This window comes from Proteus sp. NMG38-2 (assembly GCF_020640995.1).
Lineage (GTDB): Bacteria > Pseudomonadota > Gammaproteobacteria > Enterobacterales > Enterobacteriaceae > Proteus.
This window is the reverse complement of sequence record NZ_CP085481.1, coordinates 922,745-1,038,087: the sequence shown is the minus strand read 5'-3', so window position 1 is coordinate 1,038,087 and position 115,343 is coordinate 922,745. Positions and strand designations below refer to the sequence as shown.

Genomic DNA, 115,343 nt, shown 5'->3' with positions numbered 1-115,343 from the left:
ATTGCCACAAAAACACTATCAACAAATAAAACACCAACTGAAATTGAAAAAACACCACAATCTATTACGGTAATTACTCGTGATCAGATGGATGCTCAAGATGTCAGTTCCGTTTCTCAAGCGCTACGTTATACACCCGGCGTGTTCACCGAATATCGAGGAAGTTCTAATCGTAATGACGAGGTTTTTATTCGTGGATACAGTTATGCACCTCGTTTTTTAGATGGTTTAAGCTATGGTATGGGAGCTTCATCATCAACAGGGGCACTTGACCCATGGTTATTAGAGCGCGTTGAAGTTGTTAGAGGACCAGCATCTGTGCTTTATGGCCAAGTAAATCCAGGTGGCCTTGTTGCAATGACAAGTAAAAGACCCACTGCAACGCCTATTCGCCACATTCAAGTGCGAGCTGGTAATGATAAATTGGCAGAAACTGCATTCGACTTTTCAGGTGTATTAAGTGATGACAATCGTATTCTTTATCGCCTAAATGGTATTGCCAAAACACAACATACTCAAATAAAAAACTATAAAGAAGAGCGTTTTGCCCTCGCTCCCGCTATTACTTTTTTACCTAATGAACAAACACGTTTAACGTTATTAAGCTTTATTCAGCAAGAGCCTGAGGCTGGTTATCGTAACTTTTTACCCGCTTATGGTACGGTGAAAAAAACACCTGAAGGCACTATTCCTTTTGATTTTGACGTAAACAACCCTGATTATCACCAATCGTGGCGTCAACAATATGGCGTAGGCTATGAATTTGAACATGAATTTAGTGACTCACTCAAAATAGTACAAAATGCTCGTTATAGTCATATTAATCAAAAATATAAATACCTTGTTTTCGGCTCATTAAGAAAAGACAATCCTTATGTGCTTGAACGTAGAGCCCAGCAAGAACAACGTGAAACAGATACTTTAGGAATAGATACACGTTTACAAGCTGATTTTACTACTGCAAAACTTAATCATACAGTGATTGCAGGTATTGATTATCAGTGGAGCAAAGATCAAGACAATTTACGTCGGGCTACGGGCTCAGAGTACGATCTGGATTGGCGTGATCCTAATTATAATCATCCGATTAATATGAGCTTACAAAAACCTGCAACAGATCAGTTGCAAAAACGCGATCAAATCGGGTTGTATCTACAAGATCAGATCCAATGGAAAAATTGGATATTACTTGCAGGTTTACGCCAAGACTGGGCGCAAGTACGAACTCATGATTTCTTAGCAACCACATATGATCAGCAAGATGATAATAAACTAACGGGTCGTGCTGGTCTTTTATATGCTTTTGATAATGGTATTTCACCTTATATAAGTTACAGCACCTCTTTTGAGCCTAATTTACAAACCCGTAGAGCACCAGGTAGTGCGCCATTTGAGCCAAGCGAAGGACGTCAATTAGAAGCGGGTATTAAATACCTCACACCAAATCAGCAAACATTAGCAACGCTCTCTATTTATCAGTTACAACAACGTAATGTTACTAACTATAATGCCGAGAAAGCCTATTTTGAGCCTGTTGGTGAGATTAGAAGCCGTGGTATTGAAGCACAAATTAATAGCCAATTAACTGAAAATATTTCCTTCATTAGTAGCTATGCTTACACCGATACAGAGGTCAGAAAAACCATTATTGCAGGAACACAAGGAAAAGAGTTACCTAGAGTTCCTAAGCATATGGCATCATTTTGGGGTCAATATGATGAAACCTCAGGGTTATTTAATGGGGCTAAAGCGGGCTTTGGTGTGAGATATGTAGGTGTATCTCAAGGTGATACTAAAAATACAATCAGTGTTCCTGCGGTAACCTTATATGATGCAATGATTGGTTATTCATTAGGTGAGTTATCACCTTCTTTAAAAGGTGCTGAAATTCAGCTTAATATGAATAATATTGCGAACAAACATTATGTTGCATCTTGTGCTGGTGATACCGCATGCTTTTATGGGATAGGTAGAACAATGACAGCAACGATGAATTATCGCTGGTAAGATCATATAGAATAAATTAACTACATTGACCATAGCCAATCTATTGATCGGCTATGGTTTTTAATTCTTATAGCGCCAAAAGAAGTTGCCGTTCTATTTGTGGATCTTGCAAGGTGACATGAAATCCGATTAATCGGACACCTCGGCCATTTCGGCGTTCATGCCATGCTTGATAAGCGATATTTATTAAATCAGCTTTTTCTAAAATAGGATGAGTATGCTCTTGCGTCGTTAACTGAAAATCATCAAATTTTAACTTAACGCCTTGCCTTGCGATCCTTAGATCGGGTTTAACCTTTGTGAGTCGTTTTTCTAATTCGTTATACAATCCATCTAATAATGCTAAGCAGTCATCCCATGAATTAATATCGTGGGCAAACGTCCGTTCAACACCTACCGATTTTCTAAGTCTATCAGGGTTAATTTCTCGCTCATCAATACCATGGCTACGCTCCCAAAGGTTTTGTCCAAATTTTCCTAATGCTTTTACTAAAGAAATAACATCTGTACGACGAATATCAGCACAAGTTTCTAGCCCCATTTCTTGCAAACGAGCAAATGTTACCTTACCTACTCCTGGTATTTTATTAAGCGGTAATTTCAGAATAAAATCATCAACTTGCTCAGGAGTAATAACAAATTGCCCGTTAGGCTTATTAATATCAGAAGCAATTTTTGCCAGAAATTTTATTGGTGCAATGCCTGCGGATGCAGTGAGATTTAATTCATCAAAAATTTGTTGGCGAATTTCTTGAGCCATCAGCGTTGCAGAGCCATGGCAATGCTTACTTTCAGAGACATCAAGATAAGCTTCATCAAGTGAAAGAGGTTCAATAAGGTGAGTATATCGAGAAAATATCTGCCTGATCTTCGCTGAAGTTTCTTTATACAGAGCCATTCTGCCAGGCAATACTTTTAAATGAGGACACAGCTTCAATGCTGTCGCGGTTGACATTGCACTACGGACACCAAAACGACGTGCAGGATAATTTGCAGTACAGACAACACCTCGGCTAGAGGCATTTCCACCAACCGCAATTGGGATCTCTTTTAGTGCTGGATTATCACGCATTTCAATCGCAGCATAAAAACAATCCATATCAACATGAATAATTTTACGCATACAATTTCCTCATTTACATTACTGTTTAAATATACAGTAAATAAATATTAACTACAATTTTTATTCACTCTTAGCTCCCTCTAACGAGGTGTATTTCTCATAAAAATCTGAATTAGTCTGTTTATTTATAGAATTGTCACAAAGTGATGTTAGATTATTTTTGCTTGTTGATTAATTACATTCACCTTAATAATTGTTTTGTAACTACATATAAAACAAGGAAATAATTTTTCATGATCAAATTATTCATTGCTATTTCTCTCTTTTTTTATTCTGTAATTCTTATGGCATCCCCTAAAATTATCGCACATCGTGGTGGCACAGCTGATGCCCCAGAAAATACTGAAATTGCTATAAAAACAGCACTCTCTAATCAAGCTGATGCAATTTGGATCACTATTCAATTATCAAAAGATAACATTCCTGTACTTTACCGCCCTAGTGACTTAAAAAACCTAACTAATGGGCAAGGCATGATTTCTGAGTTTACTGCACAGGAACTTAAACAATGGGATGCTGGCTATAAATTCGCAGAAGCACAGCAATACCCTTACCGAAATAAAGGGATCACTATTCCTACCTTAGATGAAATCTTAACTCAATTTCCCACTACTCAATTTTATCTTGATTTAAAATCACCTGATGCTGATCCCATTATTCAAGGTGAAGCATTAGCTACAGTTCTCAGTAAGCATAATGCACTTGATAGAACCCGTATTTATTCCACTAATACCGCCTTTCTTGATGCACTCCCGACTAATGTAGAGCGTTTTGAAAGTCGTGATATTACCCGCGATATCCTCGCCAATATTACTATGAGCCACGTTTGCTTATTGCCTGAAAACTTAGATATTACTCGTTGGTATGGGCTTGAATTACATCGAAAAGTAGAAGTTGTTGAAAAATATACTTTAGGTGAAGCGCGATCAGTTTCCGTTCTGAGTTGGGATAAGGATGCAATGTCCTGTTTTCGTGCTGGTGGCAATGCCCATATTGTTCTTTTTGGTATCAACACCGAAAAAGATTATATTCAAGCTACAGAATTAGGTGCTGATGCCGTCATGGTTGACTCTCCAGCCAAAATGAAAGTATTTAGGAAAGAGTAAATAATTCTATTTAGGTTTTCACTTTTATATTCACTTTATTCTCTTCTACACTTAATAGTGTTATCCGATAGAAATAAGTAAGGAGGAATAAAATGTTAAACAATAAAATTTCTGGTGATTGGAATTTATTCAAAGGAAAAGTAAAAGAAAAATGGGGAAAGATCACCCATGATGAACTTGATATTATCGAAGGTACACGAGAGCAACTCATTGGTAAACTTCAAGAACATTATGACTATTCCTATGAAGAAGCCAAAAAAGAAGTTTTAGAATGGGAGGGGCAAAACCCTTATCCATGGAAGTGAATCTTTAACACAAGGATTCGCTTTTTATTATCCTACTTCTATTCTATTAAAAACTTTTTTTAGAATGCTTATATTTTTAGAATGAATGAAATAAAAAAGAGTGATGGTAATTAAAGCCATCACTCTTTTTTTATCTAAATATCTTTTTTACTATTAAAGAATTCGATTCTTTTTCAGTAACTCTTCTCGTGCGGACTCTTTTGCCATACGTTTTTTACGTGCGTCACAAGGTTCAGGGCAATCACACTCTTTTTCTATCCCCATAGCCCCTAAACCACCGCAACTGCCTTGAAGGCTTTTACGTTTTACAATATATCCTAACGCCATTCCAAAGAAGGCAATCAAGAATAAGATGAAGGCAAAAAGAAATATTTTTAACATAACCTTCTCTCCTTAAATTCTATTTTTTCAAGAACGGGGCGAACGCTTTACTATAACGCTCTTCAAACCCATTTTCAGTTTTCACTATCATAAAGACAGGAATATTTAGTTTATTTGCTACTTCTAACCCCTTTTCAGGCCCTAAAACATTCAATCCAGTAGAAAGGCCATCAGCACTCATGCAAGTGGGGACAATCACAGTAATAGAAACGAGGTTATGTTTAATAGGATGACCTGTAGTTGGATCAATAGTATGGGAATAGCGGATACCGTCTTCTTCAAAGTAGTTACGGTAATCACCAGAGGTTGCAATTGAATTATCACCTGGTTCAATAATTAACTGAACGCTCTGTTTTGTACCATCATTAGCTGGTTTCTCAATTGCTATACGCCAAAGCTTGTCATTACCATTTACACCTTGTGTTCTTACTTCACCACCAATATCAACCATATAGTTAGTGATATTCTGTGATATTAAATACTCAGCAACAGCATCAACACCATAGCCTTTAGCAATAGAAGAGAGATCGACATAAAGCTCAGGGATCTTCTTGATCAGTGTATTCCCTTCAATAGCTAAGTAATCAATGCCAATCCACTGTTTACGTTTTGCTAATTCATCTTCAGAAGGCTGGTGAGTAAATCGACCTTCTGGGCCAAATCCCCATAAATTTACTAAAGGTCCAACAGTCACATCTAAAGCACCATCCGTGATTTTATTAATACGAATGGCTTCACTCACTACTTTAGCGGTAGCAGGTGAAACAGGGAATGGTGTATTAATTTCACGACTTTGATTGAAACGACTCAATTCAGAATGAGGACGATATGTTGACATTTGATCGTTCACTTCTTCAAGAATACGATCGATCTCTGTTTGTAAGACGTTTTGTGGAGGTGAATTACTATCAGGAACATATTTAATCGAGTAATAAGTTCCCATTGTTTCGCCTTCTAATACCTGCTGTTTTTCACCACATGCAGACAATAGAACTAAAGCAGACAGCATCACTATCCAATTTATCATCTTTCTTTTTAACATAACTCTCTCTTCTGATCATGAGCGCCCACATAAGTGGGCGCTTGTCATTTCATTCATTTATGCTTAATGGGAGGTTAGGATCAACCGCCAAAGTCATCCAGCATAATGTTTTCATCTTCAACGCCTAAGTCTTTGAGCATTTTAATAACAGCTGCGTTCATTACTGGCGGTCCACACATATAGAATTCACAATCTTCTGGTGCTGGATGATTTTTGAGGTAATTCTCAAACAACACATTGTGAATAAATCCTGTATATCCTGTCCAGTTATCTTCAGGTAAGGCGTCTGAAAGTGCGACATTCCATGTGAAGTTTTCGTTTTCTCTTGCAAGCATATCGAAGTCTTCAGTGTAGAACATTTCACGTACAGAACGAGCACCATACCAGAAGCTGATTTTACGTTTAGAATGTAAGCGTTTTAACTGATCAAAAATATGTGAGCGCATTGGTGCCATACCTGCACCACCACCAATGAAGATCATCTCTGCATCAGTTTCTTTAGCGAAGAATTCACCAAATGGCCCTGAAATTGTCACTTTATCACCTGATTTTAATGACCAAATGTACGATGACATTATGCCTGGTGGCACATCAGGATTACGTGGTGGTGGTGTTGCAATACGCACGTTTAACATGATGATGCCATGCTCTTCAGGATAGTTTGCCATTGAGTAAGCACGTACTGTGGTTTCTTTTACATCAGAAACGTAGCGGAATAAGTTAAATTTATCCCAGTCTTCACGATACTCTTCAGGCACATCAAAATCTTCATAACGCACGGTATGAGGTGGGCATTCGATCTGAATAAATCCACCAGCACGGAAAGGTACAACTTCACCTTCAGGAATTTTTAATACTAATTCTTTAATGAAAGTTGCTTTGTTATCGTTTGAGATAACTTCACATTCCCATTTTTTAACACCAAAGATTTCTTCTGGTAATTCTAATTTCAGGTTGTTTTTTACGTTGACCTGACAGGCTAAACGACAACCCTCTTTAGCTTCACGCTTGTTAATATGCGAAAGTTCTGTTGGCAGAATATCACCGCCACCCTCTAGCACTTTAACGCGACACTGACCACAAGAGCCACCGCCACCACAAGCCGATGAAATAAAAATACCTTCGTTTGATAATACGTTTAGTAATTTATCACCTGCTGGTGCATTAAAGCTTTTGTCTGGGTCTCCATTGACCTCAACTGAAATATCCCCTGTATTGACCAGTTTTGATTTTGCGAACAAAATCAACGCTGTTAATACCAATACAATCAGGGTAAACATCACGACACCTAGAATAATTATATCCATGAGTTCTTCTCACCCTTTATAGCTGAACACCAGAGAAGGACATGAAACCTAATGCCATCAACCCTGTGGTGACAAAAGTAACGCCTAATCCTTTCATACCTGCCGGTACATCCGCGTACTTCATTTTCTCACGGATAGAAGCCAACAATACGATGGCTAACATCCAACCAATTCCAGAGCCGAAACCATAAACAATAGACTCACTAAAGTTATAGTCACGTTGTGCCATAAATGACACACCACCGAAAATGGCGCAGTTAACGGTAATAAGAGGCAAGAAGATCCCTAATGCGTTATACAGCGCAGGGAAATAACGGTCTAAAATCATCTCTAGGATTTGTACCAGTGCCGCTATCACGCCAATGAAAGTGATAAAGTTTAAGAAACTTAAATCGACACCTTCCATTAACGCATTATCACGTAACACATAGTTGTAAACCAAGTTATTCAATGGCACAGAAAGACCTAGAACAACGGTAACAGCGATACCTAATCCAAATGCCGTTTTTACGTTTTTAGATACAGCGAGGAATGTACACATCCCTAAGAAGAACGCGAGCGCCATATTCTCAATAAAAACAGCACGAACAAACAGGCTTATATAATGTTCCATGGCGATTAGTCCTCTTCAACCTGTGCAGGTTTTAATGTACGTAATCCCCAAATTAGCAAGCCAATGATAAAGAATGCACTTGGTGCTAACAGGAATAAACCGTTAGGCTGATACCAGCCACCATTCTGGATAGATTCCATCACGGTAATGCCAAATAATTTACCAGAACCGAAAAGTTCACGTAAAAATCCGACAAGGATCAAGATAGCGCCATACCCTAAGCCATTACCAATACCATCCATAAAACTTTCAATCGGTGGTGATTTCATTGCATAGGCTTCTGCTCGCCCCATAACAATACAGTTAGTAATGATAAGGCCAACGAAAACAGAAAGTTGCTTAGAGATTTCATACGCATAAGCTTGCAAAATTTGGTCAACAACGATAACTAATGAAGCAATAATCGCCATTTGAACAATAATACGAACGCTACTTGGTATGTAATTACGAATTAGTGAAATAAAGAAACTTGAGAATGCAGTAACCAGTGTTACAGCAATTGTCATCACGAATGCAGTTTCAAGTTTTGTTGTTACAGCCAGTGCAGAACACACACCCAATACCTGTAAAGCAATAGGGTTGTTATCTAACAATGGCCCAAGTAAAACGCGTTTAATTTCTTTTGTATCAGCCATTGATTTCTCCTTCACGTACTTTTTTCAGGAATGGGCCGAAACCTTTTTCACCTAACCAGAAGTCGAACATATGCTGGATGCCATTTGAGGTCAGTGTCGCACCAGAAAGTCCATCAATGCCATAAGGATTGCCAGAAGCAGCACCACTACGCACAATCTTGATAGCAGGTACGCCTTCTTCATTGATTAGACGCTTACCTTTCCATTGAGCTTTCCACTGAGGATTGTCAACCTCACCACCTAAGCCTGGTGTTTCACCATGAGCATAATAAGTAATACCTTTGGAGGTTACGCCATCAATATCAACCGCAATAAACGCATACATCACAGACCATAAGCCAGAACCATAAACAGGTAGAACGACTTCTGTAGTTTTGCCTTGTTCATCAAGCACAAAATACACTTCTGCAGTATTTGCACGTCGGCGAATTTTAGCTGCATCGTCTGCTGGTGATAATGCAATTGAAGTATCATCACTACGTAATGCAGCGTTTAAATCAAAATTGCCTTTGCTATCAGTCAGTTCACCTGTCTGGAAATTAACAATTTTTGCTTTAATACGAGTGTTGTATACTTTCAGTACATCTGTCGCACTCATTTTAGGTACGAGCAGACCCGCAACATCAAGAATATTACGTTGTTTATCAAGAAGCTTTTGTTCTTCTTGTTTAGACTTCAGTCCAACAGCCGCTCCAGCTACTACCACGGAACACACTAGACATAGAATAAATACAACGAGGAACGTTCTTGCGACGCTATCTTTGTTTTTCTCTTTAGCCACGAGCTATTCTCCGCTTAATATTCGCCTGAACAACCACGTAATCGAACAGTGGTGCAAATAAGTTTGCGAATAAGATTGCCAGCATCATACCTTCTGGGTAAGCCGGATTGACGACACGAATAAGCACAGCCATTACGCCAATCAAAATACCGTAAGCCCATTTACCTTTATCAGTAAACGATGCGGATACTGGATCTGTTGCCATAAACATCATACCGAAAGCAAAACCACCTAATACTAAGTGCCAGTGCCAAGGCATTGAGAAGAGAGGATTGGTGTCTGAACCGATAAAATTAAACAGGTATGACATTGCAATCATGCCCACCATTACCCCAGCAACAATACGCCATGAAGCAATGCGAGCAAAAAGAATGACAGCACCACCGATTAAAATCATCAGCGTTGAAACTTCACCGATAGACCCTGGAATATATCCAAGAAAAGCATCCATCCAAGAGATAGGTTGTTGAGTGGCGGTATTTAATAATGCACTTTCACCCGATACAGACCATTGTGACAATGGTGTTGCACCAGAAAAGCCGTCAGCCGCAGTCCAAACCAGATCACCTGAAATTTGAGCCGGATAAGCAAAAAACAGGAATGCACGACCTGCTAATGCTGGGTTTAAGAAGTTACGCCCTGTACCACCAAAGATTTCTTTTGCGATAACAACACCAAACGTAATACCTAATGCAGCCTGCCAAAGTGGTAATGTTGGCGGTACGATCAAGGCAAATAAGATTGATGTAACAAAGAAGCCTTCGTTAATTTCATGGCCACGAATAAAGGCAAAAAGAACTTCCCAAAATCCACCAACCGCAAAAACTACAAGATAAATAGGTAAAAAGTAAGTTGCACCAAGTAGCATCTTACTTGCCCATCCAGCATCTGTAGTTAATGATGCGCCGAGGAATTCAGCAAGGCGATAATGCCAATCTGAAGCAATGATTTGCTGTAATTCAGCACCACTGTATAACTGATTAAGTGCAGGGATCGCTTGATGACCGACGTTATACATCCCCCAAAACATTGCTGGGAAAACGGCTAACCAAACTAAGATCATCATACGTTTTAGGTCAATAGTGTCACGAACATGACCACCATTACTCGTCACTGTGCCCGGTGTATAAAATACCGTGGTCACAGCTTCATAAAGTACGTACCATTTTGCTAGTTTGCCACCGGGCTCAAAATGGTGCTCTACTTTTTCAAATAAATTTTTCAAACCCATGAGTTACCCTTCCTGCTCAATTTTGGTCAATACTTGGCGCAGTGCTGGGCCATACTCATATTTGCTTGGACAAACATAAGTACATAATCCCAAATCTTCTTCATCCAATTCCAAACAACCTAATGCTTGTGAACTGTCTGTATCACCTACAACTAAATCACGTAATAAATGCGTTGCCATAATGTCTAACGGCATAACACGCTCATAGTTACCAATTGGTACCATTGAACGTTCGCCACCATTCATTGAGGTTGTAAAAGCAAAGCGTTTATTTTTTAGGAAGTGACCGATAGTTGTACGTGTGATAGAAAATTTATCGCTACCCGGCATACCCCAACCAAATAACTCTTTATCACGACCTTCTCGTAATACAGAAACTTGATTATGGAAACGACCTAAATAGTGATGAGCCTCATCAGATTTCCATCCCCATAGTACAGAGCCAGAAATAATGCGGTTTTCATCATCAACTAATTGATCTTTGGTTAACTCATAGAGATCAGCCCCTAAACGAGTACGCACTAAACGCGGTGCTTTTACTTGAGGGCCAGCTAATGCAACAACACGTTCAGTGTATAAAGAACCTGTTGTAAACAAGTAACCAATAGCAATCACATCTTGGTAATTTAAATGCCAAACCATTTTCTTAGCACTGACAGGTTCTAAGAAATGAATGTGAGTGCCTACCAACCCTGCTGGATGAGGTCCAGAAAATTGGTTATAACTAATTTGTCCGTCATTCAATTTTGCTGGCGATTTTTCGCCATGACAAACATAGACCTTTCCTTCAGTTAATCGGGTTAAAATAACAAGGCCATCATTAAATGCCTTCTCATTTTGCTCAATAATAACCATAGGATCGGCTGCAAGTGGATTGGTATCCATTGCAGAAACAAAAATGGCAACAGGTGTTGTACCTAAATGTGGAGTACAACTGTAAGGACGAGTCCTTAACGCAGTCCACATGCCCGATTTAACAAGGTTGCTTTCAACCTGTTCACGGGTTAAATCTGACAACGTAGCGCTATCATAGCGGTTAAAGGTGATTTCTTCGTTGCCATCAATTTCTATCACTATAGATTGGAACACACGGCGTTCACCGCGGTTAATTTCAACGACTTTACCACAAGCTGGGCTGGTGAAAACAACACCGGCATTCTTTTTATCTTCAAAAAGAATTTGCCCTTTTTTTACATGCTCACCTTCCGAAACCATCATAGAAGGACGCATACCGACATATTCTTCACCTAGCAGTGCTACGCGTCGAATCGCGGGTCCGTCTTCTATCACTTGGGCAGGCGCTCCTGCAATTGGGAGGTCGAGTCCTTTTTTAATTTTAATCATAAGATTTGCACAAGTTTATCAGTTAAACCCTAAGCTACAAATTCACCCCGAAAATGTAGCGACTCTGTAATAAAAACATCTTAAGGTGTTTTTGAACCTTAAGTTATTTATCTCCGATAATTGTTACTATTTTCTCTTATTCTGCCGACCTGAATTTTATCATCTCAGCCTAAACCTGTCTGACTATTCGAGTGATTTAGCTCAAGCAAATGGGAATATTATTTTGACTGAAACGTTAACAACTCGTATAAACCGAATTAAAATATCATCTTTCTCGACGATCGCTTAAATTTCACACAGAATATTTTGTAATAGAAAAGAAACCATCTCAGATTTTAATTTACAAATTTATTGCTTCATAGCAATCTACGATCTACTTTATCAACAAATTTTAAGCTATTTTTCTGATAAAACCATGACCAGTCACGCAAAACAACTAATCAGTTTTTTAACATTAATGTTAACTTCTTTATTAGTTAACGCTGAAAACAGTTCAAAATTTCTAATGGAACCTGTTAAAAAAAGCACAGGACGGCCTATCTATATTCAGATTTTCAAAGAAGAAAGCTTACTTGAACTTTATACAGAAAAATTAGATGGGCAATTAGAAAAAGTACGTACTTACCCTATTTGTAGCTATTCTGGTGGGTTAGGCCCTAAAAAATTTCAAGGTGATTTAAAAAGTCCAGAAGGCTTTTATCAGGTTAATTTTTCACAATTAAACCCGAATAGTCGATTTTACCGAGCTATCAATCTAGGATTTCCTAATCAATACGACAAATCAAAAGGATACACTGGGGATTTTTTAATGATCCATGGAGCGTGTAAATCGGTTGGTTGTTATGCAATGACAGATTCAGTTATGGATGAAATTTATCAGTATGCTGAACTAGCCCTGAAAAATGGACAATCAGTGATCAACATTCATATTTTCCCATTTAAAATGACTAACGAAAATATGAAGAAACATCACTATTCAACGGACATCGATTTCTGGCAACAACTTATGCCCGCCTATCAATATGTCGAAGAGCGCAAACAGATCCCTTCTGTTACTGTTAAGGATGGACGCTATCTGGTTAATAACACCTCAATTGTACCAAATCAACCCACCCTTAATTTATCACAAAATAGTGAAAGCAAATGGCTACAGGATACGCACACCACGATCAAATAACACAAACTCCCCCACAGGAATACGCTGCCAAGACTCATTTCCAGTAAGTGGTAATGTTGAAATAACAGAAACAACATCATCTGATTGTGTATGTTGCTGAAAATCAATTTCTACATCTTGATCAAGTAGTTTTGCTTTTCCAAAAGGCGCTTTTCGCGTGATCCAATGTAAATTTGTTGAACAATACGCCATAACAAATCGCCCATCAGATAACAGCATATTAAAAACCCCTTTTTGCCTTAATTGAGAGGCTAAAGTAGAAATAAAGCGAAACACAGCCAGCCAATTAGCAGGTGTTCGTTTATAACGCTCTTCAAGTTGATTTAAGATCCAGCAAAATGCTTTTTCACTGTCTGTTTGACCGATGGCTCTAAAGCGCCCTGTTTCAAGAGATTGATAGCCTTTTAATTGACCATTATGTGCATAAGTCCAATTTTTACCCCATAATTCACGGGTAAAAGGATGTGTGTTCTCTAAAGAGACATTTCCTCGATTCGCCTGACGAATATGAGCAATGACAGCCTCAGATTTAATCGGATACTCTTGAACAAAGCGAGCGACAGGTGAAATAGCACTGGCTTGAGGATCTTTAAATGTGCGACACCCTAGTCCTTCATAAAAGGTAATTCCCCAACCATCTTTATGAGGCCCTGTTTTGCCCCCTCTTGGAATTAACCCACTTAGACTAAAATTAATATCTGTCGGTACATTTGCACTCATGCCTAATAATTCACACATCGCTCACTCCTTCTTGTCGATGTTTATTGCTGATTTATAGCAATAATGACTTACTTTTCCATTTCTTTTTCAATTAATTGGATCAGAATATGGATAACTTTGATATGGATCTCTTGAATGCGATCAGCATAACCAAAATGAGGAACGCGAATTTCAATATCCGCTGTACCATCCATTTTGCCACCGTCTTTGCCTGTTAGCGTAATGACTTTCATGCCTTTTTCACGCGCAGCACTAATCGCTTTAATAATATTGCCTGAGTTACCTGAAGTTGAGATACCCAGCAGAACATCACCTTCTCTACCTACAGCTTCAACATAACGTGAAAATACATATTCATAGCCAAAATCATTACTCACACATGAAATATGGCTTACATCAGAAATCGCAATGGCAGGATAACCAGGACGATTTTCACGGTAACGCCCTGTCAGCTCTTCAGCAAAATGCATTGCGTCACAATGAGAACCACCATTACCACAAGATAATACTTTGCCACCAGCTTTAAAAGAATCTGCTAATAATACAGCTGCTTTTTGAATAGCTTCAATGTTTGCATCATCTTGAAGAAAGCGAGAAAGGGTATCTGCTGCTTCTGTTAACTCACCACGGATAAGATCTTGGTACATAGGATTTTTACTCCAGAAAGGGTAATCGAAATTTTCTGTTTCTCAGTGTAACGGATCCAATGTCATGAAAGAAGATACTCATTACCGACAAATGCTAACTTCTCTCATTTACGAATAATTTGTGAGCTATATTGTAATTAGAATGTAAATATATTGATAAAAGTTGGTGACTAGATTAGATCTAAATAACAAACAACAGGTCTGACCTCTGATCTCTTGCTAAATACAGGAGTTTATTATGACACTACTCAGTATTGCACTTTTCATTATTCTTATAGGCATACTTAGTTATCGCAAATTTGGTATTGCGGTAAGTAGCCTTGTTCTCATTGCTTACACTTTTGTAATGGGTCTAGCTAATATTTGGAGTTACTGGCTACTCCTCCCCGTTGCATTGGTTTTATTACCCTTTACACTTCCGTCTATTCGTAAAGCCTATATTTCAGCTCCTGCACTTAAAGCATTTCAAAAAGTCATGCCTTCTATGTCTAAAACAGAACAAGAAGCCATTGATGCAGGTACAACATGGTGGGAAGGTGAGCTTTTCCGTGGTGCTCCTGATTGGAAGCAATTGCATAATTATCCAAAACCACAACTCACCGCTGAAGAGCAAGCGTTCCTTGATGGCCCAGTAGAAGAAGTTTGTCGTATGACAAATGATTTTGAAATCACTCATGAGTTGGCTGACTTACCACCTGAAATCTGGCAGTACCTAAAAGATAATCGCTTCTTTGCGATGATCATTAAAAAGGAGTACGGCGGATTAGAGTTTTCTGCCTATGCACAATCCCGTGTATTGCAAAAACTGGCTGGGGTATCTGGTATTTTAGCTATCACTGTTGGCGTACCTAACTCTTTAGGCCCTGGTGAACTTCTTCAGCATTATGGTACCGATGAGCAGAAAAAACGCTATTTGCCTGGTTTAGCCAAGGGAGATGAAATCCCTTGCTTTGCTTTAACCAGTCCTGAAGCTGGCTCTGATGCAGGTGCGATCCCAGACAGTGGTGTCGTTTGCATGGGAGAATGGCAAGGAGAGCAAATATTAGGTATTCGCTTAAATTGGAATAAACGCTATATCACCCTTGCACCTATCGCAACCGTATTAGGACTAGCGTTTAAATTGCGTGATCCTGAACATCTTTTAAGTAACGATGAAAATCCTGGTATTACCTGTGCATTAATTCCCACCGATGTAAAAGGCGTTGAAATTGGCCATCGCCATTTCCCATTAAACGTTCCGTTTATGAATGGGCCTACTCGCGGTAAAGATGTTTTTGTTCCTATTGATTACATTATTGGTGGGCCAAAAATGGCAGGGCAAGGCTGGAGAATGCTGGTGGAGTGCCTTTCTGTTGGTCGTGGCATTACTCTACCTTCAAACTCTACCGGTGGATTAAAAAGTGTAGCGATGGCAACCGGCGCTTATTCTCGTGTACGCCGTCAGTTCAAAATTCCTATTGGTAAAATGGAAGGTATCGAAGAGCCATTAGCACGTCTGGCTGGTAATGCTTATCTTTTAGATGCTGCCGCAACCTTAATTACCACGGGTATTATGTTAGGGGAAAAACCTGCCGTTTTATCTGCTATCGTCAAATACCATTGTACTCATAGAGCACAACGTGGCGTTATTGATGCAATGGATATTGTTGGTGGTAAAGGGATCTGCCTTGGAACTTCAAACTTTGTTGCCCGTTCTTATCAAGGTTCGCCTATTGCGATCACAGTTGAAGGTGCCAATATTTTAACACGTAGTATGATCATTTATGGTCAAGGTGCTATTCGTTGCCATCCTTATGTGTTAGATGAAATTGCCGCAGCACGTGATAGCAATCTACATGATTTTGACCGAGCCTTATTTGGCCATATTGGGCATGTTGCAAGTAACACCTTACGAAGCATTTGGTTAGGTATCACTAATGGCCGTTTAAGTACATCACCAACCAATGATGAAACACGTCGTTACTATCAGCAAATTAACCGCCTTAGTGCCAATATGGCTTTATTATCTGATGTTTCAATGGGTGTTTTAGGTGGAAGTTTAAAACGTCGTGAACGTATTTCTGCTCGTTTGGGTGATATTTTAAGCCATATCTTCCTCGCTTCTGCGGCCTTAAAACGCTATGAAGATGAAGGGCGCCATACTGCCGATTTACCATTAGTACATTGGAGTGTGAAAGAGTGTCTATACCAAGCTGAAAATGCAATTGATGAACTGTTACGTAATTTCCCGAGCCGAATGATTGCAGGTACTATGCGCGCTATTATTTTCCCTCTTGGTAAAGCGCAAAAACTGCCATCCGATAAACTAGACAGTAAAGTGGCTCAAATTATTCAACAACCATCTGAAACTCGCGATCGTATTGGTAGAGGCCAATTCTTAACACCTTGTGAACACAATCCACATGGTTTAATGGAAGAAGCGTTGCTTGATATTTTGGCAGCAGAACCTATTTTCGACCGTATTTGTCGCCTCTACGAGAAAAAATTCAGTTTTACTCAATTAGATAAGTTAGCAGATAAAGCGTTAGCGGATAAACGAGTGACTCCAGAAGAGGCTGATATTTTACGTAAAGCTGAACAAAGTCGCTTACGGAGTATCAATGTTGATGAGTTTGACTTTGATGCACTGGCGGTCCCCGCAAAAAAGCCTAAAACGAGTAATACCAAAACAGACAAAGCAGCCTAGTTTATTTATATAAGGGCACATCATCCGCCCAATAAAACAAAACACCTCATGACTTAATTAGTTATGAGGTGTTTTTATTTCAATCAAAGTGGGCTAATAAAAACGATTAATTAGAGATCCAACTCCAACGCTAATAATTCTTCTATGGTTTGGCGGCGTCGAATTAATCGAGAAGCCCCTTTTGTTATTAATACTTCTGGAATAAGAGGACGACTATTATAATTAGATGACATTGAAGCGCCGTAAGCCCCTGTATCATGAATAATTATGTAATCACCCACTTGAGTTTGAGGTAATAAACGAGGGGTAACAGTGCCACCTTCCTGCTGAGTAAAAACATCTCCCGATTCACAAAGCGGGCCTGCAACAATAGTTTCTTGTAATTCTGTCATTGGCTTTATTTGCCCATGATTATCTAAAACTGAAATTTGATGGTAACTTCCATACATCGCAGGACGCATTAAATCACTAAATCCGGCATCCACCAGCACATAGTGACGACTTCCCATCGATTTAACCGCCCTCACTTGAGAAACTAATACACCAGACTCAGCCACTAAGAAACGCCCCGGCTCGATTTCAAGCTCAATATCATGACCAAGATGTTGTGCAATACGTTGACGTGCTTTATCCCATAACGAAAAGTAGTGGGTTAAATCGACTGTTACATCACCTTCTTGATATGGCGTTGATAATCCTCCACCTGCTGAAATAGCATTAATATCAACTTTAGAGCTAAGCACTTGCTCAACCATTGCATCACATACACTAGCGAGATGTTGATAATCAACACCAGAACCAATATGCATATGAAAACCAACTAAAGTTAGGTTGTATTGTTGGATCACAGATAATGCTTCAGGGACATCATCGAACCAAATACCATGTTTACTATTTTCCCCCCCTGTATTGGTTTTTTGGCTATGCCCATGACCAAATCCAGGGTTAACTCTTATCCAAACAGCATGCCCTTGATTGCGTTCACCTAATTGACGAAGCATATCAATAGAACCTGCATTAACAGGAATATCTAACTCAATAACACGCTCAATAGTTCTTTCATCCAATAAATCAGCAGTAAAGACAATCTCGCTTTTTTCTCTACCACCTTGATAGCCTGCCACTAAAGCACGTTCGATTTCACCTAATGAAACCGAGTCTACTTTTACACCCTGCGCTTTCATTAAACGTAAGATATGAATGTTTGAGCAAGCCTTTTGAGCAAAGCGGACCACATCAAACGATTTTAGTTGAGCAATACGTTCAGAAATTGTATCGCCTTGATAAATCCATAATGGCGTTCCATACGTTTGTGCGAGTTGATATTGAGCCATAGTGATTGATGTTGTCATAATATTTACTCATAAAAGTCACCGGTGAATAAAATGATTATTAATTAACTTGAAAAGGAATAAAAATATCAAATAAGCTACACTCTATTCATTTTTGATATAGGAATAATAAATGAAAGCTCCTTTTAACTGGCGACATATTGAGATATTTCATGCTGTAATGACGACACAAAATCTCACTGAAGCGGCTGAATTACTGAAAACTTCGCAACCTACTGTAAGTCGAGAGTTATCACGTCTTGAACATCTATTATCATTTAAGTTATTTGATAGGATAAAAGGCCGACTTCAGCCCACGGCAGAAGGATTACGCTTTTTTGAAGAAGTACAACGCTCTTATTATGGTTTAGATAGGATCATTAATGTTGCTGAAAGTATTCGTCATTTTCGACAAGCTGAACTAAATATCACTTGTTTACCTGCATTTGCTCAATCATTGCTACCTTCCATTTGTCGTCAATTTATTGCTCAACATCCTGATGTCAATTTAACTATCGTTCCTCAAGAATCACCATTATTAGAAGAGTGGCTATCTGCTCAACATTATGATTTGGGCTTAACAGAACACACGCAAACACCAGCAGGAACTCAACAAGAAACACTGTTAACACTCAATGAAGTTGCCGTTTTACCTAAGTCACATCCATTGTGTCAAAAAGCATTGTTACACCCGTCTGATTTTCAGAACGAGCGCTTTATCAGCTTATCTGTTAATGATCCTTATCGACAGCTCATTGATGCCGTTTTTATTCAAGAAGGAATAACGCGACAATTAATCATGGAAACACAAAGTGCTGCATCTATTTGCGCCATGGTCAGTGAAAATATCGGTATTTCAATTGTTAATCCTATTACTGCTCTTGATTACCTCAATAAAACACTTTGTATTCGCCCTTTAAGCTTTACAATCCCCTTTACTATAAGTTTAATTTGCCCATCTCATCGCCCATCATCACAACTGGTTTCCTATTTTATTGATGTAATGAAAAGTACATTAGCGGATTACCCTGAACGCTTAAAGCTCGCTTTTACCCGATAAACCAAGCCAATGCGGAGAGGATGAAAACCATTCAACAAGAAAATCGAGCAATACACGTACTGCTGCTGGCATATTTTGCCGACTCGCTAAAACAGCATAAATCCCCATAGGTTGAGCTTGATAGTCAGCTAAAACGTGTTCTAACTCTCCACTTTCAAGATAAGGTTTTGCTGAATAATAAGGCTGTAATGATATCCCTGCTCCTTTTAATGTGGCTTGCAATAAAACAACGGATTCATTGGCACTCAAATTACCACCAACGGGCACAGAATAACGTTTATCCTCTAAATTGAACTCCCATAAACTACGCCCAAAAAAACGATAAGTTAAACACTGATGTTGAGCGAGATCATCCGGTGTTTTCGGTATTCCTTTTTTTACTAAATAATCTTTGTGAGCACATACTACAGAAAGGCATGTTGCCAGCGGTCGTGCAATTAAATTAGGCTCAAGATGATTAGTAATACGCAAAGCAATATCAATGCGCTCTTCCACCAAATTCACCGTTTGATTAGTAATTTGTAAATCGACGGCAATTAAAGGGTAACGTTGCATAAACTCACAGATTGCAACAGATAAAATGCTATTTGCTAACGATTGTGAACTGGTTATACGAACAAGCCCACTAATTTGATGGCGCTCCTTAGGAATATTGGCGGGGATACGTTCTGCCATTTCTAATAATTGTAAGCTCTGTTCATAAACCATCTCACCAACAGATGTTAAGCTCTGTTTACGTGTCGTTCTATGTAATAAACGAACACCCGCCCATTCCTCCATTTCATTTAAATAACGAGTTACCATGGCTCTAGACATACCTAGATAATCAGCAGCTTTTATCATGCTACCTTGCTTTACAATGGTCACAAAAACTTCTGATGCTTTTATTTTATCCATTTTATTTGCTCGATTTACGCAACAATTAATTGCCTGAAATGAGGTTTTTCTCTTGTTTTATGCAACATATTATAGTCAGCAACAACATTATGGAGAAAACAAAAGATGAAAAAATTACTTCCTTTAACACTTGCAACAACCGCCTTCTTCGCAACGTCAGCACTAGCCACTGAATTAACATTAGATATCTATAATCCTGGAGAGGCGAGTGTTTTCCCTGTTTCTTCTGAAATTATTTATGGTGATAAAGATGCTGTTTTAATTGATGCACAATTTCAAAAAAATGATGCACAAGCCTTAGTTGATAAGATCAAAGCTTCTGGAAAAAACCTGACTTATATCTATATCAGCCATTCAGATCCTGATTTTTATTTTGGATTAGATGTTATTACTGATGCGTTTCCAAATGCTAAAGTGATTGCAACTGCACCCACAATCAATGCTATCAACGAAACCCAAGCAGGAAAACTTGCCTACTGGGGGCCAGTACTTAAAGAAAATGCCCCTAAAAAAATCATCATTCCTGAAGTGGTAACAGGCGATAGTTTTTCTATTGAAGGAGAGACTATTTCTATCAAAGGATTAGATAGTCAATCTCCAGATAGAACATATCTTTATGTTCCAAAACTGAATGCAGTGATGGGGGGAGTTTTAGTTTCTGAAAATATTCATGTCTGGTTAGCAGATACTCAAACTGTTGCAGAGCGCCAACATTGGGTTAAAGCATTGCAACAAATAAAATCACTCTCACCAAAAACCGTTATTCCAGGTCACTATTTACCTGAAGCAACATATAGTCTACAAGCAGTTGACTTTACGATGAATTACCTAATTGAGGCTGAGAAAAATCTTGAAAAGACAAAAAATTCAGATGAATTTATTGCAGTGATGGAAAAAACTCATCAGAATTTAGCAGATAAATCAAGCCTAGAGCTCAGTGCAAAAGTACTTAAAGGAGAGATGCAATGGCCTCAGTAACAAGCAGTACAGGTAATACTCAAAGTACTAAAATATTGCACTATGTTTATGATCCTCTTTGTGGTTGGTGTTATGGCATTGCTCCCTTAATTGAAGTAGTGAGCAATATATTTCCTGATGCTATCAGGTTACATGGTGGTGGTTTGTTTACACCAGCAAGAGCCGTAACTGGTGGTCAATCATGGAAAGAACACGTCACACCAATTGATGAACGTATTAGCCAGTTATCAGGTCAAGTTTTTAGTCATGCATACCGTGACGCTCTTGGTAACACAGAAATGGTACTAAACTCTTTGTTACCTATTTCAGCTATTCTTGTCGCTCAAATAATGGGAAAACGTGACGTTTATTTATTAAAAGCATTACAAGAAGCCTATTACCTTGACGGCCTAAATATCAGTGATAAAAACACACTGTTATTTATTGTAAAAAAGCTAGGCTTTGATGTTGAACAGTTTGCATTTTTACTGTCTGAAATTAATGAAGCACAAACTCAACAACATTTAAGTCAAACACAGCAATTAATGAGTCAAGTTAATGGTCGTGGTTTTCCGACGCTATTTATTGAAGATGCACAAGGTTATCACCTAATACCAGTTGAAAAATATTTAGGTGATACAAAACGTTGGCAACAATTTATAACAGAAAATCTATAATCGATTTTACAGTGTGCTGATTTACTTATGTATTTCTGCACACTACCTTCTTTATTATTCAAGACATTACCCATTTTAAATATTGTAAATATAAAATTATCAATAAACTAAAAATAGAAACTAAGCACCATTAGTGTCGAAAAAGATAAACAAGAGCCAAATGCGACTTTGTTTAAATATTCTTTTGTGGTTATTAATACTATGCAATACACACAAAGCCCTAACAAAGAAGCACCTAAAAGAATATAAGGTAATTTTTCAAACCCACACCATGCGCCGATTGCACCAAACAATTTCACATCACCAAAACCCAATACACATTTTTGATAAATAAAATATCCCCATAAATAAACACCATAAAAAAGCCCTGTTCCCATTAAAAAACCATAAAAAGCATGATGAAAAAGAGCCAGTCCATATGTAGTGTAATTTATTGACAATCCTAAAAATAACAACCAAAAAGTTAAATCATTAGGCAGCAAGAAATAGTCAGCATCAAAAACAGAAAGCGTTAATAAATAAAAAGTTAACATTGAAAATATTATCAATAAAGATAATGAATTAATTGCAGTCACCCAATAAAGAAAAATAACAAAATAACTAAAAATAAGCTGATAACGCCGAGATTTAGGTAACAAAGATAATAATGAATAAAATGTACAAATTTTAATTGCCATGAAAAAACAACTAAGAAAAGAGAGCAAGAAATCACGTTTAAAGAGAAAACCAATAAAACTCATAAATATCAATCCTTTGTTTTTCAAAACTCCTATTAGCTAACTGTATAAGAGAATAAATCGAACACCGAGAATTTCTTTTATAATCACCCTAAAAATATGAAGTTTTGAGACAAAACTCGCAAGAAAATTCACGCTATAATAACGACAAAAGTAAAGTGATAACTTGCATGCCATAATGTCATGCGTATGATGCATATCACATATTTTATTTATCACGGTTAACCATCTTTTACGTAAGGGTTTCACGTTATGCGTATTCCTCGCATTTATCATCCAGAACCACTCATAACAGGCACACAAACAACATTAGATGACGAAGCATCTAATCATGTTGGGCGTGTATTAAGAATGTCTACAGGACAAAAACTGGCATTGTTTGATGGTTCAAACCAAGTGTTTGATGCTGAAATCATTGAAAGCACAAAAAAATCAGTCACAGTGCAAGTAAATGAAGGCATTGTTGATGATAAAGAATCCCCTCTCGATCTCCATTTAGGGCAAGTATTGTCTAGAGGTGAGAAAATGGAGTTTACTATTCAAAAATCAGTAGAGTTAGGTGTAAATACAATTACACCACTGATCTCAGAACGCTGCGGTGTTAAACTAGATCCAAGCCGTTTAGAGAAAAAACATCAACAATGGCAAAAAATTATTATCTCGGCATGTGAACAGTGTGGTAGAAATACGCTTCCACAATTGATGCCAGTGATGTCATTAGAAGAATGGTGCGCTCAAACTGATGATAGTTTAAAACTCAATTTACACCCTAGAGCAAACCAAAGTATTAATACCTTACCCTTACCTGTTAAAAAAGTGCGCTTATTGATTGGCCCTGAAGGTGGGCTTTCCCCCGAAGAAATTGCCATGACAACAGAGCACCATTTTACTGATATTTTATTAGGTCCTCGTGTATTAAGAACTGAAACAACAGCGCTCACCGCAATCACCGCTTTGCAGGTTCGGTTCGGCGATCTGGGATAAAGGAGAAGTAATGATTAAATTAGGTATTGTGATGGATCCAATTTCATCCATCAAAATCAAAAAAGACACCAGCTTTGCCATGCTATTAGAAGCACAGCGCCGTGGTTGGGAAATTCATTATATGGAAATGAACGATCTTTACCTACACCAAGGTGAAGCACGCGCTCATACTCGTTTACTCAGCGTAGAAGAAAACCCAGAAAAATGGTTTGAATTTGGTCAAGAGCAGGATATTGCTTTAGGTGAACTTGATACTATTTTAATGCGTAAAGATCCGCCTTTTGATACCGAGTTCATCTACGCAACCTATATTTTAGAGCGCGCAGAAGATATGGGAACACTCATTGTTAATAAGCCACAAAGCTTGCGTGACTGTAACGAAAAACTCTTTACAGCATGGTTCCCAACTTTAACACCAGATACCTTAGTTACCCGTGAAGCTAAACATTTACGTGCCTTTCATGAAAAACATGGCGATGTGATCTTCAAACCATTAGACGGTATGGGTGGCGCATCTATTTTCCGCTTGAAAAAAGACGATCCTAACGTAGGTGTTATTATCGAAACACTCACAGACCATGGTCATCGTTTCTGTATGGCGCAAAACTTCTTACCTGAAATTGTTGATGGTGATAAGCGCATTCTTGTTGTAGACGGCGAACCTGTACCTTATTGCTTAGCACGTATTCCTGCAAAAGGGGAAACTCGTGGCAATTTAGCGGCTGGTGGTCGCGGTGAAGCTCGTCCATTAACAGAAAGTGATTGGGCAATTGCACGTCAAGTCGCACCTATCCTCAAGCAAAAAGGCCTTATTTTTGTAGGCTTAGATGTTATTGGCGATCGCTTGACTGAAATTAACGTCACAAGCCCAACTTGTGCGCGTGAAATTGAAGCAGCGTATCCTGATGTGTCTGTAACAGGCATGCTAATGGATGCAATTGAAGTACGCCTAAACAAGAAAAACTAACTTTTAATCACTCTCGCTAAAGGGTTTAAAAGTCTGAACCTAGCCCCTACATATAAATAAGTGGTGTACATTAAGAAATACAATGTATAAAAGGGCTAGGTTTTTTACTAAAAATGATCAGGGAACAGTATTACTATTATGAATTTACTTAACCATTTTCTTATTGCTATGCCTTCATTGAGCGATCCGTTATTTGAGCGTTCGGTCGTCTATGTTTGCGAACATAATGAAAACGGTGCGATGGGCTTAATTATTAATAAACCTATCGAAGATATCTCAGTGGAAGGCGTATTAGATCAGCTGGAAATTTTTTCAACAGACAGAGATGAAGCGATTAGCTTACAAAAACCTGTGATGTCAGGAGGCCCTGTTGCAGAAGAACATGGTTTTATCTTACATACTCCGGTGTCGGGTTTTAGCTCTAGCATAAAAATCAGTGATAGCACCATGATCACAACATCTAAAGATGTATTAGAAACCTTAGGCACAGCAAGACAACCAGAAAAAACATTGGTCTCTTTAGGTTATTCCAGTTGGGAACAAGGCCAATTAGAAAAAGAGATTTTAGAAAATAGTTGGCTTACAGTTGAAGCTTCGCCTCAAATTATTTTTGATACCCCCATTGCTGAACGTTGGCATAAAGCTGCTGAATTAATTGGGATTAATATCCATACTATTTCGCCTATAGCGGGTCACGCATAATGTCAAACAGAACTGTAATGGGCTTTGATTTTGGCACTAAAAGTATTGGTGCAGCTATTGGTCAAGAAGTCACAGGAACTGCTAGACCTTTAGCTTCATTTAAAGCCAAAGACGGCATTCCTGATTGGTCTCAGATCGAAAAAATCATAAAAGAATGGCAACCTGATTTAGTCATTGTGGGTTTACCTCTTAATATGGATGGCACGGAACAATTAGTCACAACACAAGCTAAAAAGTTTGCTAATCGCCTCCATGGTCGATTTGGTGTACAAATTGCCTTGCATGATGAACGCCTTAGTACCGTTGAGGCTCGAGCTCACCTTTTTGAGCGTGGTGGTTATCGTTCATTAGATAAAGGCAGTGTGGATGCAACATCTGCCGTTATTATTCTTGAAAGCTGGTTTGAACAGCAATGCTAACAAATACCTGTCATGTAAAACGACTATTCTTATTAATCTCGCTCTTAATCAATTAATCTCGTTGAATTAATCCTTCATGTTGACGTTGTTGGCGACTTAACATGAAGGTTTGCATGCCATATTCAATACCCGTTTGCATCAATGTTGTTACTTGGTGATATTTCCCTTCTCTAATAAGATGCGAAATGCCCTGCGTAACCTGCATTATTTCAAATAATGCCACCCGCCCACCGTCAGTTGAAGGTACCAACTCTTGTGAAATTATCGCCCTCAAACTGCATGCTAATTGTGATGAAATCCATTGACGCTCATTACCTACAAATACGTTAGTAACACGTTCAAGTGTTTGTGTTGCGCCTTGAGTATGCAAAGTAGCTAGAACTAAATGCCCTGTTTCGGCTGCGGTTAATGCTAACTTAATGCTTTGTGCATCTCTTAACTCCCCTAGCATAATAACGTCTGGATCTTGACGTAAAGCACCCTTTATTGCACTTGCACTATTTTGCACATCGCGTCCAACCTCTCGTTGCTGAACAACACTTTGTTTATTGCTATGTATAAATTCGATTGGATCTTCTAATGTCAAAATATGCTGACGTTGATATTGATTTAAATGATTGATCATCGCGGCTAATGTCGATGACTTGCCACTGCCTGTAGCCCCAGTAACTAAAATAAGCCCATGAGAATAGTTATCTAATAATGTTGAAACTGACTTGGGTACTCGAAGTTTATCTAAAGAAGGGATTTGTGTTTCAATTATTCTTAATACTGCTGAAACACCTTTTTGTTGGCGAAACAAATTAATACGAAGCCGTTGCCCACAAGGCAACGTAAGTGCTGTATCAATCTGCCCTTCATTCTCAAAAGTTTGCTTTTGGGCATCATTCAAAAAAGGCCTGAACCACGCAAGTAGACTATCGGAAGTGATAGGTTTACATTGATTTTGTTGATAAAGTATTCCATTGATCCGTAATCGTGGTACATCGCCACAACAAAGATGCAGATCAGAGGCGTTATGCTTTACACTATACGCAATTAAATTTTCCATTTTCATCTTATTATCTCCTGAGTTGCCATGAATACTATTAAACAGAATCTCGTCAATGTCAGGTCTCACATTGACACAGCAGCGCAGAAATGCGGCCGTTCTTCAGAAGAAATAACACTACTTGCAGTGAGTAAGACAAAACCTGCGAGTGACATCGAAAAAGCAATAGCATGTGGACAAACTGAGTTTGGTGAAAACTATGTCCAAGAAGGTGTTGATAAAATCCATTATTTTGCTGATAACCACGCTTTAATTTGGCACTTTATCGGTCCTCTACAGTCAAATAAAACGCGCCTTGTTGCTGAAAATTTTGATTGGTGCCATACCATTGATAGATTAAAAATTGCTCAAAGATTAAGTGACCAACGTCCTGACTCATTGCCACCATTAAATGTCCTTATTCAAATCAATATTAGCGATGAAAACAGTAAGTCAGGTATTAATCTGACTGAACTTGATGGGCTAGCAGCACAAATTTCTATTCTTTCAGGCATTAAATTACGCGGATTAATGGCGATCCCTGCACCTGAAAGCAATTATGACAAACAAGTTAAAGTGTTAGAGAAAATGCATCTCGCATTTAAACAATTACAATCTCAATATCCCAACATAGATACATTATCTATGGGAATGACGAGTGATATGGAAGCGGCTATTGCTTGTGGCTCAACACTCGTTCGTATTGGTACAGCAATTTTTGGCGCAAGAGATTACGCGACTAAGTAAAAATAGAGGTTTATATGGAACATCGTAACATCGCATTTATTGGCGCTGGAAATATGGCTCAAGCTATCATTGCAGGATTGATTCAAGGTGGATATCCAGCAAATAAAATAACCGTCAGCTCACCTTCCGCCATTCGCAGAGAACCTTTAGAGAAAGAGTTTGGTATTCATAGCACTAATGACAATATTAACGCAGTGAAAAAAGCGGATGTCATTATACTGGCTGTAAAACCTCAAATGATGGAAGAAGTTTGTAAGCCCTTACAAAATATTGATATGAGTAAAAAGTTAGTCCTCACTATCGCAGCAGGTATTCCTGCTACACGATATAACGACTATTTCGCAACTCAATTACAACTCGTTCGTATTATGCCAAATACTCCTGCACTGGTAGGTAAAGGCTTAAGTGGTATGTTTGCGCACAATTCACTTTCATCTCAAGATAAACAGTTTGCCGATGAATTAATGAAAAGTGTCGGAACAACCGTTTGGGTAGAGCAAGAATCTGCCATCAATGATATTATCGCCGTTGCTGGTAGTGCACCTGCTTATTTCTTCTTGTTTATGGAATCAATGCAACAAGAAGCTGAACGTTTAGGTTTTTCACCTGATGTAGCAAGAGCCATAGTGCAACAAGCAGCAAGTGGTTCTACAGCCTTAGCTGAAAAACAACATATGCTACCTTTCTCAACTTTACGCGAGCAGGTAACATCAAAAGGTGGAACGACAGCGGCTGCACTTATGCAGTTTTATGAAGGTAAATTACCTGAAAACGTCGCTTCTGCCATGCAAGCTGCGATTAAACGCGCGCAAGAAATGGAAAAACTATTTTAATTTCATCAGGGCCAACTAATGAATTTTTTAAATTTCGTCATTCTGACTCTTCTTCAACTCTACACATCCGTACTTCTACTACGTGTCTGGATGCAATGTGTCAGAGCTGATTTTTATAATCCTTTTTCACAATTTATCGTCAAGATCACACAGCCAATTGTTCGCCCATTAAGAAGTGTTATCCCTTCTATTGGCCCTATTGATACCGCTTCAGTCTTATTAGCCTATATATTAATTCTGCTTGGTATTATTATTCCATCTTACTTATCAGGAACATCTATTCCTTTCTCTTTAATGTTCCCATTTGCCTTTATTGAACTGCTCACAGCGGCAGGTAAGATGATTTTCTGGTTGATCATTATCCGCGCAATCCTTAGTTGGGTAAGCCAAGGTCGCAATCCAATTGATCATCTTTTATTTCAATTAACAGAACCTTTAATGGCTCCTATTCGTCGTGTCATTCCGGCAATGGGTGGTTTAGATTTCTCTGCAATGATTGTTATTCTTGTGCTTTACGCCCTGAATTATCTGCGTGTAGATGTTTTACAATGGCTACTTAGCGTAACGCTTTACTAAGGATAACACTCATGCAAAAAGTAGTTCTCGCAACAGGAAATCCGGGAAAGGTCAAAGAGCTAGCCTCTTTGCTTTCTGATTTTGGTTTAGATATTGTTGCTCAAACAGAGCTTGGTGTTGATTCTGTTGAAGAAACGGGCCTAACTTTTGTTGAAAATGCACTGATTAAAGCGCGTCATGCAGCAAAAGTGACTGGTTTACCTGCAATTGCCGATGACTCAGGTATTTCGGTTGATGCATTAGGCGGTGCTCCGGGAATTTACTCAGCGCGCTATGCGGGTGTGGATGCAAGCGATCAGCAAAATCTGGATAAATTGCTTGATGCAATAAAAGAAATACCTGCTGAAAAACGCCAAGCACAATTTAATTGTGTATTAGTTTATATGCGCCATGAGAACGATCCAACTCCGCTGATTTTCCACGGTATTTGGCACGGTGTATTAAGTAAAGAAATGCACGGTGAAGGTGGATTTGGCTACGATCCTATTTTCTTTGTTCCAGAGTTAAATTGCACTGCAGCGCAATTAACTAAAGAGCAAAAAAATCAGCATTCGCATCGTGGTAAAGCACTTAAATTAATGTTGGATGCCCTTAAGAATGCTTAAGTTGCCCCCATTAAGTCTATACATTCATATTCCTTGGTGCGTACAAAAATGCCCTTATTGTGATTTCAATTCACACACACTAAAAGGTGAAGTACCGCATCAAGAATATGTGCAACATTTACTCAATGATTTAGATGCTGATCTTATTCATGTTGGTTCTCGTGAAGTTCAAACGATATTTATTGGTGGTGGAACACCGAGTTTATTAAGTGCTGAATCAATGGCTGATTTGCTTTATGGCGTTAAAGAACGCCTAGCTGTTAGCCCGAATGCAGAAATTACCATGGAAGCGAATCCGGGAACCGTAGAAGCTGAGCGCTTTGCCGGATTCCAACGTGCTGGCGTAAATCGTATTTCTATTGGTGTGCAAAGTTTTGGTAATGATAAACTTATTCGCTTAGGGCGCATTCATGATGCAGATGAAGCTAAAAATGCAGCTCGTTTAGCCAAAGAATTAGGCTTACGTAGCTTTAATTTAGATTTAATGCATGGATTACCAGACCAATCATTATCTCAAGCGCTTTCGGATTTACAGCAAGCAATAGAATTATCCCCACCACATTTGTCTTGGTATCAATTAACCATTGAACCCAACACACAATTTGGTTCCCGTCCGCCTAAATTACCTGACGACGATATGTTGTGGGATATTTTCTCAGAAGGCGATAAATTATTGACAGCCGCAGGCTATCAACAATATGAAACATCAGCATATTGCAAACCAGGCTTTCAATGCGAGCACAACTTAAACTATTGGCGTTTTGGCGATTATTTAGGTATTGGTTGTGGTGCTCATGGGAAAATAAGCTTTGAAGATGGTCGCATCATGCGAACAGTAAAAACCAAGCACCCTAAAGGTTTTATGGAAGGCCGTTATCTCGACCAGCAACATTTTGTTGATAATGATGATCGTCCATTTGAATTTTTTATGAACCGTTTTCGTCTATTAGAAGCATTTCCAAGACAAGATTTCAGCGATTATACGGGGCTTTCTGAAGAAGTTATTCGCCATCAAATAGACGAAGCTTTGGCTTTAGGTTATATAAGTGAAACAGACACTCACTGGCAAATTACACCTCATGGCAAACTGTTCCTCAACTCATTGCTTGAACTATTTCTTTAATATTGCTGATTTCACAAATAGCTAGCTTAAAAAAATGCCCATACTGTTATTCTCAGTTGGGCATTTCTCTTTAATAACAAATCTTAAAGATTAATCAATTAAAGCGCATTCTCTACTGCTTCAATTTGTTTAGTTAAGCTATCTAAACCACCACCAGAGAGATACCAAAGATCAGCCTGCAGATAAACAATACCGCCATTTTTATAGGCTGAAGTTGTTTTTATAGCGTCATCTTCAAATGCAGTTTGTTCTAATTTGCCCGCGCCAATCGCTTCGCTACGATCCACAATAAAAATAACATCTGGATTAGCTTTTGCGATCATTTCTGATGTAACTACGCGACGTTTACCTTTATCTTCCTCTGCAACAGGTGGTAATTCGGCCCTTTTTGCTTTAACAACATCATAAACAACACTTTGATTATTAGGCATTAAATTGCCGGCGTTATGCATCAACACTAATACTTTTTTATCAGATCCAGTGGCTTTTTTCTGAGCTTGCTCAATAACGGCATTTAATTTAGCAATTTGTTCTTGAGTCGCTTGCTGTTTATCAAATAGCTCACCTAATAATTTGATATTAGACTCAACTGAGTTGAGATAATTAGTGCTATTAGTACCTAAATTAACAGTAGGTGCAATTTTCGCTAAGGCTTCATAAGATGCGCCTTGGCGCCCCGTAATAATGATTAAATCAGGTTTAATTTCAGCTAGTTTTTCTAAATCAGGCGCTTTCATGCCACCGACATTAGCAACGTTACTTGCAATACTACCTTTAATATAAGCAGGAGCATTACCTAACGGTAACCCAACCACTTTATCGGCTAAACCTAACTGAACTAAAGAATCATAGAGACCAAAATCAAAAAGAACCACTTTTGATGGATCCTTAGAGACGGTTGTTTCACCCAACAGATGTTTAATCACCATCTTGTCATTCTGCTGACTAATAACTTGGTTAGGTTGATATTCAGTTGGCGTTTTGCTTAACGCAGAGAAACTCGTTACAGAAAGGATAGATGCGATAACTAAAGGAAGGATCTTCTTCATTAACTTTGCCCTGTTTAAGTGGAATACTCAAACAGGGCATTGTAAACAGCTCATCTCACAAGTCAATTGAATAGGAATGATTTTCATTATTATTTTCAATTGTTGTGAGCTCACAATTTATAAAGCTTATTAACTACAAGGGATATAATGCTATTATTTATTAATGTTTGATGAATTATTTTTTAACGAATTAATAAGTTCGATATGTTGATTTTCCATTTGAGTTATTTTGCTACAAGCTTGCTGACCAAATTGAGTAAATGCAGCTTCTTGCTGTTTCCACTCCTGATCTATGATTTTTTGGAAACCATCTAAGCTTCCTAATAATCCACCTAAGGCTTTTTTACTGTCGCCACCAGCAGCCGCTAATAACTGTTTTTTCCCTAATTCATTAATACTGTCTTGCAGCATACCACCAAGGCTACTCTCTACGATTTCACGGCCTTTGGCTTCAACTTCTTTAATCGCTTGAGCATGAAAAGTGATGTTATTTGGTTCTATGCTAACCACTCTATCCATTTGTTGATTAAGATCTTTCTCTAATCTACTTAATCTATTGAGGATATTGCTTTCTTTACCAAAAGCTTCAATGACCACTTTATCGAGCACTTTGCGAGAATCTTGCAGTTTTATCCCTGTTTCAGTTCTTAGCCAAGGTACGTCTCGCCTAACTGTGGCTTGATACTTTCTTGCTAACTCTTGTTGTTGTGGCGTCAATGTGGCGCTTTTTTCATTTTGGAGTAATGTGCCATTGGGATAAATGACCATTAAACCCTGTGAACCAGCAACTTCAACAAATTCAGAGGTTATGCGTAAATCATCTTTTGGCATTACAGCACAATCAAAACTGGGGGATGCATTGGCAGAGCCTGCAACAAAAAACAGTGCTACAGCAACATTTCTTAAATTCATAACAACTCTCCTGAAAACATGGCTAAAAAATCGAGCGCCCTACTTTGTTTGCTAATAATTCAAGTGCTGCACAACCTGCTAATGAGTTACCTGATTTATCCAGCTCTGGTGACCAAACTGCAATGGTAAAAGCATCAGGAACAACAGCAATAATGCCACCTCCAACACCTGATTTTCCTGGGATCCCAATACGAAATGCAAATTCACCGGCACCATCATACATACCACAAGTTAACATTAACGCATTTATTTGCCGGGTTTGTCTTGGCGTAATAATCTGATTTTTATTCCCAACACTTACGCCCTGATTAGCTAAATAACTAAAACATCGAACTAATTCAGTACAACTCATTTCTATTGAACAATAGTGAAAATAAGTCTCCAGCACCGTGATAACATCATTCTCAAAATTATCAAAAGATTTCATCAGATAAGCAATTGATGCATTTCGACTAAGATGTTCCATCTCTGATTTTGCAACCACTGAGTTATAACAAATATCAGGAGCATCAGTTAAAAAGCGAATAACTTCTAACATTCTTTGCTTTGGTGCACTTAATCGAGACTGCAACATATCAGTGATAACAATAGCGCCCGCATTAATAAAAGGATTCCGAGGTATCCCTTTTTCCATCTCTAATTGTATTAAGGAATTAAAAGGCAGACCTGAAGGCTCTTTTCCTACTCGTTGCCAAATTTCATCTTCTTCATAACGAGTTAAAGCAAGTGTCAAACTAAGCACTTTAGAAATGGATTGAATAGAAAAGCGCTTGTCTGCCATACCGGATTGATAGAGTTCACCATCCACCGTATAAACAGCCATAGCAAGCTGTTCTGGCAATACTTGGGCTAACGCGGGGATATAATCCGCGACTTTTCCTTGCCCGATTAATGGGCGAATTTGTTGCAAAATATCTGACAGTAATGCGTTAGATAACGTTGTAGTCACAGTCCCTTCCCCAGACAGACAAGGGCATCCTTTTGGATGCCCTTGTAATTATTTGCTAAATGTATAACTTTCTATCAGTCCCACCAAACGTCAAATAGTTCAGAGGTCTGTACATCTTGCATTTTATTCTCTTTTAGGAAGTTTTCGACTAATTGGCGATGCTCTTCTGTACATTTACCAATTTGTTGTAAGCAGATTAAGCCTTCCCAGCTCAGGTAACCACTTGCATCAAATGCCAGCCCATTTGGCTCAATAACTTTGAGGATCAGTTCATCAACAAAGCGATCCACTTCCTCAATTGGGGTATTTTCTGGGAAAGTCCATTTAACTGAAAAACCTAATTCCTGAAATTCATCGATACGCATTTTTTTGCGTAAACGGCGACTACGTTGTTTAGCCATTATTTTACCCTCTTAAACATAAGATCCCATACACCATGCCCTAAACGATGACCACGTTTCTCAAACTTAGTCACTGGGCGTGTTTCTGGTCGTGGTACATAATCCTGAGTATCTGACAAATTCTGATAGCCTTCAACACTTGTCATCACTTCAAGCATATGTTCTGCATATGGTTCCCAATCTGTCGCCATATGAAAAACACCGTCTAACGTTAATTTTTTTAAAATTAATTCTGCAAAAGGCACTTGAACAATACGGCGCTTATTATGGCGCGCTTTGTGCCATGGATCAGGAAAGAATAACTGAACCATTTTTAAACTATTATCTGGGATCATGTGATTGAGTACTTCAATCGCATCATGGCACATGACTCGCAAATTAGTTAATTGTTCTTCTTCAGCACTTGCAAGACAGGCACCCACACCAGGTGCATGCACTTCAATACCGAAATAATTATTTTCTGGCGTATCTTTTGCCATAGTCACGAGCGATGCGCCCATGCCGAAGCCTATTTCCAAAATAACAGGTGCTTCGCGTCCAAAAACCTGACTGAAGTCGATGGGTTCCGATTGATATTCAATGCCAAAAATAGGCCACTGTATTTCTAATGCTTGCTCTTGACGAGGAGTTAAACGGCCTTGTCTACGAACAAAACTACGAACGCGCCGTAAAGCACGCCCTTCTTCATTGAATTCCGGAGAAATTACATTCTTGATCATGTCTAATACTGTCAGTCGTTAGGCCAATTATTTACTTAAAATCGTTATAATGTCGCTATGGTATAAACTTAACCGACATTATCCAAAGATCCCTAAGTTTAGCAAGAGTCACTTATAGAAGCATCACTCTATAAGATAAATATTAAGAGTGTTTACAGTTTATTCTCACTGTGGTGCAATCTTACCTTAATCAGAACATGAGTTAATAAAATAAAACATGATGGAAGCACTGCAATTTTCGCAAGTCGTACTCAATTGGTATCATAAATATGGGCGTAAAACGCTCCCTTGGCAGCAAGAAAAAACGCCTTATCACGTTTGGTTATCTGAGGTAATGTTGCAACAAACCCAAGTTGCAACGGTTATTCCTTATTTTGAGCGTTTTATTTCACGTTTTCCTGATGTCGCAGCGTTAGCTAAAGCACCATTAGATGAAGTACTTCATTTATGGACGGGCCTTGGTTATTACGCAAGAGCCAGAAACTTGCATAAAGCAGCACAACACATTGTAGATAAACATCAAGGGTACTTTCCTGATACCTTTGAGGACGTTTGTGCTTTACCGGGTGTTGGACGTTCAACCGCTGGTGCTATTTTATCCTTATCACTGAAAAAACCTTACCCAATCCTTGATGGTAATGTGAAACGTGTTTTAGCTCGTTGTTATGCCGTTGAAGGCTGGCCAGGTAAAAAAGAAGTTGAAAATAAGTTGTGGGAGATCAGCGAAAACGTCACCCCAACTGTAGGTGTCGAGTATTTTAATCAGGCAATGATGGATTTAGGTGCAATGGTTTGTACTAGAAGCAAACCTAAATGTGAACTATGTCCACTAAATACAGGTTGTATCGCTTATGCTCAAAACAATTGGGCGGATTATCCTGGGAAAAAACCGAAAAAAGTTATCCCAGAAAAAACAACTTATTTTCTTATTTTACAATATGATAATCTTGTTTGGTTGGATAAAAGACCACCAGCAGGAATATGGGGGGGGTTATTTGCCTTTCCTCAGTTTGAGACAAAAGCGCTTTTAGAACTGTGGCTAACTGAGCATGGACTTGAGAATAATGAATCAGAACAACTGATTTCATTTCGACATACTTTTAGTCACTTTCATTTAGATATTGTGCCAATTTGCGTAAAACTCTCAGCGTTTACCTCTATGATGGAGGAGCAAAAAGGACTTTGGTATAACTTACAGACACCTGCAACCGTTGGGTTAGCGGCGCCTGTAGAGAATTTACTTAGACAATTAGCCTAAGCTAATCCCTGCGATATTGAGGACGTATTATGAGCAGAACTATTTTTTGTACTTTCCTAAACAAAGAAGCTGATGGACTTGATTTTCAGTTGTACCCAGGAGAAATTGGAAAGCGCATTTTCAATGAGATCTCAAAAGAAGCATGGACTCAGTGGATGACAAAACAGACGATGTTGATCAATGAGAAAAAACTCAACACCATGAACCCAGAAGATCGCAAACTATTAGAACAAGAAATGGTACGGTTTTTATTTGAAGGTCATGATGTTCATATTGACGGCTACACCCCACCTGAAAAATAATATTCACTTTTCCAGAGCCTTTAAGGCTCTGGTATTTTATTCACCATAGCGATGCAATTGACCATGAAAAAAATCCTTCTCTTGCTAATTATCGCCCCACTACTCATTTCATGTAGTAGCCAACCCCCTAAAACATTTGAACCCGATTACGCAAAGGACACCAATGCGTTCGATATTCTTATGGGGCAATTTGCCAATAATATCGAAATGATTTGGGGGATGAAGGAAGTTTTAATAGCCGGTCCTAAAGACTACGTAAAATATACTGACGCTTATAAAACCCGTAGCCATATTAACTTTGAAGCGGGTACCATCACGATAGAAACATTAGGTGGTGACGCTCCTCAATTCCAATTACATAAGGCGATTGTCACTACATTATTAATGGGGGAAGATCCAGGCTCTATCGACCTCTATTCTGATGTCAATAACATCCCTCACAGTACAGAACCTTTTTTATCCGGGCAGGTTCTTGATAATACAGGGCAGCCTATACGCTGGGAATGGCGAGCCAATAAGTTTGCTGATTATCTGATTGCCAATAAATTACAAAAACGCCAATCTGGTATAAATACAATTTGGTATGTCACCATTAATTTAGTCCCTAATCACCTTGATAAACGTGCACATAAATATTTACCATTAGTCCAACAAGCGGCAGCTAAATATGGTGTTGAGCCTTCGCTTATCCTAGCTATTATGCAAATTGAATCAAGTTTTAACCCTTATGCTGTCAGTAGTTCAGACGCATTAGGTTTAATGCAAATTATGCCAGCAACGGCAGGACGAGATGTATTCCGCATGCAAGGTAAATCAGGGCAACCAAGCCGTAGTTACTTGTTTGATCCTGCTAATAATATCGATGCGGGTGCTGCTTATATTTCAATACTGCAAAACAGCTACCTTGGTGATATTAAAGATCCTATTTCGCGCCGTTATGCCGTTATACAGGCTTACAATGGGGGTGCTGGCAGCGTCTTACGCATATTCCATAGTGATAAGAAACAAGCAGCGGCCATGATTAACAACTTAGAGCCTACGCAAGTGTATACCACGTTACGTAATAAGCACCCTGCCGACCAATCTCGTCGTTATCTTGAAAAAGTCAGTACAGCTCAACGCAACTATCGTTAATTATTATTAAGTCAAAAGAAACAAAGCTTACTCAATCAATTTGGGTAAGCTTTGTTTGTTATTACGATCCAATAAACCGTCTTATTGTATTTTTTGTTACCATAATTCTAGCTACGATAAACTATGCTTAACTTCGTTTTTGCTCTTTTTTCGCGATAAATAGTGTTTTATTAACCAATAAGTTTAAAAAAACAGCAATCAAACAGTTTTGTGATAAATAACGTTGACGAGCAAAGCGATATCGGGTTTAATACGCCCCGTTGCCCGAATAGCTCAGTCGGTAGAGCAGGGGATTGAAAATCCCCGTGTCCTTGGTTCGATTCCGAGTTCGGGCACCATCTTTCATTTGTTCATCAGTTAGTTAAATAACTGAGAGGGCAAAAAAGCTAAGAATAAGACACAAATTAACGCAAGTTATCTGTTGTTAAAAATCTATTAAAAGCTTTGAATAAACAGTCTTGCTCAAATCAAGGCTGTTTTTTTTATTTGTAACTTTTACTTTCTTTCCTAATCACTGTCAAATCTTGATACTCCTCCTGTTATTTTCATCACATCAATTCCGCTTCAAGTATGTCTCGCAAATTATCAACACTTTCATCAATGTATTCTAATGTCGATGTAATACTGGCATGTCCTAACAGCCTTTTCACAACATAAAGATTACGTTCTGGTGATTGCATCATATGCGTTGCGACGGTATGTCGAAAACGGTGAGGTGATACAATGAAATTACATTCCGCTGATAAGCGTTTGAAAAATGAACGTAACGGGTATTCTCCCATCGTCTTTGGATGTTTCTTTCTTTTCATTAAATCAAACCATCCAACATTGAATACTTGATCAGTCAGTTCTACACCTACCTTTTGTGCTTCTTTCACTAAATTTTCTAGTGATGGGTATAATGCGGAAACAATCGGTACCCGATGTTCACGATGATTTTTAGCGCCCTCCTCACATAGATGGATCCACTTCTCTTCAAGATTAATATCCCCCAACCTAATATGCAGAAGTTGCCCTTGGCGAATGGCGGTATAACGAAATACGTTCATTGCCGTCATCCAAAACCACGCTGGATATAATGCATTTTTTCGCCCATCACACACGTAGCCATAACCTTGCTTTTCTTCAAGTTCTAGATAGTGTGTCATTCGACGGTACATATCATCCATCTGTGATTTAGTCAGAACTTTTTTCTTTTTGGCCCCTGCACGAACCACCGTACCATTAAAAGGATTCTTTTTATGGGGTAATAATTCTTGTTCTATTCCAAAATTAAACAATGCTCTCATATGAGTCACTTTATTGTTCCATGTTCTACTTGAGCGCTTATTGTCACCTAAAACAAGATGTCGCCATTGTAGAACTGTTAATTGATCAATCTGAGCAGGATTTAACGAGGTAAATTCTTCAAATGTACGAAGAACCTTACGATAACTTCTCATTGTCGTAGGACGTAATAATTTATAATAAAAATACTGCTCAATAAGAAACTCAAAAGTGATGTCATCCATAACATGCTCATTTACAACAATCAGTAAAACACGACAATGGGTGCTGTTATCGCTGATACAAAACGAACAAACCATCAAATAACAACCATAAGACTTTAAATGATGACTTTTTTGTTGCTCCTGTTTAAAAGTCATACCATTACCTTATCAAGAGGTTCCACTCCATTAAGAGTACGTAACCATCTAGGTGCTCGCATTTCAGCAACAAAGTAATTAATTAAATCATTCAATAACCAAATAAGACTTTTTCCTTTCTCATTTGAGAAACCTAACTCTGCAAGAAATTGAGTCAGCGTAATGCAATGCTGGCAAAGCTCAGTACATTCAAAATCAAAACGAGGAAGGCGTGGCGGTGTTTTATTGGTAATAAAACATTTCACCAAATGAGGAGGAATAGGCTCATCTAATGTAGATTGCAAGAGAGTTAAACAGACGTTAAGACGGCAACATAATGCCATTTTAATGGAAAGTTCTTCGCTATTAATTAATGCATCTACAAATTTGTCACAATAATCAACGAGTGTTATGAAATCTGTTGTGGAATTGAACTGAATAGTAAGTAATGGATGAGTTGGGTTAGGGGTTGTAGTCATAAGACCGCCTCCAATAGATGATTATTAAATTCACCACTGAAGAGGCCAATCTTACTGGTGGTGAACTGAACGGAGTTGGCCTTACCAGCTCTATTGGACACTGGCGCATCTTGCGATGCCACCGTCCAGCTCACCATTGAGGTACAGCTGTGTGAACAACATAATAAAATACGAAACGTATTAATATGTCGCCAATAGATAATCAATGCAGGAGACCAATCCCGACACCTGATTTTGCAGGTGCGAGTGAAAGATACCGTGATTAATCAATGGGAGCAAGACTGTTTTAGTGGAATTACTATTATTATTTTCTATCGCTGATGGATATTTCGCCAAACAATTTAATAAGCAAATGTCACATTGCAAATTCATTGTAAAATCTTTATACAACAACCAGTAATAGATTTTCAGCCGGCTTATTATTGCTTGTGAATATTTTATTTGCTGGAATTAAATAACCACTTAATTTTTTAAATTGCCCTTCTAATAATTCATTTTGAAAGAGCCGACAAGTAAACATATTGCCTCGATCATGACGATGATATTTCAGTCTCTCAAAGGCTTTTTGAAGCTTACCTTTATCTTGTTTAGGCAATTTCATTTCAGCTAAAAACACATAAAAAATATTGGGAGTAACGATAAAAACATATCCTGCAATAATATGAATTTGTGCATTAGGTTGGTTTATAGAGAGATGACCATTTACACAACCCTCAATGAGCCACTGCCAAAAGACATCACCCATATCGATGATTTGATTATCAGTAGGGGGTAATTGCATTTCTGGTATAACGGTTAGTTCTCTTTTTTCTAGAGATATCCTTTCTGATAATACATCGCTTTCAGGCAATGATATCTCACTTTGAGATGGTGCAAGCGTTAAAGTAATCGCTTTAGAAACAATTTCGTCTACGATACCTGTTTGTTCTCTAAATCCTGTTAAATACATTGATAGCGCCTCAAGCGCTTTAGGATATTGGCTTAACCAATTTATTGCATCTGATGGAATTATTTTCCATGCAAGCATCGCACCAAAACATCTCATTTGATTTTGTGATATTTCAGAGATAAAACGAAATCGATAAGGCTCCGTTAATGCCTCCTGCAATGGAAACCATCGTTTTCCACTTTTGAATTCAACTTCAAAATGACATAAGTATTCCACACAAGAAAACAACGAAGCATAAACAATAACTGCGTGCCATACAGTACCTTGCTCAGCTTGCTCTTCTGGTGAGACACCAATAGGAAGCATGTAATTTTTAGACAAATTAGAGGCACATGTTACAACTTCAAGCATGTAATCAGTCATTCCACCTAAATAGTTATAGGCTCCCTTTTCACTTAATGGGAACTGTTGCATTAAGAAAACACATTGCTCTAAGGGTGTTTTATAGAGTTGAGTATAAGCTTCTTGAGATAAAAAAGATGAATTCCAAAGTGATTTTAATAATTGTTGACGATGAGATGATAAGAGAAGATCATTTAACGATCTTGGTAAAATAGTGTTTGATGAAATTTCTGAATTTATTCCTTTTTTAATTCTTTTGAATAAACCTATTCGCTGAAAACATAATTTCAGATTTAACATATAAAACTCCATTTATGATAATAAGCTTTAATAAAACAAATAACGTCATTAAATAAAAAATTCTTATATTTAATATAAGAGTTAATCCAGTATGAAATTCATATTAAATACTATTTTGGCATATTTTCTTTTAATTAAATTATGATAAACTCATAGGATAGAGCACGCTGAACGGTATGAATTTACTTGTTTTTTGATTCTGTTAGCGAAAGATAAAAAGGCTTCCTAACCGGAAGCCTTTTCTGATCTCTAATCTTTTTATTACTTAGCTAAATAATAGTTATTTTTTATTTGTATTTAATATTAAATACTCAAATGCCTCCTTGGCATATCGAGCTGCTCTAAATATGGCTTTATGATCTTCTTTAATTATTTTTAACCATGATGCAATATAACTTTCATGTTGCAAATGACCTTGAATACCTAATTCAGCGCATAAAAAAGCAGATCCAATTTCTGCAATAAGTTCCTCAAAAGCATAAACTGGGTTACTCATTTTCTTAGATAATGGAGTTATTATTCCTTTTCGAGCAAGTCTTGAAGCATGCCCCGTTGAATGCACCAATTCATGAAGTAATGTGTGTAGTGGTTTAATAAATTTGGCCACCTGAATAGAGGTGATATGCTTACCTCAAACAATAAAGGTGCCTTAATGAAAAAACGAAATTTCAGTGCAGAATTTAAACATGAATCTGCTCAGTTAGTTGTTGATCAGAACTACACTGTTGCTGATGCAGCTAAAGCCATGAATATCGGTCTTTCCACTATGACCCGATGGGTAAAACAGTTGCGCGATGAACGGGCTGGCAAAACGCCGAAAGCCTCTCCCATCACGCCAGAGCAAATTGAAATACGTGAACTCAAAAAGAAACTTCAACGTATTGAAATGGAAAATGAAATATTAAAAAAGGCTACCGCGCTCTTGATGTCAGACTCCCTGAACAATTTACGTTAATCGGAAAGCTCAGGGCGCGTTATCCCGTAACCACTCTCTGCCATGTATTCGGGGTTCATCGCAGCAGTTATAAATACTGGAATGCCCGTCCTATTCAGCCTGATAGAAGACGCACCGTATTGCGCAGTCAAGTTCAGGAACTACACAACATCAGCCATGGCTCTGCTGGGGCAAGGAGTATTGCCATAATGGCAACGTTCAAGGGCTTCCCAATGGGGCGTTGGCTTGCCGGTAGGCTCATGAAAGAGCTCGGCCTTGTAAGTTGTCAACAACCGAAACACCACTACAAACGTGGCGGACAAGAACATATTGCTATATCGAATCATCTCGAACGTCAATTTGTAGTGACTGAGCCCAATCAAGTGTGGTGTGGCGATGTCACCTATATCTGGACAGGCCAACGCTGGGCGTATCTCGCCGTTGTTCTCGATTTGTTCGCCAGAAAACCTGTGGGCTGGGCAATGTCGTTCTCTCCGGACAGTCGATTGACCATCAAAGCGCTGAAAATGGCGTGGGAAACTCGGGATAAACCAGCAGGGATGATGTTCCACAGTGATCAGGGTAGCCACTATACAAGTAATCAGTTTCGGCAGTTACTATGGAGATATCGGATCAAACAAAGTATGAGTAGACGCGGAAACTGCTGGGATAATAGTCCAATGGAGCGCTTCTTTAGGAGCCTGAAGAACGAGTGGGTACCCATGACTGGCTACATAAGTTTTAGTGATGCTGTCCATGCAATAACGGACTATATTGTCGGGTATTACAGCGTACACAGACCTCACGAATATAACGGAGGATTATCACCAAACGAATCCGAAAAGAGATACTGGAAAAACTCTAAAACGATGGCCAGTTTTAGTTGACCACTACAGTGTCACGGGTATACCACTACTTATCACCACACTCTCAGCTCTATCAATACGTTCAATATCAGGAAGAACTGGCTTTTTAGAATAAAATATCTCTGGCAAATTTTCACATTGTTCAATATTAAAAAGATGGAAACGTGCCATAAAACAGCGTGATGAATGAGTTAACTTATCTTCAGTCTCACTGTCAGAGCTATCTTCAGTGAAAGGTTTAAATAACGTGACTAATGTGGATTTTTCGCCTCTGCGAACGCTACCTCCTGCACATTTTGCTTGATTAAAAGTCAGCCATCGATTTGAATTAACCCCTTTTTCAATCGCTCCTATCCATAACAGCATGACATTAATACCACTGTAATGTCGCCCCGTTGCTGCATTAACAGGTAGCCCTTCATTTTCAGTATCCCAAGTTTTACGCCAAGGTTCTGTTCCTTTTTCTAATGCTTCAATAATCTTATTTGTCACTATGTGATAAAGATCGTTTTGCTGTGAGGATGTACGACCTATTAATTCCTTTTTCATAGGCAATTCCTGTTAAGAAAAAGGGAATTGCCACCAAATGGGGAAGCAATTCCCATTTGGGTTGAAATAAAGAAAGTTGATTTAATTAATGTACAATCGCCCTAAGGCATTTCTTTCAGATTGCAGAAATATTGGCTGTTGTTATAAACAACGAATTAACAGGTAAACGTTATTAATTTAATGTGCGATAAACAAGTATGCTTTATTAATCATTAATATTAAGTTTATTGTAGACATTTTCATTATAAATTAGATTCAAATCTAGTAAGTCTATAAACTTCATAAAATAATCAAACAAAAATATTTTTTCTAGAAAAAAAGAATTATAATAAGTTTATTTTAAAAAATTAATAATGAAAAAAATAGATTCTTATATGAATACAATGATAATAATAGATTATTTATATAATAATAAATATCGGTTTTTATAACGAGAAAAACCACCCTAAGGTGGTTTTTCCAAAATGCTTTTTTCGCGAGAGACCTCAAAGAGGCGACTCCGCCTTAATATGAAGATTAAGCCATACATACCTAACACCTGTCAATAAATTTTTGGAGTAAATCTGTGATATATTCTGATTACATATCTAAAAGTAGATTAGATATTTATGAGAAACATTTAAAAGTACAACCCTCTCAAGTTATTGCAGCCTATCATTGGAATAAAGCCTTATCAGGCGCTATGTTACCCGCTTTTCAATGTTTAGAAGTCACATTAAGAAATGCCATAAATTCAGCTATTTTATCTCATCCTCCAAAAGGTTATAAAGGATTATGGACTCCTAATAATAACTGGATTATAGACCTACCTAGATATATAGGAAATAGTAAAATAAAACCGATTGAACGATATAAGCGAGCTACATTAACTAAACACAGGCAAGATATTCATGGCTATTTATTAGATCAATATGGAAATAGAATATTAGCTCGAAAAGTGAAAGAAGAAAATCTAGTCCAACAAGCTAAAGAGCTTATTAGTAAAGAGGGAAAAAAACCAACCCCTGATAGAATTATTTCAGGTTTAACTTTTGGATTTTGGGTTCATTTACTAACATCAATATACGAAGATACACATGGATATAGACTCCTTTGGCCAAATCTTACGCCTATAGTATTTCCAAATGCACCAATGGGTTACGAACGCTCAACAATTCATAATGCATTTGTTAGAATTAAAACATTACGCAATCGATTATCCCATCATGAAGCAATTTGGAAATTTCATTATGATGATCCATATACAGGAAAACCCAATTATAAGACCCCTATTTATGGTGCTCATGCAAGCTGTAATCTTTTACGTAAACATTATGATGATATATTAGATATGATAGGTTGGATAAATTCGGATAGAAAAAATACTTTTTTAAAATACTCAGCAAATCTTCGCTTCTATGCCCTTTGCTCTGTTAATGGTCTTAATAGCTATATAGATCCAGATAAAATAAGTACTAAAGTAAATATTTCACGGGGAGGAAGAGGAATTAGAAAACTATTAAAAGTACTGGGCCGAAATGACTTTATAAGATTAACTAAAAGTAATGAAACTATATTAACTATTGGGGCTGATAATTCAATGAAAATTAAAAATATTTAATTGTTCCATATGACTAAATTTATTTGAAGATCATGGTAAAAACCTAGATCTTCAAATTGAAATAACACATATATTTAATTACTCATTTCCAATTTATTATAAACACGCTCAACATAACGCCCTCGCCCATCACCATGACCTAAATCCATAGAGACCATTGCCTTAGCTTCGTCATCGCTCATTCCATTACTTTTATGATACTCCATTGCATTTACTGCCCACGCATAGCGCAAGCTATGGGGCGCATATTTACCTGTTAGCCCAGCATTTCTGACAACATTTCGATAGCGATCTATGGCAGACTTTAAATCGGGTTTATCAATCAATTTACCGTTAGATTGAGCAGTTAAATTCAACGCTTGATTGATGGCATATAACATTTTGTCACGATCAATAATTGTCGTATCTCTAGGCCTTCCCCCTTTTGTACCAAAAACAATACAAACACTTTTCTCACCTTGTAGCAGAGCGCGTTGCCATGTTTTTAATGACTTTGCTGACTGTATCGCCTCTTCAGTACGTAAGCCAAAATAACGTACCAGTTGCATGGTCATTGCAACCCCCATGTCTTGCTTTTCTGCATGATAAAAAGCAGATAAATACCGTTCTTCGCTAATAGCCACTTTCGTGCCATCACGGCTCGCATTTGATAAACCAAGCGCATGATTACTGAGTTTTTCATGTCGAGGTGAGGCAAGCTTTGTTCTGCCAGCAACCGCTAAAATATTTCTAATGCCTGCCATTTCGTTTTGAAGTGTTCTTTTTGAAATGCCTTCTTCCTGCCGGCTTTTTATATAAAATTCTATATGGTTTGTTTTGATATGTTTTACATCACGAATTTGAATATTCAGTTTTCCCATTCTATCTGCAAAGCGAGAGGCTATTTTCAAACGATCAGCAACAGTTTTAAAACTCCCTCCACCTTGTTTTGCTAATGTAGTTAATTGTTTGCTTAATTTGGACAAAGTTATTCCTCATCAGAAACTAAAAATTATCTGATAAAAATATCATTTATTATTAATAATATTCCTAATAATAATTATAAGTTATGAATAAATCCTTCTTCTTTTAAAATTTTAATAACACCTCGAATCAAATAAGAGTTTGAAAATTTTGCAATATAAATTCGAGCCCCTTCTTCTATGGGTTGCAACAACCCTCTTTCAATTAATTTACCAAGCTGATACGTTATTTGGGATGGTTTTAAATTAGGTAAAATCTTACGAATATCTCCAGATTTTATTGTTCCTAACTCTACTGTTTGCTTTAATACCTTAGATTCAAAAGTATTTATAAGTTCTCTTTCTAACGAGAAATCAATTGCTGGGTATAATATTTTTTTACTTAAAAAAGCATGATTAGTTAATTGATCTAGCTTTTTAAGTTCTACAGAGATCCCAGAAAGAACATATATACACCACTCTTCTAACGCTTGTTCTGTTCCCTTATCAGCTTCAGAAAGCATTGCATAATAACGTTCTCTATCATTACAGAAGACTGCTGTTGGATTAAGCACTCTCCCTCCTGCTTGTACATTGAACCCATATTTAATTAATAATGCATATGTTAACAGTCGTACTGTACGCCCATTACCATTCCCAAAAGGGTGGATCCATCCAAATCGATGATGTACTAATGCAATTTTCATCAAATCATATTTAGGTTTATCTACCTGATTTATAAATGCCGTCAGTTCTTTCATATAATCAGAAATATGAATATAATCTGGTGGTAAATGTTCTGACAAAGCAATACTCACATTATGTTGGCGATAAGCACCGGGTGTTTTATCACCTTCTCGTTGTAAACCCATCACAGCTAAGCTATGTAGTTCTCGAATAAAATACTCGGTTATATCGTCCCCATTTTTTAAGTATTCATCGATAAATTCCATTGCTGTTTCAATATTATTAATTTCTTTAAGCTGATCCGTAGAGTTTTGTGTTCCTTCTACTTTACTTTCAACATAATCAGCAAGTGTAGTATGGTTGCCCTCTATTCTTGCAGAGCCAAGACTCTCCAACATGTGAAAAATATCTTTCAATTGAGCAAATAAAAGTGGATGGACATCTGTTTCTAATCGTAAATGCCGGAGTAACTCTAACTCTGTTAAAGCATCAACTAAAGAAGAGTCAAAACTTGGGTTTAAGAGTCCAAGTGCGAAATGATTAAATTGGGCCATTATGTTTAACTATCTCAACCGAGCCAAAAAATTATCTCAAAAATCAATAATAAAAACGTATATAATCAATGATTTAAAAGAGTGGAATAAAAAAATTATCTCAAACCCTCCAAATAATTATATCAAATTTTTGCTTAATTGAATGACGAATATCCCAATAATTACAGATCTATAAAATTTACATAACATAACTAAGAAGTAGAACAAAAAACACAATATTATATAAACAATATTTTTAATCTCTTTATAAAAATCAAAATTCCCTGACGGCATGGTTATATTTTCACTTTAGCGGGTATCTGTGCATCAGGGCGACAATAAGTTGAGTTTTTACGAGGCTCCCCAGCTCTCAGAGCTGTTCGCGGTATAAACCGTCCTGATAAATAAAATCAGACTACCTCCATCTATCAGCTTTCGCTGATATTGCCATCGATACCGAGCTAATTTCTCCTTTAATTTTTCGAGTGAGCTGTCCTTAATATTGTCACTACGAGTGTGTCAGACTGTAGTTATCATTGAAAAAGTAGATGCCATAAGCCAAAGCGTGCTGTTTGCGCGTAGCGTCACTTGGTATCGCTTACGCTTTTACACAAGTGACGCTGCCTCGTTCCTGTCGCTTAATGCTCCTCTTGCAGATGTCTTTATGACATCAGTCATAACAGAGTGCTTCAAATAGCGCAGGTGGTATCTTCATTATTTGTATTATCTTGCAGTTATCACCCGAGGGTATCATCTCTCAGATAATGATGATGTTAGCTTGCGATTGCCCTAAGGCGCTTCTTTCAAATCGCGAGTGCAATAATGCGCACTGAAGCATTGGCTGTTGTTAAAAACAACGAGGTAATATTTGAAGAGTAAACGATAGGGATATTGATAAGTAGTTCTAACTATAATCATAAGGTTTTTATTTTAGCCTCACAATTAAATAATCATTGGAACTAATAAGAACATTACAAACAATCTAATTCTCATCACAAATAAAGCGATTACCTCTTTATTCTTATCGAAAGTTTTCTATTTGTATGATAAGAATATTTAATGAATAAGGAGGCTGTATGCAACGACCTAATTTATTTGGTAAATCAATTGCACTCAATGGGGATAAAACATCTACTGGTGCAACTTGCATCGCCACAATTCAGCAAGTGACATGTTATGGCCACAGTGTACTTAGAGTTGGAGATCCAACAACAACATGCCCCCAATGCGGAAAACCAGGGATCATTATTACAGGCGAAGATAGAATCAATAATCATGGGAAAATTCAGGCTGTCCACAATTCGATTGTACAGTGTGGATGTCCTCTTGGTTCCAATTTTGTTATAGCAGTTACATCTAAAAAGCCCTCTAATCATATTTCAAATTCTCTAACTAATCTTATACCAGCCTTATTTAGCCAAAAATTTATTTTAAAAAATACAGATAATCCAACAGCTTATGGCATCAAGACCGCTTCTGGTTTTATTGAAGGAATATCAAAGAAAAATGGAGAATTAGAATTAATCGAAACGTCACAGGAAGAAAATATTGAGATTGTTTATTTATTTCAAACAAAAGTAGGAATTTAATAATGACATATTATAAAACAGTCGAAGGTGGCACAACAACCGAACTTGAAACAGATATTTTTTACTTAAACCAAATACCTGATGCTATGGAGAGAATGGGATGGGAAACTGCACCTAAATTAATGCGTCATTGGTTTAGTATTACTCCAGCCTATCCATTTAAACCTAAAGAGAAAATAAAGCTTATTGAAGAAAGTGCTACTTTAATTCCTACAAATTTGATTAATACAAATATCGTTAAAATGGGATGGGCTTTAAATTACATACAAGTAAAAGAAAGTGTTGGCTACTTACTCAATAATTGGGCGACTCCAAAAGGAATTAATTTATTAAAAAAACGATTAGGTAGTAACACAAGAATCGGATATACCGACTCAGCTATTGAATTAGATAGCTATGCGCAAGTTAACTCACGTCCTATCGGTGGGACTCTTGATACAATAAATGATTATTATGGTGCCTTAGGTAAAGCTACAATAAAAATAGCTGTAAAGGGCTACATAACAAAAGTAAACTCAAGAGATGCCTTTATTACAGAAATGCTAGGTATATATATAAAAGACAGCTATGATTTTTCAGCCGAAAATGAACCCCTAGGTGTCTGGAGTAAAAATGGAATTATGAATAAAACGCAGACTCTTTTATATATGGGGTTTTATAATCAAAACATGTGGAAAGAACTCGCAGATGGTGGTTTTTCAGGAAGTGTACCGATATACAATAAAAACTTTCGAGAATGGCAGGAAAAAAGGAACGAGGGGGGTGATTTTATTGTTTTCTCAGATATTTTATGGTCGTATCCTATGCCAAATGATAGGGTTATCTATTTATGAAAATCACAAAGAAGATCATTATTATTATTAGTTTTTTAATTTTACTCTGGTATTTTCTTCTTGCTCATGTCACATTTTTCAATAAAGATTTACTCTTTAAAAAAATAGAAAATAAAGTTTATCAAGCCTACGTATATAAAATAAACCCAATAAATCCAATAGGTATATATTTATATATTACCGAAACTGAACCTGTCTATGTCGTATTATATAAAGATGAACAATATTTAGGACAAAGTTCTCCTTTTACCATGATCTACTCATACTCACTTCTTCAATCAAACCCCACATTACCTATTGAAATAGCGGATAATAATAGTTTACTCTTAGATAATTCATTTTATATTGTCATTGCAGATGAAAATATAGATAATGCTTATGAAATAAATAAAAAAGATAAAAAATGGTGGAGTTCTATTTTGCAATATTTTCACTAAATATTTATCTATATATAATAGTATTATTTAATTAAATTCATCTTCAATGAATAATTCTCATTTTTTAAAGCTATTTTTCACACCAATATTTTTAACCACATTCAGCATTGCAGAGCCACCTTGAGCACCAGCTTGTTGTGTACCTTTTGAACCACTTGAAATGGCTGAAGACACCGCAAATCCAAGATTTACCCCACTCCAACTTACAGCACCAAACCAAAAAAGCGGTAATACGACATACATAGCGCCGAGCACTAAATTCATGATCCAACTATCAGAACCGGTACTTGCTAACCAAATATTAAAATCACCACGATACCCTTTGTAACTCGCATACAGTAATTCAATCAATTTATCGTCTAACCAACTGGCTAATGCCCACCAAAACGGCACAAAGAGCCATGCAAACATCACAAAGGTAAGCGTAATAATTATTTTGGGCTCATAGGCACCTAGCAACAGAATCAACGGAATGATGATAATCAAAGCCATTAATAAAATCGCATGGATCATTGGTAAACCTTGGCGTAATGCATCAAAAGCAGGTAGCTGTGTCGTTTGTGCTAAGACTGTATAATCCATACAATTAATCAGAATTTTTATCGGTGACAACTCAATACCAAAACCTTGATACGGTAACAGTTCTTCCATTAGTGTTACCGTTCCCCTCAAAAACTCTCGAACATCGGGTAATACAGGCTTAACCATCGCAACAGCAATATGGTTAGTTGCGAGTAGTACCAATTCCAACATAATAGAACGAGCACCTTGTGAGTCGATGATAATCACGTCATAAGCAGTAAAAAGTGGGTGTTGTAATAGATTACGCAGACGAATTCGACCATCAGGGGCATGCATCATGGCTGTTTTTAATTGTTCATGAGGATCATTAGAGATAATAAGATCGAGATTACGAATACAAGTGTGAGAAATTAATCGCTCTGGATGATTAAGATCTACTGTTTGCATTAGTAACTCATAGAGACCACAAGGAGCCTCATAAAGTAAGGAGTAATAACTAGAAGCGGTTGGCTGTGCGTAATCCGCGTCGATAAGTAGTGTTTTTAACCCTGCATCAGCACATATTCCTGCAAGATTCGCAGAATGAGTAGATTTACCTTCTCCACCTTTTGTAGAAATAACTGAAATTACATGCATATAAGTCACCTGATAAAGTATTATCAGTGACAGATGCCAAATATATTTTCCTCATAACTGATTGAAAATCCCCGTATCCTTGGTTCGATTCCGAGTTCGAGCTACATCTTTAGAAAAACCAACCTTAGGGCTGGTTTTTTGCTTTCTGCGCTTTATAAGTTTTTGAGTTTCCTTTTCTTAAAGTCTGCCTTGCTACCTTGATTCTTAACTTGTTCACTCAAAATATTATTTTTTCTTTATGCTTCTGATATCTAATAATTACTTCATGTGAATTGCTATAGTATTTAGATAGCAATCTATTCTCTTTTTAATATAATGAATTCTTAAATTAATCTAATGTAATTAACATTAGAATAAATTTGGCTTTAGGTGAACATGAAGTTTAATTATACAAAAAGGAAAATAATTAATGTCTAATAATATTTATTTAAGAATAAATGGAAATGTTCAAGGAAATATTTCAGCTGGATGCTCTTCTTACGATTCACTTGGCAATAAATACCAAAGCTCTCACTTAAATGAAATATTAGTTATAGCGTCCACATTTGATATATCAAGAAGACAAAATTTAAGTCATGCCCCTCTTTCTATAACCAAACATGTTGATAAATCAACACCATTACTAATTACGGCAATTACAAATAACGAAATTTTAAAGTGTGAAATTGATTACTATAGAACTTCTCATACCGGCGCCCAAGAGAAATATATGACGGTTGTTTTAACAAATGCTTCTATTGTCAATTACTCACAAATACATGCAAGTACCTTAACTCAAAGTAATTCATTACCTAGCGAAATTATCACTATACAATATGAAAGTATTACCTGTAACCATATAATGGCAGGAACGTCTGGATATAGTATTTCTGAACTAAGTTAATCAGTAAAAATTTAATGGTGAATTTAATATCTTTATTCACCATTAATTAAATTTATTTTTCATAAAATATCAATATGATAAATTACTTTTTTTTGCCAAATGTTAGTGAGATACAAAAGTAAAGTGCAAAAAAAGACAGCTATAGCGAATAATATCTTTATTACCAGACCTTATAAATAATTCGCCAATAAAAAATTTATCACCAAATTTGAATATAATAAGACAACAACTTCCACATAAACCAACAACTGCAAGATAAATAAGATCTAAAAATCTATTTTTTTACAAAGAATATAGAGTTGAGTTTTATATAAAATAAAAATAATGAAGATAGATAAAATAGAAAAATCTCCAACCAGCCAAAAGGAGAAGGTGATAACACATCAAAATTATTCACTTTTATTTTCCTCTTCATATAAATCGTATGTAGAATAAATAGCCATACCGTCAAAAAAAATCTCTGAAATAAGAGGCACCCTATCCATAGTTTTCCATGATGTTATAAAATCACTCTTAATATAATGAAATAACTTCCATGCATCTTCTTTAAGAACTGGTTTTAGTAGTGATGCACCAAATAAACTTAAATCAACCACATTATAAAATATATCCGCTTCATTATCGCCATAACCTAAAGCTTTAAATGCTGCTCTATATCCGTTTTTTACAGGTCCACTATATTCCTCTCTAAATAATAAATAATAAATAATATCCATTTTCAATCATACTATTTACACCTTGAGATACCATTCCAACCCCTAATCTACTGCATAATGTTCCGACAGATCCCACACAAGAAGCTCCCCCTCCATATATTTGCATTGCTCCGCTGACAAAACCTACTTGTTTGAGTATTAATTTATTATTTTCCTCACTTTCTTCTTTTTTACGTATTATTTCAAAAAGCGCATATTGCATTATGCTTCGATTTCTTAGTAAATTATCCTGTAACTCTAACCTTTCAATTTCATCGGAGATATTATCTAATCCTGCTGATAAACTTAAGCAATAACTACTTACCTCTAATTCTGTTCTAGCAATCAGTTGTTCTATATCATTTAAGAACATCATTCTTGAAAAAGAATCACCAATATATTGATAGGCAAATTTCATTGCTATTTTTCTTAAATAACTGGATTCTCTTCTTAATGTATCTCTATACACATCACTATAACTATAGTCTAGTTCATACTCAGTCATTTCTTTCACATCCTTATTGAAAATAAAAACTTAAGTGATATCTCATCCGAATTATCGACTACTATAGTGTAATGTTTAACAATCCTTATCAATAGTGAATATTTGGTTTTCTACTTATTAGAGAAGTAAAAATTAATTTAACTAAAAAATAAAATAAATAGACTATAAACCCAGATATATAAGATAAGACATTATCTATTTTAACAATTGGAAAATTGAATTTATATAAATACCTCTATATATTTACACGATATTTATGATACTTACAGAAAAACCCAACATTTACCTGATAATGTTATAAATATTATTTAATATAAAAACTGATATCTTTATTAATATAAAAAAGTTAGGAATATTTTTAATCATCTTTATTATTATTATATAAATCATAACTTAAGTAATTTTTAAAATAAAAAATTCACCACTAATAATAATTCTTATTTTCATTTTTAAATTAAAAGTATAATTTTAAATATGCTTAATATAAAAAGCGATCGCTTTTATAACATTTATAATACAATTTAAATTCATTTTAGAAATACTCCCGCTATATATCTCTTTTTAATTAATACCTATCTCACAGAATATGAAATTCACCTGAATTGTCATTGACGAAATATAGCTTCAGCAGTAAATATAATAAGCAATGATCATAAAAACAGTGACCATCTTTGAAGATGGCTTTTTTAATCCTTAAATTGTCTCATTTTTTAGACAAAGGGATATTACAGAAAACACGGGAGAATTATCTTATGACTCAACAAGATACAGCAACTCATTATTCAATTAATGATATGAAAGCGTTAATTGAAACAATGCAAATTTATAAAAAAGATAACAGTGTCAAAGGGATCACTCGTATTGCCTATGGCGAAGAAGATGAAGCCGCGCATCTGTATCTTGCGGGTTTAATGAAAGAAGCCGGTCTTGAAGTTTATCGTGATGGTATTGGTACACTTTACGCACGCTTACCAGGTAAAGATCGTTCACTACCTGCAGTAGGTACTGGATCTCACCTTGATACCGTACCTCAAGGTGGTGCTTATGACGGGGCCTTGGGTGTGATTGCTGGGTTTTATGCCTTAATGCAATACAAACCACAGCAACTTAAACGCGACCTTGAGCTTGTTGTTTTTCGTGCTGAAGAATCTAGCCGTTTTGGCTTTTCATGTATTGGCAGTAAGGTATTAACAGGAAAAATTGACAAAGCTCGCTGGGAGCAAAATAGAGATGATGATGGCAATAACTTCTTTGAAGTTTTGAAATCATTAGGTTATCAGCACGATAATTTGGATAGTTGTTTAGTCAAAGAAGATCGTTATAGTGCATTTGTTGAGCTTCATATTGAACAAGGTAAACGCCTTGAAAATGACAAGAAAACCATTGGTATTGTTAATGGTATTGCAGCACCGACACGCTTTTCAGTCACTGTTAATGGTCATGCAGATCACTCTGGTGCAACACCAATGTATCAACGTCAAGATGCATTAGTGGCAAGTGCGGGGATTATTACCGATATCAACCGTGCAGCCTGTACTGAAGCCGTTTATGGCACTGTAGGTACAGTGGGTAAACTCAACGTTATTCCGAACTCCATGAACGTCATTCCAGGACAAGTAAAATTCTCTGTTGATATTCGTGGTATTGATACTGAAAGTATTCAGCGTGTTGTACAACGTTTAAATAACAGTGTTGAAAAAGCAGAAAAAGATTTTGGTGTTGCTATTGATGTTCAACCAATTTCTGCTGAATCGCCAGTTAAATTAGATGATTCAATTTGCCAAGTTATTGAAAGCTTATGCCAAAAACACAATATCGACTATATGACCATGTTAAGTGGTGCAGGCCACGACTCAATGAATATGGCGTCGCTTTATCCAACTGCGATGATCTTTACACCTTCAGTTGCTGGTATTAGTCATCATCCTGATGAATTTACCGAGTTTAGTGATATTGCTGTCGCTGCAGATTTATTAGCAGAAACATTAGGTACATTAGCAAATCAATAATGACTGACTATTTGTTTTAAAAGGTTAATTGCATCATCCCCTTTGGTCGCTTTTAACCATAATTTATCAAAGAGAGATTGATATTGAAATATCGCCTCAGTTGAAGAAGTTACGGTGGCAATGCCCGTACTGACATTAGGAAATTCACCTAAACGGAACGGGCTAACGGCTAAAGAAAGAGGTACTTTATCTTGATAAAATAGTTGGAAAGTTAAAGACGGCATAGTATCTGAAATAATGGCAATATTAAGATAATTATTTTTTTGCTCTAGCTTTTCAATTAAATGAAGAATTTCGCTTTTTGCTCGCTGTTTTCTTTCTTGTTGCAATGTTTTCGTTAAATTAACTGAACCTAGCATACCAACATAAAGAAATTTCTCGATTTGTTGTTGGCTAATAAGGTTATAAATATGAGGTGAATGCAAGGATTGATGTTTTTTACGCTCTTTTAAAATAGATAAAACTTCTTGTTGTTTTTCAGATAAAAGATTTAAAGGTGATGCTTCTGTTAGCATTTCAACCAATGTTTTATCATAACAATCTGAAGTTAATAAATAAGAAAAGGGTTCGAAGTGAGTATAAATATGTGAAGATTGAGTCTCAAGTTGGCGCATTCGTTCGAAAAAACCATTCGCACTTGAGTAATATTCGGTATTAATACCTAATAAACTCGTTAATGAAGTATTTAATAATCTAGCAAGATTATCGAGAGTTTCAATCTTAACAATTTCACCTTTTTCTAATCGATATACGGCAGCACGAGAAATACCTAAGCTTTCTGCAACATCTTCAGCTTTTAATGAAGAGGCTATACGGTAAGCTCGTAGTCGATAGCCAATGGATTGATAATCTATTTTTTCTCTAGGTATGTAAGGCATATTTATAATTGGCTCCCAAATGCACAAAGTACCAGGGTAAAGTAACGTCACAACAATAGGATGTTAGTTGAGATAGTTTAAATTAAACCAAAAATAAAAAGAATCACCTTCCTCACAATGAGGTAAATAAAAGAAGTTTGCAGTAAAAAGTTAGTCTATATCAATAAACCTGTCTCCTAGCAGGTAACCTCACCAGGGTTAAGCAGTAAAAACAAACAACAATAAAAAACTAAAAGGCGTTGTAATTGATATTACAGCGCCTTTTTCATTTATTAATTGACTAAATGTTCCAATACCATTGCTCCTGCACCTTGAGACACGATTTCATAAGCGTGACTTGCGGGATAAACTTCTGTTTTTATATTTGGGAAAAGTGCGAGTTTAGTTTCAATCGTCTTTTTCACGGTATCAAAAAATGTATATTTAGGAATTAACGTACCGCCACACACAACTATATCAGGTTGTAGCATTAAAATAGAGTTTGCAATAGCCAATCCATAGTAATAAGCAGCTTCTTCTAATGCATCAATACACAAAGGATCACGCATTTCAATTGCCTGAAAAATAGTGTGATAATTAATTTCATCATCAACACTAACAAGCGATGTTAATAAGGAGGTTTTTCCTCGTCTTATTTGATGAATAACGTTATTTTTTATAGCATCTAAAGAACAGAGTGTATTTAAACAACCATAAGAGCCACATTCACACAAAGTCCCTTTTACATCGATTGTCATATGGCCAAAACAATTCATCGTTACTGATGTATCAGTTAAAAACTAGTTAGCAATAATTGCACAACCTCTGACTTCGGTATCACAAGATGTAAATAAAAACCGTTGTGTTTTTTGGCGGTAATATAAACGAAACTCAGCTAATGCAGCAAAATGTACGCTACTCCCTACTGTTACGTAAGTAGGAATTTTTTTACGCAATAATATCTCTAACTCACGAAATTCTTCATCAAGAGATTCAGAAGCTAGTTGATGTTCAACAACATGCTCAATAGAGATCCCTAATCCCAGCACCTTTTCATAATTAATTTTATTTTTTAATAATAAAGCATCAATTTTAGGCAATAGTTTGTCTGTCATTTCAGAGGCAGACAAATAAGGTTCAGGTGAGATTTTAATTTTATCTAACATATTAAGCTTTAGGTCCATTAAGACAATTGTTGAATAGACCTTGCTTAGTTCAATACCGATTAAAAACACCCCTTCTGTATTTATATTATACAAAATAGGTTTTCGTCCACCGGTTGACTCACCTAATTCTGCAGTTGTAATTAATTCAAGAGCATTTAATTCGTCAAGTAATCGGGCACAAGTCGCCGGTTTCATTTGTGCTAACTCAGTCAGCGTTTCTGTTTTTATCGGGCCATTTTCTGCGATTAATTTATAAAGGCTTTTCAGTTTTAATGCTTTTGATGTCTTAGAAGACTGAAGTTCTTTTAAATTTTTCAATAGCATAGCTATTTCCTTTATTAAATTATTTCGCTAGTTAAAGAGGAATATCGCTATCTTACTGTAAAAAAAGTAATAAACACCGGCTGAAATTCGCATGATAAGAACATTGGGTGCTGATGCCGTTGGCATGTCAACGGTACCAGAAGCACTTATTGCTCGCCATTCAGGCATAGACACCATAGGTATTTCATGCTTAACCAATATGGCTTGTGGGATTTTAGAACAGCCACTTAGCCATGATGAAGTGATTGAAACCGCAGAGCGCGTAAAATCTACCTTCTTAAAACTTATTAGTGAAGTGATCGCACGTTTATAACTTTTTATCAATTAAAGAAAAAGTGGAATATAGATAGCTGCCTATATTCCACTCTAATCCTATCCCCCAACAGTGGAGATTGTTATGGGAATAAAAATATAGCTCAAAGGCATGATGTTTATGCAATGTTTTATCTGGGGAAGTTGGTTAATCACCCTAGGTGCATACATGATGCAAACATTACATTTCACTGGGGTTGAAGTGGGGTTAGTTTATGGCTCAAAAGGTATTGCCGCCCTCATTATGCCTGGTTTACTCGGAATAATTGCAGATAAATTTATTCCCGCTAATCGTTTATATATTATCTGTCATATTATTTGTGCTATTGCTTTATTTTTTGCAGCATCAGTGACTGATCCTACCATCATGTTCTGGGTTATGTTCATTAATGCATTAGCTTTTATGCCAACAATTGCACTTTCAAACTCAATTGGCTATTTCTGTTTAAATAAACACAAATTAGATTCTGTTGCTAATTTCCCCCCTATTCGTGTTTTTGGCACGATAGGTTTTATTATCGCCATGTGGTGTGTTAGCTTACTTAAATTAGAACTCAGCAACACTCAACTATATATTGCATCAGTCGCTTCGCTTTGTTTGGCACTCTATTCCTTTTGTTTTATTTAAAAAGCCTATAATGGCCGTCTTCTTTTTATTTGCCATGCTATTAGGTGCAGTACTTCAAATTACTAATACATTTGGTAGTCCTTTTATTCATGATTTTGCTAAAAACCCTGAATTTGCTGATAGTTTAATTGTTCAATATCCATCAATTTTATTATCAGTATCACAAATGGCTGAAGTGGCCTTTATCTTAGCAATTCCCTTCTTTCTCAAACGTTTTGGTATTAAAAAAAGTCATGTTAATTAGTATGATTGCATGGACTTTACGTTTTGGATTATTTGCTTATGGTAATCCCTCTCCTTGGGGTTTTGTGTTGCTAATGCTTTCAATGATTGTTTATGGTTGTGCATTTGATTTTTTCAATATCTCAGGCTCTATTTATATCGAAAATGAAGTAAAACCTGAAATAAGAGCCAGTGCTCAAGGGTTATTTATGACTATGGTCAATGGTGTTGGTGCATACGCGGGTTCCATTTTAAGTGGCATGGTCGTAGATCATTTTACAATCGATGGAATAAAAGACTGGCACTCTATTTGGTTAATATTTGCTTCATATACATTAATTCTAGCAATTATTTTTGTATTTGCTTTTAAAGAGAAAAGAAATTTAGTTCATAGTTAATTAATTCCACTTCTATTTTAGAAAATGGTAGTAAGATAATTTTAAACTTATTACCATTTTTATTTGGTCTTATTTTAAAAGATTAAAAATCATAGTAATATAAAATTCCTTTTACACTTCATGTAAAAGGAATTATATCCATGAGTTCATCTACTATAAAAAAAACAAAAGCATTTTACTCTATCATTGATGTAATGAAAGAAAATAGAATTGATATTGCTATATGGGAAAAATCACATCCTAGCCATAAATTTACAGAGATATCATTTAGTTTTCCAACATATACTGAATTAAGAACAGATAAATATAATACAATAACTACACTAAACAAACCTCAACAAGCTTTAGCAAAAGAGATATTACAGTTATGGGCTGATATCACTAATATTAAATTCATAGAAAAAGAAGCTGGACATGATACTGATATAAGAATTGGTCTTTATAATAATGTGTTTGAATATTATGAAAAACATTCTTTTAAAATAGGCGGTTTTTCAACATACCCTACAAAAGAAAAACACCCAGAAAAAGAAATCTCTAGCATTTCAGACTATAGCGAACCAGGGCAGGTTTGGTTAAATATTTCTGAAACAAAATATATAAAAACAGTTAATAAATCACATATTACACCAGTAAGAAAACCTAAAATAGATGCTTTCATGAAAAAATCCGATAATATAAATTATTATTATATTGAAAATGAAGATGATATTCATTTATTTAGAAATTTAAATGCTAATTCTCACTTAGAAAATAATTTAGAACCATCTAAAAAAGGAACATATAAATTTTATACTTATATACATGAAATAGGCCATGCTTTAGGATTACCACATACATTTAATGATAATAACAATCTCAATATTAAAGAAAATAGTTTCCAGTATTCAGTCATGGCATACAATATGCCACAAAAAGAATATGCTGATTTTCATGATAATTTCCCAATGAGCCCAATGCTTATTGATATTTATTTAATTCAACAACTTTATGGTAAAAATACCTCAACTCGAACAAGTGACACTGTATATGGGTTTAATTCTAACACTGAAAGAAAAGCCTATACTCTCAATACAGATAGAGATGTAATAATCAGTTGTATTTGGGATGCAGGTGGTAACGATACACTAGATTTTTCTCAATATGATGTTGAACAAAAAATAGATCTTAATGAAGGTGCTTTTTCTAGTATAGGCGGATTAGAAAATAATATTTCAATTGCTTTCGGGACTGTTATTGAAAATGCATTAGGTGGATTAAAAGACAACTATATTTTAGGTAATCAAGTTGATAATTATCTTAAAGGAAATAAGGGAAATGATACCTTAAGCGGTAAAAAAGGTGATGATACTCTTTATGGTGAGCAAGGCGATGATATCCTTTATGGGGGGGATGGAGATGACACTCTTTATGGGGGCATTGATAATGATACCCTCTACGGTGACGATGGCGATGATCTTATTTTTGGTGAAAAAGGAGATGATACTCTTTTTAGTGGAAGAGGTCAGGACATTCTTTATGGCGGCTCAGGTAATGACGTATTAATAGCTATAGAAGGCGACAATATTCTTGATGGTGGATACCATGATGATACCTTTATTATCAAAGGGGGTAACAATAAATTGTTTGGTAGCCAAGGAAAGGATATTTTTATATTTAGCTTAGAGAATAATACTTATGGTCATAACATTATTTATGATTTTAACAAAAATGAAGACGCCATTTTATTTCAATTACCAAAAGATAAAGTATTAATAAAACCATCATTAACAAAAGAGTTTTCTGATGAAAATCATAAAATAAATATTTCTTATAACAATAAGAAAACCACATTAGAAATAACCAATAATGACAAACTAATAAATAATCAATTGACAATAGATATTATGGGTAATTTTAGTTATGAAGATCTTTTTCTAAACAATGTTTAATACATTTAAAAATAATATAAATACATTATAAGGTTTAAAAATTTTAAGCCTTATAATAACAAAATGGAATATATAATATGATAAAATCATGACGTAATCATATAATAACATTATAAAAAATACCTAAAGATAAAATAACCCATGATCTATTTACTTCATTAAATTATTCTGACTTAAAACACATCTCACTTCACAATTATTTAAAAACATATTTTCCCCCTCTAGATTAATATCAATAAATAGCTATCTTTATTATCGCTGGTACTCACCAGATAATTAAACTATTTTCAATATGAAAATAAACTTAACCTAAACTTGATATCCGGAGGATATTATGGGTTCTTCTTTATTAAAAAAAGCAGTAGGATTATCTAATGTTTCTGATTTATTAGATAAGAGTGGAATTTTTTATAATTTCTCAGCTAAGACTCTACCTTCTTTTGATTATGATACCGCAGGAAAACATATCGCACGCGAAAATTCCACATGGAATGGGAAATATGTTATTGGACAAGCGGCAGAAGTAACGTATTCGTTCCCAACTTGGGCCGGTAAAAAATTTAATGACTTTGGTGATAAAAATCCCTATGGATTTAATTCAACACAGAAAGAACATGCAAGACAATCTTTAGATGCATGGTCTGATATCGCAAATATTAAATTTACAGAAGTAAGCCCAAATGTAAAATCAGACATTACTTTTGGGAACATTACTGATCCATATGGCAAGTTCCAAGCTTATGCAACATTACCAAATACCTATGATTATTATGGGCGTGATGTTTCAGGCCAAGCTTGGTTTAGTGATTATTATTATGCGGGTAATACAACGCCTGAATTAGGCAATTATGGTCGCTTAACTATTATTCATGAAATTGGTCATGCACTTGGTTTAATGCATCCTGGAGACTATAACGCAGGAGAAAACGTACCGGGTTATTTAAAATCTGATTATGCTGAAGATAGTCGCCAATATACTGTAATGAGTTATTGGGATGAATATGAAACTGGTGCACACTTCCAAGGTGCTTATGCGGGTGCTCCTTTACTTCATGATATTTCAGCAATGCAATACCTCTATGGTGCAAATACAACAACCAGAACAGGTGATGATGTTTACGGCTTCAACTCAAATACAGGTATTGATTATTACACTGCAACAAGCAGTAACGATAAATTAATATTCTCCGTTTGGGACAGTGGTGGTAACGATACATTTGACTTCTCAGGATATTATCAAGATCAAGTGATTGATTTACGTGAGGGTCATTTCTCTGATGTTGGCGGACTACAGAAAAACGTTTCTATTGCCCAAGGCGTTACAATAGAAAACGCAATCGGTGGCTCTGGTAATGATATTATCTATGGAAATGATGCTGATAATATTCTCATCGGTGGTGGTGGTAACGACATACTGTATGGTGGCGGTGGCCAAGATACATTATGGGGCGGTACAGGTAGCAATACCTTTGTTTATAAAGAAATCTCCGACTCTCTAGTCTCAGCCGCGGACAAGATTATGGATTTCAAATCAGGCATTGATAAGATTGATCTATCAGAGCTAATCGAAAATACCTTCAGTCATAAATTCCTTAATTTTGTTGATAATTTTACAGGTCGCTCAGGTGAGGCAACCATTAAATATGATCAATCAACAAACTCAAGTGAACTCGCTATTAATGCTTATGGTTATGACTCTAGCGCTGATTTCAAAATTGATATTGTAGGATTTGTTAATTACGAAACTGATTTTATTGTTTAAGTCGTGATTTATTGGGTAGGAGAAATAGTATTCTCCTGCCCTCTTTTACTTACATGGAGTTATTTTTATATTTTTTAAAAAAAATAAATATAAATTATCATGCGTATAGATAAAAAATCACAAGTATAAATAAGTAGATAAAAATAAAATCAGGAATAATATTATGCCAGAAAGCAAACATAACAATGAAATAACCAGTATTATAAAAGAGAGAAAAAAAGTATTTCTTTCCATTGGAATATTTACAGCACTAATAAATATTTTAATGCTAGTTCCTTCAATCTATATGTTGCAAGTGTATGACCGTGTATTACCTTCTGGTAATGAAATGACATTATTGATGCTAACACTTATTATGTTAGCTCTCTTTATTTTTATGGGTGGACTAGAATATTTAAGAAGTATCATTGTAATTAGGATGAGTAACAAGCTTGATTTATCACTTAATTCGCGTATTTATACCGCCGCATATCAAGCTAGATTAAATAAAACACCGGGTATTAATTCTTCTTTAGCTTTTAATGATTTAGTCACAATTCGTCAATTTATTACAAGCCATGCTATTTTTGCCTTTTTTGATTTACCTTGGTTTCCTATTTACCTTCTTGTTATTGCTTTATTTAATCCTTGGTTAGGGTTATTTGCATTATGTGGTGCGCTAATTTTATTTTCATTAGCTATTCTTAATGAATACTTGTCTAGAACATCATTAAAAAAAGCTAATGAATTTGCTAATCAAGCACAAGTCATACAAGGCCATCATTTCGAACATCCACAACCCATTGAAGCAATGGGAATGTTAAATTATTTAAGAACACAATGGCAAATTACCCACTTTAAATATCTACAAGCACAAACTCAGGCAAGTGATAACGCAGCGGGAGTTAATGCAATAACGAAAGTCACTCGTATGGCATTGCAATCCTTAATGCTAGGATTAGGTGGCTGGCTTGCAATAGACAATACAATTAGCCCAGGAATGATGATTGCAGGATCAATATTATTAGGTCGTGCTTTAGCACCGATTGAACAAGTTATTGGTGTATGGAAAAACTGGGACAGTAGTAAAGAAGCCTATAAAAGATTGACGACATTACTAAAAACCTACCCTGAAGAAAATAAAAAAATGGCATTACCCTCACCTAAAGGTGAATTAACAGTTAACATTAATCAGGCACAATATCCCCAAACTGAACAAGTATTATTAAATAATATACATTTCTCACTAGTTCCTGGTGATGTGTTAGGAATTATCGGTCCTAGTGCTTCAGGTAAATCTTCCTTAGCTAAATTTATTGTTGGTATATGGGAAGTTAAAACAGGTTCAATTCGCCTTGATAATGCAGATATATATCAATGGAATAAAAATGAAGTAGGCCAATATATTGGATATCTACCTCAAGAAATTGCTCTTTTTCCAGGCACTATCGCTGAAAATATTGCCCGATTTTCAGAAATAGACTCACAAAAAGTTATTCAGGCTGCAACAATGGCCAATGTTCATGAAATGATTTTACGTTTTCCTGATGGGTATGAAACACTTATTGGTGCTCATGGTGAAGGTTTATCTGGAGGGCAACGACAACGTATTGCATTAGCTCGCGCATTATATGGCAATCCTACATTAGTCGTTTTAGATGAACCTAACTCTAATTTAGATGATTTGGGTATTAAAGCATTAATACAAGCAATTCAAATACTCAAGAAAAATAAAAAAACAGTTATTTTAATTACTCATCAAAAGCAATTGCTTTCAGTGACCAATAAACTCTTAGTTCTTTTTGATGGACACACTAAATTATTTGGTTCCAGAACCGCCGTTATTGCTGAATTAAATAACTCATCAATAATAAAAAACACCCAAACACCATCAAATACACCTATTACTCAAAGTAATTCTTAATATTGAGAAAATAACAATGATCACAGAGAAAAATGAAATTAATATAGTCAAAAACATTTCCGATGATCCTAAAAAATTCTTAATAATAGGATGGTCTGTTATTCTTTTAGGCTTAGCTGTCTTTATTTTTTGGGCTGCATTTGCACCTTTAGACAAAGGGGTTTCCACCACAGGTAATGTTTCCATTTCAGGCAACAAAAAAAGTGTTCAAGCATCCGTGGAAGGCATTATCACGGATATTTTAGTGAAGAATGGGGATAGTGTGACTGAAGGCCAAACACTTATTCAATTAAGCCCCATTCAATCAAAAGCCTTAGTAAAATCCCTATCAGATCAATATGACAATTTACTTATAACTCAACAACGCCTTTATGCTCAACTCAATGAAAAAACAGAGTTTATTTTAGACTCTACCGAAAAATACTATTCATCATCAGAGAGCTTAAATAAACACTTACAACTACAAAATAGATTACTTAATGAAAAATATATTGAATTGCATAGTGAAATAAATGGTTATAACGCCATTATTGATGGTATTTCTAATCGTTTAATTCATCTAAAAAGATCAATACTAAACAAACAAAACCAAATTAATAGTTTGCAGAGTCAAATAAAAGATTTACGCACTCTTGCTACTGAAGGCTATATTCCCCGTCATCGTTATCAAGAGGTTGAGCGTGAACTTGCTGAAAATAATAATCATCTTAATGATACCTTAGGACAAATTAGTACCTTAGAAAAACAAAAACTAGAGTATGAACAGAAGATATTACAACGTAATGCTAACTTTTATCAATCAGCACGTACTGAGCTTAATCAAATTCAATTACAAATAAGTGAAACTGAAAAACAACTTATTATTGAATTGGATAAACTGGCCAAAATGCAAATTACTGCCCCTATTTCAGGAACAGTAATGGATTTATCTGTTTTTACACAAGGCGGTGTTGTTAGAACAGGACAAACATTGATGGAAGTTGTTCCTCAAGATCATCAATTAATTATTGAGGCTCGTTTAGCTCCTCATTTAATTGACAAAGTAACTCCCGGACTTCCTGTTGATTTAATGTTCAGTGCTTTTAATCAAAATACAACACCTAAAATTCCGGGTGAAGTTACTTTAATTTCAGCAGACAGACTTATTGATGACAGAACAACGGAACCCTATTATCAAGTATTTATTAATGTAAAAGATAATACACTTCTTGCTGATAATAAAAGTAAATTAAAGGCTGGTATGCCCGTTGATGTGTTTATTAATACAGGCGATCGTTCATTACTCAATTATCTCTTTAAACCTGTATTAGATAGAGTTCATACTTCTTTAACGGAAGAGTAATTATGCTAATAAAAAAACTTTCTACTATTATATTGATATGGATGTTCAGTTTTCATACTTTTGCTATCACATTGTCTGATCTCTATTTTTTAGCTGTAAAAAATGATCCTACTTTTAATGCTGCAATCAATGAACAAGTTGCAGGCAAAGAGTATGAAAACATTGGATTATCCCAGTTACTTCCTAGTGTTCATGTTAATTACCAAAATAATCCACGAAATTGGCAACGTAAAGTTTATCCAATTAATACTAGCCAAGGAGAATTACAGAGAACAGAATATCAAAATTACCAAAGTCACTCTGTCAGTGCGATTATTAGCCAACCTCTATTTGATTACACTGCTTTTAGTGACTACAAATCATCAGTTATACAAACGTTACTATCAGATAGCCGTTTTCAAGTAAAATTCTCTGAACTCGTAATTAGGTTGGTTGATCATTATATTGAATTAGCCTATGCCCAAGATAAATTATTATTAAATCTTTCTCAGCAAGAAATTTATAAAAAACAGCTTACGTCTAGCCAACGTTTATTTGAGTTAGGTGAAGGAACAAAAACAGATATTTCAGAAATCCAAACGCGATTATATTTAACTCAGTCTCAATACACAGATATTCAACTTGAACTAGAAAATGCCAAAAATAAACTAAGCTCAATGATTGGTTCTCCACTTCCTTATAATAAGCATATTGCAAAATTAAATAGCAAAAATTTTATATTACAACCCATCACCCCCAGCAATTATGAAGATTGGGAAATGGAAGTCATGCAAAATAACCTCAATATTCAAACTGCACGCTATGAAATGGCAATAGCGAAACAAGAAGTAGAAAAAAACAGAGGTGAATTTTTTCCAACAGTACAACTCTATGCTTCTTATTCTAATAGTGATTCCGATAGTAATAATACGGTAAATCAGAAATACCAATCTGCCAATATTGGATTTTATGTCAGTTTACCTTTATTTAATGGCGGAAAAACGACAGCATCAATGCGTCAATCTACCGCGATGTATCAGATGAGTGCTTTTGAAAGGGATGCTACTATTCAGCAAATTACACAAGAGTTACGTCATCAATATCAAATTTGTACGACCAGTAATATAAAATTGAATGCATATGAACAGTCTGTCTCCTCCGCTAAATTACAATTAGATGCAACTCAAAAAAGCTATATTGGCGGGCAACGAACCATGGTGGATGTTCTTAATGCTGAAGAATTATTATATCGTGCTCAACAAGATTTAATTAAAGCTAAATATGATTATATTCAAGCTTGGGCATTATTACATCAATATACCAACACTCTGGATATTGAAAAAATAAAACTCATTGAAGGCTATTTTCAATAATATATTAATATAACGAAAAAGTCCTACATCATGTTGGATATAGGACTTTACATTATAAGTAATCATTGATTACTTATTTTAGCTAGCGGGGAGCCATCACTTCTTTTTAGTACCGTACAACGTTAATACACGGTGAGTAAGAGCAATTGATGCTAGACCGATAAAACATTCAGCTAGGAAAATCAGCATAAATTACCCCCATTCATAAGTACATTTTGTTTGGGCGGGGGTTCTGATAAAGTAAAGTGACTTGTCATATATTGCTTAGCTAACTCCGATTTAATGGACACAATCTAAACCTACCATTAAAACGAAAAAGAGCAAAATAAATTCATCAACAAAATCTATTTTTTAACTTAGACCACATAAAAACAACACAAAAAATCAAATCTAAGTCATGACAAAACTTGAATGACATTTTAGCTCCCTATTTACAACATATAAATAGATTTAAAAATCAGTCAGTTAAAGAAAACAAATGTTAGATCACCCTGTTTTTCTACAATAGGTTTTATCTTTAATTGGCTTATAACGGATAATATGTCTTTGCGCTCAGGTCTGACCAAAACAATAGCAATACCTTGATAGTTATTCTTTTCAATTAAGTTAACCAGTTGCTTAAGATCATAATATTTATTTTGCACATCAGGATATGCTAAACCATAGGCAAGCTCTCCTCTCGTTTCAGTTAGACGAATATCTGTACGTTTCAATCCCCATGCTAGTGACGTTCCAATACCGACTTCATCAGCTAAAATATAAGGCTTATTTGCTAGCTCACTATAATAATGATTAATTGCTTTTTCAGGAGTGCTTTTACTTTCAATTTTATGTGGGATCGCATATCCAATAGCAAGACTTAATCCAACAGAACAAAATAAAGTTAGCAAACGTGTTGATTTAAAGAATGAAGCAATTCCCATCAGACTCCATATAAAAAATCCCCCTATCGCCAGCATCACTTTATGCTACTCATCTACTTCATATAGTGTAAATCGAGATGAATAAAGAGAATAAATAATAATAGAAACACCTGTTATTCCAAAGGCTGTATTTATTATTGCGTTAATAGTATGAATTTTTTCATTTGGGTTATTTTTCAATTCTTCCATGTAACTCGCAATCAAAATGGATAACGGAACAAAACAAGGCAACATGTAAGTTAATAACTTGCCACTAGAGGCTGAAAAGAACGCAAAAAAGATAAATAGCCAAAATGAAAAATAGAGAGTGCCTTTTTTCAAAAAAAGCGCAGATTTAAGTGTACCGAATAGAAACCCTAACCAAGGTAAAATGCCGAAAACAATAATAGGCAAGTAAAACCACATGGGTTGTGATCTTGCTGATCCTTTTGCTATAAAACGCTGTACATGTTCAATCCAAAAAAAGTAATGCCAATAATCTGGGGCTTGAAGTGCAACTGAAATTACCCATGGACCTGCAATAATAAACATAGAGATAAGCGCTATTGGCGCATAACAAAGGACTTCTTTAAAACGAGATAAGCTAATTGCTGTAATCATAAAGACTAATGTGGGCAAAACAACTGCAATAAATCCTTTAGTTAAAAAACCTAAACCGCAAAAAATACCGACTAAAAAAGAAGCATAAATTTTTGATTTTTTATCTGTTGTCAATAATCCGCTTAAAAAATAATACATTGCTATAGTAACAAACATAGTCACTATAGGATCAAGGATATTATAAGTGCCAATAGACAACACAAGAAAAGAGGATAAAAATACCACTAATGCATTAAATGCCAGAGATTGATTATGCCAAACTAACAAAGCAGCTCGATAAACAAATAGGCTGGTTAATAACGTTGAGGTGACAACAACAATGCGAACGGAGAAATGACCACCTCCAAATAACCATTGTGCAATACTGTTTAGCCAATACCCTAAAACCGGTTTTTCAAAATAGCGAATATCGAGCAAATAAGGCACAGACCAATTACCTGATGTCAGCATTTCCCTGCTAATTTCGGCATAACGAATTTCATCTGGTTGCCACAATAGCCGCGTTTCTAAAGGAATGAAATAAGTTAATAATATAAAAATAAAAAGTAGAAACCATTTATATCTTTCTATAAAACTGACGCTCATACATTCCTCATTAAAATAGAAAACTCACCTTACAAAAACTAATTAGTTAGAATGGTTATATTATAAAAAATTCAATTATTATTCATTAATTTATAATTAACTAAAACACAGCAACAATGACACACAACACATTGAAATAATTACAATTTATAAAACAAAACATATATATACTGATAGAGTTGATTGCTTTAATTCATCATTTTTTAATTTATTATTAATCTATTTTTAATAATAGATATTTTTATTTCACTACTTTTAACTTAAACAAAAAATAAACAAGCTATAAGAAATAAAAAGGCCAGAATGAACTTATTCTGGCCTTATGACTATTTTATTTTAGTTATATAATGATAAAAATCTTATTTACTAAATTCTTTAAAAGCACCCATAGTGTTGGCGGCATACATAACTGAAGGGCCGCCACCCATATAAATAGCAACGCCCAATGCTTCTGCAAGTTCTTGTTCTGTTGTACCGAGTTCGACTAAAGTTTTAGTATGGAACCCAATACAACCATCACAACGATTGGCAACAGCAATTGCAATCGCGATCAATTCTTTTGTTTTTGAATCTAATGCTCCTTCTTTGCCCCCTGCTTTTGTGGTACTCATAAAAGCTTTCATCACTTCTGGAATATTTTGAGACAATGCTCCCATGTTATTTGCAATGTCTGTTACTATTTCTTTGTACTTACTCATTAGATATCCCTTAGTTAATATATATTTTTATATAATATAAAAATATAATATCAAATCATATAATTTGATCAAGATAAATTGAGCATGTGTGATCTTTTCTGCTTAAAATAATCTCAAAATAACGAGGTTTAGAATGTCAATTATTGATGAATGGGCTGAACGCCACATTGAACAAGCACTACAAAAAGGTGAGCTATCATCACTTAAAGGTGAAGGAAAACCTCTGATCCTTGATGATAATAGTCATGTACCTGAGTCACTTAGAGCAAGCTATCATTTATTAAAAAATGCAGGTTTCTTACCTCCTGAAATGCAAGATAGAAAAGAAGCATTATCTCTAGCCGAAATTCTAAGTACGCTGAGTGAAACAGGAGAAGAGCATGAATCGTTGCAAAAGCGTTTAGTATTGCTCGAATTAAAATTACAACAAGCAGGTTTAGATACTCAGTTTTTACATGCAGATTATGCCAACCAATTAACTGAGAAATTGGCAAATCATAAAAAAGAAATGGATAAAAAAGAAAAAGAAAAAGAAAAAAGCTTATACATCTCTGTATAAGCTTCTGTTATAGCAGAGAATTAACCTGCTGTTGGTGTGTAATAGATTGGTGAGCCAGGTCCTACTGGTAAATGGAATACAAATACCCATAAGTAGAATAAGAGTGACCAGCCAATTAAGAAAATAACAGAATATGGCAACATCATAGAAATCATAGTACCAATACCCGTATCTTTCTTATATTTCGTAGCAACCGCTAATATCAAACCAAAATAACTCATCATAGGGGTGATGATATTAGTAACAGAATCTCCAATTCGATATGCTGCTTGGATTGTTTCTGGTGCATAACCTGCAAGCATTAGCATTGGTACAAAGATAGGTGCTGTTACCGCCCATTGTGCCGATGCCGAACCTATCATTAAATTAATGAAGGCACAGATTAAAATGAACCCTAAAAACAACAAACCACTTGGCATATCAATACTGTTAAGTAATGCAGCACCTTTAACAGCAATAACCTGGCCAATATTTGTCCAACCAAAGAAAGCAACAAATTGGGCCGCAAAGAAAATAATAACTAAATAAAGCCCAAGCGTACTCATCGAATTCGCCATGGCATCAACAATATCTTTATCTGTTCTCATTGTCTTAGCAACCCAACCGTAAACGATACCCGGAATTGCAAAGAATAAGAAAATAAAGACAACAATAGATTTTAAGAAAGGAGAATTACCAATTAGCCCTGTTTCTTGGTTTCTCAATATGCCATTTTCAGGAACAACAGTTAGCGCCAAAATCACGCACATAACAATAAATGTACCCGTTGCAGCCCATAATGCTTTCTTTTCTAATGACGTAACTTCAGCCGCATTCCTTAAATCATTTTCTTCTTCATCAAGCTCATTACCGTTATATGGACCCAATTGAGGTTCAACGATTTTTTCGGTGATGAAGTAACCTAAGAAAGTGATCAGGAATGTACTGACAAACATAAAGTACCAGTTTGCTTCAGCACCCACGATATAAGTTGGATCGATGATACGTGCCGCTTGCTGTGTAATGCCCGATAGTAATGGATCTATCGTACCTAAGAGCAAGTTAGCAGAGTAACCACCAGAAACCCCAGCAAATGCAGCCGCAAGTCCCGCTAGAGGGTGTCGTCCTAATGAATGGAAGATAATTGCTGATAACGGTATTAATACTACATACCCTAATTCAGCAGCGGTATTCGACATTATACCTGCGAACACAATGGCTAAAGTGGTCATTTTACGTGGTGCTTTCATTACCACTAAACGCATAACTGCGGATAATAAACCAGCACGTTCAGCAATACCGACACCTAATAATGCCACCAGCACCGTACCTAAAGGGGCAAATCCCGTAAAGTTTGTGACAATATTGGCTAATATACGGCGAATACCATCGGCATCTAACAAGCTAATAATATGAATATAGCCATCTTCAGCGCGTCCTTTAGCGCCCTCTGGTCGGGGATCTTGTACGGTAACACCAAAATATTCACCAACCGCCGAAGAGACAAGTAAAATAGCAATTAAAATAATAAATAAAATAACGGGATGGGGTAGCGCGTTTCCTAACCACTCCACTGTGCGTAGAAAGCGACTGCCTCCCTGTTTTTTTGTTTGCATCATTTATCCTTTTTATAAAAAAACAGAAAATGCACAGTACACAACCCTTTTTGTTATGACTATCTGTTAATCCTATTTACAACCGCCTTATTTAAGATAAATATCATGATAAAATTATTAGATAATATATTTTTTACTTTATTAAACAATTAGATAAAAATAAATCATACAATTATAAATCACTTACATTAAAATTAATTTATAGTATCTAAAATTAAAAAATGTGCATAAGGTAACATTTTTTAACATTATTATGATTATTTATTAACCTTTCATGACTGAAAATATCTTAAATTAATAGCCAGAATCGATTAAACACTCTGATAAACCTGATAGTAACGGTTGTAATTACTATAAAAGAGAAAATAATGTCGAATAAATGGTCAAGATAGGTTAAAAGCTTAGTTTATTTGTAACGTAAATAGGTAATTTTACAGTAGATATTATACGTAGAATGAAGAATAGATAATCTAAGGAAGGAACGATTAAAATTGAAAAGTTAATATTTAAAAATAGTATTGCTGATTTTTTAAAGATAAAAAAGAAAGCAAGTAATACTTACTCTTTTTAATAACAACTCAAGTTCATCTCACAATTTAATACTTTTTATATAAAAAAAGGGCAAGGTCTCCCTTGCCTTACCAATTAGGTAATCAATCAAAGAAACACATACACACTAGAACACCAAAATTTGGATCTTATTTAGTCGTATGTATTAGTATAAAAAGACATCGGGTGTCGCTTCAGCAATGATACTGCTACGTTTATCAACACGCAGATTTTCTGATGAGGATTTTGGTATAAAGCAATCTTCAAAAAACCAATAAATAGGTGTATTTAAATAGCTAGCTAATAAAACAAGATAGCTTAAATCTATCTTGTTCATCCCGCGCTCATATCGAGAGAATTGCTGTTGGCTTACACCAATTTTTTCAGCAATTTGCATACCGGTATAACCCAATTCTTTACGCTTTTTTTGAATTCGCTTTCCAACTAACGCATTAACATCAATATCTGTAAAATCGTAATTCATCATAATATTCACCCATTATCATGATTAAGGCATCGTTAAAATAATTGAACCTGAACCAGAGAAATAACCTGGTGCAACGCGACCATTGGTATGTAAAATTGATTTAACCTCTACAGGTATGGTTCCGTTTTTAGGAACATCAATTACAGAGCCTCTTTCACCAGGATAACCATCAAGAAATAAATCAGCATAAAGGCTATTATCAGGTCGTAATGGAACTCGGCCACTGTCTGAGCCTGATGCAATAACCAGAACTTTCATTGCTAAGTTGCAAGTCACATTAATATTTTGAGCGCGTGCTGCATTTTCTAAACTGAATTCGTCAATATCGCCATAATTAAGGTTTACAGCTCCTTCTGTTATTTTGCAGGCACCAACGGGTGGCGGTGCAATACCACATAATGATCCCGGTAATAAACGTCCATTTGGAGACCAGCCGCCTTCCTTAGATTCATAAAATAGCCCAACACACTCTTGGTTTGAGGTCAGAGGATCACCATCATGTCTTGCCGTTCCTTGTATTGGAAAACTCTCAACTCTCATAACGGCATCACGAACCCCCGCTAAATAAGGTTCTTTTTCAACGCGAACAATACTTCTTACTGCCGAACCTGGAGAGCCATTAGCATCATGCTTATGGTTAATTGTTATCCAGCATTTACTCCAGCCATAACAAGGGTTGGGAGTATAAGGGTCTTCAGGATCCCAGCGTTGAATAACATAGGTATATGTGGCGTGAGCAGGCTCACCTTCGGAATGTGTTATATAAGAAAAAATAGATGCCATCGCCGGCGCTGAAAACAGCAAACCTATTGCAATACATAAAGCTGGAAATCGCTTTAATATAGACATAGAAAACCTCAACCCTAATAATTAGTCATAATTCAAATGGAATGTGGCTATTGCACTAAATGGACCGCGTTTAATGGATTGATTGGCAATCGCATCCGGTTCCCCTTGAATAAAGGCATAAAAATTTAAAATAGTGTCATCCGCATTTAATGAAAGTTTGTCTGTCTCTTTATTAACAGGTAAGGCATTTCCATTTTCAGACTCCAATCCAACCGCAATTCCTGCCGCTTGGCTACTTGAGCTAATCGCTAAAAAGCCTTGCCCTGCCATGGCTTGGTTTTCATCACCTTTAAATGTAATTTTGACGCTTTTACCAATCGTGAGATCACATTCAGATAAGCGAATTTGAAATAATTTGCTTGGTGTTCTTTGATATGCATAAAGATTCTTATCAGGAATATTGCCAAAATCTAATTCAACGGTTTCATCACCAGGTTTTATGGTGCAAGGCTCATCAACTAATATGCCGTGAAAGTACATATTGTCTGGTGCAGAAAACGCCGTTGATGTTAATCCCATAAATGTGATAAAGCCCAAAACGAACGGGATCGATAATCTTTTCATTTTCATCAATACGCTCCTATTGGTATTCAGCAAGAAGTGTTGCTGAAACTTCAAATGCACCTTCAGGTAGCGTGCTACCCGGTCTTTTAACCGGCACAGCTTGGATCACTGGAGGATTATCCGGTGATATCGCAATGCGTTCGTTTAATTTAAAAGGCTGACCATCTTGTGTGAGATGAATACCTAAATCAGGAATATTGGTTTGTAGCGCAGCTTCATCAAACTGTGTTTTAGGTCCAATAATAGAAAGACCTAAATCCCATCCTTTTAAATTTGGATCGCAGACCAGTTGATAATTCACTGATTCGGTGTAATTAATACCATCTACTTTATGAATACCTACGTTGTGTCCAAAATAGACATCAATCAGTTGGTTATTGCTGATAACACAAGGAGGTGGAACTAATAAGGTGCCAAATAATTTCATATTCGGCGTATCTGCACCCATGACCGCGTAAGAATTCAGTAATGCAATCAGGCATATGTATTTTAATTTATTCATTTTCTGGCCCCTTACTGATAATCCACATGCAACGTGCCACTAGCGACAAAATCACCACCACTTAATGTGGCACTCTGATCACGAACAGGAATAGCTTCTAAATCAGGCAAATTAGGGTAGGTAAAATTAATCGCTTTGCCTAAATCTAATAATTGGCCTTGATATAAAATACGCACCCCTAATCCCGTAATATCTGTTTGTAGTGCATTTGAATCGAATCCAGTTGCGCTGCCAGTGATATAAACCTTCATTGCATTTGTCGGCATCTTTTGGCACGTCGCAGTATAGTGAACTGGCTGTTTATAATTTGCGCCATCAATACGCGTACTCATCACTTCGCCAAAATTTACCTCAATCATTTTGCCGTCATTGATCAAACAAGGCGGTGGGGCAATAACATTCCCAGTAATATTGATATAAACAATTCCTGGAATAACATCTTTCACCGCTCTAGCGGGTAAATTCGCAACAGCAGTAAAACTTAGGCCTCCAGTAAATGTTGCCAGAATAAAACTCAACACTGCTTTGCTTGGGCTAAACCGCTGTTCCATTTTCATAAAATAGACCTATTTAGTATCCTGCTGATGTTTCTGTCACTTTGCATTCATTGCCATTACAGCTAAATTTCATCTGTGGACGTCCACCATAATCATTGATGTAACTTAATACTGGTGACGCACCAAATGCAGAAGCATTTAGGTTTATCGTGCCTGTACTTTTAGGCGCAATCATTAATGGCTGAAAACCATCAAGACTTTTCCCTTGTAAACCTGTCAATCCATCAACTAATGTTACGTAGTAAGGTGTTGGGTTATTCACTTCGTAACGATCACCTTTTTTCGTTAAGATGATTTTTTCTTGCCAAGGATGAGTCAGATCTGTTTGAGTGGCATAAATAGCCGCTGGGCGATAAAACAACTTAATTCGTGTTTGTAATGCAATTTGCAACACGTTGGGTTTATCACTACGAGGTGGAATTTCACGCAAGTTAAAATAGAAAACGCTTTCTCTATCTTGTGGTAACTTGGCAATGTCAGGCAATGACTGCACTTTTACTTGGCTTTTATCGCCTGGTTCAATACGTTGGATTGGTGGTAAAACCAGCAATGGAGAATCAATACGTTCACCATTCTCATTTTCCATCCAACCTTGTGCTAAATAAGGCAGCTCTTTATTTTGATTACTGACATTTAAACTAATTGATTTATCCGCGCCATTAAAAATGACGCGCGTTCTATCTAAAGCAATCGCGGCAATGGCTTGACTAGTAAACATCATTCCAGTCAATAAAGTGGTTGTTACAACAAATAAGCGCTTTAATAACATCATTTTAAATTACTCTTTTTGTCTGAAATTATTGTTATCTTTCCCTTTTGCCTAACCTTATTTTGTGATCAATTGAGGTTTAGGTAAGGGTTCGGTTCTTTGATTGATTGTTGATGGTGTGGTATTGCCATCACCACAAGTTAGTAATAATGAAGATATAAACATGCCTTCAACTAATGTCGGGATCTGAACTTTGCACTGTGCTTGTCCATTCCAACGCACACTCAACACATCGCCACTATTAATACCTGTCAGGTAGACATTTCCACCATCATTGACAATACCGAGCTCTCGGCCTTTATCAGTTGTGACACTGGCACCAAATGGTGGATAAGTTCCATCTTGTAAACGAATGACAGCCATGGCTTTTTGTCCCGACACTACATCAAAGTGACGGTAGCCTATTGCGCCTTCTGTTAGGGTTAGTTGTTGAATTGAGCGTAATGCTTCAGCGTTATCAGGCATCTGATCAAGGTCGATACTGGCACTACTACGGTAATAATCATTGATATCAGGCAGTATGGCTTTACCAAAAGCATTGGTACGAGTAATAGCACCGATACTCTTCACTGGTACATCAGAAATACCATCTGTATCAATAAGTAAACGAGTACTACCTGTACGACTTGTACGGTGTAATGCCCCACCTTTTGGTGTCAATGTTGCCCCACCTTGCAATGATAATGTGGCTGATGTGTATTCATCATTTATATGGCTCGCACTGGCAGTGATTAATGCTGCATCAGCGTAATGCATGAGATAGGCATCTGCAGATGGTTTACCGTTACTACTTAAGCCAGCACCAACACGATAGCTACTATTGTCATCAATACGATCGTAATAACTGACATTATGTGAATTACCGTGTTTGTTAATCACGGTGTTGTAGCTAATGGTTGCACGATCGCTCCAAGGCATACTGACATTCATATAAATGCCATTATCATTGGTGCCATTGAATTTATTGCGAAACGCCGACAGACTGAGATTGATGTTTTTAAAGCGACCAATATCCATCGCTTTGGCTAATGACAAGTTATAGTTATCATTATTAGGCTTATTCCAATAAGTCTGATGGCTATAGTTTAAGTAAGCACTCAATCCCCATTCAGGGAACTGCTTACTAAACATAATGGTATAAAGCTCTTTATTGTTATCTTCTTCACCATCACGATAACGGCGATCTAAATATTGGTTCATACTCATAAAATCACGTTCAGAGAATCGATAGCCTGCGAATGTCACTTGGCTATTTATTTGTTCAAAACGTTTTGAGTAACTTAAGCGATAAGAACCACCGTGATAGCGCTTGTTATCACTTGGAATTTTGGCCCAAGAATGTGTTGCATCAAAAGAGATGGCACCCAACGCCATTAAGTCACGACCAATACCAGCAGAAACAGAGTTATAATCGCCAGAGACTAATGAACCACCATAAAGTGACCAACCATTACTAATACCCCACGAGAATTCACCCATACCAAAAATAGGACCTTCGGTATTACGGTTCATATCTGACGGTTTACCTGCAGATAATTTATATTGCACTCGGCCAGGACGTGTTAAATAAGGAATACTCGCAGTATCCATTTGGAATTCTTGAACAGATCCATCTTGTTCTTCAACACGGACATCTAATTTGCCACTCACTGCATCATTAATGTCTTGAATACGAAACGGCCCGGGAGCAACCTGAGTTTCATAGATCACACGACCTTGTTGGCTAATCGTCACCTTCGCATTCGTTTTTGCGACCCCCGTTACTTCAGGGGCATACCCCCTTAAGTTAGGCGGTAGCATATTGTCATCCGTAGATAAATTAATCCCAGTAAAACGGAAGTTATCGAAAATGTCAGAGCGTGAATAAGTCTCCCCCATCACAAGGCGAGCCCCTAATTGGGTGATTGCTCTATAAAGATAAAGCTGGTTCCATTTCCAACTATTTTCAGTGCTATCGGGAAGACCCGTTGTATGCTGATAACTTGCTTGCCAATCAGCACGGAAACGCCAAACCCCCAGGTTTGCGCCCACGGTTCCTAAACCTGTAACTTGTTGACGTTGCTTTCCTTTAGCGGGATCTGTCACGTTAGCATTGACGTTATAGTCAAAAAGCACTCCTGAGATACCATGATCCCAACGAGAAGGTGGATCCCAGTTTGGTGCTGAATATTCAAGATAAGCTTGAGGAATAGTCAGAATAAGATTACCACTTCCTAGACTTGCATTTACTGTCATTCCAGGAATGGAAGAGATATCAAGACAACTTCCATTATCTTGATATTTAACTTTTTCAGCCCATTCAGGTTTAAGGCCTATTTGATGGATCAATTCTGGAGGTAAGCAAGGTTCACTACCTTTAGGATCATTGGCAGGCACTACATAATTAATGTTATAAAGTTCAGGGAGTTCATTATTGTTAACACGAACAACAAACTCATATCGGCCAGGCATAATATAGCCCGCACGAGAGAAATCTGATAAGTCGATATTTTGCTTATCTTTTAGATCCAGAATATCGGCATTAAATTCAATATCACTATTTGCTAAAGCTGAACTTGAAATACTGGAAGCCCCAGTAAGGATTAAATAGATCAGTACAGCAACAGGCCGAATAGTATGTTGTTTTTTCTTTTTTTCCGTCCCTAAACCAACGGTTTTGAATGATCTCGCCATAAATTATCCAACCCGATCCATTTAATAGTATTCCAGCTTAAATCGCAGCGTTGTACGGTAATTCCCTGCTTTGGGTATTTCGTTATTTTTGACTATTCGCGCTTGATAAAGTAACGCCATTGATTTCGAATCAATACCAACAGGGGGCAATGGTTGCCCTGGAATAGCTTGTCTACCATAACGATCAGCTATCGCTAATGATGCACCTCTTGCTTCACCAGAAAGCGTAAAATTACCATTTTCGTTAGAAGGTCCTTCAAACGTTGCAATAAAACGAGGGTTGTCCGCTTCCTGACCTTTTTGTTCAATGAGCGTACATTCCGTTAATCTGATAGAAAAATACTCAATAGGTCCTCGCCCTTCAGTCACTAACATTGGAATAGAAACCGTTGTCAGTGGAATAACTTGTTCACCACTTCCTGCTGCAATCGTGCAAGATGGTTCTAAGATCGAGCCTGAAAGATTAAGTACCCCAAATCGCTGATGCATGTTTTTATCTTGTTTTACATCACTTGCTATTACCGATGTTGTCAGTAAGCTGGCAATAAGGCATAGCCATAGTGGTGTCATCTTGCGATTCATATTTTTCTCCGTAAGAAAAAAATCGTTAAAAATAGACACAGGAAATAAAGCTCTGTACATCCATGTACAGAACTTATTTTTTCTTACTGATAAGTCAGTGCGAAAGTTGCAATTGCAGTGAAGTCACCTGGAACAGCGGCTTCTGCAGCAGAACCTTGTAGGTAAGCAGCGAAGTTCAGATCATTATTACCATCACGTAAGTTTTGAGCTGCACTTGGTGTACCTAATTTGATTTGTTTACCACCCGCATCAGTGATAACAACAGCAGCATTTTTAGCGATACCTTCAATACCTAAAGAGCCTGCTAAAATGTCTGCATCTTCTGAACCAGTGAAGGTTGTTTGAACTGTTTTATAAGTTTCAGTTGTGCAATTTTCTAAAGAAATTTTGAAATCACGAGAATTACTACGGCCACCATCTTTTAATGCAGCAGTAGAAATTTGACCTAATGGAACAGTTTGATTTTCTGAATCAGGATGAATAGAACAAGGTGCATCAATAATTGAACCAACAAATTTAACAGTACCGTGACCTTGGTCAGCAGCAAATGCAGAACCCGCAGCAACAGATAAACCTAAGCCAAGAACTAACGCTAATTTATTTAATTTCATCTTTTTGTTTCCTAAAATATAAAGGACGAAGACATTAAAAATAATAAATTCATTAGGATTGAATTATTCCTAATTGAATGACTCATTATTGAGTTTTTTAATTTTGGTATACTTGTGCCCGTCCAAAACGAAATTAAATTTCGTTAGAAACAAAACAAAATACACCAAATTGTTTTGTTAAAAATTTTCATCTCGAAATTAAACACATTTAGATAATCTAACTTTAAATATCAGAAAAAGAGTTTATAATTCTAAGTGCAATTACTATAATTTGTGAAAAAAGTAAAAAAATTTATTTCTAGATTTTAAACAAAGTAACTAATCATATTTAATTTTTGAAATAATGATAAATATCAATATGTTAAATAAATGATGATATGTGATGAATATTAAATTTGACTTAAGTGAGAAGCCAGAGAATAATAGTAAACAATTTGGTGTATTCTGTTTATTTCTCTAAAGATGGCCGAATTCCTACCTATACTCATTTTTCGCTTTGTCAATCAATCACTTTCATTTTCTAAAAATAAATAAACTTTCAATAAACTTGTTTAAAATTAACAAGTAAAAGCGCAAGCATAAAAAAAACACAACTCTTTATTGATACATATTACTTGTTATAGTTATGTATCAATTGACTTTTGTTCTTTGTTATCTCATTGAAAAGGTTATAAAAATGAAGCAACGTAAGTTTCTTACACGTTTTGAGATCAACTCTATTTTGAAGCAAGCAAAAGAAGGACGATATCCAGAAAGAGATTACTGTATGTTTTTAATGTGTTTTTTACATGGATTTCGTGTTAGTGAGCTATGCAGACTAACTTTAAGCGATATCGATTTGGAAAGTAGGATACTCTACGTCAGGCGCTTGAAAGGAGGTTTATCAACAACACAACCTATTATAGAAGAGGAATACGATGCGCTGGTTAACTGGTTGAAAAAAAGGGAAACATGGAGAGAATCTGACTCAGAATGGGTCTTTTTATCTCAAAAAACAGGTCCAATCTCTCGTCAACAAGTATATGGATTACTTCGCCGTTTAGGTAAAGAAGCTAATGTATCTATAAGCCCTCATCCCCATATGTTACGCCATGCATGTGGCTATGCGCTTGCTGATTTAGGTAGAGATACGCGTCTAATTCAGGATTACTTGGGACATCGGAATATTTCACATACTGTTATCTATACAGCAAGCAACTCAAAACGTTTTGTTCACATTTGGGATATAAGAAATTAACAATCACTTTTTTATTAATATGCGCTATGAAGATTAATACACTAAATAGAGTAGGCTATATTTTTTCAATAAGAATAAAGTTAATTTTTAATATAATTAAGAAATTTAGGATTTGTTTTATACTAAATAAATAACTGCGATTGTAGATATTAATAAGTTATTAATAATTCTTTTTTAATTAAAGAGTGACTCAATATAGGTATTCGTTTTTTGATTATCTTTATTGGTTGATTATAAATTTAATATCAGTAATTATTTATTAATAATGCTAAACATTGATTGTTTAAATTTCAAACAGCAAATAAGGACTTAATTTAAAAATAACTTTAACTCTTTAACTTGTATTCATTTGCATTCCATGCACACGCTGTCATATCTCACTATCCCCTACGTTACTATTAGGGGATAGTTATGAATTACCGTAAAAAAGTACGATTAACCTTTTACACACACCACCTGTCTTAGTGTATGAACAACTTCAACCAAAGATGATTGAGCCTTCATAACCGCATCAATATCCTTATAAGCCATTGGAATTTCGTCAATAACATCTTTATCCTTTCGACATTCCACATGAGCTGTAGCTCGGATCTGATCTTCAACACTAAAGGCTTTTTTAGCCGCCGTTCGACTCATTACACGTCCTGCACCATGGCTACATGAACAAAAACTTTCAGCATTTCCTTTTCCTCTTACAATAAAGCTCTTAGCACCCATTGAGCCTGGAATGATCCCCATTTCACCACGTTGTGCTGAAACAGCTCCTTTTCGTGTTACCAATATCTCTTCACCAAAGTGCATTTCCTTTTGCACATAGTTATGGTGGCAGTTCACTGCTTGTTGTTGTGTCGTAAAAGGTTTAGTGATTTGTGTTGATAATGCGGCCAACACACGTTCCATCATGACTTCTCGATTATGTCGTGCAAAATCCTGAGCCCATTCAACCGCTTCTATATAGTCATCATAGAAAAGCGTTCCTTCTTTTAAGTACGCTAAGTTTTTATCTGGCAAATTAGCAATATGTTCTCTCATATCTTCTTGTGCCATTTGTATAAATAACGTACCGATAGCGTTGCCAACTCCCCGAGATCCACTATGCAACATTACCCAAACGTTATCTGATTCATCAAGACACAACTCAATAAAGTGGTTCCCTGTTCCTAATGTTCCAAGATGACGATAATTATTAGTATTTCGTAAACGTGGATACTTATCAGTTAAAACCTTAAAACGTCCTTCAAGTTGTTGCCAATGTTGATCAACAAGTTTAGGTGGGTTCTTCCATGAACCACGATCATTCCCTGATTGATAACTCGTTCTTCCATGAGGAACGGCTTGTTCTATTGCTGTTCTTATCGCAAATAAATTATCGGGCAGATCATTTGCATGTAATGATGTTTTCACTGCAATCATTCCACAACCGATATCCACACCAACAGCCGCTGGAATAATCGCACCTTTGGTTGGAATAACACTGCCTATTGTTGAACCTTTGCCTAAGTGAACATCAGGCATAACCGCCATATGTTTAAAGATAAAAGGCATCTTAGCGGTATTGATAAGCTGCTTTAGAGCATCGGCCTCAACAGGCACACCATTTGTCCACATTTTAATTTCAGCAGTCCCTGCTTCTTTTACTATTTGGTGATCCAATATCATGCTTGTGCTCCTTTAATTTGGACTAATCCGTTTAATACTTGATCTAAACCGCCATAAACGGAGATCTTATCAATACGTTCTGCTATACGTTCTACCGTTTCTAGCTCTTTTAGCCTTAAAGCAACAGGGTTATTTTCCATCACTTTCGCAGTATTTAATAAAGAACGTGTTGCTGATGTCTCTTCTCTTCGACGAATGACATTAGCTTGTGCTGATTTTTCAGCTTCAACGACTTGCGCTAAAATCGTTTTCATTTCACCCGGTAAAACGATATCTTTTACCCCTAATGAAGCCACTTCAATACCATATCCTTGAGTGGCTTCACTGATTTTTTCACTGACTAAACTATCTATCAGGCTTTTATTTTCTAATAATTCATCCAGCGTTCTTGTTCCTACTGCTTCGCGTAAGGCAAATTGCAACTCTTTATATAAGAACTCCAATGGTGAAGCCAGTTGTTGATATGCTAAAAGTACATCGCTATAACGCCAGTTAGCCGATAAATTAATACGCAGTGTCACTTTGTCTTTCGTTAAGATCTCCTGCCCACTAACATCCAGTGTTTGTAAACGCATATCGACTACTTCAACATCTACTTTATACTGATAACGCCAATATCCTTTTAGTCCCGGTGGCAATAAGGCTTGTGTTTCTCCATTGATCCGAATAACACCATTATGCCAAGCAGGAATATCCACATTGAGAACCCCTTCACTTCCCTTTATGACTTGATTTCGTAATTTAGGATGCTGGAGTTTTTTCATCAATATTGAAGATACTTCAAGTTCATCGATAGATACTATTTCTAGAGAACGGTCGGCATACCGCCAATATAAACGTCGCGTTCCTGGTGCTAAGATCTCTTTTAAAGAGCCGTTTTCATATAAAAGGCCAATCTCTTCATCCGATAACACAATATCAAAACCATACTCAGCCACCCATTGAGGATAGTATTGACGTAAAAATTCGGCTTTCTCGCTTTCTAATGCTCCCCCATTTAAAGGGAAAACATCTGCACTGAGCTGACGCCCAAAATCAAAAAATTTATGTTCACCTGCTGTTAGCACATCAATGTATTCATCTTTTTTCTTTAAAAGTGCTAACTGCCCCTGTTTTACCACTATTGTTGTTTTTATCATTTTTCGTTCCTTCTTCTTTTTTATTCTTCTTTATATAGTGCAATTTATCGTGACTTACTTTTCCACGGGCAAGCTTTGCGAAACTGAAAGGAAAACAAGAGAGGAACGATACTTTGTTTGTCTCTTCTTCTGCTATCAATCCAGCTCCGTTGCTGGTGGATAAGTAAGGTGACGGTACAGCTGTCACAACGATTTTTTATATTTAAATTTACATTTGGATTTGTAATGGTTTTGGTGTCAGGAATCGAACCTGAAAATAACCCTCTTCACCTACAGAGTCTCGATGTGGAGGAACACATTTAGATAACACTACAGAGTGTTCCTCATGTGCCTACCAGATTTAAAATCTGCTCAAGACAGTAATAATATTGCCAATATCGTGCCAAGTTTTAAAAATATAAAAAAAATATTTCTAAGTTATTGTTTTTTATTAATAAAATATTTTTTGTAATTTTTAGATATTTACCCATTAAATTAAAAACAACAGAACACTATCTTTTTATCTATATATTTATAAAAATAGATAAAAAATAAGTAGAGATAATTTAATGAAACGCAAAGTAGTGATTGGTGTTTTAGGCACAACATTAGATAAAAGAGGTAAAAGCCATAAAAGGTGGAACTCATGGCGCCCAACAATTTCCATTTGTCATCAAAAGGATTTTCCTGTTAGCCGATTAGTGATGATCCACCAGCCTAATGACTCAATGCTAGCATCTAAAATTACAGAAGATATCCATACTGTCTCACCTGATACTGAGGTGTGGCCTTATGAAATTGATATTTGTGATCCGTGGGATCTCGAAGAGGTTTACAGCCATTTTCTTGATTTTGCAGTAAATTATCCATTTGATACTGAAAATGAAGAATATTATGTGCATATCACAACAGGAACACATATTGCTCAAATTTGTTGGTTTCTACTGACAGAAGCACACTACTTACCAGCAAAACTATTACAAACCTCACCCACTTCTAAAATAGAAAATGAAGACGGTGCTAAAACCATACAGTCAGCTACAGGCAGTTATGCCATTATTGATCTTGATTTAAGCCGTTATACAAAGTTAACGAGTCGGTTTGAACACTATCATAATGAGTCACTCTCTTTTTTAAAATCAGGGATTGCCACACGTAATGAACGCTTCAATACCTTAATTGCTCAAATTGAACGAGTAGCGTTGCGCTCTTTTGCTCCTATTCTATTAACGGGTCCCACTGGTGCAGGAAAATCATTTCTTGCTCAACGTATTTATGAATTACGACAATCGCGCCATTTTGTAAAAGGGCGTTTTATCGCAGTTAACTGCGCTACTTTGCGCGGTGACAACGCCATGTCCACTTTATTTGGACATGTAAAAGGCGCATTTACCGGTGCGTTGCAAGCTAGACAAGGATTATTAAGAGAAGCAAACAAAGGGATTTTATTTCTGGATGAAATTGCAGAATTAGGGCTTGATGAGCAAGCGATGCTACTTAAAGCGATAGAAGAAAAATCTTTTTATCCGTATGGCTCAGATACTGAAGTACAAAGCGATTTCCAGTTGATAGCAGGTACACATCGAGATATGGATAAACAAATTGCAAAGGGGCTTTTTCGCGAAGATCTCTATGCAAGGATTAATATGTGGTCTTTTTCATTACCGGGATTAGTCGATCGCAAAGAGGATATCGAACCCAATATCGACTATGAGTTACATCATTTTACAACACTCTATCAAAAAGCGATCCGCTTTAATTCAGATGCAAAATCTCACTATATTCGGTTTGCCACATCTGAGCAGGCTTTATGGCGTGGTAATTTTCGTGAACTTAGTGCTAGTATAACGCGAATGGCTACACTTGCTGAAAATGGTCGTATTACCCTTTCTCTTGTTGATGAAGAAATTAATCGTTTAAAACAAAATTGGGGAGTGGCTTCATCTTCTTTATTTAATAGTACTGATATTGATCTCTTCGATCTTAGCCAACTCAATACAGTTATCAAAACCTGTCAGCAATCATCAACACTCTCAGAAGCTGGTAGAAAACTTTTCGCAGTATCAAGACAAAATAAAAAACAACCCAACGATGCCGATCGATTACGTAAGTATCTTGCGAAATTTGATTTAAATTGGGAACAAATTCAACATGGAGAATAATATTTCATTATGGAGCTCATTTTTTTAGGCACTAACGCAGGCGTTCCGTCTAAAGAGAGGAATGTCACAAGTATGGTGCTTGATTTACAAAATAAACAAAAAAGTATGTGGATGTTTGATTGTGGTGAAGCCACACAACATCAGATACTGCATACTCGCGTGAAATTGCCGCGTTTAAATAAAATTTTTATTACCCATTTACACGGTGACCATATTTTTGGTTTGCCGGGACTACTTTGTAGTCGTTCAATGGGGGGAACTGAAACAGGCTTAACAGTATATGGCCCCTCTGGCATCAAAGCTTTTATAGAAACATCACTGACATTAAGTCAATCCTATTTAACTTATCCTATTAATATTGTTGAAATTGACGAAGCGGGTTTTCTGTTTGAAGAAGAAGGAATGAAAGTCAGTTGTGAAGCACTTTCTCATCCAGTACCTTGTTTTGGCTATCGCTTAGAGGAAGAAAATAGCCTCGGTAAACTCGATGCTCAGAAGCTAAAAGCTGAAAATATTCCGACTGGCCCTTGGTTACAAGAGTTAAAACAAGGCAAAACTATTACATTACCCGATGGAAGAGTCATTGATGGCCAAGAGTATATCGGCCCTGAAATAAAAGGACGCTGTATTGCTATTTTTGGTGATACACAACCCACACCGGATGCATTAAAACTAGCGAATAACGCGGATGTTATTGTGCATGAAGCAACGTTTAAGCATGAAATGGCTGAACAAGCAAATAGTCGCGGGCATTCAACAACAGTACAAGCTGCAACATTAGCAAAAGACGCTAACGTCAAAAAGTTGATTATTACCCATCTTAGTAGCCGCTATTTACCAGAAGACTGTGTTGAGTTGCTCAATGAATGCCAACACGTTTTTAGCCATACTGAAATTGCGTCTGATTTTGCCGTGTTTAAGTTGTAGTTCTACTATTAGAAAGTAACAATAGCGACATTACGTCGCCATTGTTACTCTACAGCATTCACCTAATCATCGATTTGTATTTTAGTTAATTATTCGGTAATGATGCGGTACGTTTTATCTTGCCATCTTGCAAAATAAAATTCACTTTCCCATCCCAAAACTCAGCTAAAAAAACATCTTCAGGCTTATCAATATGCTGATTTTTCATTTCTTCTTGTAACCATGCTTCATCTTTTTCTATTTGTACTAATTCTGAAGTACGGATAACGCCATCTTTCATCACAATCAAGGACGGCATTTTAGCACCGTCACACACTACTGTAATTTGTCCATCAGGTTCAATTTGTGCATAGTTAACTTCTTGAAATGAATGGATACCTTGAGCATGAAGACGTGAAGTAATATTAAGAATATCTATTTTATTCTTCTTCTCCATGATGTTTTCCATAATAAACTCGCCCTTCTTTATGATAGGGATCGGATTTCCAATGGTAACCGCACGAAAAAAATTGAATCGTTTGCTGATATAGTTGAGCAAAGAGATAAAACAAACACCAATTAAAAAGACAATAATATATTGGTAAAGAGGAATAGCATCAGTATAAATCACCCCTCCCATAATCCCCCCAAGAACAAAATTGCCAATAAAATCAATGGGAGTTAATTGAGAAAGTTGTGTTTTCCCTGATAAATTCATATGGGCTAATATGATAGTAAAACCAATAATAAATTTAATAATAACCAGAAAGTAATATTCCATTTGCATCTCACATTTCCAATAATGTCTGCCCTCATTATTATAAAGCAGAAAACGCTATCCTGATAAAAATTCAAATTATTTTTCATGGGATTTGACTAAGAAAAAACACTTAATATACTTAAGTTAGTTGATTTTAAGACTCACACTATACTTATTACGATAGTTTATCTGTAATCTCTTACTATCAGCGTAATAGCTTCTCGCCTTTTTTACTACTTACGCGGGATATCACTGAATTGTTTTTGAACACACATTTTGGAGAAAAAAATGAATAAAAAACTACTTACTTCATTGGTTCTAGCGGGTCTGGTTACTATCACAGCTGGTTGTGATGATTCATCTAAAAAAGTCGATGATGGTATAGATAAAGCAAAAGAAACTGCAACTCAAGTAACTGAGACAGCACAAGATAAAGCTAACGAGTTGACAGAACAAGCCAAAGATAAAGCCGCTGACGTAAAAGAAGATGCAGCTGCAAAAGCAGATGAATTAACACAACAAGCTCAAGAGCTAAAAGATAAAGCAGAACAAAAAGCTGCAGAATTAAAAGCACAAGCTGATGAAAAAACAGATGCGCTAAAAGAGAACATCTCACAAAAAACTGATGATTTAAAAGATGCGAGTGCAACAAAAGCAGAAGAGATTAAGCAAAGTTTAGAAGCTGAAAGCAATAAACTCTCTGAAAAAGCGACAGAGTTAAAACAAGATGCCAGTAAAACAGCAGATAACCTGATGCAAGAAGCTGACACAAAAGTTGATCAGCTAAAAGGTGATGCTTCAAAAACAAGTGGTGATATAAAACAACAGGCTCAAGAGACTGAAAATAAAGCACTTGATAAAGCAGATCAATTAACTGATCAAGCCAAACAAAAAATTGATGATTTAAAAGCTGAAAATAAATAATCAGATTTCAGTTTTTTTGATGAATCAAGAGCCAGTAAATTTTTACTGGCTTTTTTTGTACAAAAAAAAGACGAGGCTTGATCGATTAAGCAAAAAATGTAACCATGTTCTCCTTTTTTCAACAGGAGAAACCTATTAAAGAGCGAAAGCACCTAGCATACAAAGTTGTTACTAATTTGATTTAATTATATTTTTCTTCATTTTACGGAAAAAATAACTGACTTCCGTTCTTTTATAAAGCATCTTTCCAATTTGGTGTTTTATTCAAATTTTCTTATGAACTTTTCTTTTCTGATGACATAAACAATCAGATAGAGGGTAGCGAAAAGTCTCTTTCTAGGAAAATAACAAAAAATAGGTTAACTATGAGCCAACAAAACGATATAACGCCTCAGAAAATTAGGATAAAAATTAATCCTCCCGTTTTTTATACATCAGCACTACTCATTTCATTAATCGTTGGATTTTCTGCGCTATTTCCAGAACTTGCTAATGATAAACTAGGTCATCTTCAGGAAAACCTCTTCACAAATGCGAGTTGGTTCTACATTCTAGCCGTAGCATTGGTTTTGCTGAGTGTGACTTATTTAGGGTTCTCCCGCTTTGGTCAGATCAAGTTAGGCCCCGATCATGCACGTCCCCACTTTAGCTATTTTGCTTGGTTTGCCATGCTTTTTTCAGCAGGTATGGGAATTGGCTTAATGTTCTTCGGTGTTGCAGAACCTGTTATGCATTACCTTATGCCTCCAACGGGTGAAGCACAAACCATAGAAGCTGCTAAAGAAGCGATGCGACTAACCTTCTTCCATTGGGGATTACATGCATGGGCAATTTACGCGATTGTCGCTTTGATCTTAGCATTCTTCTCTTATCGTCATGGTTTACCGTTAACGTTGCGTTCAGCTCTTTACCCTATTATTGGTGATCGTATACATGGCCCAATTGGTCATGCTGTTGATATTTTTGCCGTTGTGGGAACTGTTTTTGGTGTTGCAACTTCTCTCGGTTTTGGTGTTTTACAAGTTAATGCAGGTTTAAATCACCTTTTTGATGTTCCTATTAATCCAACCGTGCAAGTTGTATTGATTGTTGTGATAACAGGACTTGCAACCATTTCTGTTGTTTCTGGATTAGAAAAAGGGATCCGTTTTTTATCTGAACTGAATTTAGGATTGGCAGTTGTTCTTCTTTTATTAGTCATAATCCTTGGTCCAACCGTATTGATATTAAAATCATTTGTTGAGAATACGGGGGGATATCTATCCGAAATTGTCAGTAAAACTTTTAATCTCTATGCATACGAGCCAAAATCGAGTGATTGGTTAGGTGGATGGACTCTGCTTTATTGGGGTTGGTGGCTTTCATGGTCCCCATTTGTAGGGATGTTTATTGCCCGTATTTCTCGCGGTCGTACTATTCGTGAATTTGTTATCGGTGTTCTGTTTGTTCCTGCTGGCTTTACCTTACTTTGGATGACCGTTTTTGGTAATACCGCTATTCATTTAATCAAAGATAAAGGTGCAGAAGCTCTCGCAAATATCGTACAAAAAGATGTCTCATTAGCTTTATTTGAGTTCTTAAATTATTTCCCATTTTCTTCTGTTTTATCCTTCTTTGCGATGTTGATGGTCGTTGTCTTCTTTGTGACCTCAGCTGACTCGGGTGCTATGGTCGTTGATACTTTAGCTTCAGGTGGTGATAGTGAAACACCTGTGTGGCAACGTATTTTCTGGGCAGGCTTAATGGGTGTTTCTGCAATTACTTTATTATTAGCCGGTGGTTTAACCGCGCTACAAACAGTCACTATTGCAAGTGCACTTCCCTTCTCAATGGTATTGCTTGCTTCTATTTATGGGTTAATAAAAGCATTGCGAGTGGATGTATATAAACGTGATAGCCAACAATTAACGACAATTGCGCCACCAGCAAGCCGTAATCCGATCCCTTGGCAACGCCGTTTAAGAAATATTGCCTATTTCCCTAAACGTTCTCATGTAAAACGTTTTATGGATGAAGTGATCCAACCCTCAATGGAAATGGTATCTGCCGAGCTAAGTAAACAAGCGACACAATGTATTATCCATAACGATGAAGATGATCGAATTGGTTTTGAAGTCGATTTAGGCGATGACATGAATTTCTTCTATGAAGTTCGTCTGCGTTTTTATACTCAACCCGCTTTTGCTTTAGCTGGATTAAGTGATGAAGAAAGAGACGAAGAACATAAATATTATCGCGCTGAGATTCATTTAAAAGAAGGTGGACAAGACTACGATGTCATGGGCTGGACGAAAGAACAAATCATTCACGATATTCTTGATCAGTATGAAAAACACATCCACTTCTTACATGTATTAGGTAAACAATAATATTATCTAAATCATAACAAACAAAAAGGAGATGCTCTTGCATCTCCTTTTTTATTATCAATAATAAATTATTTCTCTGATTGTTCGATATCATCTGGATTAAGCGCAATCAGCTCTTTTAATAATCCAGCTAGTCGTTGTAGTTTTTCAGTGGAAAACTTTTGCTCAAGTAATTGATAGCCTTCTTCAATTTTAGGCTGAATTTTATCGTATAAATCTTGGCCGTTTGTAGAAAGTGAAACAAAAAGTTTTCGTTGGTCACTGACAGGCTTTAATCGACAAATTAGCTCGTCTCTTTCCATTCTAATCAGAATGCCTGTTAGGCTTGGTCGAAGAATACACGATTTTTGTGCTAATTCGTGAAAATCAATAGAACGCTTATCCGCAAGCACTCGAATAATCCGCCATTGTTGTTCTGTCAGATTATGCTCTTTAAGAACAGGTCGAAAAAAACCCATCGCAGATTCCCGAGCTTGCAATAGCGCGATAGTTAATGATTCATGCATAATCAAGAAGCTCTTTATATGGTGTTATAGGTGAATGGACGAAAAATCACTCAATATAGACAGTGAAAAAGTACCGCTGTTTATGGTTTATAAAATGACTATATTCTAAGAATAGACTATTTGTTACAATTATTCATATTAACAAATAAATAAAGTTGACTCAATTTTTGCAATTTTATTCTCTTTGTGCAATTTATCACCCTTCACTTTTATTTGTTTTAACACCTCTGTTCTCAACCTTTTGCCCTATATGCAATTATTATGAGTTTACAATTTGTGTTATCCCTCTATCTATTGAAAAAAGTCGCCTGATTTGCCTATTACCTTAGTTATAAATTAGGAATAATGATCGTAGCGATAAGGTTGTCTCACATTTTTTTGAGATAAAGTTAACAGGTTGTAACAAAGAAAGATTGCTATCTTTGTTTATGCGCGGTAGCGTTACGGCTTTAAAACAACGCAACAAAGAGACCGGCAATAACATTACAACTTTGTTAGCGGAGTAGTTAGGTGATTTTTTAGTTATCTAACTAATAATTATTTTAAGTGAAGACGCCCACAGACGAGAAGTCTGGCAGTAGGAGTAAATAATGTCTGAGGAAAAACAGGCTAACCCACTTTTTCGGGATGCAATGGCAAACTTAGGTGCGGCAGTTAATATCGTTGCAACAAATGGCGATGCTGGATGCTGTGGCTTAACCGCAACAGCAGTATGTTCCGTTACTGATAACCCACCTACCGTGATGGTTTGCATCAACAGTAAAAGTCAGATGAACGCTATTTTTCAAGAAAATGGAAAATTGAGCATCAATATATTGAATCATGAGCAAGAAGAAATGGCATGTCATTTCGCCGGAATGACAGGGCTCGCGATGGCAGATCGCTTTACCCAGCCAGGATGGCAAAACGGACAATTACAACAACCCGTATTAACAAATGCACTCGCCTGCTTAGAAGGTGATATTTATGATGTTCGCCAAGTGGGCACACATTTTGTTTATATGGCTGAAATTAAAAATATTGCTGTACGTGAAGATGGTGATGGACTTATTTATTTTAAACGTCGTTTCCATTCTGTTAAAAATGAATTGGCGCCTATCTCCATTTAAACTTTGGTTATTTCTGACTCAAGATAAAAACGCGCTTTCAATAAGGGCGTTTTTTATTATTAATAATATCTTTATAAAATTAAATATTTATCCAAAATAAATGAATACTTATTTAATTAAATATCAATTCCTAATTTTTAGGTCTTTATTAAACTTTTATTAACATCTGTTTGTTATAAAAGAATATCTTTAAATTATAATGAAAAAATTCTTTCTATAATCAATCAGTCACATCATCAAAAATATTTTCTTTCCACTTTCATCATGTATCTTTATTTATTTTAATTAGATTAAAATACAAACAAAAAATAGTCTTATTGACGAAATTTTATACCAAAAGCCAATTAAATAGCTTTATTTGAAAATAAACTAATGAATATTTTTTTCAATCTGGTATTAATCTTCCCTACAGTGTGATCAACCTTTGAGAAGTCATTCCATCAATATATTAGTCTACTCGACTTGCTGATTACCTTCTTAAATTTGCAAACATCACTCTAAATGCGACAGATAATGTTACCGTCATGTAACATATCTCATAAGTTTGAGTAAATAACATCGTTGTTAAAAATAAATAATAATTAGGGGCATTACAGATATGGATAAACCCGCTCAAGTCGGTTTATTACAACAGCCTAAACCATTCTTTATGATTTTCTTTGTAGAATTATGGGAACGTTTTGGTTACTACGGCGTACAAGGTATTCTTGCCGTTTATTTTGTTAGTAAACTTGGATTCTCTCAAGAACAGGCTTTTATTACTTTTGGTGCATTTTCTGCACTGGTTTATGGGCTTATTTCTATTGGTGGTTATGTTGGTGATCATTTATTAGGAACAAAACGAACTATTGTTTTAGGTGCTATTGTCTTGGCTATCGGTTATTTCATGACTGGTATGTCAATTATGTATCCTAATTTAATTTTCTATGCATTAGGAACTATCGCTGTAGGTAACGGTTTATTTAAAGCGAATCCTGCAAGCCTATTAGCAAAATGCTATCCACCTAAAGACCCCCGTCTTGATGGCGCATTTACGCTATTTTATATGTCGATAAATGTTGGTTCATTAATTTCTTTATCTATTGCGCCAGTACTTGCCGATCATTATGGATATGGACTGACTTATAATATTTGTGGTATTGGCTTAATTATCGCCTTATTGGTTTATTTCTTCTGTCGTAAGATGGTAGCAAATATTGGTTCTGAACCAGACCATTTACCAATGAATTACAACAAACTGCTATTAGTCATTGCTGGGTCTGTCGCAATGGTATTTGCTTGTGCATGGTTACTGCACAACGTAATGATTGCGAATATTGTTTTAGTCAGCTTGTCTATTATTGTTGTCTTCATTTATTTCCGTGAAGCATTTAAACAAAAAGACCGTGTTGCACGTAATAAAATGTATGTTGCTTTTGTTCTGATGTTAGAAGCTGTTATTTTCTACATTCTTTATGCACAAATGCCAACCTCACTAAACTTCTTTGCTATTCACAACGTTCATCATAATTTATTGGGTTTTGAGATCCACCCTGTAAGCTTCCAAGCTTTAAATCCATTCTGGATTATCATTGCTAGCCCAATCTTAGCCATCGTATATAGTCGTTTAGGCGCGAAAGGCAAAGACTTCTCAATGCCAGCGAAGTTTACCGCAGGAATGCTTCTGTGCTCGTTAGGATTCCTTACAGCTGCCGCATCGGGTATGTGGTTTGCAGATGCTCAAGGCTTAACATCACCTTGGTTTATCGTTCTGGTTTATTTATTCCAGAGTTTAGGTGAGCTAATGATCAGTGCATTAGGTTTGGCCATGGTTGCAGCTTTCGTACCGCAATATATGATGGGCTTTATTTTAGGTATGTGGTTCTTAACTCAAGCAACGGCCTATTTGTTAGGTGGTTATGTTGCAACCTTCACAGCAGCACCAGAAGGTATTACAGATCCACTACAGACTTTACCTATTTATACCGATGTGTTTGGTAAAATTGGTATAGTGACCTTAATTGTAGGTCTGGTTATGTGGGCAACAGTGCCCCTACTTACCCGGATGATGAAAGAAGAAAGCAAAGGCGTTAAAGTCACAGGCTAATCTTTCAGTTAATATATTACTTAATTTAAGCGTCTATTCATTAATAGACGCTTTTTTGTATCTGCTTTATCTCAATTTTAGATCTTCTTTCATGGGGATCGGATATCTCTAATAGAGACTATAAAGATATTGATTATCAACATAACTTCATACCTAATTTTGCAGATAAATATCATCATAACCAAATTGCCTGATAACTTTCTATCAGACATAAAAAACCCGCCAAGTAAGCGGGTTTGTTTCATTTTAAATGAATGAATTAATTACAGAACATCAATCGCATTCAATTCTTTAAATGCTTGCTCTAAGCGAACAACCATTGATGATTGTGCTTGGCGTAACCAGTTACGTGGGTCATAGTATTTCTTGTTAGGTTTATCAGCACCTTCAGGGTTACCTAACTGACCTTGCAGATAGCCTTCGTTCTTTTTGTAGAACTGTAAAATACCATCCCAAGTTGCCCACTGAGTATCAGTATCGATATTCATTTTGATAACACCATAGCCAACAGCTTCTTTGATTTCTTCAGCAGAAGAACCTGAACCGCCGTGGAAAACGAAATCTAGGCTATTGTGTGGCAGATTGAATTTCTCTGATACGTAGTCTTGTGAGTTACGCAGAATTTTTGGCGTTAATTGAACGTTACCTGGTTTATAAACACCGTGAACGTTACCGAAAGAAGCTGCGATAGTGAAACGAGGGCTTACCGCACTCAGTTTTTCATATGCGTAAGCAACATCTTCTGGCTGAGTATACAGAGCAGAACTGTCCATACCTGTATTATCAACACCGTCTTCTTCACCACCAGTACAGCCTAATTCGATCTCTAAAGTCATATCGATTTTAGCCATACGCGCTAAATATTTAGCACAGATTTCGATGTTTTCTTCTAATGACTCTTCTGATAAGTCAATCATGTGAGAAGAGAACAGTGGTTTACCTGTTTTAGCGTAGTGTTTTTCACCTGCATCTAACAGACCATCAATCCATGGTAATAATTTTTTCGCACAGTGGTCAGTGTGCAGAATAACAGGAACACCGTAGTATTCAGCCATTTGATGCACATGGTGAGCACCAGAAATTGCACCTAAAATAGCGGCTTGCTGTGGCACATCAGATTTAAGACCTTTACCTGCGATAAATGCAGCACCACCGTTAGAGAACTGTACAATAACAGGAGAACGAACTTTCGCAGCAGCTTCTAACACAGCATTGATTGAGTCAGTACCTACGCAGTTAACCGCAGGCAGAGCAAATTTGTTTTCTTTTGCTACTGCAAATACTTTTTGTACATCATCACCCGTGATGACGCCCGGTTTCACGAAATCAAAAACTTTAGACATGTAATAAGATCCTATATTTGGAACAGGTAGAAAATAACTTTCTACCTGTATGAGCTGACTTAATTACTGTTTAGCGCGTTCTTCTAACATTGCAACAGCAGGAAGTTTTTTGCCTTCAACGAATTCTAAGAAAGCACCACCACCGGTTGAAATGTAAGAGATTTTGTCTGCGATATCAAATAAATCAATAGCTGCCAGCGTATCACCACCACCTGCGATAGAGAATGCTTCGCTATCTGCGATCGCTTTAGCAATGATTTCTGTGCCTTTACGGAAGTTAGGGAATTCAAATACGCCTACTGGGCCATTCCACAGGATAGTTTTCGCATTTTTCAGGATTTCAGCTAAACGTTCAGCTGTCACATCACCGATATCTAGCACTTGTTCATCGTCTTTGATGTCACTTGCTGATTTTAAAACAGCTTCTGCTGTTTCTGAGAATTCAGTTGCAACACGAACATCACTTGGTACTGGAATATCGCATTTTTCCATCAGTTTTTTAGCGTCATCAACTAGGTCTGCTTCATATAAAGAACGGCCTACTGGGTGACCTTCTGCTGCGATAAAGGTATTTGCGATACCACCACCAACGATTAATTGGTCAGCGATTTTTGATAAAGAATCTAATACAGTCAGTTTAGTTGAAACTTTAGAACCACCAACAATTGCAACCATTGGGCGCGCTGGTTTATCTAATGCTTTACCTAATGCTTCAAGCTCTGCTGATAACAGTGGGCCAGCACAAGCAACTTGTGCAAATTTAGCAACACCATGAGTTGATGCTTGAGCACGGTGAGCAGTACCGAATGCATCCATTACGAATACATCACATAATGCAGCGTATTGTTTAGACAGTGTTTCGTCGTCTTTCTTTTCGCCTTTGTTAAAACGAACGTTTTCAAGAACAACTAATTCACCGGTATTAACTTCAACACCGTTTAAATAGTCTTTAGCAAGGCTAACTGGTGCGGTTAATTTGTCTTTCAGATAGTCAACAACTGGTTTTAAAGAGAACTCTTCGTTGTACTCACCTTCGGTAGGACGGCCTAAGTGAGAAGTTACCATCACTTTAGCGCCTTGTTTTAACGCGGCTTCAATTGTTGGTAAAGAAGCACGGATACGTGCATCTGAAGTTACTTTACCATCTTTTACTGGAACGTTCAGGTCAGCACGGATAAGAACTCGTTTACCCGCTAGGTCTAAATCGGTCATCTTAATTACAGACATGATGAATCCTCTCATTGATTCTCTAAAATTTAGTAATCTTCTGTTCAGTGTGTTGTATTTTACGCGACACCGTCATTAAAACATGATTATTTAAAACCAGTTGTAGCCATTGCTAACGTTGTATCAAGCATCCGATTAGCAAAGCCCCATTCATTATCACACCAGACTAACGTCTTGATCAGGTGTTGCCCACTGACTCTTGTTTGAGTGCCGTCAACAATAGCACTATGAGGGTCGTGGTTAAAATCAGTTGAGACTAATGGCAATTCTGTGTAATCCACTATACCACGAAATGCGCCAGTTGCTGATTTTTGAATTAACCGATTGACATCTAACACATTTACAGCAGTTTTCACAGTGACACTTAAATCAATTGCCGTCACATTAATTGTAGGAACTCGTACAGAAATTGCCTCAAAATGATCTTTAAATTTTGGGAAAATCCGAGTAATTCCTGCGGCCAATTTCGTATCAACAGGAATGATAGATTGTCCTGCGGCACGAGTACGGCGTAAATCCTTATGATATGCATCAATCACGGGTTGATCGTTCATGGCTGCATGAATTGTTGTTACTGTTCCAGATTCTATATTAAATGCATCATCCATCATTTTAATGATAGGAATAATGCAATTTGTTGTACAAGATGCATTTGAAACAATGCGGTGTTCTTTTTTAAGTTCATGTTGATTAACACCAAAAACCACTGTTGCATCTAAATCTGTTGTACCTGGATGAGAAAAGAGCACTTTTTTTGCACCTTGTGCAATATGAGCTTCGCCATCAGTACGAGAGCCATAAGCACCACTACAATCAAGCACAACATCAATACCAAGCTCACCCCAAGGTAAATCAGTAATATCAGCATGATGAAAAAGACGAATGCTATCATCACCTACTTGCAATAAATCGTTATTAATTCGTACATCCCAAGCGAAACGTCCGTGACTGGAGTCATACTTGAGAAGATGCCCGATACCTTGTGCATCAGCCAATTCATTTATTGCAACAACCGTTATTTCAGCCCGTTTACCTGATTCATAAAGCGCTCTTAACACATTACGCCCTATACGACCAAAACCGTTAATAGCGACTCTGATTGTCATGTGACTTCCTTGATAACTAGTGATTTGCAACCGCTTAGAATAATAGAGCAAGATACTAATCAACAACGATAAATCAAGTAAATCTAGAAATTGTGCAGTCACCGACATTTTAGCATTAACTGAAACGGTTCAGCTTGTTGATAATCAGATTACGAGAAATGAGAGAAGATCGCAATAGTAAACAAAGATGGAAGGATAAAAAAAGAGCACATCTGAGAAATTCTTCCCAAAAATGTGCTCTTGTTAACACTTATTGATTATTTAAGTAAAGATTTTGCCTGTGTGACCACATTTTCAACAGTAAAACCAAACTCTTCAAATAATTCGTTTGCAGGTGCAGATTCACCGAAGCTACGCATACCTACAATCGCACCATCTAAACCAACATACTTGAACCAGTAGTCAGCAATACCAGCTTCGATAGCAACACGTGCTTTCACTGATGTTGGTAATACTGCTTCACGATAATCTGCATCTTGTTTATCAAATGCATCTGTTGCTGGCATAGAAACAACACGTACTTTACGGCCTTCGGCAGTCAGTTGATCATAAGCGCTAACCGCTAGTTCAACTTCAGAACCTGTAGCAATAAAGATTAATTCAGGCGTACCAGCGCAATCTTTCAGGATGTAACCACCCTTCTCGATATTTGCTAGTTGCTCTGGAGTACGTGGTTGTTGTGCAAGATTTTGACGAGAGAAAATCAGTGCTGTTGGACCATCTTTACGATCAATTGCATATTTCCATGCAACAGCTGATTCAACTTGGTCACATGGACGCCATGTGCTCACGTTTGGAGTTACACGCAGGCTTGCCATTTGCTCAACTGGTTGGTGAGTTGGGCCATCTTCACCCAGACCGATAGAGTCATGAGTATAAACAAAGATACTGCGGATCTTCATCAGTGCAGCCATACGCACTGCATTACGCGCATATTCCATAAACATCAAGAAGGTTGCACCGTAAGGAACGAAACCGCCGTGTAATGCAATACCATTCATAATTGCAGACATACCGAATTCACGTACACCATAATGGATGTAGTTACCCGCTTTGTCTTCATTCAGCGCTTTAGAACCAGACCACATAGTCAGGTTACTTGGTGCTAAGTCCGCAGAACCCCCCATGAATTCTGGTAATACTTTACCGAATGCTTCTAATGCATTTTGAGATGCTTTACGGCTTGCAATACTTGAAGGGTTTTGTTGCAGATTTTCAATAAATGCTTTGGAATCTTTTTCCCAGTTTGCTGGTAATTCACCAGAAACACGACGTTTGAATTCAGCCGCTAATTCAGGGAACTGTGCTGCGTATGCAGCAAATTTAGCATCCCATGCAGCTTCTTTTGCTTTACCCGCTTCTTTCGCATCCCACTCTTTATAGATTTCTTGTGGAATTTCGAATGCGCCGTATTCCCAACCTAACGCTTTACGTGTTTCAGCGATTTCTGCATCACCTAATGGAGAACCGTGAGAATCAGCAGTACCTGCTTTATGAGGAGAACCAAAACCGATAGTGGTTTTACAAATCAACAGTGAAGGTTTGTCTGTGATTTGTTTTGCTGCTTCAACAGCTGCTTTGATGCTTGCTGCATCGTGACCATCGATGCCACTGATGACATGCCAGCCATAAGCGTCGAAACGTTCTGCTGTGTTATCAGTAAACCAACCATGCACTTGACCATCAATAGAGATGCCATTGTCATCATAAAATGCAATCAGTTTACCTAATTGTAATGTTCCCGCTAAAGAACACACTTCATGAGAGATACCTTCCATCATACAACCATCACCCATAAAGGCGTAGGTGTAGTGGTCAACGATGTCATGACCAGGACGGTTAAATTGAGCCGCTAATGTACGTTCTGCAATTGCAAAACCCACTGCGTTTGCAATACCTTGACCTAAAGGACCCGTTGTTGTTTCAACACCCGCGGTATAACCATATTCTGGATGACCTGGTGTTTTAGAATGCAATTGACGGAAGTTTTTCAGATCATCTAAAGAAACTTCATAACCAGACAGGTGCAGTAAGCTATAAATCAGCATTGAAGCATGGCCGTTAGATAATACGAAACGGTCACGATCAGCCCAGTTAGGGTTAGTCGGGTTATGATTTAAAAAATCACGCCATAATACTTCTGCAATATCAGCCATACCCATAGGGGCGCCAGGGTGTCCTGATTTAGCTTTTTGCACAGCATCCATACTTAAAAAACGGATCGCATTAGCAAGGGTTTTACGAGTGGTCATTTTCTACTCCAAGTCGGATAAAAAGCATCTAGATAGCTGATTCTCTCAATGCGGGCAAAAAACCGCAATATAAAAAATCCACAAAGGTGGCTATCGTAATTAGCATAAAGCAATAATTCTTTGATTTGCACGGCATTTTTTACGATCAAAGCGGAAAATAACATTACACCACCGCATTGTTGCGCAACAAAAAGCAAAAAAGACAATGATTTGCGCAATTGAGAAGCGTGCTATTAAACCTTAGCTTGATATGACTAATCAAGATAAAATTTCATTACCTAATTATCCATCAAATCAAATAAATACCGTATTTGTTTTAATTATAGCCTAATAACTGACTGAACTTGTTACAAGGACGTAGAATTATAAGAGCTTAAAAAAGATAAAAAGCAGATAATTCACTGATTCAGTAATAAAAATCTTATTTACATCATATATAACTAAAAGGAAAAATCAGCGTAGCGTAAATGTTACTTTTTAATATCAATAGCAAAGAATAAATTTAATTCTATTTGTCCCTGTGAGTGAAAACTCTTTTTAAGCAACTGACGATTAAATCACCACTAATTTCTTTTTATAAAAACCTATCGGAAAATGACCTTGGTAGTAAATCTGAATGATCTTTTCCCAGCTGTCACCATAATTGAAGTATTTTTCAGTAAGATACTGCCTAAATGCGTAACATATCGCATTTCTTGCTGCAATTTTGAAGTTATGTGCATCGTATTGAAATTGACTATCTGGTACAGGGAAAGCTTTTAGACTCTCTATCACAGCTTTACTGACGACTAATCGCATCTCGACCAAATCTTTGGGATATTCTTGTTTTATATAGAAAGGATCATCTTGCGTGGGAGAAGTTGGCAACCATTCGACATTTAAAGACGATTCAAAACAAGCTTGGATACTTTGAAAATAGATAATCTTTTTATCATCGAAGCTTCCCTTTCCCATATTAGAAAAGAAAGGTGTAATGCTGATTTTTTGTTGGATTTCGTTAAAAAAGCTCATTGCTAATAGACTCAATTATTTCCACGTTAATTCTGTCTGATTTCAACATAACATACTAATTTTCAATATGTGAATATTGATAAAATAGATCATCTTCAAAAACTAAATTAGTGACAATAAACTTATTATCAAGCAATTTACCATTTAATTGATAAGCAAAAGAATTTCCAATTTGAGTCAACGACATAACGTGATCATTTGATGGTTTAATCTCAATATCATCAAAAAACATTAATACTAACTCAACTAAATAGACCTCCCCTATCACAAATACATTGGGCTCATTAATAAAACAACAAATTTCATATTCACCAAAAGAGAGTGTAACTTCTTCTTCCACATAAGGATTGAGGGCAACAACTCTAGCAAAATATTTCATTCTTATTCTGGCCCATCCCATTTTGATAGAAAATAGAACATTATTAAATTAGCTATATTGCCAAAAACCAGCAATAACCTCTTTAGTTTCTTCATGCTGATAAAGATACAAAGCTCCGTAACCAAAAATATAAGAGCCAGTAAGAAATTCTTCAGGATAGTAATCTTCATCTATTTGTAAAAAAGGTTTATACCCCGCATCAACAAGATTTTCAAAGTAATAAATTTCATCCTGTAATAAATTAAATTGAGATGTTACCGTAATAAACTCACTCTCCAATGCCGTCTTATAGCCGACTAAGTTCATTTTATTGATCTGTTCTAATGTGTAATTACAATTTTTGCTTTCTATTGACGATGTATGTGGAATAACTTTTATTGCACAATGAGGGTAAATATTCTTTTCAAGCATTATGTCATACTGTTGAGGGACTAATATGGTTAAATACATTCCCTTTTGTGCCGGATGCTCAATAGATAGATAAAATTTATATCCATCAATCTTTTCACTTTTATCTAAAAAGTATTCAGGAATATTCCCACCTATGCGCCCAACTACAGAATGGATGGATTGATTATCAATAGTCGCAACTAAATAGTTTTTATTCATTCTTACTTATCTCAAGTATATTTAAATAGTTATTATTCAATTTCTGATTATTCTTTTTTACTCTTTATAGTCGTCAATTTCTGCTAATAGGCATTCGGAAAATTTAAGCTTTATTGTCTTTACTTTATCACCTTCCGTATAAACATAAACATCAGGATCATCACATTCCCTATCTATAAAAAATAAACTAGAATAACCTTGATGTAGTAAAAATGAGAATAAATTCAATGGTATTTGAATGTTATTTTCTTCAAGTAACTCAATAGAATATATATTTATATCATCTAATTCAGAATATAAAATACTTGTTCCTTTTTTAAAATCGCCCATCTCAAAACCTAATATGGACAAATAGATTTTATAAAAATAAGGTAATTTTCCATACTTATCTTCTAACTGTAAAATTTGCTCATCAGAACACCCTATGACAGAAAATCCTTTATCCATGATAAATTTTTTAAGACTTTCTAATACAATTAAAAATTCAGATGATGTCATTATTATCTTCCACTAACGCTAAAAAATGATCTTGAAGATCGCCTTGGATTTCTTCATTATCATAAATAAGCTGAAAATCTTCATCGATATTATTAACAAAATGAGTACCGTCTAGCATTCCGAATATTGTTGATGCGGTATCTGTCATCACGATTTTCATCATATCAATCACTGACTGCTTTTCTTTTTCTGATAAATTAACAAAAATCTTATTCACTTGAGAAAAAGTACCTTCATGATAACTCTCTGGATCTTGTCTATTTAATCTTTCACTATACTGTTTTAGGTTATCTTCAAATAACTCTTTGTATATTTCATTAATAATAAATTTATCTTTTCTCATGATTAACACACTAGTTAAAACAAATCATAACTTAATAAAAGTAATATAGCCTACTATTATTTTATCTTGAAACTTATGACAGTTTTATTTTAATTCTAAAATAAAGAAATCTTCTAATATAGAAACCATTTCTTCCGCTAGAGATGGATAATATCCAGAAGGTATCGTACTATCAATAGCCATAAATGATAAATTACTATCAATCCAGGTTATTTTTCTTTCTGGAATTTCAGCTATATCAATAAATAAATCTCTAACTGCATCAAGATTACTCCCCATATAACCATAAGGACCTAATAAGGAATATCCCAATTCACAAAAGAAAGAATAGTAATCTTGAATATATTTTCCCTCAATCACTAACTCATCTTTTAAAATTTTTCTAGGAAATCCATTTTTAACATAACTCGCTGAGATATATATTTTTTTTAATTCACCACTCATTTCCAACCAAATTCTTTCTTTACTATCCTCATGGAATTCAAGTAATGAAACCACACCAGAAACATACATCCCTGAAGTAAAATAAGAATCTACAATTAAGTTATTTCCATAATAATGATATTTAATTAAATTAAAAGAAAATTCTAATCGACCATCATAATTTTGAGAAACCACATAATAACTCTTACCTTTTTCAAGATGTAAAACTTTATCTTTCAATCCAATAAAAATAAATGATTGTGTTTTATTTGTATTTTTATAGTCATAACATTCGACTAAATTTTCAAATAAAAAAATTAAATTATTTTCATAGTCTAATACTTGATATGGTCCAATCATACTATTTCCTTATAATACTTATTGAAGATTCACTATTTCAATATCGAATTGAATTTATTTATACCAAAATATCAACTGCAACATAAAGTTAGATAAGATTTATTTATAATAAATTAGGCTTGATAAAGAATAAATTCTACTAAAAATTCAGCATGAGAATAATATAATAATACTTAACTTAAATTTCCTCGATGAAAGTATCATAATTATTATCCAATTGTATTAAAACCAACGCCCCATAGGTGAATTTTCTCTCAGATTTTTATCAATCAATTCTGGTGTAATGATTTTTTGTTCAATAACAGGAGGCATGATTTCATCTAGAATTTCGCAATCAATATGGCAACCAGTATTATGAAATATAAGGTTTAGAGCCTCATCAATTAATACGTGTTCACCATGTTCTTTCATTTCAAGGATAAACTGAACAATGGCTTGTTTTATTTCTTTATTTTTACTGTATTCGGCTTGTTCAGTTTCAAATTCTTGATAATAAAAGTGGTCGAGCGTTTTAGATAGCATACTTAAACGTAAATAAAATTCCGTGTTCATAAATTAATCCTAAATATCCCTAAGACTATGATTTGATACCGCGCAGGCTGTCTTTCACCAATAGCAAATAAGCCAAGCAACTGCATATTTTCTTTTTTTGATTTTTGAATATCATACATTACCGATAATCCATCATAGTTATAGTGCATTCCTAAATTTAAAGTCAGTCCTTTAACCTTATTTATTACCTGCTGTTTTACATCTTTATCTAGGCTGTTTAAGTCTCTTAATTGCGTTACGCTAACTAACATATCTTCATCATAATAAGGGCATTGAATAAGATGATTTAACTGATAAAAATCATCTTCAAAACCATCATAAACTAGCTCTTTTTTCTTTATATTTTTCATCTTATTCAGGTTTTAATTGATACCAAAATGAAGTTGTTTTAGATGAGGTTAGCTCAATAATTCTATCTGGCGAAATATCCGTTAAAAACAGAGTGGCAACTGCGCGAAAAAAAGCAAAAAAATTCACTGCAATATGTTCGAAACTATCCATAGATGACTCACTCGTCATTACAAAAATATTCCCTGTTTGAGTATTTAATAAGAGGGTATAAGGATCTGACAGTGCAATAACAATGACGTTTTCAGGCCGTTCATCACCAATCCACCATTGAGTAAACTGATTGGGGCTATTTAGCATAAAAAGCCTTTCAAGATAATCTTCACCACAGCCAAAACTGATATTAAATAATGAGAAATTATCTAAATTATAGAGAGAGATAAAAGAGGCAAAATCATCAGGAAGGGAGAGTGTTAGCATCTGTTCTAGTAAATCTAAACCAGTAAGAGGTGTTGTCCTTTTAAAAAGAATGAAATCATTAAAATCTTCGCCTAAAGGAGAAAATTTATCTTCTAGCGCTTTTGTGATTTCATCAAACGTTAATAGCATGATTAGTCCAGACTAAATTAATTTTTAAACCAGTTAATCACCATTATATTCGCCAATATAATGTAAATTATTATAGGTTTGATTATCGCTCTTTTTGATAACAAGCTCAGGATCTTGATACCAAAATATAGCATTCGCACTTTTAATTCCTAGTTCTTCACATTTAGCTTTAATGAACGATATTTCACTTTCATCAACAGCAGCATCTACCAAAACCTCGTCAAGCGTAACATCGTTATCAAAGCGATGAATAACACCAATAAAATCTTCGTCGTACCACACTACTCCCAGATCTTTGCAAAATCCACATACTCTATAATTAGGAGAGTCAATTCCGTCTTCCTCAGAGTAATCTAATTCAAAATAGTACATATATTCTTCTTCAGAAGAAAAATTACTGCCAATCCATAAATGTACTCTATTTTCCATATTGATTACCCTGCGAAATGCCATTGAGCATAGCATTAATATCATTAATAAATTCTAAGATAGTGATATCAAATATTGAAAGCAAGAAATAGTGACTTAGAAAAATAAGAGAAGAGAAAATTGTTGAGGCTGTAAAACGCAAAAACCCCAGCATAAATGCTGGGGTTTGGAATGTTGGCGGAACGGACGGGACTCGAACCCGCGACCCCCTGCGTGACAGGCAGGTATTCTAACCAACTGAACTACCGCTCCGCGTATCCTTTCGGACGAGGTGAATATTACGAATCTCTTGCCTTGTCGTCAACTGTTTTTCTAACAAAAAGATGCATTTGGATAGTTTTTAATCTCAGCTAACTATTTCTGCTTTTTTTATATTCAAACGGCCTCATCATTTGATGCCGGACGCCACAAACAATGCCCGCCTTTTTTCTCAACTAAATCTAATCGAGACTCGTGTTCAGCAAGTTCTTCTGCGGTTGCTCTTATTACTCTTAATCCTGAAACAGGGCGTTCGATACGTTGGATATCATTTTGCTCTTGTTCGTTACTTGATTCGCCATCCATTGAAAATGCTAATGCTGTTTGCCCACCAGTCATTGCCAAGTAGACATCAGAAAGTATTTCAGCATCCAATAACGCGCCGTGAAGAGTACGTTTAGAGTTATCTATTAAGTATCTATCACATAAGGCATCAAGATTATTTCGCTTACCGGGAAATAATGCCCTCGCCATTGCAAGGCTATCGGTAATTTGGCAGAACGTTTCGGTAAGTGGAATATCACGATTAAGCTTTCTAAACTCATAGTCCATAAAGCCGATATCGAACGAGGCGTTATGAATGATCAGCTCTGCACCACGAATATATTCTAAAAACTCGTCAGCAATATCAGCAAAAGAAGGACAATCTTCTAAAAACTCATCACTAATACCGTGAACTTCAAACGCTTCAGGATCAACTAATCTTTCGGGCTTAATATACACATGGAAATTTCGCCCTGTTAATCGACGATTGATAACCTCTACGGCACCAATTTCAATGATATTATGACCTTCATAATGAACGCCCAGCTTATTCATACCGGTAGTTTCGGTATCAAGTACAATTTGTCGTGTGATTGGAGTGCTCATAATCCGTTTTTATGTCAGACTTAGGGTTAGTTTTTCGTATTAATCAAAAAGGATAAGTCGCCTTTATGCACAAGCAGGTAGAAATATTCACCGATGGTTCATGCTTAGGCAACCCTGGTCCCGGTGGTTATGGCGCTATTTTACGCTATCAACAACATGAAAAAACCCTAAGTGAAGGTTTTTTTATGACCACCAATAACCGAATGGAACTTCTTGCCGCTATCGTAGCATTAGAAACATTAAAATTCCCTTGTAAAATTACACTGACAACAGATAGCCAATATGTCAGACAAGGTATTACACAGTGGATCCATAGCTGGAAAAAGCGCCAGTGGCGTAAAGCAGACAAAAGTCCTGTACTTAATGTCGATTTATGGAAACGCTTAGATAGTGCTATTACTCGTCATGAAATTGAATGGCATTGGGTAAAAGGCCATGCTGGTCATGATGAAAATGAACGTTGTGATGAATTAGCGAAAGCAGCCGCGCAAGCACCAACTCAAGAAGACACAGGTTATATCGAAAGCCAAAAAGATAAAACCATAGATTAGTAAGCATTATGGCTCTGGATGATTACGTGTAGCCCCTAAAACTCGACCTTTTACACTCATGCGTGGCAATGCAAATTTCAAGGCGGTGGGTGTTAAAGGAAGTGTTCTTTTACGTGCAATGATTAAATTTAAACAGCCACCGATGTGATAGCGGCTACCATCACGTTTTATTGGTCTCGAAAATGGCATAATCTGGAAATTCTGTTGTGTCATCACTTCATAATTTAACACACTAAGCCAATCTATTTGGCGACGAAGTGAAAACATACGACTGGAGTAAGGCTGTTTTTGTCGTAATATCGGCGTGCATTTCCCAAGCCCTAATAAACTAATGGGGTTAAAGCTCGTTAATACAATCCAGCCATCATCAATTAAAACGCGATCTACTTCTCGTAATAGCCAATGGGGGTCTGCACTATAATCCAGTACATGCGCCATAAGGCAAACATCAATCGATTTATTTTCAAAGGGTAAATAATCTAAAGAGGCAATAACATCTGCATTTATTTTATTAGATGTCACATTGACTTGATGTGAAACGATACTTAATTTGGTATCCAGTTCGGCACTGAGTTGACCGAGTTTTAATAAATGAAAGCCATAAATTTTCGGCCACCAATTTTGTAAACGTAGTTCGATAGCCATGCGATAATATTCCCCCCAAGGAATATCGCGCCAAGAATCTGGCATCATAATTGGTTTTGCTGAACGAGCTGCTTTCATCGTTTAACCCTTTATAATTTATAAGTAAGGTAACTTATATGGAGCTTATCAGAATTCCTGCTTTATCCGATAACTACATTTGGCTATTAAGTAATGAAAATAGTGAATGTGTGATTGTTGATCCTTCACAAGCCAAACCTGTTATTGAAATGCTCACACAACGCTCACTAACACCTATCGCGATTTTATTAACTCATCATCATGATGATCATGTTGGTGGTGTTGCTGAACTTGTAAAAAAATATCCTAATATTGACGTTTTCGGCCCACAAGAAACACAAAGTAAAGGAGCTGAAAATATTATTCATAATCAAGAGCACATTATTGTTGGCTCATTTACTTTTAATGTAATTGGCACGCCAGGCCATACATTGGGTCATGTTGCTTATTATTGCGAACCTTATCTGTTTTGTGGCGATACACTTTTTTCTGGTGGTTGTGGTCGTTTATTCGAAGGTACTGCACAACAAATGTTCAGTTCATTACAAAGATTAAGTTCATTACCTGATAACACATTAATTTGTTGTGCTCATGAATACACCCTATCGAATATGACCTTTGCACACCATATCATGCCAGAAAATGCGCTTATTACCGATTATTTAGCCCAAGTTAGTGAAATGCGTAAGAAATTACAACCTACAGTGCCAATAACGCTGAAAAATGAAAAGAACATTAATCTTTTTTTGAAATCTGACGATATTGATTTACAAAGGATTTTAGGTATAACCACTAACACTTATGCTCCAATTAAGACATTTACAAAATTAAGGGAATTAAAAGATAACTTTTAATACCTATTAGTTGTTTTATTTTGGCACACTAAGTATCATTTGGTTCAAAAAACACACAGGATGAATTTTTCTATTATGAAGACAAAAGCGATTTTGTTCTCCATATTGCTATTGGCAGGCTGCCAGCAATCTGAGAACATTAAACCTAATTTGTCTGCGATAACGCCAACATCAACAAAAGGGACTTCAACTTCTCACCAACCTCAATATGATGTCAAAACCAATTTATGGGGTTATGTGATAAGTGAATTAAAAATGGATCTCCCTGAAAATGAAAGGATCTCGCAGCAAGAATTATATTTTTTAAATAATCCCAAACATATACAAAGCGTTGCTTCTCGCGCTGAACCTTATATGTATTCGATTATTGATGAAATTGAAAAACGTGAATTACCGATGGAGCTAGCTTTAGTTCCTGTGGTTGAAAGTGCGTTTAATCCCCATGTTACCTCTTCTGCAAATGCAGCTGGCTTATGGCAATTTGTTCCAATAACTGGTAATTACTATGGTTTAGCACAAAACCAATGGTATGACGGTCGTCGTGATGTTATGGCGTCAACCAAAGCCGCACTTGATTTACTTGAACGCCTGTATGTAATGTTTGATAGTGATTGGGCACTTGCCCTTGCTGCTTATAACGCTGGTGAAGGCCGTGTTATGCAAGCAATAAAGGCAAATGAAAGTAAAAATCTACCAACAGACTATTGGTCACTCTCTTTACCTAAAGAAACAATGAATTATGTCCCTAAAATTCTTGCTTTAAGTAAAGTTATTCGTGAAAACGAAGAAAATATTACTTTTCCAAAAAGTAACTATCGCGATAAAGCGTTAGCTTCCATTGATGTTGGTGAACAGATCACATTAAATAAAGTTGCTGAATTAAGTCAGCTACCTATTAATACTGTGAAAGATTATAACCCAGGCTATAAACGTGGAATAACCGCACCTAATGGCCCTCATGTCATTATGTTGCCTCGCAATAAGCTTGATCAATTCCGTAACGCTTTTGAAGATGAAGCGGTATTAGAGACTATTCGCTTAGCAGTTGCCAAAACAAATCAGTCAATTAAGCAAGAGGGTGTTTATAAAGTTCGCTCTGGGGATTCATTTTACGCTATTGCTCGTCGCTACAATATGAGCATAAAAGACTTACAACGAATTAATGGATTAAATGCAAAAAGCACCCTATTAGTAGGACAAACATTAAAAATTCATAATGCGGGTAGTACCAGTAATACCACGGTAACAAAACCGGCAAAACCGTCTCCGAGTTATTACAAAGTTCGACAGGGAGATTCTTATTACAGCATCGCTCGTCGTCACGGTATTAACCTTAAATTATTAATGAGTTGGAACTCAGACATTAAAATGTTAAAGCCGGGTACACAACTTACACTTTATACAAAATAATTAACTTATTTTCTATTTTAAATAGCCATCAATGTTATGACATTTTTAGTCTTAATATTGATGGTTTTTTATAGCTCCTAAAAGCCATATCACCTCTCCTTTTTCTAGAGCAATCCCTATGATAACTAAGATGACACCCCAAATAACAGATAAGAAACAGGCAATAAAAAAGCGCCTGATATAACTATCAAGCGCTCTATTTTTATCTCATCAAGGCTAATTTAGCATATTGACTTACAACCAGAAGAACCAAGCAAACAGAGAGATAACTAAGATACACACTAAGTTTAGCACACCACCTACTCGTACCATCTCTGTCTGTTTAATATAACCAGAGCCAAAGACAATCGCATTTGGTGGGGTTGCAACAGGTAACATGAACGCACAAGATGCGCCGATACCGATAATCATAGTTAACGCCATTACTGGCATACCTAATGCTTGTGCTACAGTTGCAAAGATTGGCACTAATAACGCCGCACTCGCAGTATTACTGGTAAATTCAGTTAATACGATGATAAAGGTTGTTACTGCAAGGATAATCACGAACCAGTGGCTTGCACCGAAGGTTTCTTTCATGAAATCTGCCATCACAAGGCTTGCACCAGAAGACTGTAAAATAGCGCTCAGTGTTAAACCACCACCGAACAGCATTAATACGCCCCACTCTGTGTTCTCTTGAATTTGGCTCCAACTTGCTACACCTGTTACACCTATAACAATTGCTGCGCTGACCGCAATCACAGTATCAAGATCTTTTACGCCACCAAAAGCACTACTGATGAAAGAGCTGAAGATCCAGCATACGACAGTAACTAAGAAGATGATCATGGTAATAACACGTTTGTTATTCCACTCCAATACTTCTAATTTCAGGTCAAACTTATGTTTTAAGTTAGGACGTAACATCAGATACATAACGATAAACATGATAGGTAATAATACCAACATGATTGGAATACCGTACTTCATCCACGTAATGAAATCTAAGTTTAATTGAGCAGCAGCAATCGCATTTGGCGGACTACCCACTAACGTACCTAAACCACCGATACTCGCACTATAAGCAACACCTAATAATACGAATACGAAAGTATTACGTTCTGAACGAATATCTAAGTTAGATAAAATACCTAATACTAAAGGCAACATCATCGCAGCTGTAGCTGTGTTACTGATCCACATAGAAAGCAATGCAGTAACACCAAATAACAGCAATACAGCGATTGAAAGCTTACCTTTTGCAATCATCAACAAACGGTTAGCAATTAAGCGGTCTAACCCTTGAATATGAAGCGCCGTTGCTAAAGCAAATCCACCAAAGAATAAGAAAATAATAGGATTCGCAAATGATTTTAATGACTCATTGGTATTCAATAGCCCTAAGACGACAGCTAAGATAGGAATAAATAATGCAGTGATCGTAACGTGAATAGCTTCGGTTAGCCATAACACACCCACAAACACCATTAATGCTAGACCTGCATTGGCCTTCGGATCATAAGGTAAAAATTCTAGCAAAAGTAATAATAAAACTACATCGATTGCCAGAATGATCAACCCTCGTTTATTTATCGGGCTCGACTTCGCCGATGGGGCTAAATTGGACGCGTCCATGATAATACTCCACATTAGCTGATATGAACATTGGGTTCACTAAGCCATAATTGTTAACGAAATAGGTTATATGTGAAATATAAAAACATTTCTCGTCATTGAAAATGCGCAAAACTAATAATTGGGATCTCATCCACGAGAATTAACCAATTTATTAATAAAAGAGTAATAATTGAACACTATTTCCTCTTACACATCACACTTTTTTAAAGATGTTAAGAATAAATATTCTGTTTTTTCTGAAAAAAAATCAAAAAAAAGGGGAGAACTTAAGGTTCTCCCCTTTCAGATTAATAAGATTTTTTAATCAAACAAGCAAGATTATGCTTGGCCTTTAACTTCTTTCAGACCATTGAAAGGCGCTTTGTTACCTAATGCTTCTTCGATGCGGATCAGTTGGTTATATTTAGCAACACGGTCAGAACGGCTCATAGAACCCGTTTTGATTTGGCCTGCTGCTGTACCAACTGCTAAGTCAGCGATAGTTGCATCTTCAGTTTCACCAGAACGGTGAGAGATCACAGCGGTGTAGCCTGCATCTTTCGCCATTTTGATTGCAGCTAAAGTTTCTGTCAGTGAACCAATTTGGTTGAATTTGATCAGAATTGAGTTAGCGATGCCTTTGTCGATACCTTCTTTCAGGATCTTAGTGTTAGTTACAAACAGGTCGTCACCAACCAATTGGATTTTGTCACCAAGAACTTTAGTTTGGTATGCGAAACCGTCCCAGTCAGATTCGTTTAAACCATCTTCGATAGAAACGATTGGGTACTGTTTAGTCAGTTCTTCTAAGTAATGAGTGAACTCTTGTGAAGTGAAGGTTTTACCTTCGCCTTTCAGTTCGTAGTTACCAGTTTCATTGTTATAGAACTCAGAAGCTGCACAGTCCATAGCCAGAGTAACGTCTTTACCTAAAACGTAACCTGCTTTCTCAACTGCTTCTTTGATAGCAGCTAATGCAGCAGCGTTAGATTCTAAGTTTGGTGCATAACCACCTTCGTCACCAACTGCAGTGTTCATACCTTTTGCTTTCAGCACTTTTGCTAAGTGATGGAAGATTTCTGAACCCATACGTACAGCTTCTTTCAGTGAAGGTGCGCCAACAGGTTGGATCATGAATTCTTGGATATCAACGTTATTATCTGCGTGTTCACCACCATTGATGATGTTCATCATTGGCAGAGGCATAGAATATTGACCGTGAGTACCATTCAGATCAGAAATGTGCTCGTACAAAGGCATACCTTTTGCAGCAGCTGCTGCTTTTGCGTTTGCTAAAGAAACCGCTAGGATTGCGTTTGCACCAAAGTTTGATTTGTTTTCAGTACCGTCTAAATCGATCATGATTTTATCGATGTTAGCTTGGTCTTTTGCATCTTGGCCAAGGATAGCTTTAGCGATTGGACCATTAACAGCTGAAACCGCTTTCAGAACACCTTTACCTAAGAAACGTGATTTATCACCATCACGTAATTCTAATGCTTCACGAGAACCTGTTGATGCGCCTGATGGAGCAGCCGCCATACCAACAAAACCACCTTCTAAATGAACTTCAGCTTCAACAGTTGGGTTGCCACGAGAATCAATAATTTCACGACCAAGTACTTTAACGATTTTGGACATTCGGTTTTCCTCTGTACAAGTTAAATTTCCGAGAAGAGATACCCTATCTCTTCTCATATATCCTATTTCAGCAAACCTTTTTGGTTATCAAAGGCTGCTTTCACAAAGCCTGCAAATAACGGATGGCCGTCACGCGGCGTTGAGGTAAACTCTGGGTGGAACTGACAAGCCACAAACCAAGGATGGTTTGGATTTTCAATAATTTCCACCAGCTTGTTATCTACTGAACGACCTGCAATACGTAAACCCGCATCTTCGATACGTTTTAAAAGTAGATTATTTACTTCATAACGGTGACGATGGCGTTCTGTAATGGTGTTTTTTCCATACAGTGTACGTACTAAGCTATCACCACTTAAATGGCAAGGCTGAGCACCGAGGCGCATCGTGCCACCTAAATCACTATCATCTGAGCGTACTTCAATGTTGCCGTCTTCATCGCGCCATTCGGTAATTAATGCGATAACTGGATATTTACAATCTGGTGCAAATTCAGTGGAGTTTGCACCTTCCATACCAACAACATTACGTGCAAATTCAATCA

At 36.3% G+C, this 115,343-nt stretch carries 114 protein-coding genes, 2 tRNA genes and 3 pseudogenes (2 of these 119 running past the window's edge); 46 read left to right on the top strand and 73 right to left on the bottom strand.

The genetic code is table 11. The features are described 5' to 3' along the window. Window positions 1–2,007, top strand: partial view of a TonB-dependent siderophore receptor gene (locus tag LG402_RS04885; RefSeq protein WP_166540983.1) — the 3' portion only. 156 nt of this gene lie to the left of the window's left edge; the window shows 2,007 of its 2,163 coding nt (coding positions 157–2,163); its start codon lies off the left edge, out of view; it ends in the stop codon at window positions 2,005–2,007. A gap of 67 nt (window positions 2,008–2,074) precedes the next feature. On the opposite strand, the gene dinB is transcribed toward LG402_RS04885, so the two are convergent. Beyond that, window positions 2,075–3,130 carry a DNA polymerase IV gene (dinB, locus tag LG402_RS04880; RefSeq protein WP_227336534.1) on the bottom strand — a complete coding sequence of 352 codons (1,056 nt, stop codon included), beginning with the start codon at window positions 3,128–3,130 and terminating at the stop codon, window positions 2,075–2,077. 233 nt (window positions 3,131–3,363) lie between these two features. Here dinB and LG402_RS04875 point away from each other — a divergent pair, with 233 nt between their 5' ends. Beyond that, window positions 3,364–4,236 carry a glycerophosphodiester phosphodiesterase family protein gene (locus LG402_RS04875; RefSeq protein ID WP_166540985.1) on the top strand — a complete coding sequence of 291 codons (873 nt, stop codon included), beginning with the start codon at window positions 3,364–3,366 and terminating at the stop codon, window positions 4,234–4,236. A 92-nt stretch (window positions 4,237–4,328) separates the two neighbouring features. Next, complete coding sequence (locus LG402_RS04870) at window positions 4,329–4,541, top strand: CsbD family protein (protein WP_072070896.1); 213 nt, start codon at window positions 4,329–4,331, stop codon at window positions 4,539–4,541. A gap of 153 nt (window positions 4,542–4,694) precedes the next feature. Here LG402_RS04870 and nqrM read toward each other — a convergent pair whose 3' ends face one another. The 8 genes from nqrM to LG402_RS04830 form a co-directional block, all read right to left on the bottom strand. Continuing rightward, complete coding sequence (gene nqrM, locus LG402_RS04865; RefSeq protein ID WP_036932601.1) at window positions 4,695–4,922, bottom strand: (Na+)-NQR maturation NqrM; 228 nt, start codon at window positions 4,920–4,922, stop codon at window positions 4,695–4,697. 19 nt (window positions 4,923–4,941) lie between these two features. Continuing rightward, window positions 4,942–5,964 (bottom strand): FAD:protein FMN transferase, encoded by a 1,023-nt coding sequence (locus LG402_RS04860; RefSeq protein ID WP_166540986.1) that lies wholly within the window; start codon window positions 5,962–5,964, stop codon window positions 4,942–4,944. 80 nt (window positions 5,965–6,044) lie between these two features. Then, a complete protein-coding gene (gene nqrF / locus LG402_RS04855; protein WP_227336533.1) occupies window positions 6,045–7,271 on the bottom strand; it encodes an NADH:ubiquinone reductase (Na(+)-transporting) subunit F in 1,227 nt (408 codons plus the stop codon). 16 nt (window positions 7,272–7,287) lie between these two features. Beyond that, window positions 7,288–7,884, bottom strand: a complete 597-nt coding sequence (gene nqrE, locus LG402_RS04850; protein ID WP_006534792.1) for an NADH:ubiquinone reductase (Na(+)-transporting) subunit E — start codon at window positions 7,882–7,884, stop codon at window positions 7,288–7,290. Window positions 7,885–7,889: 5 nt separating this feature from the next. Next, window positions 7,890–8,519 (bottom strand): NADH:ubiquinone reductase (Na(+)-transporting) subunit D, encoded by a 630-nt coding sequence (locus LG402_RS04845; protein ID WP_072070899.1) that lies wholly within the window; start codon window positions 8,517–8,519, stop codon window positions 7,890–7,892. Continuing rightward, window positions 8,512–9,300 carry a Na(+)-translocating NADH-quinone reductase subunit C gene (locus LG402_RS04840; protein ID WP_166540988.1) on the bottom strand — a complete coding sequence of 263 codons (789 nt, stop codon included), beginning with the start codon at window positions 9,298–9,300 and terminating at the stop codon, window positions 8,512–8,514. The genes LG402_RS04845 and LG402_RS04840 overlap by 8 nt, the downstream gene beginning before the upstream one ends. Further along, the gene (locus tag LG402_RS04835; RefSeq protein WP_227336532.1) at window positions 9,293–10,531 is read right to left on the bottom strand and encodes an NADH:ubiquinone reductase (Na(+)-transporting) subunit B; all 1,239 of its coding nucleotides are present in this window, start codon (window positions 10,529–10,531) and stop codon (window positions 9,293–9,295) included. Before LG402_RS04835 ends, LG402_RS04840 begins: the two co-directional genes overlap by 8 nt. Window positions 10,532–10,534: 3 nt before the next feature. Next, a complete protein-coding gene (locus tag LG402_RS04830; protein ID WP_166540989.1) occupies window positions 10,535–11,875 on the bottom strand; it encodes a Na(+)-translocating NADH-quinone reductase subunit A in 1,341 nt (446 codons plus the stop codon). Between the two features lie 415 nt (window positions 11,876–12,290). Between LG402_RS04830 and LG402_RS04825 the strand changes: the two genes are divergently transcribed. Continuing rightward, window positions 12,291–13,052 (top strand): L,D-transpeptidase family protein, encoded by a 762-nt coding sequence (locus LG402_RS04825; RefSeq protein WP_109409447.1) that lies wholly within the window; start codon window positions 12,291–12,293, stop codon window positions 13,050–13,052. Here LG402_RS04825 and LG402_RS04820 read toward each other — a convergent pair. Beyond that, complete coding sequence (locus tag LG402_RS04820; protein ID WP_166540990.1) at window positions 13,023–13,790, bottom strand: class II glutamine amidotransferase; 768 nt, start codon at window positions 13,788–13,790, stop codon at window positions 13,023–13,025. The two genes, LG402_RS04825 and LG402_RS04820, sit on opposite strands and share 30 nt — an antisense overlap. Before the next feature lie 50 nt (window positions 13,791–13,840). Beyond that, window positions 13,841–14,419 carry a D-sedoheptulose 7-phosphate isomerase gene (lpcA, locus tag LG402_RS04815; RefSeq protein ID WP_072070905.1) on the bottom strand — a complete coding sequence of 193 codons (579 nt, stop codon included), beginning with the start codon at window positions 14,417–14,419 and terminating at the stop codon, window positions 13,841–13,843. Between the two features lie 238 nt (window positions 14,420–14,657). On the opposite strand from lpcA, the gene fadE reads away from it, so the two are divergent. After that, window positions 14,658–17,105, top strand: coding sequence for an acyl-CoA dehydrogenase FadE (gene fadE / locus LG402_RS04810; protein ID WP_166540991.1), 2,448 nt, complete (start codon window positions 14,658–14,660; stop codon window positions 17,103–17,105). Between the two features lie 110 nt (window positions 17,106–17,215). Here fadE and lysA read toward each other — a convergent pair whose 3' ends face one another. Then, on the bottom strand, window positions 17,216–18,457 hold the full coding sequence (lysA, locus tag LG402_RS04805; RefSeq protein WP_166540992.1) for a diaminopimelate decarboxylase: 1,242 nt from the start codon (window positions 18,455–18,457) through the stop codon (window positions 17,216–17,218). A 112-nt stretch (window positions 18,458–18,569) separates the two neighbouring features. Here lysA and LG402_RS04800 point away from each other — a divergent pair, with 112 nt between their 5' ends. Further along, a complete protein-coding gene (locus LG402_RS04800) occupies window positions 18,570–19,496 on the top strand; it encodes a LysR family transcriptional regulator (RefSeq protein WP_166540993.1) in 927 nt (308 codons plus the stop codon). Here the strand turns inward: LG402_RS04800 and LG402_RS04795 are convergent. Beyond that, complete coding sequence (locus tag LG402_RS04795; RefSeq protein ID WP_109409442.1) at window positions 19,473–20,393, bottom strand: LysR family transcriptional regulator; 921 nt, start codon at window positions 20,391–20,393, stop codon at window positions 19,473–19,475. The genes LG402_RS04800 and LG402_RS04795 overlap by 24 nt on opposite strands. 105 nt (window positions 20,394–20,498) lie before the next feature. On the opposite strand from LG402_RS04795, the gene LG402_RS04790 reads away from it, so the two are divergent. Both LG402_RS04790 and LG402_RS04785 read left to right on the top strand, forming a co-directional pair. Beyond that, window positions 20,499–21,371, top strand: coding sequence for an MBL fold metallo-hydrolase (locus LG402_RS04790; protein WP_109409441.1), 873 nt, complete (start codon window positions 20,499–20,501; stop codon window positions 21,369–21,371). Further along, window positions 21,359–22,027: a DsbA family protein gene (locus tag LG402_RS04785; RefSeq protein WP_166540995.1), complete on the top strand. Its 669-nt coding sequence runs from the start codon at window positions 21,359–21,361 to the stop codon at window positions 22,025–22,027. The genes LG402_RS04790 and LG402_RS04785 overlap by 13 nt, the downstream gene beginning before the upstream one ends. 107 nt (window positions 22,028–22,134) lie before the next feature. Here LG402_RS04785 and LG402_RS04780 read toward each other — a convergent pair whose 3' ends face one another. After that, entirely contained in the window at window positions 22,135–22,767 is a 633-nt protein-coding gene (locus LG402_RS04780) for an A24 family peptidase (RefSeq protein ID WP_227336531.1), read from the bottom strand. A 249-nt stretch (window positions 22,768–23,016) separates the two neighbouring features. Between LG402_RS04780 and rsmE the strand changes: the two genes are divergently transcribed. The 4 genes from rsmE to ruvX all read left to right on the top strand — a co-directional run bounded on the left by rsmE (window position 23,017) and on the right by ruvX (window position 25,836). After that, window positions 23,017–23,748 (top strand): 16S rRNA (uracil(1498)-N(3))-methyltransferase, encoded by a 732-nt coding sequence (rsmE, locus tag LG402_RS04775; RefSeq protein ID WP_227336530.1) that lies wholly within the window; start codon window positions 23,017–23,019, stop codon window positions 23,746–23,748. Between the two features lie 10 nt (window positions 23,749–23,758). Next, window positions 23,759–24,715 carry a glutathione synthase gene (gshB, locus tag LG402_RS04770; RefSeq protein WP_072071100.1) on the top strand — a complete coding sequence of 319 codons (957 nt, stop codon included), beginning with the start codon at window positions 23,759–23,761 and terminating at the stop codon, window positions 24,713–24,715. 138 nt (window positions 24,716–24,853) lie between these two features. Continuing rightward, complete coding sequence (locus LG402_RS04765; protein ID WP_023581015.1) at window positions 24,854–25,417, top strand: YqgE/AlgH family protein; 564 nt, start codon at window positions 24,854–24,856, stop codon at window positions 25,415–25,417. Beyond that, window positions 25,417–25,836, top strand: coding sequence for a Holliday junction resolvase RuvX (ruvX, locus tag LG402_RS04760; RefSeq protein WP_109409436.1), 420 nt, complete (start codon window positions 25,417–25,419; stop codon window positions 25,834–25,836). Before LG402_RS04765 ends, ruvX begins: the two co-directional genes overlap by 1 nt. Before the next feature lie 52 nt (window positions 25,837–25,888). Here the strand turns inward: ruvX and LG402_RS04755 are convergent, their stop codons facing one another. Continuing rightward, window positions 25,889–26,893, bottom strand: a complete 1,005-nt coding sequence (locus LG402_RS04755; RefSeq protein ID WP_166540998.1) for a type IV pilus twitching motility protein PilT — start codon at window positions 26,891–26,893, stop codon at window positions 25,889–25,891. A gap of 21 nt (window positions 26,894–26,914) precedes the next feature. Between LG402_RS04755 and LG402_RS04750 the strand changes: the two genes are divergently transcribed. From LG402_RS04750 to hemW, 5 genes are read left to right on the top strand one after another with little or no spacing between them, the layout of a single operon-like run. Continuing rightward, on the top strand, window positions 26,915–27,613 hold the full coding sequence (locus tag LG402_RS04750) for a YggS family pyridoxal phosphate-dependent enzyme (RefSeq protein WP_227336529.1): 699 nt from the start codon (window positions 26,915–26,917) through the stop codon (window positions 27,611–27,613). A 14-nt stretch (window positions 27,614–27,627) separates the two neighbouring features. Continuing rightward, entirely contained in the window at window positions 27,628–28,446 is an 819-nt protein-coding gene (gene proC / locus LG402_RS04745; protein ID WP_166541000.1) for a pyrroline-5-carboxylate reductase, read from the top strand. A gap of 18 nt (window positions 28,447–28,464) precedes the next feature. Continuing rightward, window positions 28,465–29,022, top strand: a complete 558-nt coding sequence (locus LG402_RS04740) for a YggT family protein (protein WP_023581020.1) — start codon at window positions 28,465–28,467, stop codon at window positions 29,020–29,022. A gap of 11 nt (window positions 29,023–29,033) precedes the next feature. Continuing rightward, window positions 29,034–29,627, top strand: coding sequence for an RdgB/HAM1 family non-canonical purine NTP pyrophosphatase (gene rdgB, locus LG402_RS04735; protein ID WP_227336528.1), 594 nt, complete (start codon window positions 29,034–29,036; stop codon window positions 29,625–29,627). Continuing rightward, complete coding sequence (gene hemW, locus LG402_RS04730; protein WP_109409431.1) at window positions 29,620–30,750, top strand: radical SAM family heme chaperone HemW; 1,131 nt, start codon at window positions 29,620–29,622, stop codon at window positions 30,748–30,750. Before rdgB ends, hemW begins: the two co-directional genes overlap by 8 nt. Before the next feature lie 98 nt (window positions 30,751–30,848). Here the strand turns inward: hemW and LG402_RS04725 are convergent, their stop codons facing one another. The 5 genes from LG402_RS04725 to trmB form a co-directional block, all read right to left on the bottom strand. Beyond that, entirely contained in the window at window positions 30,849–31,799 is a 951-nt protein-coding gene (locus LG402_RS04725) for a siderophore ABC transporter substrate-binding protein (protein WP_227336527.1), read from the bottom strand. Window positions 31,800–31,952: 153 nt separating this feature from the next. Continuing rightward, window positions 31,953–32,711, bottom strand: a complete 759-nt coding sequence (locus LG402_RS04720; protein ID WP_227336526.1) for a DUF2884 family protein — start codon at window positions 32,709–32,711, stop codon at window positions 31,953–31,955. Between the two features lie 22 nt (window positions 32,712–32,733). Next, window positions 32,734–33,660, bottom strand: a complete 927-nt coding sequence (gene glsB, locus LG402_RS04715; RefSeq protein ID WP_166541004.1) for a glutaminase B — start codon at window positions 33,658–33,660, stop codon at window positions 32,734–32,736. Window positions 33,661–33,734: 74 nt separating this feature from the next. Beyond that, window positions 33,735–34,061 carry a YggL family protein gene (locus LG402_RS04710; RefSeq protein ID WP_006534836.1) on the bottom strand — a complete coding sequence of 109 codons (327 nt, stop codon included), beginning with the start codon at window positions 34,059–34,061 and terminating at the stop codon, window positions 33,735–33,737. Further along, complete coding sequence (trmB, locus tag LG402_RS04705; RefSeq protein ID WP_166541005.1) at window positions 34,061–34,780, bottom strand: tRNA (guanosine(46)-N7)-methyltransferase TrmB; 720 nt, start codon at window positions 34,778–34,780, stop codon at window positions 34,061–34,063. Before trmB ends, LG402_RS04710 begins: the two co-directional genes overlap by 1 nt. Window positions 34,781–34,997: 217 nt before the next feature. Between trmB and mutY the strand changes: the two genes are divergently transcribed. From mutY to LG402_RS04685, 4 genes are all read left to right on the top strand, one after another. Next, window positions 34,998–36,038, top strand: coding sequence for an A/G-specific adenine glycosylase (gene mutY / locus LG402_RS04700; protein ID WP_166541006.1), 1,041 nt, complete (start codon window positions 34,998–35,000; stop codon window positions 36,036–36,038). Between the two features lie 29 nt (window positions 36,039–36,067). Then, the gene (locus tag LG402_RS04695; protein WP_072071114.1) at window positions 36,068–36,340 is read left to right on the top strand and encodes an oxidative damage protection protein; all 273 of its coding nucleotides are present in this window, start codon (window positions 36,068–36,070) and stop codon (window positions 36,338–36,340) included. Between the two features lie 63 nt (window positions 36,341–36,403). Continuing rightward, a complete protein-coding gene (mltC, locus tag LG402_RS04690) occupies window positions 36,404–37,474 on the top strand; it encodes a membrane-bound lytic murein transglycosylase MltC (protein WP_166541007.1) in 1,071 nt (356 codons plus the stop codon). A 262-nt stretch (window positions 37,475–37,736) separates the two neighbouring features. Further along, window positions 37,737–37,812, top strand: a tRNA-Phe gene (locus LG402_RS04685). A gap of 210 nt (window positions 37,813–38,022) precedes the next feature. Here LG402_RS04685 and LG402_RS04680 read toward each other — a convergent pair. The 5 genes and pseudogenes from LG402_RS04680 to LG402_RS04660 all read right to left on the bottom strand — a co-directional run. After that, entirely contained in the window at window positions 38,023–38,985 is a 963-nt protein-coding gene (locus LG402_RS04680; protein ID WP_319800757.1) for a tyrosine-type recombinase/integrase, read from the bottom strand. A 131-nt stretch (window positions 38,986–39,116) separates the two neighbouring features. Continuing rightward, the gene (locus LG402_RS04675) at window positions 39,117–39,578 is read right to left on the bottom strand and encodes a hypothetical protein (RefSeq protein WP_227336524.1); all 462 of its coding nucleotides are present in this window, start codon (window positions 39,576–39,578) and stop codon (window positions 39,117–39,119) included. Next, window positions 39,575–39,715, bottom strand: coding sequence for an ash family protein (locus LG402_RS04670; protein WP_247603576.1), 141 nt, complete (start codon window positions 39,713–39,715; stop codon window positions 39,575–39,577). The genes LG402_RS04675 and LG402_RS04670 overlap by 4 nt, the downstream gene beginning before the upstream one ends. 245 nt (window positions 39,716–39,960) lie before the next feature. After that, window positions 39,961–41,169, bottom strand: a complete 1,209-nt coding sequence (locus tag LG402_RS04665) for a TraI domain-containing protein (protein WP_227336522.1) — start codon at window positions 41,167–41,169, stop codon at window positions 39,961–39,963. A 280-nt stretch (window positions 41,170–41,449) separates the two neighbouring features. After that, window positions 41,450–41,749 (bottom strand): annotated as a pseudogene (locus LG402_RS04660) (zincin-like metallopeptidase domain-containing protein); the annotation flags it as partial. Window positions 41,750–41,821: 72 nt separating this feature from the next. On the opposite strand from LG402_RS04660, the gene LG402_RS04655 reads away from it, so the two are divergent. Continuing rightward, window positions 41,822–42,990, top strand: a protein-coding gene (locus tag LG402_RS04655; protein ID WP_227336521.1) for an IS3 family transposase whose coding sequence is annotated in 2 segments (ribosomal slippage) — window positions 41,822–42,071 and window positions 42,071–42,990 — 1,170 coding nt in all. Because the reading frame shifts where the segments join, the coding sequence is not laid out codon by codon here. Window positions 42,991–42,993: 3 nt separating this feature from the next. On the opposite strand, the gene LG402_RS04650 is transcribed toward LG402_RS04655, so the two are convergent. Next, window positions 42,994–43,518 (bottom strand): ArdC-like ssDNA-binding domain-containing protein, encoded by a 525-nt coding sequence (locus LG402_RS04650; protein ID WP_227336520.1) that lies wholly within the window; start codon window positions 43,516–43,518, stop codon window positions 42,994–42,996. A gap of 565 nt (window positions 43,519–44,083) precedes the next feature. On the opposite strand from LG402_RS04650, the gene LG402_RS04645 reads away from it, so the two are divergent. Then, window positions 44,084–45,118 carry an Abi family protein gene (locus LG402_RS04645; protein WP_227336519.1) on the top strand — a complete coding sequence of 345 codons (1,035 nt, stop codon included), beginning with the start codon at window positions 44,084–44,086 and terminating at the stop codon, window positions 45,116–45,118. A gap of 74 nt (window positions 45,119–45,192) precedes the next feature. Here the strand turns inward: LG402_RS04645 and LG402_RS04640 are convergent, their stop codons facing one another. Both LG402_RS04640 and LG402_RS04635 read right to left on the bottom strand, forming a co-directional pair. After that, window positions 45,193–46,083, bottom strand: a complete 891-nt coding sequence (locus tag LG402_RS04640; protein ID WP_227336518.1) for an integrase domain-containing protein — start codon at window positions 46,081–46,083, stop codon at window positions 45,193–45,195. Window positions 46,084–46,157: 74 nt separating this feature from the next. Beyond that, window positions 46,158–47,300, bottom strand: coding sequence for a Fic family protein (locus LG402_RS04635; RefSeq protein WP_227336517.1), 1,143 nt, complete (start codon window positions 47,298–47,300; stop codon window positions 46,158–46,160). Between the two features lie 1,055 nt (window positions 47,301–48,355). On the opposite strand from LG402_RS04635, the gene LG402_RS04630 reads away from it, so the two are divergent. Genes LG402_RS04630 through LG402_RS04620 form a run of 3 tightly spaced genes read left to right on the top strand, consistent with a single transcriptional unit; the run spans window position 48,356 to window position 50,138 of the window. Next, entirely contained in the window at window positions 48,356–48,868 is a 513-nt protein-coding gene (locus LG402_RS04630; protein ID WP_227336516.1) for a PAAR domain-containing protein, read from the top strand. Window positions 48,869–48,870: 2 nt separating this feature from the next. Further along, window positions 48,871–49,701 (top strand): DUF6402 family protein, encoded by an 831-nt coding sequence (locus LG402_RS04625; RefSeq protein ID WP_227336515.1) that lies wholly within the window; start codon window positions 48,871–48,873, stop codon window positions 49,699–49,701. Next, window positions 49,698–50,138, top strand: a complete 441-nt coding sequence (locus LG402_RS04620) for a DUF6201 family protein (protein ID WP_227336514.1) — start codon at window positions 49,698–49,700, stop codon at window positions 50,136–50,138. The genes LG402_RS04625 and LG402_RS04620 overlap by 4 nt, the downstream gene beginning before the upstream one ends. Before the next feature lie 57 nt (window positions 50,139–50,195). Here LG402_RS04620 and LG402_RS22225 read toward each other — a convergent pair whose 3' ends face one another. Continuing rightward, window positions 50,196–50,651, bottom strand: a complete 456-nt coding sequence (locus LG402_RS22225) for a conjugal transfer protein TraG N-terminal domain-containing protein (protein ID WP_264484600.1) — start codon at window positions 50,649–50,651, stop codon at window positions 50,196–50,198. 45 nt (window positions 50,652–50,696) lie between these two features. After that, a pseudogene (locus LG402_RS22220) lies at window positions 50,697–51,296 on the bottom strand (ParA family protein); the annotation flags it as partial. Window positions 51,297–51,705: 409 nt separating this feature from the next. On the opposite strand from LG402_RS22220, the gene LG402_RS04610 reads away from it, so the two are divergent. Continuing rightward, complete coding sequence (locus tag LG402_RS04610; protein ID WP_151434464.1) at window positions 51,706–52,179, top strand: Hcp family type VI secretion system effector; 474 nt, start codon at window positions 51,706–51,708, stop codon at window positions 52,177–52,179. Window positions 52,180–52,568: 389 nt separating this feature from the next. On the opposite strand, the gene LG402_RS22215 is transcribed toward LG402_RS04610, so the two are convergent. Beyond that, window positions 52,569–52,895 (bottom strand): DUF4225 domain-containing protein, encoded by a 327-nt coding sequence (locus LG402_RS22215; RefSeq protein WP_264484597.1) that lies wholly within the window; start codon window positions 52,893–52,895, stop codon window positions 52,569–52,571. Next, the gene (locus tag LG402_RS22210; protein WP_264484596.1) at window positions 52,867–53,379 is read right to left on the bottom strand and encodes a DUF4225 domain-containing protein; all 513 of its coding nucleotides are present in this window, start codon (window positions 53,377–53,379) and stop codon (window positions 52,867–52,869) included. Before LG402_RS22210 ends, LG402_RS22215 begins: the two co-directional genes overlap by 29 nt. Before the next feature lie 752 nt (window positions 53,380–54,131). On the opposite strand from LG402_RS22210, the gene LG402_RS04600 reads away from it, so the two are divergent. Then, the gene (locus tag LG402_RS04600) at window positions 54,132–55,388 is read left to right on the top strand and encodes a Zn-dependent hydrolase (protein ID WP_227336512.1); all 1,257 of its coding nucleotides are present in this window, start codon (window positions 54,132–54,134) and stop codon (window positions 55,386–55,388) included. On the opposite strand, the gene LG402_RS04595 is transcribed toward LG402_RS04600, so the two are convergent. The 3 genes from LG402_RS04595 to LG402_RS04585 form a co-directional block, all read right to left on the bottom strand. Continuing rightward, a complete protein-coding gene (locus LG402_RS04595) occupies window positions 55,382–56,266 on the bottom strand; it encodes a helix-turn-helix domain-containing protein (RefSeq protein WP_072070687.1) in 885 nt (294 codons plus the stop codon). The genes LG402_RS04600 and LG402_RS04595 overlap by 7 nt on opposite strands. Window positions 56,267–56,538: 272 nt before the next feature. After that, window positions 56,539–57,003, bottom strand: coding sequence for an ROK family protein (locus LG402_RS04590; RefSeq protein ID WP_227336511.1), 465 nt, complete (start codon window positions 57,001–57,003; stop codon window positions 56,539–56,541). A gap of 42 nt (window positions 57,004–57,045) precedes the next feature. Then, window positions 57,046–57,735 carry a hypothetical protein gene (locus LG402_RS04585; protein ID WP_227336510.1) on the bottom strand — a complete coding sequence of 230 codons (690 nt, stop codon included), beginning with the start codon at window positions 57,733–57,735 and terminating at the stop codon, window positions 57,046–57,048. Window positions 57,736–57,826: 91 nt separating this feature from the next. Here LG402_RS04585 and LG402_RS04580 point away from each other — a divergent pair, with 91 nt between their 5' ends. From LG402_RS04580 to LG402_RS04550, 7 genes and pseudogenes are all read left to right on the top strand, one after another. Continuing rightward, complete coding sequence (locus LG402_RS04580) at window positions 57,827–58,048, top strand: hypothetical protein (RefSeq protein ID WP_227336509.1); 222 nt, start codon at window positions 57,827–57,829, stop codon at window positions 58,046–58,048. Between the two features lie 111 nt (window positions 58,049–58,159). After that, window positions 58,160–59,295 (top strand): annotated as a pseudogene (locus LG402_RS04575) (nucleoside permease). A 140-nt stretch (window positions 59,296–59,435) separates the two neighbouring features. Next, complete coding sequence (locus tag LG402_RS04570; RefSeq protein WP_227336508.1) at window positions 59,436–61,226, top strand: M10 family metallopeptidase C-terminal domain-containing protein; 1,791 nt, start codon at window positions 59,436–59,438, stop codon at window positions 61,224–61,226. Window positions 61,227–61,560: 334 nt separating this feature from the next. Further along, entirely contained in the window at window positions 61,561–62,988 is a 1,428-nt protein-coding gene (locus LG402_RS04565) for a serralysin family metalloprotease (protein WP_166539055.1), read from the top strand. Window positions 62,989–63,151: 163 nt separating this feature from the next. After that, entirely contained in the window at window positions 63,152–64,891 is a 1,740-nt protein-coding gene (locus LG402_RS04560; protein ID WP_227336507.1) for a type I secretion system permease/ATPase, read from the top strand. 16 nt (window positions 64,892–64,907) lie between these two features. Next, window positions 64,908–66,233: an HlyD family type I secretion periplasmic adaptor subunit gene (locus LG402_RS04555; protein ID WP_227336506.1), complete on the top strand. Its 1,326-nt coding sequence runs from the start codon at window positions 64,908–64,910 to the stop codon at window positions 66,231–66,233. A gap of 2 nt (window positions 66,234–66,235) precedes the next feature. After that, window positions 66,236–67,585 carry a TolC family outer membrane protein gene (locus tag LG402_RS04550; protein WP_227336505.1) on the top strand — a complete coding sequence of 450 codons (1,350 nt, stop codon included), beginning with the start codon at window positions 66,236–66,238 and terminating at the stop codon, window positions 67,583–67,585. Window positions 67,586–68,046: 461 nt separating this feature from the next. Here the strand turns inward: LG402_RS04550 and LG402_RS04545 are convergent, their stop codons facing one another. The 3 genes from LG402_RS04545 to LG402_RS04535 form a co-directional block, all read right to left on the bottom strand. Continuing rightward, window positions 68,047–68,508: a hypothetical protein gene (locus LG402_RS04545; protein ID WP_227336504.1), complete on the bottom strand. Its 462-nt coding sequence runs from the start codon at window positions 68,506–68,508 to the stop codon at window positions 68,047–68,049. A 45-nt stretch (window positions 68,509–68,553) separates the two neighbouring features. Then, the gene (locus LG402_RS04540) at window positions 68,554–69,693 is read right to left on the bottom strand and encodes a phospholipid carrier-dependent glycosyltransferase (RefSeq protein ID WP_227336503.1); all 1,140 of its coding nucleotides are present in this window, start codon (window positions 69,691–69,693) and stop codon (window positions 68,554–68,556) included. Window positions 69,694–70,052: 359 nt separating this feature from the next. Beyond that, window positions 70,053–70,391, bottom strand: a complete 339-nt coding sequence (locus LG402_RS04535; protein ID WP_109409413.1) for a carboxymuconolactone decarboxylase family protein — start codon at window positions 70,389–70,391, stop codon at window positions 70,053–70,055. 133 nt (window positions 70,392–70,524) lie between these two features. On the opposite strand from LG402_RS04535, the gene LG402_RS04530 reads away from it, so the two are divergent. Then, a complete protein-coding gene (locus tag LG402_RS04530; RefSeq protein ID WP_227336502.1) occupies window positions 70,525–70,950 on the top strand; it encodes a DUF1992 domain-containing protein in 426 nt (141 codons plus the stop codon). Window positions 70,951–70,970: 20 nt separating this feature from the next. On the opposite strand, the gene LG402_RS04525 is transcribed toward LG402_RS04530, so the two are convergent. From LG402_RS04525 to mrpA, 10 genes are all read right to left on the bottom strand, one after another. Next, the gene (locus LG402_RS04525) at window positions 70,971–72,545 is read right to left on the bottom strand and encodes an AbgT family transporter (RefSeq protein ID WP_109409411.1); all 1,575 of its coding nucleotides are present in this window, start codon (window positions 72,543–72,545) and stop codon (window positions 70,971–70,973) included. A gap of 715 nt (window positions 72,546–73,260) precedes the next feature. Continuing rightward, window positions 73,261–73,581 (bottom strand): helix-turn-helix domain-containing protein, encoded by a 321-nt coding sequence (locus tag LG402_RS04520; protein WP_109409410.1) that lies wholly within the window; start codon window positions 73,579–73,581, stop codon window positions 73,261–73,263. A gap of 21 nt (window positions 73,582–73,602) precedes the next feature. Beyond that, window positions 73,603–74,430, bottom strand: coding sequence for an adhesin (locus LG402_RS04515; RefSeq protein WP_166540196.1), 828 nt, complete (start codon window positions 74,428–74,430; stop codon window positions 73,603–73,605). A gap of 21 nt (window positions 74,431–74,451) precedes the next feature. Beyond that, window positions 74,452–75,000 (bottom strand): fimbrial protein, encoded by a 549-nt coding sequence (locus tag LG402_RS04510; RefSeq protein WP_109409408.1) that lies wholly within the window; start codon window positions 74,998–75,000, stop codon window positions 74,452–74,454. Between the two features lie 10 nt (window positions 75,001–75,010). Next, on the bottom strand, window positions 75,011–75,496 hold the full coding sequence (locus LG402_RS04505; protein WP_166540198.1) for a fimbrial protein: 486 nt from the start codon (window positions 75,494–75,496) through the stop codon (window positions 75,011–75,013). 11 nt (window positions 75,497–75,507) lie between these two features. Further along, entirely contained in the window at window positions 75,508–76,053 is a 546-nt protein-coding gene (locus LG402_RS04500) for a fimbrial protein (protein ID WP_166540199.1), read from the bottom strand. Window positions 76,054–76,066: 13 nt separating this feature from the next. Next, on the bottom strand, window positions 76,067–76,825 hold the full coding sequence (locus LG402_RS04495; RefSeq protein ID WP_036932679.1) for a fimbria/pilus periplasmic chaperone: 759 nt from the start codon (window positions 76,823–76,825) through the stop codon (window positions 76,067–76,069). A 54-nt stretch (window positions 76,826–76,879) separates the two neighbouring features. Beyond that, complete coding sequence (locus tag LG402_RS04490) at window positions 76,880–79,495, bottom strand: outer membrane usher protein (protein ID WP_166540200.1); 2,616 nt, start codon at window positions 79,493–79,495, stop codon at window positions 76,880–76,882. 21 nt (window positions 79,496–79,516) lie between these two features. Next, on the bottom strand, window positions 79,517–80,065 hold the full coding sequence (locus LG402_RS04485) for a fimbrial protein (RefSeq protein ID WP_162557010.1): 549 nt from the start codon (window positions 80,063–80,065) through the stop codon (window positions 79,517–79,519). 95 nt (window positions 80,066–80,160) lie between these two features. Further along, a complete protein-coding gene (mrpA, locus tag LG402_RS04480; protein ID WP_109409403.1) occupies window positions 80,161–80,688 on the bottom strand; it encodes an MR/P fimbria major subunit MrpA in 528 nt (175 codons plus the stop codon). Window positions 80,689–81,364: 676 nt separating this feature from the next. On the opposite strand from mrpA, the gene mrpI reads away from it, so the two are divergent. Beyond that, a complete protein-coding gene (gene mrpI / locus LG402_RS04475) occupies window positions 81,365–81,925 on the top strand; it encodes a phase variation DNA invertase MrpI (RefSeq protein WP_166540201.1) in 561 nt (186 codons plus the stop codon). Between the two features lie 435 nt (window positions 81,926–82,360). Here mrpI and LG402_RS04470 read toward each other — a convergent pair whose 3' ends face one another. The 3 genes from LG402_RS04470 to LG402_RS04460 are packed head-to-tail and all read right to left on the bottom strand — an operon-like array spanning window position 82,361 to window position 84,862. Continuing rightward, entirely contained in the window at window positions 82,361–83,584 is a 1,224-nt protein-coding gene (locus LG402_RS04470) for an RtcB family protein (RefSeq protein ID WP_166540202.1), read from the bottom strand. Further along, the gene (locus LG402_RS04465) at window positions 83,581–84,720 is read right to left on the bottom strand and encodes a slipin family protein (RefSeq protein WP_166540233.1); all 1,140 of its coding nucleotides are present in this window, start codon (window positions 84,718–84,720) and stop codon (window positions 83,581–83,583) included. The genes LG402_RS04470 and LG402_RS04465 overlap by 4 nt, the downstream gene beginning before the upstream one ends. After that, window positions 84,662–84,862: a hypothetical protein gene (locus tag LG402_RS04460; RefSeq protein WP_166540203.1), complete on the bottom strand. Its 201-nt coding sequence runs from the start codon at window positions 84,860–84,862 to the stop codon at window positions 84,662–84,664. The genes LG402_RS04465 and LG402_RS04460 overlap by 59 nt, the downstream gene beginning before the upstream one ends. Before the next feature lie 409 nt (window positions 84,863–85,271). Here LG402_RS04460 and rtcR point away from each other — a divergent pair, with 409 nt between their 5' ends. Continuing rightward, window positions 85,272–86,864 carry an RNA repair transcriptional activator RtcR gene (gene rtcR / locus LG402_RS04455; RefSeq protein ID WP_166540204.1) on the top strand — a complete coding sequence of 531 codons (1,593 nt, stop codon included), beginning with the start codon at window positions 85,272–85,274 and terminating at the stop codon, window positions 86,862–86,864. Between the two features lie 9 nt (window positions 86,865–86,873). Next, the gene (rnz, locus tag LG402_RS04450; RefSeq protein ID WP_227336501.1) at window positions 86,874–87,791 is read left to right on the top strand and encodes a ribonuclease Z; all 918 of its coding nucleotides are present in this window, start codon (window positions 86,874–86,876) and stop codon (window positions 87,789–87,791) included. 85 nt (window positions 87,792–87,876) lie between these two features. Here rnz and LG402_RS04445 read toward each other — a convergent pair whose 3' ends face one another. Continuing rightward, on the bottom strand, window positions 87,877–88,551 hold the full coding sequence (locus tag LG402_RS04445; protein WP_166540206.1) for a DUF421 domain-containing protein: 675 nt from the start codon (window positions 88,549–88,551) through the stop codon (window positions 87,877–87,879). A 267-nt stretch (window positions 88,552–88,818) separates the two neighbouring features. Here LG402_RS04445 and LG402_RS04440 point away from each other — a divergent pair, with 267 nt between their 5' ends. Beyond that, window positions 88,819–89,454, top strand: coding sequence for a hypothetical protein (locus LG402_RS04440; RefSeq protein WP_227336500.1), 636 nt, complete (start codon window positions 88,819–88,821; stop codon window positions 89,452–89,454). A 365-nt stretch (window positions 89,455–89,819) separates the two neighbouring features. Then, window positions 89,820–91,823, top strand: coding sequence for a choline BCCT transporter BetT (betT, locus tag LG402_RS04435; RefSeq protein ID WP_227336499.1), 2,004 nt, complete (start codon window positions 89,820–89,822; stop codon window positions 91,821–91,823). Between the two features lie 68 nt (window positions 91,824–91,891). Here betT and hpaR read toward each other — a convergent pair whose 3' ends face one another. Next, entirely contained in the window at window positions 91,892–92,329 is a 438-nt protein-coding gene (gene hpaR, locus LG402_RS04430) for a homoprotocatechuate degradation operon regulator HpaR (RefSeq protein ID WP_166540209.1), read from the bottom strand. Between the two features lie 590 nt (window positions 92,330–92,919). Here hpaR and hpaC point away from each other — a divergent pair. Continuing rightward, window positions 92,920–93,438 carry a 4-hydroxyphenylacetate 3-monooxygenase, reductase component gene (gene hpaC / locus LG402_RS04425; protein ID WP_109407878.1) on the top strand — a complete coding sequence of 173 codons (519 nt, stop codon included), beginning with the start codon at window positions 92,920–92,922 and terminating at the stop codon, window positions 93,436–93,438. 598 nt (window positions 93,439–94,036) lie between these two features. Beyond that, the gene (gene dtpB / locus LG402_RS04420) at window positions 94,037–95,524 is read left to right on the top strand and encodes a dipeptide/tripeptide permease DtpB (RefSeq protein ID WP_166540210.1); all 1,488 of its coding nucleotides are present in this window, start codon (window positions 94,037–94,039) and stop codon (window positions 95,522–95,524) included. A 263-nt stretch (window positions 95,525–95,787) separates the two neighbouring features. On the opposite strand, the gene fbaA is transcribed toward dtpB, so the two are convergent. The 16 genes from fbaA to dnaQ all read right to left on the bottom strand — a co-directional run bounded on the left by fbaA (window position 95,788) and on the right by dnaQ (window position 108,081). Then, window positions 95,788–96,867 carry a class II fructose-bisphosphate aldolase gene (fbaA, locus tag LG402_RS04415; RefSeq protein WP_072070716.1) on the bottom strand — a complete coding sequence of 360 codons (1,080 nt, stop codon included), beginning with the start codon at window positions 96,865–96,867 and terminating at the stop codon, window positions 95,788–95,790. A gap of 63 nt (window positions 96,868–96,930) precedes the next feature. Continuing rightward, window positions 96,931–98,094: a phosphoglycerate kinase gene (pgk, locus tag LG402_RS04410; RefSeq protein WP_166540211.1), complete on the bottom strand. Its 1,164-nt coding sequence runs from the start codon at window positions 98,092–98,094 to the stop codon at window positions 96,931–96,933. Window positions 98,095–98,180: 86 nt separating this feature from the next. After that, window positions 98,181–99,200 (bottom strand): erythrose-4-phosphate dehydrogenase, encoded by a 1,020-nt coding sequence (epd, locus tag LG402_RS04405; protein ID WP_166540212.1) that lies wholly within the window; start codon window positions 99,198–99,200, stop codon window positions 98,181–98,183. 257 nt (window positions 99,201–99,457) lie between these two features. Further along, on the bottom strand, window positions 99,458–101,452 hold the full coding sequence (gene tkt, locus LG402_RS04400; protein WP_227336498.1) for a transketolase: 1,995 nt from the start codon (window positions 101,450–101,452) through the stop codon (window positions 99,458–99,460). Between the two features lie 552 nt (window positions 101,453–102,004). Beyond that, window positions 102,005–102,478: a hypothetical protein gene (locus LG402_RS04395; protein ID WP_227336497.1), complete on the bottom strand. Its 474-nt coding sequence runs from the start codon at window positions 102,476–102,478 to the stop codon at window positions 102,005–102,007. 40 nt (window positions 102,479–102,518) lie between these two features. Next, the gene (locus LG402_RS04390; RefSeq protein ID WP_227336496.1) at window positions 102,519–102,842 is read right to left on the bottom strand and encodes a hypothetical protein; all 324 of its coding nucleotides are present in this window, start codon (window positions 102,840–102,842) and stop codon (window positions 102,519–102,521) included. A gap of 48 nt (window positions 102,843–102,890) precedes the next feature. Next, window positions 102,891–103,451, bottom strand: coding sequence for a hypothetical protein (locus LG402_RS04385; protein WP_227336495.1), 561 nt, complete (start codon window positions 103,449–103,451; stop codon window positions 102,891–102,893). Window positions 103,452–103,508: 57 nt separating this feature from the next. Next, window positions 103,509–103,949 carry an SMI1/KNR4 family protein gene (locus LG402_RS04380; RefSeq protein ID WP_227336494.1) on the bottom strand — a complete coding sequence of 147 codons (441 nt, stop codon included), beginning with the start codon at window positions 103,947–103,949 and terminating at the stop codon, window positions 103,509–103,511. After that, window positions 103,936–104,292 carry a hypothetical protein gene (locus tag LG402_RS04375; protein ID WP_227336493.1) on the bottom strand — a complete coding sequence of 119 codons (357 nt, stop codon included), beginning with the start codon at window positions 104,290–104,292 and terminating at the stop codon, window positions 103,936–103,938. The genes LG402_RS04380 and LG402_RS04375 overlap by 14 nt, the downstream gene beginning before the upstream one ends. A gap of 84 nt (window positions 104,293–104,376) precedes the next feature. Beyond that, entirely contained in the window at window positions 104,377–105,075 is a 699-nt protein-coding gene (locus LG402_RS04370; protein ID WP_227336492.1) for a hypothetical protein, read from the bottom strand. A 222-nt stretch (window positions 105,076–105,297) separates the two neighbouring features. Next, a complete protein-coding gene (locus tag LG402_RS04365; RefSeq protein WP_109407886.1) occupies window positions 105,298–105,627 on the bottom strand; it encodes a hypothetical protein in 330 nt (109 codons plus the stop codon). Further along, window positions 105,624–105,977, bottom strand: a complete 354-nt coding sequence (locus LG402_RS04360; RefSeq protein WP_227336491.1) for a hypothetical protein — start codon at window positions 105,975–105,977, stop codon at window positions 105,624–105,626. Before LG402_RS04360 ends, LG402_RS04365 begins: the two co-directional genes overlap by 4 nt. Before the next feature lies 1 nt (window position 105,978). Beyond that, the gene (locus tag LG402_RS04355) at window positions 105,979–106,524 is read right to left on the bottom strand and encodes a nuclease (RefSeq protein ID WP_227336490.1); all 546 of its coding nucleotides are present in this window, start codon (window positions 106,522–106,524) and stop codon (window positions 105,979–105,981) included. 33 nt (window positions 106,525–106,557) lie between these two features. Continuing rightward, a complete protein-coding gene (locus LG402_RS04350) occupies window positions 106,558–106,953 on the bottom strand; it encodes an immunity 22 family protein (RefSeq protein WP_166540218.1) in 396 nt (131 codons plus the stop codon). A 175-nt stretch (window positions 106,954–107,128) separates the two neighbouring features. Then, a tRNA-Asp gene (locus LG402_RS04345) sits at window positions 107,129–107,205 on the bottom strand. A gap of 123 nt (window positions 107,206–107,328) precedes the next feature. Then, on the bottom strand, window positions 107,329–108,081 hold the full coding sequence (dnaQ, locus tag LG402_RS04340) for a DNA polymerase III subunit epsilon (RefSeq protein ID WP_166540219.1): 753 nt from the start codon (window positions 108,079–108,081) through the stop codon (window positions 107,329–107,331). A 65-nt stretch (window positions 108,082–108,146) separates the two neighbouring features. Here dnaQ and rnhA point away from each other — a divergent pair, with 65 nt between their 5' ends. Next, window positions 108,147–108,632, top strand: coding sequence for a ribonuclease HI (gene rnhA / locus LG402_RS04335; protein WP_109407891.1), 486 nt, complete (start codon window positions 108,147–108,149; stop codon window positions 108,630–108,632). 6 nt (window positions 108,633–108,638) lie between these two features. Here rnhA and LG402_RS04330 read toward each other — a convergent pair whose 3' ends face one another. Further along, entirely contained in the window at window positions 108,639–109,355 is a 717-nt protein-coding gene (locus tag LG402_RS04330; RefSeq protein WP_109407892.1) for a methyltransferase domain-containing protein, read from the bottom strand. Window positions 109,356–109,393: 38 nt separating this feature from the next. Between LG402_RS04330 and gloB the strand changes: the two genes are divergently transcribed. After that, entirely contained in the window at window positions 109,394–110,149 is a 756-nt protein-coding gene (gene gloB / locus LG402_RS04325; protein WP_166540220.1) for a hydroxyacylglutathione hydrolase, read from the top strand. A gap of 75 nt (window positions 110,150–110,224) precedes the next feature. Beyond that, complete coding sequence (gene mltD / locus LG402_RS04320) at window positions 110,225–111,559, top strand: murein transglycosylase D (RefSeq protein ID WP_109407894.1); 1,335 nt, start codon at window positions 110,225–110,227, stop codon at window positions 111,557–111,559. 234 nt (window positions 111,560–111,793) lie between these two features. Here the strand turns inward: mltD and LG402_RS04315 are convergent, their stop codons facing one another. The 3 genes from LG402_RS04315 to pyrG form a co-directional block, all read right to left on the bottom strand. Further along, complete coding sequence (locus LG402_RS04315; protein ID WP_166540221.1) at window positions 111,794–113,176, bottom strand: SLC13 family permease; 1,383 nt, start codon at window positions 113,174–113,176, stop codon at window positions 111,794–111,796. 321 nt (window positions 113,177–113,497) lie between these two features. Further along, window positions 113,498–114,799 carry a phosphopyruvate hydratase gene (eno, locus tag LG402_RS04310; RefSeq protein ID WP_072070732.1) on the bottom strand — a complete coding sequence of 434 codons (1,302 nt, stop codon included), beginning with the start codon at window positions 114,797–114,799 and terminating at the stop codon, window positions 113,498–113,500. 62 nt (window positions 114,800–114,861) lie between these two features. Beyond that, window positions 114,862–115,343, bottom strand: partial view of a glutamine hydrolyzing CTP synthase gene (pyrG, locus tag LG402_RS04305; protein WP_166540222.1) — the final stretch only. 1,156 nt of this gene lie beyond the right edge of the window; 482 of the gene's 1,638 nt are visible here — the last part of the coding sequence; the start codon falls outside the window, past its right edge; its stop codon occupies window positions 114,862–114,864.

Bases quoted from the DNA above. Each gene is read 5' to 3' on its own strand.
- LG402_RS04875 (WP_166540985.1), top strand. From the start codon at position 3,364: ATGATCAAATTATTCATTGCTATTTCTCTCTTTTTTTATTCTGTAATT.
- hpaC (WP_109407878.1), top strand. From the start codon at position 92,920: ATGTCTGAGGAAAAACAGGCTAACCCACTTTTTCGGGATGCAATGGCA.
- LG402_RS04755 (WP_166540998.1), bottom strand. From the start codon at position 26,893: ATGAAAATGGAAAATTTAATTGCGTATAGTGTAAAGCATAACGCCTCT.
- LG402_RS04560 (WP_227336507.1), top strand. From the start codon at position 63,152: ATGCCAGAAAGCAAACATAACAATGAAATAACCAGTATTATAAAAGAG.
- LG402_RS04390 (WP_227336496.1), bottom strand. From the start codon at position 102,842: ATGAAATATTTTGCTAGAGTTGTTGCCCTCAATCCTTATGTGGAAGAA.
- LG402_RS04520 (WP_109409410.1), bottom strand. From the start codon at position 73,581: ATGATGAATTACGATTTTACAGATATTGATGTTAATGCGTTAGTTGGA.
- LG402_RS04860 (WP_166540986.1), bottom strand. From the start codon at position 5,964: ATGTTAAAAAGAAAGATGATAAATTGGATAGTGATGCTGTCTGCTTTA.
- LG402_RS04830 (WP_166540989.1), bottom strand. From the start codon at position 11,875: ATGATTAAAATTAAAAAAGGACTCGACCTCCCAATTGCAGGAGCGCCT.
- nqrF (WP_227336533.1), bottom strand. From the start codon at position 7,271: ATGGATATAATTATTCTAGGTGTCGTGATGTTTACCCTGATTGTATTG.
- LG402_RS04650 (WP_227336520.1), bottom strand. From the start codon at position 43,518: ATGAAAAAGGAATTAATAGGTCGTACATCCTCACAGCAAAACGATCTT.
- LG402_RS04725 (WP_227336527.1), bottom strand. From the start codon at position 31,799: ATGAAGAAGATCCTTCCTTTAGTTATCGCATCTATCCTTTCTGTAACG.
- mrpA (WP_109409403.1), bottom strand. From the start codon at position 80,688: ATGAAATTAAATAAATTAGCGTTAGTTCTTGGCTTAGGTTTATCTGTT.
- proC (WP_166541000.1), top strand. From the start codon at position 27,628: ATGGAACATCGTAACATCGCATTTATTGGCGCTGGAAATATGGCTCAA.
- ruvX (WP_109409436.1), top strand. From the start codon at position 25,417: ATGTCAAACAGAACTGTAATGGGCTTTGATTTTGGCACTAAAAGTATT.
- LG402_RS04750 (WP_227336529.1), top strand. From the start codon at position 26,915: ATGAATACTATTAAACAGAATCTCGTCAATGTCAGGTCTCACATTGAC.
- epd (WP_166540212.1), bottom strand. From the start codon at position 99,200: ATGACAATCAGAGTCGCTATTAACGGTTTTGGTCGTATAGGGCGTAAT.
- LG402_RS04505 (WP_166540198.1), bottom strand. From the start codon at position 75,496: ATGAATAAATTAAAATACATATGCCTGATTGCATTACTGAATTCTTAC.
- hemW (WP_109409431.1), top strand. From the start codon at position 29,620: ATGCTTAAGTTGCCCCCATTAAGTCTATACATTCATATTCCTTGGTGC.
- LG402_RS04440 (WP_227336500.1), top strand. From the start codon at position 88,819: ATGAATAAAAAACTACTTACTTCATTGGTTCTAGCGGGTCTGGTTACT.
- LG402_RS04535 (WP_109409413.1), bottom strand. From the start codon at position 70,391: ATGAGTAAGTACAAAGAAATAGTAACAGACATTGCAAATAACATGGGA.
- lpcA (WP_072070905.1), bottom strand. From the start codon at position 14,419: ATGTACCAAGATCTTATCCGTGGTGAGTTAACAGAAGCAGCAGATACC.
- LG402_RS04530 (WP_227336502.1), top strand. From the start codon at position 70,525: ATGTCAATTATTGATGAATGGGCTGAACGCCACATTGAACAAGCACTA.
- rnhA (WP_109407891.1), top strand. From the start codon at position 108,147: ATGCACAAGCAGGTAGAAATATTCACCGATGGTTCATGCTTAGGCAAC.
- hpaR (WP_166540209.1), bottom strand. From the start codon at position 92,329: ATGCATGAATCATTAACTATCGCGCTATTGCAAGCTCGGGAATCTGCG.
- LG402_RS04355 (WP_227336490.1), bottom strand. From the start codon at position 106,524: ATGCTATTAACGTTTGATGAAATCACAAAAGCGCTAGAAGATAAATTT.
- LG402_RS04600 (WP_227336512.1), top strand. From the start codon at position 54,132: ATGACTCAACAAGATACAGCAACTCATTATTCAATTAATGATATGAAA.
- dinB (WP_227336534.1), bottom strand. From the start codon at position 3,130: ATGCGTAAAATTATTCATGTTGATATGGATTGTTTTTATGCTGCGATT.
- LG402_RS04370 (WP_227336492.1), bottom strand. From the start codon at position 105,075: ATGATTGGACCATATCAAGTATTAGACTATGAAAATAATTTAATTTTT.
- LG402_RS04625 (WP_227336515.1), top strand. From the start codon at position 48,871: ATGACATATTATAAAACAGTCGAAGGTGGCACAACAACCGAACTTGAA.
- LG402_RS22210 (WP_264484596.1), bottom strand. From the start codon at position 53,379: ATGACTGAGTATGAACTAGACTATAGTTATAGTGATGTGTATAGAGAT.
- LG402_RS04385 (WP_227336495.1), bottom strand. From the start codon at position 103,451: ATGAATAAAAACTATTTAGTTGCGACTATTGATAATCAATCCATCCAT.
- mrpI (WP_166540201.1), top strand. From the start codon at position 81,365: ATGAAGCAACGTAAGTTTCTTACACGTTTTGAGATCAACTCTATTTTG.
- LG402_RS04710 (WP_006534836.1), bottom strand. From the start codon at position 34,061: ATGGCTAAACAACGTAGTCGCCGTTTACGCAAAAAAATGCGTATCGAT.
- LG402_RS04680 (WP_319800757.1), bottom strand. From the start codon at position 38,985: ATGGATGACATCACTTTTGAGTTTCTTATTGAGCAGTATTTTTATTAT.
- mltC (WP_166541007.1), top strand. From the start codon at position 36,404: ATGAAAAAAATCCTTCTCTTGCTAATTATCGCCCCACTACTCATTTCA.
- LG402_RS04675 (WP_227336524.1), bottom strand. From the start codon at position 39,578: ATGACTACAACCCCTAACCCAACTCATCCATTACTTACTATTCAGTTC.
- LG402_RS04740 (WP_023581020.1), top strand. From the start codon at position 28,465: ATGAATTTTTTAAATTTCGTCATTCTGACTCTTCTTCAACTCTACACA.
- dnaQ (WP_166540219.1), bottom strand. From the start codon at position 108,081: ATGAGCACTCCAATCACACGACAAATTGTACTTGATACCGAAACTACC.
- mutY (WP_166541006.1), top strand. From the start codon at position 34,998: ATGATGGAAGCACTGCAATTTTCGCAAGTCGTACTCAATTGGTATCAT.
- rnz (WP_227336501.1), top strand. From the start codon at position 86,874: ATGGAGCTCATTTTTTTAGGCACTAACGCAGGCGTTCCGTCTAAAGAG.
- LG402_RS04570 (WP_227336508.1), top strand. From the start codon at position 59,436: ATGAGTTCATCTACTATAAAAAAAACAAAAGCATTTTACTCTATCATT.
- LG402_RS04375 (WP_227336493.1), bottom strand. From the start codon at position 104,292: ATGAGAAAAGATAAATTTATTATTAATGAAATATACAAAGAGTTATTT.
- LG402_RS04585 (WP_227336510.1), bottom strand. From the start codon at position 57,735: ATGCTATTGAAAAATTTAAAAGAACTTCAGTCTTCTAAGACATCAAAA.
- LG402_RS04445 (WP_166540206.1), bottom strand. From the start codon at position 88,551: ATGGAATATTACTTTCTGGTTATTATTAAATTTATTATTGGTTTTACT.
- pgk (WP_166540211.1), bottom strand. From the start codon at position 98,094: ATGTCTGTAATTAAGATGACCGATTTAGACCTAGCGGGTAAACGAGTT.
- fadE (WP_166540991.1), top strand. From the start codon at position 14,658: ATGACACTACTCAGTATTGCACTTTTCATTATTCTTATAGGCATACTT.
- LG402_RS04485 (WP_162557010.1), bottom strand. From the start codon at position 80,065: ATGACACCACTATGGCTATGCCTTATTGCCAGCTTACTGACAACATCG.
- LG402_RS04515 (WP_166540196.1), bottom strand. From the start codon at position 74,430: ATGTCTATATTAAAGCGATTTCCAGCTTTATGTATTGCAATAGGTTTG.
- trmB (WP_166541005.1), bottom strand. From the start codon at position 34,780: ATGATCAAGAATGTAATTTCTCCGGAATTCAATGAAGAAGGGCGTGCT.
- mltD (WP_109407894.1), top strand. From the start codon at position 110,225: ATGAAGACAAAAGCGATTTTGTTCTCCATATTGCTATTGGCAGGCTGC.
- LG402_RS04500 (WP_166540199.1), bottom strand. From the start codon at position 76,053: ATGAAAATGGAACAGCGGTTTAGCCCAAGCAAAGCAGTGTTGAGTTTT.
- LG402_RS04720 (WP_227336526.1), bottom strand. From the start codon at position 32,711: ATGAATTTAAGAAATGTTGCTGTAGCACTGTTTTTTGTTGCAGGCTCT.
- LG402_RS04665 (WP_227336522.1), bottom strand. From the start codon at position 41,169: ATGTTAAATCTGAAATTATGTTTTCAGCGAATAGGTTTATTCAAAAGA.
- LG402_RS04490 (WP_166540200.1), bottom strand. From the start codon at position 79,495: ATGGCGAGATCATTCAAAACCGTTGGTTTAGGGACGGAAAAAAAGAAA.
- LG402_RS22225 (WP_264484600.1), bottom strand. From the start codon at position 50,651: ATGATCCATGCGATTTTATTAATGGCTTTGATTATCATCATTCCGTTG.
- LG402_RS04610 (WP_151434464.1), top strand. From the start codon at position 51,706: ATGTCTAATAATATTTATTTAAGAATAAATGGAAATGTTCAAGGAAAT.
- LG402_RS04565 (WP_166539055.1), top strand. From the start codon at position 61,561: ATGGGTTCTTCTTTATTAAAAAAAGCAGTAGGATTATCTAATGTTTCT.
- LG402_RS04510 (WP_109409408.1), bottom strand. From the start codon at position 75,000: ATGAAAATGAAAAGATTATCGATCCCGTTCGTTTTGGGCTTTATCACA.
- LG402_RS04620 (WP_227336514.1), top strand. From the start codon at position 49,698: ATGAAAATCACAAAGAAGATCATTATTATTATTAGTTTTTTAATTTTA.
- LG402_RS04870 (WP_072070896.1), top strand. From the start codon at position 4,329: ATGTTAAACAATAAAATTTCTGGTGATTGGAATTTATTCAAAGGAAAA.
- gloB (WP_166540220.1), top strand. From the start codon at position 109,394: ATGGAGCTTATCAGAATTCCTGCTTTATCCGATAACTACATTTGGCTA.
- rtcR (WP_166540204.1), top strand. From the start codon at position 85,272: ATGAAACGCAAAGTAGTGATTGGTGTTTTAGGCACAACATTAGATAAA.
- LG402_RS04580 (WP_227336509.1), top strand. From the start codon at position 57,827: ATGATAAGAACATTGGGTGCTGATGCCGTTGGCATGTCAACGGTACCA.
- LG402_RS04695 (WP_072071114.1), top strand. From the start codon at position 36,068: ATGAGCAGAACTATTTTTTGTACTTTCCTAAACAAAGAAGCTGATGGA.
- LG402_RS04360 (WP_227336491.1), bottom strand. From the start codon at position 105,977: ATGAAAAATATAAAGAAAAAAGAGCTAGTTTATGATGGTTTTGAAGAT.
- LG402_RS04825 (WP_109409447.1), top strand. From the start codon at position 12,291: ATGACCAGTCACGCAAAACAACTAATCAGTTTTTTAACATTAATGTTA.
- LG402_RS04330 (WP_109407892.1), bottom strand. From the start codon at position 109,355: ATGAAAGCAGCTCGTTCAGCAAAACCAATTATGATGCCAGATTCTTGG.
- LG402_RS04790 (WP_109409441.1), top strand. From the start codon at position 20,499: ATGAAAAAATTACTTCCTTTAACACTTGCAACAACCGCCTTCTTCGCA.
- lysA (WP_166540992.1), bottom strand. From the start codon at position 18,457: ATGACAACATCAATCACTATGGCTCAATATCAACTCGCACAAACGTAT.
- LG402_RS04795 (WP_109409442.1), bottom strand. From the start codon at position 20,393: ATGGATAAAATAAAAGCATCAGAAGTTTTTGTGACCATTGTAAAGCAA.
- LG402_RS04540 (WP_227336503.1), bottom strand. From the start codon at position 69,693: ATGAGCGTCAGTTTTATAGAAAGATATAAATGGTTTCTACTTTTTATT.
- LG402_RS04545 (WP_227336504.1), bottom strand. From the start codon at position 68,508: ATGGGAATTGCTTCATTCTTTAAATCAACACGTTTGCTAACTTTATTT.
- rsmE (WP_227336530.1), top strand. From the start codon at position 23,017: ATGCGTATTCCTCGCATTTATCATCCAGAACCACTCATAACAGGCACA.
- LG402_RS04595 (WP_072070687.1), bottom strand. From the start codon at position 56,266: ATGCCTTACATACCTAGAGAAAAAATAGATTATCAATCCATTGGCTAT.
- betT (WP_227336499.1), top strand. From the start codon at position 89,820: ATGAGCCAACAAAACGATATAACGCCTCAGAAAATTAGGATAAAAATT.
- dtpB (WP_166540210.1), top strand. From the start codon at position 94,037: ATGGATAAACCCGCTCAAGTCGGTTTATTACAACAGCCTAAACCATTC.
- LG402_RS04635 (WP_227336517.1), bottom strand. From the start codon at position 47,300: ATGGCCCAATTTAATCATTTCGCACTTGGACTCTTAAACCCAAGTTTT.
- LG402_RS04495 (WP_036932679.1), bottom strand. From the start codon at position 76,825: ATGATGTTATTAAAGCGCTTATTTGTTGTAACAACCACTTTATTGACT.
- tkt (WP_227336498.1), bottom strand. From the start codon at position 101,452: ATGACCACTCGTAAAACCCTTGCTAATGCGATCCGTTTTTTAAGTATG.
- LG402_RS04670 (WP_247603576.1), bottom strand. From the start codon at position 39,715: ATGGTGAGCTGGACGGTGGCATCGCAAGATGCGCCAGTGTCCAATAGA.
- nqrM (WP_036932601.1), bottom strand. From the start codon at position 4,922: ATGTTAAAAATATTTCTTTTTGCCTTCATCTTATTCTTGATTGCCTTC.
- LG402_RS04835 (WP_227336532.1), bottom strand. From the start codon at position 10,531: ATGGGTTTGAAAAATTTATTTGAAAAAGTAGAGCACCATTTTGAGCCC.
- LG402_RS04630 (WP_227336516.1), top strand. From the start codon at position 48,356: ATGCAACGACCTAATTTATTTGGTAAATCAATTGCACTCAATGGGGAT.
- LG402_RS22215 (WP_264484597.1), bottom strand. From the start codon at position 52,895: ATGGATATTATTTATTATTTATTATTTAGAGAGGAATATAGTGGACCT.
- nqrE (WP_006534792.1), bottom strand. From the start codon at position 7,884: ATGGAACATTATATAAGCCTGTTTGTTCGTGCTGTTTTTATTGAGAAT.
- LG402_RS04350 (WP_166540218.1), bottom strand. From the start codon at position 106,953: ATGGAAAATAGAGTACATTTATGGATTGGCAGTAATTTTTCTTCTGAA.
- rdgB (WP_227336528.1), top strand. From the start codon at position 29,034: ATGCAAAAAGTAGTTCTCGCAACAGGAAATCCGGGAAAGGTCAAAGAG.
- LG402_RS04470 (WP_166540202.1), bottom strand. From the start codon at position 83,584: ATGATATTGGATCACCAAATAGTAAAAGAAGCAGGGACTGCTGAAATT.
- LG402_RS04780 (WP_227336531.1), bottom strand. From the start codon at position 22,767: ATGAGTTTTATTGGTTTTCTCTTTAAACGTGATTTCTTGCTCTCTTTT.
- LG402_RS04590 (WP_227336511.1), bottom strand. From the start codon at position 57,003: ATGACAATCGATGTAAAAGGGACTTTGTGTGAATGTGGCTCTTATGGT.
- LG402_RS04380 (WP_227336494.1), bottom strand. From the start codon at position 103,949: ATGACATCATCTGAATTTTTAATTGTATTAGAAAGTCTTAAAAAATTT.
- LG402_RS04765 (WP_023581015.1), top strand. From the start codon at position 24,854: ATGAATTTACTTAACCATTTTCTTATTGCTATGCCTTCATTGAGCGAT.
- LG402_RS04365 (WP_109407886.1), bottom strand. From the start codon at position 105,627: ATGAACACGGAATTTTATTTACGTTTAAGTATGCTATCTAAAACGCTC.
- fbaA (WP_072070716.1), bottom strand. From the start codon at position 96,867: ATGTCTAAAGTTTTTGATTTCGTGAAACCGGGCGTCATCACGGGTGAT.
- LG402_RS04845 (WP_072070899.1), bottom strand. From the start codon at position 8,519: ATGGCTGATACAAAAGAAATTAAACGCGTTTTACTTGGGCCATTGTTA.
- LG402_RS04525 (WP_109409411.1), bottom strand. From the start codon at position 72,545: ATGCAAACAAAAAAACAGGGAGGCAGTCGCTTTCTACGCACAGTGGAG.
- gshB (WP_072071100.1), top strand. From the start codon at position 23,759: ATGATTAAATTAGGTATTGTGATGGATCCAATTTCATCCATCAAAATC.
- eno (WP_072070732.1), bottom strand. From the start codon at position 114,799: ATGTCCAAAATCGTTAAAGTACTTGGTCGTGAAATTATTGATTCTCGT.
- LG402_RS04555 (WP_227336506.1), top strand. From the start codon at position 64,908: ATGATCACAGAGAAAAATGAAATTAATATAGTCAAAAACATTTCCGAT.
- LG402_RS04820 (WP_166540990.1), bottom strand. From the start codon at position 13,790: ATGTGTGAATTATTAGGCATGAGTGCAAATGTACCGACAGATATTAAT.
- LG402_RS04550 (WP_227336505.1), top strand. From the start codon at position 66,236: ATGCTAATAAAAAAACTTTCTACTATTATATTGATATGGATGTTCAGT.
- LG402_RS04315 (WP_166540221.1), bottom strand. From the start codon at position 113,176: ATGGACGCGTCCAATTTAGCCCCATCGGCGAAGTCGAGCCCGATAAAT.
- LG402_RS04785 (WP_166540995.1), top strand. From the start codon at position 21,359: ATGGCCTCAGTAACAAGCAGTACAGGTAATACTCAAAGTACTAAAATA.
- LG402_RS04800 (WP_166540993.1), top strand. From the start codon at position 18,570: ATGAAAGCTCCTTTTAACTGGCGACATATTGAGATATTTCATGCTGTA.